Origin of the sequence: Actinomyces sp. oral taxon 169 (genome assembly GCF_013394715.1) — a bacterium.
Classification (GTDB): Bacteria; Actinomycetota; Actinomycetes; order Actinomycetales; family Actinomycetaceae; genus Actinomyces.
In genome coordinates, this window is the sequence record NZ_CP058259.1 from 1,498,409 (window position 1) to 1,613,751 (window position 115,343).

A 115,343-nucleotide genomic window follows, 5' to 3' on the forward strand; every position below is an offset into this window, starting at 1 on the left:
TCGCAGGACTCCTGCCACCTTCACGTCGCCAACCCGGTGCCCGACGTCGCAGAGCACTCGCCCTTCGGCGGCAGCGGCCTCGTCGGCCTTGAGGAGCGACTCAGGCTCGTGGGTGGAACCATGGCCCACGGCGTCCACAACGACGGAGACCACAGCTTCTTCACCATTGACGTCGACTTCCCGGTGGCGCCGCTCGAGCTGCCCGCGAGCGCCATGACGGCCGGCGAGACAGGATCAGGAGACAGCAGATGACGACTAAGACGACCGGTGTTATCAAGGTGGCTGTTGTCGACGATCAACCGCTGCTGGTCAGTGCCTTCAGTGCTCTCGTGGCCGCACAGCCCGATATGGAGGTGGTTCTGGAAGCCGTCAATGGGCGTCAGGCCATCGAGGGGCTGACCGCTCGAGCCACCGGTTCCCACGGAGGAGCCGACCTGGTGCTCATGGATCTGCGGATGCCGGTTCTGGACGGGGTCAGTGCCATTCGCGAGCTGCGTGCGACACCTGCCACCGCCGCCTTGCGGGTCCTGGTCCTGACCACCTTCGATGATGAGGACCTCGTGCTGGCGGCGCTGGGGGCCGGGGCCCACGGGTTCCTCCTCAAGGACGCCGAGCCGGTGACGCTGTTGGAGGCGATCCGCGTCGTCGCCGGCGGAGGGTCCTGGCTGGATCCGGCCGTCACCGGAACCGTTCTGGCGCACCTTGATGCAGGTACCGGGCCTGACGCCCCGTCGTCGTCGGCCTCCCCGTCGGCACCGACCGATGGGGCCGTGCCCATTGTTGGGGCGCCGTCGGGACCCTACGAGGCTCTCACCAGCCGAGAGGACGCCGTACTCGCATTGGTGTGCCAGGGGCTGAGTAACGCCAGTATTGGTGAACGGCTCCATGTCGCCGAGTCGACGGTGAAGTCCCATGTCAAGACGATCCTGGGCAAGACCGGCTGTCACAACCGGGTAGAGCTCGTCATCTATGCTCTGACCACGGGACTCGTCCAGCCTCGGTAGCTCTCCTCCCCAGGGAGGAGACAGGAGTGTGGGAGTGGATGCAGACTGTATCCCTGGTGGGGATCCGTTGAGGTACTGGTGCGCAGGAGCATGGGGCCATGACAGCCACCGCAACATCATCACCTCCCCCCTCCCCCACCCACGCCGTCGGCCTGACGCCCGGGCTCAGGCTCGCCGGGATTTCCAAGTCTTTCGGCCGCCAGAAGGTCCTCACTGATCTGGACCTGTCGGCCTATCCCGGCCGTGTCTACGGGCTGCTCGGTCTCAACGGGGCAGGCAAGTCGACCGCGTTTAACATCGCCCTGGGGCTGCTTACACCCGATGCCGGCCGAGTGGAGATTCAGGGAGCTCCGTTCTCCCGTCGCAGCCTGGCCCAGGTGGGTGCCTCCATTAACGGGCCTGCCCTTTTCCCCCAGCTGTCCGCGCGACGCAACCTGCTCGTCCACTGCCGTCTGACCGGTACCTCGCCGCAGGCCATCGCCCCGCTCCTGGAGCGTGTCGGGCTGGCTGGAGTCGGCAGAAAGCGTGCCGGCTCCTTCTCCACGGGCATGAAGGTGCGTCTGTCGCTGGCCATGGCGCTTCTGACCGACCCGGAGGTCCTCATCCTCGACGAGCCCCAGAACGGACTGGATCCTCAGGGCATTATCGAGCTGCGCGATCTCGTGCGGAACCTGGCTGACGAGGGGCGCACTGTCGTCGTCTCCAGCCACCAGCTCGGGGAGATCGCCCGCATGAGTGACGACATCGGGGTCCTGGCGACCGGGCGCCTCGTCTACGAGGGGCCGCTGGCCGACTTCGCCGACGCCGATGACGAACGGGCCATGGAGGCGGCATTCCTGGCCGCAGTCACCGGAAGCGGACGCCCCGCCGGGACGGAGATGCGCGCATGAGCACCGTTGTGCGGCCACAGACCCGGGTTAAGACGCGGGGGAAGGCAAAGGTGAGAGTAGGCCTGTGGGACCTGGTGCGCGCCGAGGTCACCCGCAGTCGGCGCACCTTCACCTGGGGCGTGATCGGGGCGACTCTCATCTTCACCGTTCACACCATCATCCTGGCGAACGCCTCAATCTCCTCAGGAGTGGTCACGGAGCTCCAGTGGAACGGCAATGCTCTGGCGTGGATGCATATGTATGCCGGGGGCTTCGCCGTGCCTCTGGGGCTGCTGACCGGGGCGATGGCCCAGTGGCGTGAGCAGCGGTGGCGTCAGGGTGGGACGGCGTGGCGCGCCGTCGCGCCGCGCCGGGTGGCGACTGCCCGCCTCGTGGTCCTGAGCCTGTCTGCGCTGGCTTGCCAGGTGGCGCTGGTAGCCCCGGTAGTGGGGCACGCCCTCATCGTCGGCAACGGCTGGGGTCCTTGGGACCGGTACCTGCTGTTCGCCACCTACATGTGGATCGTCGTCACCGGGGCCTGCGCCTGGGGCATGGCAGCCTTCCACCTGCTGCGAGTTGTTTCCGTCGGGGCCGCCCCTGTCCTCGGCTTCGTCTGGTCCGTGGCGGGCGTGGTCCAGGCCGAGCGGAGCGACTGGTGGATGCTCCCGTGGGCCTGGACGGCGAGGGTCCCGTTGCCCCTGCTGGGCGTTCACGGCAGCAGCGTGCTGCTCGAGGCGGACTCGCCGGTGTGGGGCTACCCGCTCCTGCCCGGGTTCCTGCTGACGATCGGCCTGACCCTGGCCGGTGTCGGACTGGCCGTACTCGGCGGGGTTTCTGGTGGTGTGGGATCCTCGGCGCTGTCGGTTTCCCGGCTCAGCAGGCTGCTTCCCGGCGGGAGGGATGCCGCCGACGATCAGTCGGAGACCGTCTCGGTGCAGACCCCGGTGGAGGTTACGACGTCGCTGCCCCGAGGCATCCCGATTCGCCGAACTACGCCCACCACCCGTATGGCCCGTGTTCCCGGGCCGCGCAGTGCCGTCCTGGCGATGGCCGGCGTTCTGCCCTGGATCGTGTGGGCGGTCCTGGCGGTCCTGCTGCTCGCCTTCCTGGGAGTCCTCCACACCGTGTATCCACCCGGGTACGGGCAGAGCTTTCTCGAGCTCATGGGAGTGCCGGTTGCCGCAGCCCTCGTCGGCATCACGGTGTGGGGACGTCTCCAACCTGCCTGGCGTGCACTCATCACCCGCCGAGGTGCCGGAGCCATCCTGACCTCAGCTGCGGTCCTGAGTGGGTTGTTCCTCATCCCGGTCCTGGGTGCCTCCTGGGGTATGACGGTCCTGGGCGACACATTGACCCGCACCGACCCGACCCTGCCGGCGGTGACCGGCACGGTCTATGGGGCCATGGTGATGCCGGCTGTCGCCTTCATGATCGCGGCCGTCAGCCTGGCGGTGGCTCTGAGCACCCGGATCGTCGTGGCGATCGTCCTCAACATCATCCTGGTCATCATGGGGCTGCTCATCGGCGGCAACGAGGTCTTGGCGGCCACCTGGCTGTGGCGGCTGGCCCCCTGGGGCTGGATGAGTATCGCTCACCAGTTCCCCGAGCGTTGGCTGATGATCGTCGTCCTCAGCCTGCTCATCGGATCGGCGGCGATGGGGACAGCGACCCTAGGAGCCCGACGTGCCGCCATCCGGGACTGAGTGGGGTCGTGGTGGTCTGGGGTGTGGGCGTGTGCTGGGGTGTGGGGGTTAGTGGCCTTGGGCTTGTTCGGCGTCGTCGGTGAGGTAGGTGATGATGCGGACCAGGTCGTAGGGGGTGGAGGTCTCGGTGGTGGTGATGGTGCCTTCGATGGGTCGCCACTGGCTCTCGCCGGCGGGGCGGTACCTGGTGGTCCAGGTCGTGGTCAGGGTGGTGGTGACCCCGGTGGCGGTGTGCTGGTAGTGGTGGGTCACCGTCTGGTGGGGGTAGGGGGCTCCGGGGTCGGTGGTGGTTGTGGTGGTGCCGTCTCCCCAGCCCCAGGTGTAGGAGACGGGGGTGAACTCCACCTCGATGGAGGTGCCCAGGATGGTGGTGGTCTGGTACCGGGGGCTGGGGTTGGTGTAGACGATGAAGGCCTTGGAGATGATGACCTTGGGGCCCGGAGGCTGACGCGTGATACCCGAGCCGGAGGCGATCAGCGTGGCGGCCTGGCGGGTGGTGATCGTGACCGTGCGAGGGCTACCACCGGTGGTGGGTTGGTCGGGCTGGCCGGGGCGGTTGAGGGTTGCCAGGTTGCACCTGTACTTGTCCAGCCCGTAGGCGTCCTTCTCGGGCGAGCACTCCCGATGAGACTGCTCCTCCCACAACGACGGATCCGAAGCCTGAACGGTTGGAGAATTTGATGAAGGGTCTCCTTCTCCTGATGGTGGAGATTCGATGGTTACTTGCTTATCTCCGGTAAACTGAGTCGAGTCGCCCGAGTTGTTTGCACCTAACTGAACATTTGTTCCCGAAGAGTCTTTACTATTTCCCTCATTGTTGCAGCCAATGCCGAGAGCGGCAGCCTCGACCGAAACAAATAATGTCAACGATAAGATCAGAGAGGCAACAAAAGGCGAAGGTGTGTGACTCATTGTAGTACTTCACCTTCCCTGATCGCCCAGCCCCCGTTGACGTACCTAATGGCGAAACGCACTTTCTGCCCTTCGGTGGCAGGTGCAACACTCTTTTCCCAACTTCCTCCGGAATAAGAGGTCATTTCTCCGTAGTTTATGGTTGCCTCGATTCGACTGTAATCGTATCCTTCGAGTTTGTCGTAGTACCTGATGTTCGTGATGTCTTGGTTCCACTTATCAGCCCATCCTCCATCTTTGTGTAGTTGATTTGCTCGGTCGATCACTGATTTGCAGAAGACGCATCCGTTCTCGCTCATGGAGTCAACCTCGTTGGTTTTCCCAGTCATGAAGGCGTAGCGGTAGAGGTTGAGGAAGTATCCGACGCTGGCTGCTGCGCCCTCGGCGCTCTCCTCGTTCAGCTGCGGGGGCTTGGCCGGGGCGGGTTCTGCCAGGGCGGCGTCGCGTTTGGCTCGCAGCTCAGGAGTCAGGGCGGCTTCCCGGGAGGCGGTCGCGCTGGCGTTGGCATCAGCGATGCCCTTCTCCGCCCGGGCAATAGCCGCCGACGCGCTGGCGCTGGCGCTCGCACTGGCCTCAGCCTTGGCGTCCTTCACCGAGCAGGCCGCCACCCCCAGCGCCAGCACACACACCGCCACCAACCCGGCCACACCCCTCCGGCGCCCGAAACGAGCACCAGACCGGGCCCTGGGTCGGGCCATGCGCCCCACCAACAGGTCCCCACTCGACCGCCCCGCTCGCTCTCCAGGGCCGCCGGGATCTGAGTGGGAGCAACGGTCGCGCACGGCCAAGCCTGACTCTGGAGTGCCTGGTCGGCTGCTCGGCCCCTGCGGCCCTTCCGCCGGAGCCTCCTGCTCCGCGTGCCTGCTGATGCTGTCGAGGGGCAACCCGGCTCGACGATCGTGCGCGGCGGAGCGTTGCATTGGCGGGATCGAGCGACCGGGGCCGGCTACTGGCCGCCGGGCGCCCGCGGGCGCAGCGGATCGTAGGGACGTACTCATCACGGAAGCCTCCTCGCCACCGAAACAACTCCATACCCCGCCCGGCCGGGCGACACTGCCCATCCAGACGGTGCATTGACATTACCTGCCCCAACGCCCCCAAACCAGACCCCGAGGACACCCTGTGGAAAACCTCAGGGCAGGACATCACTCGACGATGGCTGGTCCGTCGCAGGTACCGGTGCTGAGCGCTGCGAGCCGGCCCGGTTCTACCGAGTTCATGGGACAACGGTCGGTCAGTGTCCCATCGGCTTTCCGATAACCTAGGCCCATGAAGACCTTTGAGGACCTTTTCAATGAGCTGCAGCACAAGGCAGCCACCCGCCCCGAGGGCTCCGGGACCGTGGAGGAACTGGACCGTGGGGTCCACTTCATCGGCAAGAAGCTCGTGGAGGAGGCCGCCGAGGCCTGGATGGCCTGCGAGCACGAGTCTGATGAGGCCGCCTGCGAGGAGATCAGCCAGCTGCTCTACCACGCCCAGGTCATGATGGTCGCCAAGGGCTACAGCCTCCAGGACGTCTACCGCTACCTGTAGGCCCCCGAGCCCCTCACGACTCCTACTCGACTCCCCCACCACAGATCAGGAACCGCCGTGCTGCGTATCGCCGTCCCGAACAAGGGCTCCTTGTCCGATCCCGCCATCACCATGCTCTCCGAGGCGGGCTACCGCACCCGCCGCACGGGCCGTGAGCTCGTGCTCGTCGACGAGGCCAACGACGTTGAGCTGTTCTTCCTACGGCCACGCGACATCGCCGTCTACGTCGGTCAGGGCACCGTCCACGCCGGCATCACCGGCCGCGACCTGCTCCTGGACTCCGGGGTCGACGCCGTCGAGCACCTGCCCCTGGGCTTTGCCCGCTCCACCTTCCGCTTCGCCGCCCCCAAGGGCACGATGAGCTCCCTGGCCGACGTCGCCGGACGCCGCGTGGCCACCTCCTATGACGTCCTGGTGCGCAGCTACTTGGCCGCCAGGGGCGTGGACGCCCAGACCGTTCACCTCGACGGCGCCGTGGAGTCCTCCGTCCAGCTGGGCGTGGCCGACCTCATCGCCGACGTCGTCGAAACCGGCACGACGCTGCGGGCAGCCGGCCTGGAGACCTTCGGGGATCCGATCCTTGTCAGCGAGGCCGTGCTCATCACTACCGAGCAGTTTCGCGCAGAGCCCGGCCTGGCCACGCTCGTACGGCGGCTGGAGGGGGTACTGCGCGCCCGCGCCTACGTGCTCGTCGACTACGACATCCCCATGAACAAGCTGCACCTGGCGACGGCCCTCACCCCGGGCATCGAGTCGCCCACCGTCTCCCCCCTGCAGAACCCCGACTGGGTGGCGGTGCGCGCCATGGTCCCGCGAGCCGACATGAACCGGGTCATGGACGAGCTCTACGAGGTCGGGGCGCGCGCCATCCTCGTCTCCTCACTGCTGGCCTGCCGGCTGTAGACGCCTGCCCCAGGTGACGTCCCCGGGGCGGACATCCTGGCTCGTTCTCCTGCGCTCTACTGCGTCAGGGGCACGCAGACCTCGGCGGCCTTGGGCGTCTTCTTGTCGCCCAGGATCTTGTGGGAGGCGAGGAACTCGATCATTGGCGTGAAGTCGTCGACCCGCACTGAGCCGACGGCCGCCTTGCCCTCCCCGCTGACCAGCTTGCCCGTGGCCACGGCGACCTCGCGGGCGTTGGCAGCCTGAGTGGAGTCGACCAGGTCCTGCACGTACTCCTTGGTCGCCTCGACGGCGGCGTCGGGATCCTTGACGAAAGCGGTCATGCCCTCCACTGAGGCCTTGACCGCCGCCTGGAGGTCCTGACGCCGGGAGTCCAGCAGCTTGCGGGTCGTCACCAGGGAGACGCCGATGAGGGGGATCGACTCGGCCGGCTGGATCGTGCGCACCGCGGTGCCGGCCTGCTTGATCTGCACGGCGTCGTTGTTGGAGAAGCCGACGACGGCGTCGACCTTGCCGCCCACGAGCGCCGCCTGCTGGGTGTAGCCGATGTCCTGGATCGTCAGGTCGGACTCGCTCAGTGAGGCGGTGTCCATGGCCAGCTGGAGGGCGTACCAGGTCTCCCCCTTGCGTCCCGGCGTGCCGACGGTCTTGCCCTTGAGGTCCGCGGGTGCCTTGATCGCAGAGCCCTCTGGGACAATGAGGCAGGCCGGGTAGGACTGGTAGTAGCCGCCGACGACAACGAGGTCGGACCCGTTGGAGGCGGCGACGACGGCCTCATCTGCTCCGGCGACGACGAGCTGCTCCTTCCCGCTGAGAAGGGCGTCGAAGAGTCCCTCCTGGGCCCCGTGATGACGCAGGTTCACCCCGGAGGCGTACTTGCTGTCCTTCTTGGCCATGTAGAAGGGGGCGAACTGGATGTTGGGCGTGTAGGTCAGCCCGATGGTCAGTGGGCCGCTTGCCTGTGAGGAGCAGGCGGCGAGCACGCCGGTTCCGCCCAGGAGGAGACCACTGGCGAGCAGGTGGCGGCGCGAGAGGGGCATGAGTGTTTCCTTTCCAGGGGATCGGGGTGGTGCGACGGTCGAAGTGGCTCAGCCGGCGCGCCGGCCGCGCAGGGCGTCCACGGTGCGGCTGCGCTGCTCAAGCTCGTGGAGCGCCCAGTGGATGGTGGTGGCCAGGATGCACAGGAGGGCAATGGTGGAGAACATGCCCGTGGTGTCCACCTTGTCGCGCTGCGTGGACAACAGCATTCCCAAACCTTCGCCGCCCATGATCATCTCTCCGACGACCGCGCCGGTGATCGACAGGGTGAACCCTGTGCGCAGTCCGGTGTAGATCGCCGGAAGCGTCATCGGCAGCTCCATGTGCACAAGCATGCTCAGCCCGTGCGCGCCGTCGAGCCGAGCGGCGTCGATGATGTCCGTGTCCAGGCCCCGCAGCCCCAGCAGCACGGTGATCGTGATGGGGAAGAACACCATGAACGCGCACAGGATCACCACCGGCAGGGTGCCGTAGCCGATCCACAGAACAAGGAGCGGGGCTAAGGCGATGCCGGGAACCGCCTGGCTTGCAGCGACATAGGGCAGGACGGCCCGGGAGAAGAACCGCCAGTGGTGCAGTGCCCAGGCCAGTGGTAGCGCGAAGGCCGCGGCCAGCAGACAGCCCAGCAGCGCCTCCTTGAGCGTCACCCCGGCGTAGGAGGCCAGCCCCGCCTGGGTCAGGCCCAGCCACATGCGGTTGATGACGGCCAGCGGGCTAGGCAGGAAGATTGCCGGAACAGCGCCTGAGGCCGCGGCGGCCTGCCACGCGACGAGCAGAGTAGCGCCGAGAAGGAACGCCGGCCACGGGCCGCGGCGGCCTGCTGCGCGGATACGAGGCTCATGGTGAGCCGGAGCCGTGCGCGACGACTCTGAGGCGGACCCCGACGGCGAGGGCATCGGTGAGGTCGAGGACGTCAACAGCTCCTGGACATCGCGGGATGCCGCGGTGGAGGAAGCTTGAGAGCGTGCGGCCTTGCCGATGGGGCTGGAGCTGTACACGACGGTGTCCTCCCGGGTCGTTCCGGGAACGGGCGCTCCCGGCTGCACCGGGGTCCGCCTGCACGCCGTCGGTCGGCGCACATGCGTGCTGGGCACTCGCTCGGTTCACCATCCGGTGAGCTCACCGTCATGCGTAAGATCGGGACGTTGCCTCGAGTCGCGGATCACCCCGCCGAGCGCCACGCGCATCCTCCCCTCCGGACTTTCACCGTCGGTGCCGGGATTCCACCGGCTCAGCCGCCGCACCCTTGGCCGCCTCAGGAGGCCGTGGTGCGGGCGGGTCGCGGACTGTGACCGCCGGTTCGGACTTTCACCGACCCCGGAGCACGTTGCTGGCCGCAAGGATACAACGTTGATCGCTACACGGCCACTGCGGTTGTGGCGACCGTCGTTGTGGGCCGCCACAGCCGCAGTCGTGGACCGCTCAAGGCGCCATGATGATCCACGGCGCAGTGAGCAATGGTGTGGGCCGTCTATGCCCGTGAGGCGGCGACGGCGGCGTCGAACTCCGCGGAGATCTCCTTCGAGGGCTGACTCATCCAAGATACGGCCACGGCCACAGCCAGGTTGCCCACAAATCCGGGCACGATCTCGTAGAGGTCGAAGATGCCACCCGGGCCACCGGAGACGTTCCCCCAGATCATGACGACGACGGCCCCGGTGATCATTCCGGCAAAGGCCCCCATGGCGCTCAAGCGCTTCCAGTACAGCGACAGCAGGATGGTCGGTCCGAAGGAGGCGCCGAAGCCGGCCCAGGCGAAGGCCACGAGGTCGAGGATCGTCTTACTGGGGTTCCAGGCCATGACCGCCGCGACCAGGGCGATGGCGAAGACCGCCATGCGCGAGTAGAGCACCATGCGGTTGCCACTGATCTTCTCCTCTCGGGTACGGGCGAAGGAGCCGTACAGGTCCTCGATGAGCGCCGAGGAGGTCACGAGCAGCTGGGAGGAGATCGTCGACATGATGGCAGCCAGAATGGCTGCCAGCATGAATCCGGCGACCAACGGGTGGAAGAGCAGCTTGCCCAGCGTGATGAAGACGGTCTCCGGGTCGGCCAGCTGCGTCTTGTCGTGCTGGTAGGTGGCCACGCCCACGATCGCGGTGCCGGCTGCACCGAGCACAGCGAAGAGCATCCAGCCGATTCCGATGGTGCCTCCGGCCACGGCCTCCCTGGGGCTGCGGATGGCCATGAACCGGACGATGATGTGCGGCTGACCAAAGTAGCCCAGCCCCCAGGCCAGTGCCGAGATGACTCCGAGCAGCGTCGTCGTCGGCCCCCAGATGACCCAGTAGTGAGGGTCGACCTCGGCGATGGCCTTGGTCAGGTTGGACAGTCCCCCGAGCCGAATGACGCCCGCGACGGGCACCATCACCAGGGCGGTCACCATCATGACTCCCTGGACGAAGTCGGTGTAGGAAACGGCCAGGAACCCGCCGATCAGCGTGTAGACCACGGTGATGGCTGCCACGATGACCATGCCGAGGCGATAGTCCATTCCGAAGGAGGACTCGAAGAAACGGCCGCCGGCGACCATGCCGGAGGAGACGTAGAAGGTGAAGTAGACCAGAATGATGAGGCCACTGGACCAGCGCAGCAACCGATGCGTGTCGTGGAGTCGGTTGTCCAGGAAGCTGGGGACGGTGATCGAGTTATTGGCGACCTCGGTGTAGGCACGCAGACGCGGGGCCACCAGCAGCCAGTTGGCCAGGGCCCCGAGTGTCAGTCCGACGGCGATCCATCCCTCGACCAGTCCACTGACGTACAGGGTTCCCGGCAGTCCCATCAGCAGCCACCCCGACATGTCCGAGGCACCCGCCGACAGTGCCGCCACCCAGGGATTGAGGTCGCGGTCGGCGAGCATGTAGTCGTCGAAGTTATCCGTTCGCAGATATGCCCAGCCCCCGATGGCGAGCATGGCCACGAAGTAGACGATCATCGCGATGGCTTGATAGGTAGTGGCAGTCATCTATTGTCCTCACGTCAGTCAGAGGGGAGACATACCGCTGCCGCCGTTGGAGATAAGGACTCGGGAAGTCGCTTGAACGATTCAGGTCGGCGTGCGCGGCATATCGCGGCTCGTCGTTGATGTTCCTGATGGCGCGACCATGAGTGACAGATCAAGCACCACAGATGATGCGCAACTCCGCACGTGACATGACATGACGGGCAGCAATGACCGCTCACTAGATCATGGTCGAGGTTTCCTCACTGGTCCTTCTGCGTGGGCACGACTTAACGCACGTGAAGGACGATGGCCGCGGCATAGTCACCGTCATGGCTCATGGAAACCGGCCAACACCCTGGGGTTGATACCTCCTCTCCGAGGCTGCGCTCAACAGCGTGGGCAATGGTGCCGCTCAGGCGTAAGGAAGGCCGGCCCCACCGATCGGCGACAACCTCGATCTCACGCCAGTCGACGTCCTCAGCCAGGATAACCGGAGATGTGCTCGTCCCGCGACTTTTTGCGCACAGAACGTGGGCCTGGCTCCAGGCCTTGATGAAGGATTCCTTGGCCGCCCACCGTGCTGCCAGGTGCTGGGCCGGGGTCGTTCCCCGCTCCTGCGCGCGACGCCGGGCCTCTCGGAGCTCGCGCGCAGTGAAGGCGCGTTGTGCGAAGACGGTGCCGGGCTGCTCGAGCTGGGCGGAGAAACCCGGAATGTGCACCAGGTCCGTGCCTACCGTCAGAACAGTGGAATCAGGGGAGGTCTGCGGAGCATCTGGAAGCCGCGGCTTTGTCATCATCGATCTCCAATGAAGAAAAGCTTACAAATTATTGAGGAATGTCCTTGTGGAAGGACTGCGCGAGCACAGACAGGACCGGTTCCACGGAAATGGAACCCATAACCCGTGAAACCGGTCCTGTGAGCGCTTAGGTGAGGTGGTTACTCACCCGCGTGGTAGACGCCGTCGGAGCCCAGACGGGCCTCGGGGTCGAGCAGCATGGCGGCCTCGACCTCATGCGGGTCGCGCTGCTTGGACTCCTCCCCCAGACGACGGCCCTGAACCTGCTCGAACAGCGGGGCCCGACCGATCATTCCGGCGCGGCGGCGCCTGGTCCCAGCGGCCAGGCGGGCGTTGGCGGAGGCCAGCCAGGCGTCAACCGCCTCCTGGCCCTCGGCCTGACGCAGAGCGGCCTCGAAGGCACCGGGGTGGACGATCGCGATGAGGCCGGAGACGTGTCCGAAGCCCAGCGAGGTCAGCAGACCGGCTCGCACCGGGCCGGCGCCCGGGACGCGCCCGTCCTGGCCACCACGGCCGGCCAGACGGATGGGCCTGCGCGGCCACACCCAGAAGGCGTCCTTGGCCAGCGGGGCGTCGACGACGTCCAGAGAGGCGTTACCGGGAGCCACACCGGAGGCGAGGATCTCGGTCAGGCCCGCGACCTGGAAGACGGCGGCGCCGCCCTTGGCGTGACCGGTGATGGTCTTCTGCGAGACCGCCACCAGCGAGTTGCCCTCGGAGCGTCCCAGCGCGCGCGCCAGACGCGTGTGCAGCTCGGACTCGTTGGGGTCGTTGGCACCGGTGGAGGTGTCGTGCTTGGAGACCAGTGCGATGTCGTCGGCCTCCACACCCAGAGCCGCCAGGGCCTTGGCCAGGCGCGAGCTGCGCCCGCCGCGGCCGGCGCCCAGGGCACCCAGGCCGGGAGCCGGGATCGAGGTGTGGGCGCCGTCGGCGTAGGAGGAGACGAAACCGACCACACCGGCCACCGGCAGCCCCATGCGGGCCGCCACCGAGCCACGGGCCAGGATCACCGTGCCGCCGCCCTCGGCCTCCACGAATCCGCCGCGACGACGGTCGTTGGCACGCGAGAAGTGGCGGTCGGAGATGCCCTTGGCGCGCATGGCCGCGGCCTCCGCGGTGGCGTTCATGTTGCCGAAGCCGACGACCGACTCGATCGAGATGTCGTCGATGGCGCCGGCCACGACGACGTCGGCCTTGCCCAGGGCGATCTTGTCCCAGCCCTCCTCAATGGAGACGGCCGCGGTGGCGCAGGCGCTCACCGGCTGGACCATGGCGCCGTAGCCGCCGATGTAGGACTGCATGACGTGAGCGGCCACGACATTGGGCAGGGCCTCCTGGAGGATGTCGCTGGGACGCTCCTCCCCCAGGAACCGGCCGACGAACATCTTGCGCATCGACTCCATACCACCGAACCCGGTGCCCTGCGTGGAGGCCACGTCGGAGGGATGAACGGCCTTGAGGAGCTCGGCCGGGGTGAAGCCGGCCGACAGGAAGGCGTCGACGGCGGTGACCAGGTTCCAGGAGGCGATGGGGTCCATGCCCTGGGTCATTGAGGCGGGGATGCCCCAGCGCTCCGGGTCGAAGTCGCGCGGGAACTGGCCGCCGACCGTGCGTGACAGCGCGGCGCGTCGCGGCACCCGGGCCAGTGAGCCGGCCAGTCGGGTGACGGTCCACTCGCCGGTCTCGGTGTCGGGAACCACGAGCGTGTGCTCGGGGTCGGAGGCCTCGATGGTGCGGGCCGTGGCCTCGTCGGGAACCGACAAGGTGATGTCGCGGTCGAGGTAGACGGTGACCTCCTCGTCGGCGATCGGCGCGATGACACCGTCGTCGACGAACTCACGGATACCGCAGCGGGCCACGACCTCGTCGCGGTAGCGCTCCAGGATGTCGGACTCCTCGACCATCTCCCCGTCGGTGTCGTACCAGCCGGCCTTGGGGCTGTCCTGCCAGGTGAGCAGACCCATGCCCCAGGCGAGCTCGAGGACACCGGCGGCGGTCAGGTCGACGTCCTCGCCGCCGCTCATTCCCAGCTCGGCCTCGCGGCGCGTACGGCCCGATCCCCAGGTGGATACCTCTCCGGTGGAGATGATGACCACCAGGTCATCGAGGTCGGCGCTCACATCGCCCCACTGGGGGGCGGTGGGCTGGGTCGGGACCACCGGGGTGGGCAGGGCCTTGATGACGGCTGGGGCCTCGGTCTCCTCGGCAGGCGCAGCGGCCTGCGCGGCGGCGTTCTCACGCAGGGCCACCAGGTCGATGTCGTCACCCAGTCCCCCCGTGAGGTCGGCGTTCACCGGGGCCTGAGCCGCCCGAGTACGCACCTCGGTGGTGCACAGGCCGGTGAGCTCGGAGGCGATCTCCTCCGTGGTCCAGGTACGCACCCCGGCTGCCTCAACGGCGGCGACGAGCGGGTCATTACCACCCATGAGGCCGGTGCCCTTGACCCATCCGATGCGTGGGTGGGCCAAAGTGACGCGCTGAGCCCAGGCCCGCTCCGAGGACCAGCGGTTGACGATCGCGTCCAGGGCGGACTTGACCTCACCGTAGGCGCCGTCACCGCCGAAGGTGCCCCGGTTCGGGGAGCCGGGCAGGACCACGTGCAGACGGTGGTCGACGTGGGTGTCGGTGCCGATGGCGCTCAGGGCGGCGATGGTGCGCTCCACCGACCACAGCAGCAGGCGGGTCTGGGACTCGGCCGCCGGGCCGGCGTCGGCCAGCGTGCCCGAGACTCGCGGCGCGGCGAAGGGGAACAGGAGGGTGGGAACCAGAGCCTCCTTGACGACCTTGGTGGAGCCACCGGAGGTGACCACCTGGTCGTTGCCGATCCACTCCGCCAGGGCGTCGACGTCCCGGTAGGAGGACAGGTTCGCGGGAACCATCCACAGCTTGGCGCCGGCCGCAGCGTGCTCGCGGTACAGGGTGGTGGCGAACTCGAGGCGCTCGTGGGTCAGGCGCGAGCTGGTGGCCACCACGGTGGCGCCACCGGCCAGCAGCTCCCCGACGACGGCCGCGGCGATGGAGCCGGGGGCGACACCGGTGACGACGGCGACGTCCTCGGACCAGCGCACCGTGGCGTCACCGGCCTGCGGGGTCTTCGGCGCGGCCTGGGCGATCGCGGTCAGGACGGCGGCGCGCTCGGCGCCGTCGGCCAGGTCGGAGGCCTTGGCCTGCTCGGCCCACCAGGTGGCGTGATCGGCCACCGCCTGTCCCAGACCCACGAAGCGCTCGGGGGCCAGGAGCCTGCGGAAGGCGTCCAGGTCGGTCTCACCGGAGCCGAGTCGGGCGACGTCCTCACGGGCCGTGGCCCAGCGGTCATCGATGAGGACAGCGCGCTCAGGGGCGAAGGCCGGGGTGACGGACTTGACCCATCCGGCGCCGAGCTCGGCGTCCAGGGCGGCCATGGCTGCCCGGGTACGGGAGGCCTCGTCGTCGGCATCAGCCGGGACGGTGGCCTTCTCGGCCAGCCCCAGGGCGTCCAGGAGGGTGCGGGCCGTGGTGGCCAGGACGCCCTCGGAGCCGGTCACGCTCTGGGCGAAGGCGTCCAGGGCCGCGGAGTCGACCACTGCGCCCCCGGCACCGCCGGCACTCGGCTTGGCGACGCTCACACCGTGGTCGGCGGCGACGGCCTGGACGGCGGAGTCGATGAGGGCGTCCACGGCGCTCGCGCTGGTCAGCGGGGCCGAGGAGCCCAGGGAGGCCAGGTCCTCGCCGCGCATCGAGGCGCCCTCCCGGGTGCCCAGGAACAGGGCGGCGGTCACGTGGGAGACCCAGCCCTGACCCAGGCCCCAGGTGCCGGTGACGCGGTCGGCGATGCGGGAGGCGCGTACGCCGGAGGGGCCCAGGAGCCGGCCCAGTCCCACGCGGATGGCCTCAGTGAGGACCGGACCGAAGGCCTTGTAGCCGGGGGCGCCCTTGGCGACCGTGGCGGCCAGGGCCGTCATGTCGGCGTCGGCGGCACCGTCAATGGAGGCGAGCTCGAGCTCGGTGCCCAGGTCCATGAGGAGCTGGTTACGACGCGAGGAGACTCCGTTGGTGAGTGTCTCAGTGGTGTCCGTGGCGCCGATCTGCTCGGGGCGGATGCGCGAGGCGTGGGCCAGGAGCACCGTCAGGGCGTCGGTCGCACCGAAGGGCAGGTCATCCACCGGTCCGGCTGCGGCTGGAGCCGCCGCAGCGGGTGCGGCCTCGACGGCGGGAGCGGGAGCCTGCTCGGCCGCAGCGCTCTGCGCGGGAGCCTGGGCCTCAGCAGCCGGCTCCTCGGCGGCCGGGACGTCGAAGTCCGGCTCGGTGAGCTCGACGGCCGGGTCGGTGTCGGTGGCCAGCACCCGGGCCTCGTCGCGGCGAGCGTTGTGCACGGTGACGTGGCGTCCGGCGTGCTGGGGCAGACGCAGGGTGTTGGTGGCCAGGTTCGCCAGGGTGGGGGAATTGGCCAGGCCCACCTCGACGATGTGCTCGATCCCCAGGCCGCCCTCGCTCGGGGAGGACAGCAGGACCTCCTGGGTCTCGATCCAGCGCACCGGGGAGGCGAACTGCCAGGCCAGGAGCTCGACGAGCAGGACGCGGGCCAGCTCCGTGGGGCGCTTCGCCCAGGAGTCCCAGTCGGCCAGGATCTCCTCAACGGGCTCGGAGGGCACGACCTCAAGGATCGAACGGGCGAAGTCCTGGGTCAGGGCGAAGGGCCGGGCCACGAGGTTGGGAACGTAGTGGCCCACCAGGCGCGCGACGTCCAGGTCCTCGGGGACGAGCTCGAGCAGCCGGCCACGGAACTCCGGCACGCCGGGGCGCAGCACCTCGGAGTGGAAGGGCACGTCGATGCCGGGGACGAACATGAAGGGGTTCTTGCCCCCGCGGGCCTTGGCCTTGGCGCGGGCGTCGGCGGCCAGAGCGTCCAGGCCCTTGATCGTGCCGGCCACGGCGTACTGGACGCCGGCCAGGTTGTGGTTGACGATCTGGAGGAACTCGCCGGTGGCCTCGGAGATCGAGCGCACGTAGGCCTCGACCTCGTCGGCCTTGATGCCCGCCTGGTTGGGGCGCAGGGCACCCATGCGGTAGTTCGAGGCGCCGTCGGCGTCACGGGGCACCAGCGAGTGCATGGTCGAGCCGCGCTGGAAGACGATCGAGATGGTCGTCTCCACGGGCATGACGCGCCCGTAGGCGCTCAGCGCCGTGTACTCGCCCAGGGAGTGGCCGGCGAAGGCGGCGTTCTCCACCAGGGCACCGGCCTCGGCCAGACGCGCAGTGGTTGCCATGGCGACGGTGGCCAGGGCCACCTGGGTGAACTGGGTGAGGTTGAGCAGGCCCTCGGGGTGGCGGTAGGTGACGCCGCGGGCGGTCATCTCGGTGGGGTTGTCGCGCACCAGGTTGATGACGGAGAAGCCCAGCTCGGCGCGGGTGTGGGCGTCGGCCCGTTCCCAGATCTCCCGGGCGGCCTTGGAGGAGTTCATCTCGTCCAGGCCCATGCCGGGGGCCTGGATGCCCTGGCCGGGGTAGACGTAGGCGGTGGGCTCGGGCGTCGTCACGGCGGTGCCGCGGGAGACGACCTCGCCGTTGATGCGGCAGACGACCTCCAGGACGTAGCCGCCGCCGACCACCAGTCCGGTGCGCTCCACGGTGATCTCGACGTCGTCGCTCAGCTCGACCGGACCGGTCATGACGTAGGTCCAGCCGGCCAGGACGTGGCGCGAGCCGTCGGCCGCGGTGGAGGCCGCCACCTGCTGGGCGGTGGCCGACAGCCACATGCCGTGGACGAGCGGGGCCTCCATACCGGCCACGTGGGCGGCGTTGTAGGAGGTGTGGATCGGGTTGAAGTCACCGGTGACCCGGGCGAAAGCGGTCATGTCCGCAGGCGCGGTGACAGTGGTGCGGCGCAGGATGCGGCGTGCGGCCGGGGCCGTCTCGCGTCCGGTGCCGCCGGCGAGCTCGGGGGCGCTGGGCACGGCGTTGCCGGAGGCGCGGCCGCGGATGGCGAAGCGCTCACGCATGAGTGCCACCACGGTGCCGTCGGTGGCGTCGGTCAGCTCCAGGCGCACGTCGACGACGCGGCCGGCGCTGGACTCTTCCAGCGCGGCGACCCAGCCGGTGACGTTGATTGTGGGGCTGGTCGTGGCCGCGGCCTCCCGGAGCTGGTGGAGGGTGAGGTGCAGGTCGATGGTGTGGTCCAGGTGGACGGCACCGAGCAGGCCCTCGATGAGCGGCATGCCGTCCTCGACGACGCTGCCCAGGGCGGCGTAGACCACCGGCCAGCAGGGGCCGAGCAGGGCGTCGGGCACGAAGGGCGCGGCGGACAGGTCCGACGGCAGGGCGTCGGCGGTCACCGAGGCGTGGTCGTGGCCCAGGGTGCTCGCCAGGGTGAAGGAGCCGTGGATGGTGCCGAAGGGCTGGGTGGTGGGGCGTCCCAGGACGTCCGTGGCCCCGGCCTGCGCGGGGCGTACCTCGGGCAGGTGGTCGACATGGTCTCCCGTGATGGACACGGCCCCCACACCGGCGGTGGCCCGCAGCAGGTCATTCATCGTCTCGCTGATGCGCTCGGGGTCGACCAGCGGAGCAGCGCCGTCCCAGGCGCGGGCCAGGCGCAGCGGCACGACGAGGCGGCGCACGGCATGGATCGCGTCTCCGCCGGGAGTGCCGTCCCAGTGGGTGTCGAGGCGGATGTCGAGGTCATAGGCGTCCTCGGCCACGTCCGGGCGGGCGACGACGTTGTAGGCGTCGTCGTCCAGGACGATGGCCGGGTTGACCGTCAGGTGGCCGTTCCACAGGACGTGGGGAGCCACCTGGACGAGCTCCTTGGCGTCGGCCACGGGAGCTGCCAGGACGCCGTCGGCCACGGCGGGGGCGGCGCCCAGGCGGCCGGCGGCCTCCTGCTCACCTGTGCCGGCCTCCTGGAGGGCCTCGACGGCGGCGGTCTCGAAGCGGCCCAGCAGCTCGCCGACCGGCTCATTGATGGTGGTGATGCCGGCGACGGCGACCGGACCGGGGATGATGCGCACCTGGTCAGCGGTGTAGCGCGGGTCCTGGGACTGCCACAGGGAGTCGGTGCCCCACCAGCGCAGGATGTCGGCATCGACCACGGGCACGAAGGGCACGGGCTTGGGGTGCTTGCGGCACAGGTCGACGAACCAGGCGGCGTCGACGGGCTCCACGAGGGTGGAGGCAGCCGACGGGTAGTGCTCGGCCAGGGCGGCCAGGGCGGCGTCGGAGTCGATGACGGCGTCGTAGTCGGCGAAGAGCGTGGGGATCTCGCCGTGGTCGGCCCGGCTCAGGCGGGCCTCGATGCGGTGCAGCAGGTCGATGAAGCGGTCGTACCAGCCCTCGTCAGCCCAGTCGGCACGGGTGGCGCTGCGCCCCTCGTGGGGGGCGACGCACAGCTCGGCGTAGCGGGTGGCCCACTGAAGGTAGGTCATCTCCTCGACGTCACCGAAGTAGGGCTTGGCGGTCTTGGCCAGGGCGTCGATCATCTCCTGGCGGCGTGCGGCCATGGCGGCCTCGTCACCGGCGAGCTCCTGGATGAGGCGGGAGGCCCGGGCCGAGGAGTTGTCGATCTCGTAGAGGTCGGCGCGCAGGTGGGACAGTCCCGAGGTCATACCGCCGATGGACTCCCCGGAGGCGACCCAGCCGCCCTCGACTCCCGAGTCTTCGGGGATTCCGGGGGTGTCGACGAGGAGCTGCTTGACGTCGTCGTTGGTCTTGGCCTCCAGGCAGGTCATGGCGGCGGTGCCGATCATGACACCGTCGACGGGGGCGGCAGCCGTGCCGTAGGCCTCGGCCCAGCGGCCGGTGAGGTAGTCGGCGGCGCGGGTGGGCGTACCGATGCCGCCGCCGACGACGAGCACCACGTTGGTCACAGCGCGGATGGCATCGTAGGTGGCCAGGAGCATGGTGTCCAGGTCCTCCCACGAGTGGTGGCCACCGGCGTGCCCGTCCTCGATCTGGATGATGACGGGGCTGTCGGGCACGGCACGGGCGATGGCCAGGACCTGACGGATCTGGTCCACGGTGCCGGGCTTGAAGGCGATGTAGGGGAAGCCCTCGGCGTGGAGGCGCTCAAGCAGGGCGGTGGCCTCCTCGAGCTCGGGGATCCCGGCGGAGATGGTGATGCCGTCGATGGGGGCGCCCCCGGCGCGAGCCTTGGACAGCAGGCGCTGGGTCCCCAGGTGCAGGTTCCACAGGTAGCGGTCCATGAACATGGCGTTGAAGGCCGCGGTGCGCCCTGGCTCGAGGGCCTTCTCCAGGCCCTGGAGGTTCTCGGTCAGGACGGCGGGAGTGGTCTGGCCCCCACCGGCGAGCTCGGCCCAGTAGCCGGCGTTGGCGGCGGCCGCCACGATGGCGGGATCCACGGTGGTGGGGGTCATGCCCGCCAGCAGCACCGCGCTGCGCCCGGTCAGGCGGGTGAAGGCGGTGTCAAGGGTGAGGCGGCCGTCGGGCAGGCGAGTGATGCGGGGGGCGAAGCGGGAGCGGTCGACGCCGGGACGGGGGGCCGCGCCGGCGCGGTCGAGGTCGTCAATGGCCTTGGCGGTCCCGGCGGGCACGACGGTGGTGCCGGTGCCGGCCACGACGCCCTCGGTGAGACGGACCAGGACGTTGCCCGGCCCCAGGTCCAGGACGGTGCGCACCAGGGCGTCCGATCCGGCCGCGAGGGCCCCGGTGACCAGACCGGGCCAGTCGACCGGGTCGATGAGCACGGCGGTGGCCAGCTCACGGGCGAGCTTCTCGTTCAAGCCGCAGGCGGCCGCCCAGGCGGCGACGTCGTCGACCGCGCCGGCGAGCAGCGGAGTGTGGAAGGGCACCGAGGTGGTGAGGAACTCGGTGACCGGGGCCAGGACGGCGCCGCCGCGGCGGCGGTCCTTGCGGGCCTTGGCGCTGCGGGCGGCGGCCGCCTCCAGTGCGGTGACAACGGCCTCGAGGTCGGCCGGGCGCCCCGAGAGGATGTGCGCCTGTCGGCCGTTGGTCACGCCCACGGAGATCCGCTCCGAGCCGGGGACCCGGGACAGGACGGCGTCGAGCACGCTGCGCGTGACGCCGCGCACCGAGAGCATGGGGGTGGACTCCCCCACCGTGCCCAGGTCGAGGCGGCGGGTGGTGCGGGTGGCCGCGGCACCGATGAGGCGGGCGATGGCGTGAACCTCGATGACGCGCTCGCGCTCGCCGGCCTGCACTGCCTGGAGCAGGCTGACGCCCAGGACGCCCTGGGAGTGGCCGATGGCGCTCACCGGGGCGTGGGCGGCCGGGTCGATGCCGGCACCGGGCAGCGAGGCCAGGGCGGCGTGCTGGGCCATGAGGATGCCGGGCACGGACACGTCGGCGCCGTCGGCGGTGGTGCGGTGCTGAGGGGCGACCGGTGCGGCCTCGTCGTCCAGGAGCCTCGAGCCGCGCGGGGTCACGGTGAGCAGGTCGGTGGACACGGGGGCCAGGCGCTCGGCCACGGCCCGGTCGACCGCCACGACGTCAGCGGCCAGGGCGTGGTCCAGGGAGACCAGGTCGGCCAGCGTCTGGCGCCAGGGGGTGGCCTGGCCTCCGAAGGTGATGATGTAGGGCTCGCCTCCACTCAGGCGCTCAGCGATGGTGGTCGCGGGGCTGGGGGCTTGCGAGTTCGTGTGCACGGTAGTGGTGTCCTTCGGTGTTGCGACGGCGTGGTCGGTGGTCTCGGAACGATTACCTGAACGGGGGTCGGGTGACGACGGGGGAAACGGCGGAGCCGGAGGCGAGTAGGTCTCGGAGCCGGGGTCGGAGAGGGATTCAGAGGGGGATGTTGTCATGCTTCTTGGGGGACTCGGGGCGGGCGTCGTTCTTGGCGCGCAACGCGGCCAGGGAGTCGACGATGACGTTGCGGGTGTCCTCAGGGGCGATGACGGCGTCGATCTCACCGATGGCCACGGCCTTGTCCGGGTTGATGACGGCGTCGGTGTACTCGGCCACGAGCCGCTCGTGCTCGGCGGTGGCGGCCTCCTCCCCCTGCTCGTCACGGACCTTGGCCAGGTCGCGTCGGTGGATGATGCCGACGGCGCCGGCGGCTCCCAGGACGGCGATCTCGGCTCCCGGCCAGCAGAAGTTGAGGTCGGCGCCGATGGCCTTGGAGCCCATGACGATGTAGGCGCCGCCATAGGCCTTGCGCAGGACGATCGTCACCAGCGGCACGGTGGCGGTGGCGTAGGCGTTGATGACCTTGGCGCCACGGCGGATGATGCCGGCGTGCTCCTGCTCGGCTCCGGGACGGTAGCCGGGGACGTCGACGAAGGTGACCACCGGCAGCCCGAAGGCGTCGCAGAAGCGCACGAAGCGGGCGAGCTTCTCGGAGGCGTCGACGTCCAGGGTGCCGGCGTCCACCAGCGGCTGATTGGCGACGATCCCCACCGGGTGGCCCTCGAAGCAGGCGAAGCCGACCACGACGTTGGGGGCGAACTCCTCCTGGACCTGGACGAGCTCGCCGTGGTCGACGACGGCCGAGACCACCTCGACGACGTCGTAGGCCTGCCGGGTGGAGGCCGGGACGATCTCGCCGACGCTGCGGGCGGCCTCGGCGTCGGCCTGGGCGTCGTTGTCGTCGTAGGCGTACATGGGAGCATCGAGCTCGGCCGAGGAGGGCAGGTAAGCCAGGAAGGTGCGGACCTGCCCCAGGGCGTCCTCCTCGTCGTCGGCCACGTAGTGCACGACCCCGGAGACCGAGCCGTGGATCTGTGCACCGCCGAGGTCCTCGGCGCTGATCTGCTCGCCGGTTGTGGCGCGTACGACGTCGGGGCCGGTAACGAACATGTGGGAGGCCTGGCGGGTGGCGATGACGAAGTCGGTCAGGGCCGGGCTGTAGACGGCGCCACCGGCGCAGGGCCCCAGGATGACACTGATCTGCGGGACCAGTCCGGAGGCGGCGCAGGTGCGGTTGAAGATGCGCCCGTACTGGCGCAGGGCACCCACGCCCTCCTGGATCTTGGCGCCGCCGGAGTCGATGAGTCCGATGACGGGGATGCGCAGGCGCAGGGCGTCGTCCAAAAGCCGGACGATCTTGTCTCCCTCGATGGTGCCCAGGGCGCCACCGGAGACGGAGAAGTCCTGGGAGTAGACGGCCACCTGGCGGCCGTCGATCTGGCCGAAGCCGGTGACGACGCCCGAGGGACGGGCCTTGTCGCCGGCGCCTGAACCGGTGTAGCGGCCGATCTCCAGGAAGGTGGAGTCGTCGAGCAGGTCGTTGATGCGCTCGCGGGCGGTGCGCTTGCCCTTGGCGTGCTGGCGGGAGGCGGCGCGCTCCTCGGCCTCCCGGTCGACGCGGGCGATGCGCTGGCGGAAGGCGGTGGTGGCCTCCGAGTCGGCCATGGTGGTTCCCTGGGCCGGTGTCTCGGCAGATGCGCCGGGGCCGGTGATGGGGGCGGTGGTCACGGTTCAGGCCTCCTCGGAGTCGTTCTCGGGGGTGCTCATGCGCACCAGGACATCGCCGGCCGAGACGGTGCGTCCGGCGCTGACGGGGATCTCCGAGATGGTGCCGTCGCTGGGTGCGTGGACGTAGTTCTCCATCTTCATGGACTCCAGGACCACGAGCAGATCGCCCTGGCAGACCGGCTGGCCCGGCTCCACACAGATCCGGGTGACGATGGCCTGCATGGGAGCGGCGATGACACCGGGCTCACCGCTGGAGGTCCCGATCTCACCAGGGGCTGCGCCTCGAGGTGAGCGGGTTGGGCCCGAACGGCCGCGCAGCGGCTGGGCCCGGTTGCTGCGGGGGCTGAAGCCCCGCGCCGGGTTGGAGGGGGCGAGGATCCCGTCGGGCAGAGTCAGCTGCATGCGGCGGCCGTTGAGCTCGATGATGTAGCTGGAGCGGGTACGAGGGTTGGCGACCGTCTCCGCCGAGCCGTCGGCCTGCGATGTCGCCGCGGCGTCGGCGAGAGCGGGCAGCACCTCGTTCTCGATCCACCGCGTGGTCACAGCCAGCCGCCCGGTCTCGTCGGGGGCGGTGAACTCGGGGCGGGTCAGGACCTCGGAGTGCAGGGCAGTGCACACGGTGACGCCCTCGACCACCGTCTCCCGCAGGGCTCGCCGGGCTCGAGCGATGGCCTGCTCCCGGCTGGCACCGGTGATGATGATCTTGGCGAGCATCGGATCGAACAAGGGGGTGACGACGTCGCCCTCAGTGACTCCGGACTCGATGCGGATACCGGGACCGGCCGGCCAGCGCAGGCGGGTGATGGTACCGGTGGAGGGGGCCAGACCTCGGGCGGGGTCCTCACAGGTAATGCGCAGCTCGAGGCTGTGACCGCGGGGCTCGTTGACCTGCCCGAGGTGACCGCCCTCGGCGATGCGCAGCTGGACCTCGACCAGATCGGTGCCGGCGACCTCCTCGGTGACGCAGTGCTCCACCTGCAGACGGGGGTTGACCTCCAGGAACCAGATATCGCCCTCGGGAGTCAGGAGGAACTCGCAGGTGGCCACCCCGACGTAGTCGACCGTCTCCAGGAGGCGACGGGAGGCCTCGACCAGACGCCCGTGGACGCCCTCGGGCAGGAAGGGCGCGGGAGCCTCCTCGAGGAGCTTCTGGTTGCGTCGCTGCAGGGAGCAGTCGCGGGTGGAGACCACGGCGAAACCACCGTGGCTGTCCCGGGCGCACTGGGTCTCGACGTGACGTGCGGCTGTGACGAACCGCTCCAGGATGAGGGTTCCGCCGCCCTGCGCCGCGGACTCGAAGGCCGGGGTGGTCCGGACCTCGTCGTCGTTGTGCAGGACGGTGATGCCGCGTCCGCCGCCACCGTCGGTGCGCTTCAGGGCCACCGGGTAGCCGTGGGCGGCGGCGAAGGCGATGACGGTCTCGGCGTCGGTGACCGAGTCAGTGATGCCCGGCACCGGGGCGACCTGGGCCCGCTCGGCGGTGGCTCGGGCGCTCATCTTGTCTCCAAGGGCGTCCATGGCCTCGGGTGAGGGCCCGACCCAGGTGATCCCCGCCTCGATGATGGAGCGGGCGAAGTCGGCGTCCTCGGACAGGAACCCGTATCCAGGATGGATGGCGTCGGCGCCGGTGGTGCGGGCCAGCTCGAGCAGCGCCGCCGCGTCGGTGTAGGACGATCCCTCGGGCAGTGCGTAGGCCTCATCGGCGAGCTCTGCGGCGGGGCTCATGAGGTCCTCGGGCGTGTACGGAAGGATCGACGTCGCCCCAAGGTCGCGGGCGGTTCGCACGATACGCAGTGCGATCTCGCCACGGTTGGCGATGAGGATACGGGAGAGGGTCACCAAGAGTCTCCTTACCTGGACGCTGCCGGGCTGGCGGCGGGCCCTCCTTGGGCCGGCGGGGTGGATCCGTGCTTTCCCTACAATCGTCGAGGGGCGGATCCACTGGACTATGACGTTACGTGGTCGAGGCACCACATTCCATTTGTGGAAACCTCACAAAGAGTGAGAGTTGCGTTGGTGTAACAATCGAGACCCCAGTAATGGGGCGGCATAACGGGGGCCTGGCAAAGACGTCTCTCGCTCCTCGAACGCCTTTGAGGTTTCCCACAAGCCCGATGGGGCGGAGTGGCTCAGCGCATCGGCTGTCACACCTGCATCACGAACACCTCCTCCAACAGGGCGTCAATACCGGTCGCTGGCAGCGCCCCGCGGCGTCGTCAGTGTTCATCGCGAGCATCATGGCGGTGCGAGGAGGCTGCCTCACGCAGCTCGCAGATGGCGGCCAGGGCGTCGTCGGCCCGGTAGACCGCCGACCCGGCGACGAAGACGTCCGCCCCGGCCTCGGCAGCGCGCTCAATCGTCTGGGCGGTGATGCCGCCATCGACCTGCACTCGCAGGTCGAGCCCTCTGGCACCGACCAGCTCGCGCGCCCGGCGGATCTTAGGCAGCATCGACTCGATGAAGGACTGGCCGCCGAAGCCCGGCTCCACGGTCATGAGCAGGAGGAGGTCGAACTCCCCCAGGACATCGGCAACGGCCTCCAGGGGGGTGGCGGGCCTCAGGGCGATGCCCGCGCCGGCGCCGAGCCGGTGGAGCTCGCGCGCCAGACGCACCGGCGCCGTCGTGGCCTCGGCGTGGGGGATGACGATCTGGCAGCCGGCCTCGGCGTAGGCCGGCGCCCAGCGGTCGGCGTCGCGGATCATGAGGTGGGCGTCCACGGGCAGCGAGGAGTGGGCGAGCACCGCCTCGACCACCGGCAGCCCCCATGACAGGTTGGGCACGAAGTGGTTGTCCATGACATCGACGTGGAGCCCGTCGGCGCCCGGGGCGCCGGCGTCGCCCGTGACCCGGTCGAGCTCGTCGGCCAGGTGGGCGATGTCGCAGTTGAGGATCGAGGGGTGGATGGCCGTCATCGGGATGCTCCTCATGATGCGCTGGTGTGGTTGGTCAGTCAGCTGGTGCGGCGCAGCAGGGCGCAGAACATGGCGTCGGTGCCGTCGAGGTGGGGCCAGAGCTGGAGCGTCTCCCGGTCGGATCCGGCCGGCGGCTGAGGGGCCAGACGGGTGGCGACGTCCCCGGCGTGCAGGGGCTCGGTGCGCAGGCCCTCGCGCTCCAGCAGCCGCCTCACGTCGCGCACCACGAGGGTCGTCTCCAGGGCGTGCGGGGAGCAGGTCACGTAGGTCACCACTCCCCCGCGTCGCACAGCGCGCAGGGCGCTGGCCAGCAGCTCGCGCTGAAGCTCGGCCAGAACGGTGACGTCCTGCGGCTGTCGGCGCCAGCGGGCCTCTGGGCGGCGGCGCAGCGACCCCAGACCCGTGCAGGGGGCGTCGACAAGGACCCGGTCGTAGGCGCCGGGCTCATCGCGCCCGAGGTCACGCCCGTCACCGCAACGCACCCGGGCGACGTCCGGTGCGATGGCTCGTAGGGCGGAGCGCACCAGGTCGGCCCGATGGGGGCTGACCTCATTGGCCAAAAGCTGGGCGCCCGTCTGCGCGGCCCTCGCGGCGAGAAGCGCGGCCTTGCCACCGGGCCCGGCGCACAGGTCGAGCCAGCGCGCGTCGCGGCCTTCCACAGGGGCGTGTGCCGCAACGAGTGCCACTAGCTGGCTGCCCTCGTCCTCAACCCCGGCCCGGCAGTCGCGGATCGCCTCGATCCGGCCCGGGTCTCCCCCGACCATGACGACGGCGAGGGGACTGATCCTGCCGGGGCGAGGCTCGACGTCGTGGACCCGGCCGGCCTTGCGGGCGTCCTTGGCCAGCGCCTCCGGAGCGATGAGGCCGGGTCTGGCACACAGGGTCACCTCGGGGTCGGCGTTATCCGCGGCCAGGAGCGCCTCGAGCTCCTCGCCGCTGCGACCGTGGGTGACCAAGGCCTGGCGCAGCGCCTTGACGATCCACTCCGGGTGCGACTGGGTGCGGGCCAGAGCGGTCGTCTCATCGGGGGCGTCCCGGCGTAGCTCGTCCATCCAGGAGTCCAGGTCCCGTCCGCTGAGGCGACGCATGACCGCATTGACGAAGGTGGCCGCGCCGCGCCCGCAGGAGGTGGTGGCCAGGTCCACGGTCGTGCTCACGGCGGCGTGCTGAGCAACCCGCATGCCCATGAGCTGGTGGGCCCCCAGGCGCAGAACGTCGAGCACGGCCGGATCGATGCGCTCCAGCGGACGGTCCGTGCAGGCGGCGGCCATCGCGTCGTAGCGCCCCCGCAGCCGCAGGGTCCCGTAGGTCAGAGCAGTGGCGAAACCGGCGTCACGCCGATCCAGGTCGGCGGTCTCCAGCAGCTCGGGCAGGAGGAGATTGGCGAAGGCGTCATCGCGGCGAACACGGGTGAGTACCTCCAGCGCCACCTGACGCGCCGAGTCAGATCGGCCCCGCGCCGGGCGCGCCGACGCACCCGTCTGCGGGCCATCCTGCTCGAAGGAGCGCCGGCCCTGGGCTCGTCGACCCTGGTGAGGACCACCGCGCTCACTTCGCCTGCCGCGTTGCTCCCGGCGCCCGCCAGGAGCGCCGCCCCTCCCATGGCCCGCACCTCGCCGGTTCTCGTCGTGGCCGCCCGACGCACCCCGGCGTGTCGATCGCTCCCCCATCAGATCGTTCTCTCAGCGTCGTTGTTCCTGGGAGACGAGTCCCCCAGGACGGCCCCCACCTCCGGGCGCGCCCCCCGTGCCCAGGCATCGGCAGGCATCCAGCTGCGCCCGGCGGGCGCGACCTGCTCCAGGCGGACTGCGCAGCCCCCGGTTCCCACGAGGACCTCGTGCTTGGTGGCGCGCAGCTGGCCGGGCAGCAGATCAGTGACCTCCGGTACCGGGGTGACCGGGCCCAGACGGAACCGGGACCCCTGGTAGGTGGTGTGGGCGCCCGGCGCCGGAGTGACGCCCCGGATCCGACGGTCTATGGCAAGCGCCGGATCCTCCCAGCGGATCAGACCGTCGGCCGAGGAGAGCATGGGGGCCAGCGTGGCCAGCGCGTCGTCCTGAGGCTCCGGACGCACGCTGCCGTCCTCAACACGGCGCAGCACATCGAGAACCAGGGGCGCCCCGGCCTGCGCCAGCCGTTCGAGCAGGTCCCCGCTGGTGTCCCGACCGCTGATGGCCTCCGTGAGTCGGCCATAGACGGGGCCGGTGTCGAGCCCCTCCTCGAGGCGGAACACGCAGGCCCCGGTGACCTCCTCACCGGCGATGACCGCCCGCTGGACCGGGGCGGCACCCCGCCACGCGGGCAGCAACGAGAAGTGGAGATTCAGCCAGCCGTGCTCAGGAACGTCCAGCAGATCAGTCGGGACCAGGCGACCGTAGGCGACCACGACGGCGACGTCGACTTTCAGAGAGCTGACCCACGCGTGCACGTCGTCGGCCTGCTCCCCCTTGAGGGTTGCCGGAGTGCGCACATCGAGCCCCGCGTCGCGAGCCACGGCCGCCACCGGCGAGGGATGCAGTGTCCGGCCGCGACCTTTGCGAGCGTCAGCGCGGGTGAGGACCCCGACGACGTCGTGCTCACTGGCGATGAGGGCCTCCAGGGTGGGCAGGGCCGCCTCGGGGGTTCCGGCGAAAAGCACACGCATGCGGCTGAGTCTAAGGGGCGAAGTCACCCAGTGCGGGGTTCAATGCCGGTCCGGCGTGGGGAGCAGGCCCAGTGCGATGAGCTCGGAGCGCAGCCGTCCCACACCGGTGAAGTGGTGGGTGCGCATTCCCAGGCGGTCGGCCGCCTCGATGTTGACCGCCGAGTCATCGACGAACAGGGTGCTGGAGGCCTGGAGACGGTAGCGACTCAGAAGAAGGTCGAAGACGGCGGCATCCGGTTTGGCCAGGTGCTCGCGCCCGGAGACCACGATGCCCACGAAGCGCTCGAGCTGGGGAACCAGGAGCCTGGCCCGCTCGAAGGGCGCGGCGTCGAAGTTGGTCAGCCCGTACAGCGGTACACCCCTCCCAAGGAGGTCGTCGAGCAGGGCGGCCATACCGGGAACAGGACCCGTCAGCGAGTCGGCGAAGCGCTGCCGGTACAAGGAGAGGATCTCCGCCCAGTCGGGGCGGCCGGGGTGGGTTCGGGTGTAGTCGGCGAGCACCTGTTCGAAGGGCTCTCCCCGGTCGAGTCGCTCGTTCCAGGTCAGGAACCCTCCGTCGACTACGAACTCCTCCCAGTCGTCGGCCGAGACGTATCCGGCGACGGCCGCCATGGGCTCCCAGGCGTACAGGACGTTGCCGTAGTCGAGGACGACGGCACTGACGTCGCGTGCGGGGCTGGAGGTCGTCAAGGAGGACGATGCGTTCACGTCCGCCATCCTCCCACTTCGGCGTCCTGAGGCTCGCATGGTTCCATCCGGGACGGATCACCCTTGACGTTTGTGATTCGCCTACTGACACGGGTTCGCCGCGCCGGCGGACCAGGGCTGCTCAACATCAGCTCCCGAAGAGGCAAAACACCTGATGGGAGCAACGTCACGTACCGATCGCGACCGCTCAATCGGTGCGCTCAGAACTTCTTCCTACCAGGGGGTTTCCAAGCCTCAGGAACTCTGGTACGCTCGTACCAATCCGGTACAGGCGTACCACTTTGACAGTCTGAGCGCGCGATGCGCGTCATGATTCATATCGGCGACACAGTGCTGTGTCAGAGAGGGAGTCATGGAATTCTCCGTAGATTCCGAAATCGGGAAGCTTCGCCAGGTCATCCTGCACCGGCCCGGCAACGAGATGCTCCGACTCACTCCGCAGAACAAGGACCACCTCCTGTTCGATGATGTCCTGTGGCTCGAGCGGGCCCAGGAGGAGCACGACCAGTTCGCACGAGTTCTGACTGACCGCGACATCGAGGTGCTCTACCTCAGCGACCTGCTGGCCCAGACCCTGGAGGTGCCCGAAGCCAGGCAATACGTCCTGGACCGAGTCGTCAACGAGAACACCAACGGCCCCAGCGCCGCCGATCCGCTGCGCGCCCTGGCCCAGGGGCTGTCCGGGGCCGAGCTGGCCGAGGTGCTCATCGCCGGGATCACGAAGGCCGAGCTGCTCGAGCGCACCTCATGCCCGGACTCGCTCGTGCTGGCCTCCATGGACGACGACGACCTGCTTCTGCCGCCGTTGCCCAACCACCTATTCACCCGCGACACGTCCTGCTGGATCTACAACGGCGTCTCCATCAACTCGATGATGATGCCGGCCCGGCAGCGCGAGACCATCAACTACGAGGCGATCTACCGTTGGCACCCTCTCTTCGCCGGCTCCGACTTCCCCGTGTGGTCCGAGGGCACGCAGGCCGGCCCCGCCACCGTGGAGGGTGGAGACGTCCAGATCATCGGCAACGGCGCCGTTCTGGTCGGAGTCTCCGAGCGCACCACCTCGCAGGGCATCGAGAGGCTCGCCAGCCGACTGTTCGCCGGAGGCACGGTGAACCGGATCGTCGCCGTCGAGATGAACCGGACACGCGCCCAGATGCACCTGGACACGGTGATGACCATGGTCGACGTCGGCACGTTCACCATCTACGGCGGCCTGGGGAAGCTGCCGACGCTCACGCTGCGCCCGGACGGCGACAAGCAGATCAGCGTCACACGCAACGCCCCCGAGGACATGTACCGCGTCATCGCCCAGGCCCTGGGTGTCGACGAGCTCAACGTTCTCATCACGCCCCAGGACTCGATGGCCGCCGCCCGTGAGCAGTGGGACGACGGCTCCAACTCCCTGGCCATCGCCCCCGGTGTCATCGTTACCTATGAACGCAACGTCAACACGAACGAGTACCTTACTTCCCATGGCATCGAGGTCCTGACCATTCCCGGCTCGGAAGTCGGTCGCGGTCGCGGTGGTCCACACTGCATGAGCTGCCCGACCCTGCGGGACCCGCTTGCCTGAGTCGGCCCTGGCCGACACATAAGAAGAACTGTCAGTACATCACCACACTGGACGAAGGAATCCTCATGTCCCACCCCCTGCACAACCGCAGTTTCCTCAAAGAGCTCGACTTCACGGCCGAGGAGTGGAGCTCCTTGCTCGAGCTGGCCGCCCAGCTCAAAGCGGACAAGAAGGCTGGCCGCGAGGTGAAGCGGCTGACCGGTAAGAACATCGCTCTCATTTTTGAGAAGACCTCGACGCGCACCCGCTGCTCTTTCGAGGTCGCCGCCTACGACCAGGGCGCACAGGCCACCTACCTCGACCCCTCCGGATCCCAGATGGGCCACAAGGAGTCCGTGGCGGACACCGCTCGGGTGCTGGGCCGCTTCTATGACGGCATCGAGTTCCGCGGCAAGAAGCAGGAGCACGTCGAGGCTCTGGCTGAGCTCTCCGGCGTCCCGGTGTGGAATGGACTGACGGACGAGTGGCACCCCACCCAGATGCTCGCCGACCAGCTGACCATGCTGGAGCACGCCGACAAGCCGATCGAGCAGATCTCCTTCGCCTACCTGGGCGATGCGCGCAACAACGTTGCCAACTCACTGCTCATCTCGGCGGCCCTCATGGGAATGGACGTGCGGATGGTGGCCCCCAAGGAGCTGCAGACCTCTCCCGAGGTGGTGGCTCAGGCCGAGAAGCTGGCCAAGGACAGCGGCGCCCGCATCCTCATCACCGACGACACCGCCCAGGGCGTCAAGGGCGTCGACTTCCTCTACACCGACGTGTGGGTCTCCATGGGTGAGCCCAAGGAGGTCTGGGATCAGCGCATCGCCCTGCTCGCGCCCTACCAGGTCAACGCCCAGCTGGTGGAGGCCACCGGCAACCCGGACGTGAAGTTCCTCCACTGCCTGCCGGCCTTCCATGACCGCAACACCACGGTCGGTGAGGACATCTTCGCCAAGACCGGAATGGAGGGCCTGGAGGTGACCGACGACGTCTTCGAGACCGAGCGCAACGTCGCCTTCGACCAGGCCGAGAACCGTATGCACACCATCAAGGCCGTGATGGTCGCGACCCTGGGAGAGTGGGACTGACTTGTGAGAATCGTCGTCGCCCTCGGAGGAAACGCCCTGCTGCGTCGGGGGGAGAAGCCCGACGCCAGTACCCAGATCCGCAATGTCGAGATCGCGGCCCACGAGCTGGCCAAGCTGGCGGAGAAGCACGAGCTGGTCCTGACTCACGGGAACGGCCCCCAGGTGGGTGTCCTGGCCCTGCAGTCCGCCAATGACGAGCGCCTCTCCGAGCCCTACCCCTTCGATACCCTCGGTGCCCAGACGCAGGGCATGATCGGCTACTGGCTGCTGCAGGCCATGCAGAACGCCTTGCCCGGTCGCCACGTGGCCGCCATGGTCAATCAGACCCTGGTGATGGCCGGTGACCCGGCCTTCTCCAACCCCACCAAGTTCGTCGGAGAGGTGTACACCAAGGAGGAGGCCGAGAAGCTGGCTGAGGAGCGGGGCTGGGTGGTCAAGCCCGACGGCGAGCACTACCGCCGCGTCGTCGGCTCCCCCATGCCGCAGCGCGTCATCGAGACCCGTCTAGTGCGCACCCTGCTGGATGCCGGTGCGATCGTCGTCTGCTCCGGAGGCGGCGGTGTGCCCGTCGTCCGCAGCGAGGAGGGCACCCTCAAGGGTATTGAAGCCGTCATCGACAAGGACCTCACGGCGTCGGTCATGGCCGAGGCCCTGGAGGCCGATGCGCTTCTTATCCTCACGGACGTTGATGGAGTGTTTCAGGACTTCGGCACCGAGAACCAGAAACAGGTTCCGAGGGCGACGCCGGCAGAGCTGCGGTCCATGGGACTTCCCAGTGGTTCCATGGGACCAAAGGTTGAGGCGGTGTGCCGATTTGTTGAGCTGACTGGTGATATGGCGGCAATCGGACGTCTTGAGGACGCCGTTTCCATCATTGAGGGCCACGCAGGGACTATCGTGACTCCCGGAGGAAACTACGGGGGGCCGGACGATATCCATCCCCCAATTCCCGAGCAACTCGACACGCGCATCCGCAGGGCCTGACCGGAGCAACGGCATCGGTCTTTCAAGGAGGTGGTGAACACCCTTAACCCACAATGACCGTGCCACGGTTCAGCAATCATTCTTACACTCATATACTCCTACGGCTACATTTGCGGTTCGTTCAGAGTAGAATGACAATGTTGAACCATAGCCACATCATTTGTCTTCATTCACTCATCACACATCGAGCACAAAGGAGTGACTTACTCATGACGAAGATCGTCAACTCTTGGAACGACTTCGACCCTCTCAAGCGTGTCATCGTCGGACGCGCCGACTTCTCGGTTATTCCTCCCGAGGAGCCCGCCACCTCTGAGAAGGTGCCGATCGACTCCGAGATGCGCGGCATGTGGGGCCCCCGCCCCACCGCCACCGTTGAGGCCGCCAACGAGCAGCTCGACAACTACGTCAAGATCCTCGAGGGTCTGGGCGTCCAGGTGGACCGCCCCACGCCGCTGCAGTGGAACCAGGCCATCCAGACGCCTGACTTCCGCACGGAGTCGGGCTTCACCCAGATGCCCCCGCGCGACATCCTGCTCACCATCGGTGACGAGATCATGGCGTCGGCCAACTCGTTCCGCTGCCGCTACTTCGAGTACCTCGCCTACTGGCCCCTCATGAACCAGTACTTCGAGGAGGACCCGGAGTTCAAGTGGACCCAGGCCCCTCGTCCGCGACTGACGGACAAGTCCTACAAGCACAACTACTACGACGAGCGGATCTCCCTGGAGGAGCGCCTTGAGCGCACCGCCGCCAAGGATTTCGTGACCACTGAGGTCGAGCCGATGTGGGACGCGGCCGACGTCATGCGCGTGGGTAAGGACCTGTTCATCCAGCACGGTCTGACCACCAACCGCAAGGCCATGGAGTGGTTCAAGCGCTACTACCCGGACCTTCGGGTGCACGCAGTGAACTTCCCCGGCGACCCCTACCCGATCCACATCGACGCCACCTTCGTGCCGCTGCGGCCCGGGCTCATCATCAACAACCCACACCGCCGCCTGCCCGAGGAGCAGCGCAAGATCTTCGAGGCCAATGACTGGCAGATCGTCGACGCGGCTCCCCCGGCCCACGAGGTTCCGCCGCCGCTGTGCTACTCCTCCGTCTGGCTGTCCATGAACTGCCTGGTCATCGACCACAAGACCGTGTGTGTTGAGGCCAGTGAGGTCCACCAGATGGAGCAGATGGACAAGCTCGGCATGAACGTCATCCCGGTTCCCTTCCGTGACGCCTACGCCTTCGGCGGTGGTCTGCACTGCGCGACGGCCGACGTCTACCGTGAGGGTGGCTGCGAGGACTACTTCCCCAACCAGGTCGCTGACCCGACTCTGGTCTGATCTCAAGGGTGCGGGGCGGCGGCTCATGGGACCGGGCTGCCGCCCCGCACGTTACCCGGCTCTGCTCTTCGCAGCGCGGTCAGCGGACGCTCCATAGGACTGGGAAGGCCCTCCTGACCGCGCGAGACCTGGCAAGGATGCCGGTCCGTCGCGCACGCCGGGGGAGAACTCAGGAGACACAACTGCCATGTCACAGACATCGTCCGCTGAATCCTCTGTCACAGAGTACGTCATGAACAAGAAGCTGGGCGCCATCGCCATGCTTCTCTCCGCCACCGGGATGGGGCTTGTCGGCACCATCAGTCGTGGCACGACCGCCGGCCTCGCTCACGCCGACAAGTCCGTCATCGGTTCGTTCCTGGCCTTCGGCCGCATGAGCGTTGGACTACTCGGGTTCATTCTTATCCTCATCTTCACCGGGAAGGCCGGGCTGTTCCGCCGCACCCGCCTGAGCACCACCGTGATCCTGGGAGGAGTGAGCATCGGCCTGTCCCTGGGGTGCTACATCTCCTCGACGTTGATGACGACCATTTCCAACGCTGTCTTTCTCATCTACACTGGACCCTTGTTCTGCGCACTGCTCGCACGCATTTTCCGCAAAGAGAAGATCAGCGTGCTCTCCGGCATCTTCCTTTCTCTTGTGTTCATAGGAATGCTGCTGACCATTGGAATTATCGACTTCAAGAACGGGAGTCTGACCTTCGGACTGGATCTGTCTGCCTCAACGCCCGATTTCCCTCAGAAGAGCCTAGGAGATATTTTAGGCCTGTTGTCCGGAATCTTCTATGGTCTGGCACTGTTCTTCTACGGGTACCGTAAGGACGTTGATTCAATCGTTCGCGGTGTGTGGAACTTCTTCTGGGCCGCCTGCGCGACGCTGGTCATGTCCATCGTCTTGCGTCCTTGGCACGGCATTTCCACCTTCACCGCCACCAACTGGATGTGGGCAGTGGCCCTCTTCCTCGTCTGCGGCCTGTTCGCGCTGGGATTCTTGGTCGTTGCAGGGCGCAACCTGCCTGCCGTTGAGTACTCGACGATCTCCTACTGGGAGTGTCCGGTCGCCATTCTGTGCGGCCTGCTCGTCTGGGGAGAGAAGCTCACCCCCATGGGGATGATCGGCGGACTGCTCATTGTCGGCGGTGGGTTGGCCCCGATCATCGTGGATGCCATCGCCCGGAAATCACGCGCATCTACGTCCTGATCCCCTTGTGATCCTGTCTGCCTGCGCCAACTCCCAGCGGGCAGACAGGATCACATGTAGAGTCATCAACGTCTCACCTTGGGATGACCATTACGTCATCGTCGACATCCACCGAGCCGGAGTCATAGGCTATGAACACCTCCCACTCAGGAAGCACGAAACACCATCATCTGGACTCAGAACGAAGTCTCGCACTGAGGCGTGCAGCGAAGGCGAGCTTCATCGGAAACTTCATTGAGTGGTTCGACTACGCCTCGTACGGATACCTGGTCACCGTCATTGGTCACGCCTTCTTCCCAGAGGCAGATAAATCAGTCCAACTGCTCTCAACATATGCAGTATTCGCGATGTCCTTCATTCTGCGCCCGATCGGCGCCGTTGTATGGGGGGCGTGGGGAGACCGTTGGGGACGCCGTTGGGCACTGTCCTGGTCGATTCTTATCATGTCCGGATCGACATTCTTCATCGGTCTCCTTCCCACGTACGCGACTATCGGCATGGCAAGCGCCATGAGCCTCCTTGTCCTGCGAATGATTCAGGGATTCTCCGCCTCCGGCGAGTACGCGGGTGCCGGAACCTTCCTTGCCGAGTACGCACCTCCTGCTCGGCGCGGTATCTACACGTCGCTGGTTCCGGCTTCTACTGCCTGTGGCCTCCTTGCCGGCTCACTCATGGTGACCGGTATGTTCTCGGTCCTCAGCGACGATGCCATGAACACCTGGGGGTGGCGAGTTCCCTTCCTTTTGGCAGGGCCGCTGGGGCTCATCGGCCGCTACATCCGGGTGCACCTGGAGGACTCCCCCGCATACCAGGAGATGCGCGCGGAGATGCCGCAGGAGCAGAAGGCCACCAGCTGGTCCGAACCGCTGCGGCTGCTGCTGCGAGACCACCTGCATGAGACCCTCATTACCTTTGGAGTCTCCTGCCTCAACGCCGTCGCCTTCTACATGCTTCTCACCTACATGCCGACGTATGTTCACGAAGAGCTCGGATTCTCCCAGGACACTTCCACTCTGGCTACCTCAGTGATGCTGGTCGTGTACATTGCGGCGATCTTCCTCATGGGGCATCTGTCGGACTCCTTTGGGCGTCGTCGCATGCTCATCACCGCCTGCGTCGCATTCATTGTGCTCACGATTCCGTTGTTCGTTGTGATGACGAAGGCTGCGGGCATGCTCGCCGTGGTCATCCTGTGTCAGATTGTCTTCGCTATAGCGTTGACGGCCAATGATGGAACTCTGGCCACCTTCCTGGCTGAGTCCTTCCCGACCAACGTGCGCTACTCGGGATTTGCCCTATCCTTCAATGGAGCCAATGCGCTTCTTGGTGGAACAACACCGTTCATTGTCACATGGCTCATCAAGGTCACCGGTTCCCCCCTGGCGCCTGCGGTCTATCTCACGGTGATCGCGCTGATCGCCATGATGGCAATCTTCCGTTCTCGTGCGATTCATGGGTCGGAGCTGACTGAGGAGCAGGCTCACCCCGAAGTCTGACCCACTCACTGAGAGCAGTTGACGACGAGTTGAATAGACACTGATTGCTCACGAGGTCATTATCACCGTCTTGTTACGGACTTCAACGCGTTGTCGTCGTAAGATGATGGGTATGGCTCGTACTGATGCAGATGACGCTGGAGAGGCAGCGAGTAGTGATGTGTCCGTACCCGCAGGCTCTCGCACAGAATCGCGAGTGACCCCGCGAGGTGAGGACCGTCGTCAGACCATCATCGAAGCCGCGGCGGCCATCATCCGTGAGTCAGGACCGTCCGCGATCAGCCACCGCAGTGTCGCCAAGCGAGCCGGGTGCTCCTTGTCTGCGACAACCTACTACTTCGACGGCTTGGAGGATCTCCTCCATCAGGCGGGTCTGGTCAACATCGGACTGTGGGCGTCTCGGGCGGAGCACGTCGCCGACCGGGTGGAGGCCTTCAAGGGCGTTCCGGACGTCCCCCAACGGGTGCGGTTCATCCTCCAAGCGACTCTTCCCGCCCATGGCGGCTACTTCGGGCACTATCTTCAGCTCATCTCAGCCAGCCAGGCATCACCAGTGAAGCACGCCTACCGTCAGGGGCGGCAACGTCTCAATGCCGCACTGCGCCGGGTGCTGCGTCAGCTCGACAGCCCGCTCGAACCGGAGATGGTCATCGCTATCGTGGATGGTGCTGCGGTCACCGCGCTCAGTGAGGGGTGGAACGTCAAGTCCACCGCCGCGGGGCTACTGACGGATCTCATCTCCCTGGCCCATGGCATGCCACCCTTCCAGGCGCCTGGTGACACGCTGAGCGCTACGTCGCCTCATGGCTCTCCCTCCACGTCGCCGGTCACAGTGGTGACGGGTAGCACCGCTGACTAGTGAGCCGTCCGAGCGGGTCTGCCTCTCTCCCCTTGCATCTTCACGGTTCCCTCACCACAAACGGGTGGGATCGAGCTCAACACGAACCGGCTCCTCGCGGCGGGCTGATCGGTCCCGCAGTCGTACCCTGAGCATGGTGGCAAGCGCTTTGCCATGTGACAGCGGAGCGCGTACCAGGGCTCTGGCCGCGCCGGGGAGCACCTGACCGTGAACAGGCGGTGGCGCCACCGGGCCGAGCACCTCAAAGCCATCGGCTTCGGCCTGAGCCAGGAGGGATTCCACGCCGCGTACCGGCCCGTCCAAGCGGGCCACTCGCCATGCGGGCGGTAGGTGCAGGTCGGCCCGCTCCAGAAGGTCTCTGCGTGCGAATCCCACCTGGTCCCATCGCACGAGGGCCTGTGCCGCCACCGGCTCCGGGCCTCCCAGAAGAACAACGCGGGCCGACGGCGCCGCCAGCACCACCGCATTGGACCACTGGCGCAACGCCTCTCCGGCAGCACCAAGATCGGGACGGGAGGATAGCGCGGCGCCGTCGAGGAGTAGGACGGCCCGGTATCCGCCCTCGGCGACCGGCTCCGCCCCGGGCGTGGCCACCACGAGACGTGGCGCGTCGTCTACCTCGTCGATGACGCCGTGGGCCTCCCTGGCTCCAGAGACCACCACGGGGACACCCGGAAAGGCCCGCCCCAGCTCCTCACCCGTCCGGGTGGAACCGACCGTCGCCATCCTCAGTCCATGGCCGCCGCACTCGGGGCAGTTCCACTGGCCCACCGTACGTGCACACCAACGGCAGGAGGTGCGACCCCGTTGGTCCATCGCCAGTGGACCACCGCAGACAGTGCACTGAGCGGCCTCGCGGCACCGGGCGCAGGCCACCAACGGCGCGTAGCCTGCGCGCGGCACCTGGATGAGAACCGGCCCGTCCTGCAGGGCGCGTCGCAGTGCTTGATGCGCGAGCGACGGGAGCCGGGCCGCCCCGGACGCGCCCTCCCGGTCCAGCTCAGCCGGGCCAGGGACCTCCACACGAGGCACAACGCCGCGCACAGTGTGCCGTGGAGCCGCCAGATTCTGGCACCATCCCTGCTCGACGAGCGACTGCGCCTCCACGGAGCGGCTGAATCCACCGATGAGTAGGCCGGCTCCATCCAACGTCGAGCGCAGGGCGAGCACCGTGCGCGTATGACTGTAGGGGGCGTGAGGCTCTTCCAACCGGTTGTCCCCGTCGTCCCATACGACTGCCAGCCCGAGCCGGTGCACCGGGGCGAAGGCCGCCGCCCTGGTGCCGACGACCACCCGGGCTCGCCCCAGCAGGAGAGCCAGGAACGCCCGATAACGGCGCGCAGGACCGTGCTCGGCCGAGAGCACCACCACCGGTTCCCCCTCCAGGTCGCGCCTGAGCCGGGCAGCGAGGGTCTCAGCCTGATGGGTCGTCGCCACCACGATGACGGCGCCGCGAGAGCTCGCCAAGGTGGCTTGGACGGCTCGGGCCAGGCACAGCTGCCACGGCGAGACCACCGGGACGGGCCTGCCGTCGTCGTCCGACGAACGTGCTTCGACCGGCCGCACCTGCGCCGGCAGAGCGGACCAGACCGCGCGTGGAGCCTCACCGTGGGCCAAGCGGCGCACGAACTCCTCACCACCGTCGTAAGGCTGCCAGCTGAGCTCACTCGAGGACGGCGGCTCCCAGGTGGGAAGGTCGAGGGGAACCTTGTCTCTCTCAGCCTTCTCCGTGGTGGCGTGCCTGGCCGGAACCGCAAGACGGATGACGTCGGAGCGTGTTCCGCAGCTGCGGGAGGCGACGGCCTCGATGAGTCGACGCGAGCCCTCCGGCAGGACCGGGAGGTCGGAGACCACTCGGCGCAGAGCTGACAGCCGGCCGATATGGGTGGTCGTGGCCCCCCGCTCCCAGATCCATCCGCGCATCTCCTGCTCACCGAAGCGAACCATGACCCGGGTGCCCGGCAGGGCCTGCTGCGCCATCGCCGCAGGAACCAGGTAGTCGAAGGAACGGTCGAGGTGCGGCACCGGGGAGTCCAGGAGAACCCTGGCCACGGGGTCACGGACCCCGGCCACCGTCACCGTGCGCAGACCGGGCTCCGGCAGCTCCAGCAGCTCACCCTGCTTGCTGACTCCGTAACCACGTGCGGGGCCATCCGACTCAACGGAGGCAGAAGCGTCGTCGTAGCCGGTTGCCATACAACCCCTCGGAAGTCTCCCGCCCCGAGTACGCGGGCCTCAGACGGCCTGGCGCAGGGCCTCGACGCGGTCGGTGGCCTCCCAGCTGAAGCCGGGACGCCCGAAGTGGCCGTAGGAGCTGGTGGCGCGGTAGATGGGACGCAGCAGGTCGAGATCGCGCACGATCGCGGCCGGACGAAGGTCGAAGACCTCGTTGACGGCCTTCATGATGCGCTCCTCAGGAACGGCCGCCGTCCCGAACGTCTCCACGTAGACGCCCACGGGGTGAGCGGAGCCGATGGCGTAGGCCACCTGAATCTCGCACCGTCTGGCCAGTCCGGCTGCGACGACGTTCTTGGCGACCCAGCGCATGGCGTAGCTGGCGGAGCGGTCCACCTTCGAGGGGTCCTTGCCGGAGAAGGCGCCTCCGCCATGACGGGCCATTCCGCCGTAGGTGTCCACAATGATCTTGCGTCCCGTCAGGCCAGCGTCACCTGCCGGACCACCGATGACGAACTGTCCCGAAGGGTTGATGAGGACGTCGGTGTCGGCGGTGTCGAGCTCGGTACCGACCTCGGCCTCAGCGGCCAGCACCGGCTCGATGACCTCCGTCCGCAGAGCGTCGGTGAGCCAGGCACGAGTGCGGTCCGCGTCATGCTGGGTGGAGATGACCAGGTTGTCCAGGCTCACCGGGCGCTGGCCGTCGTAGCCGATCGTCACCTGCGTCTTGCCGTCGGGGCGCAGTCCCGGGACGATGCCCTGCTTGCGCACGAAGGCCAGGCGCTCCGCCAGACGATGCGCCAGATGAATGGGCAGAGGCATGAGGGCTGCGGTGTCGTCGCAGGCGTAGCCGAACATGAGCCCCTGGTCTCCGGCACCCTGCAGGTCGAGAGGATCGATGTCCGTGTCGTCCCGACGGGCCTGAAGGGACTTGTCGACCCCCGCCGCGATGTCTGCGGACTGCTGCCCGATCGATACCGACACACCGCAGGAGCGAGCATCGAAGCAGACATCTGAGGAGGTGTAGCCGATGGCGGAGATCTCCTGGCGAACGATCTCAGGGATCTCGACGTATGCCCTCTCCGTCGTGACTTCTCCGGCCACGTGCACCAGGCCGGTCGTCACCATGGTCTCCACCGCGACGCGCGCGGTGGGGTCCTGCTCGAGGATGGCGTCGAGAATCGCGTCAGAGACACGGTCGCAGATCTTGTCCGGGTGACCTTCAGTGACCGACTCGGACGTGAACAAACGTAAGGAGGAACTCACGCACCCATCGTAGTCACCGCCGGAACTGATCCGTCGTGGCGTTACCCACGAAAATGCGGAAGCCGGTACTCAGGTCGCATTCACCAGGTCAGCGGTCAAAGAGATGACAAGGCGGGCGACGTCCATCTTGCTGCCCTGTCCCCGTGCCACTTCCGTGCCGTGGGCATCCAGGACGACGACGGCGTTGGGGACGTCTCCGAAGCCGAGCTCCTCCCCCACCGCGTTGACCGCCAGAAGGTGAGCCCCTTTTCTGCGGGCCTTGGCCCTGCCGTGGAAGAGCACGTCACCGTTCTCGTCCCCGGTCTCGGCGGCGAATCCGACCACGATCTGGCCGGGCCGAGGCGGTTCGCTCACCAGCCCGGCCAGGATGTCCGGGTTGGTGGTGAGCTCAATGGACATGGCAGGTTCAGCGGAGTGCTCCACTCCAGAGGGTGCCTGCTTCTTGAGCTTGGTGGCGGCCACGGTGACAGGCCGGTAGTCGGCGACGGCGGCAGCCATGATGACGGCGTCGGCGTCGCGGGCGGCGTCGCGCACGACGCGGAGCATGTCCGAGGCGGTACCGGCTGCAACAACGCTCACCTGCGCAGGCAGGGCTTTGAGCAGGTCGGAGGCCACGTGCGCCTGCACCAGGGTGACGCGGGCTCCCTGCTCGGCAGCGGCCGCCGCCAGAGCGCAGCCCTGGCGCCCTGAGGAGCGGTTGCCGAGGTACCTCACCGGATCGATGGGCTCACGTGTCCCACCGGCCGAGATGACGACGTGCCGTCCTTGCAGATGCTTGTCGCCCTCCCCCGAGGCCTCCTGCGCTCCCGCGAACCCGACGGCGGGCTGTGCCAGGACGTCCAGGGCCTGCGACACGATCTGCTCGGGTTCGGGCATCCGGCCCACTCCGGAGTCCTTGCCGGTCAGGCGCCCGCTGTCCGGCTCGATGACCGTCAGACCACGCTGGCGCAGTACGGCCACGTTCTCCCGGGTGGCGGGGTTGACCCACATCTGGGTGTGCATGGCCGGTGCCAGGACGACGGGAGCCTGGCAGGTCAGTATCGTCGCGGTGAGCATGTCGTCGGCCCGCCCTGCCCGTACTCGCGCCAGCAGGTCCGCCGAGGCCGGAGCGACCACGACGAGCTCGGCCCACTCGGCCACGGCCACGTGCTCGACGGCGGCCGGGTCATCGAAGACCCCGGTGGATACGGCCCGGCCACTGACCGCCGCCAGAGCCGGAGCGCCGATGAACCTCAACGCCGACTCTGTGGCCACCACCTTGACCTCGTGCCCGGCCTGACGCAGCAGTCGAACGACGAAGGGGGCCTTGTAGGCGGCGATCGACCCGGCGACGCCGACGACGACGCGCCGTGGCCGCTCGACGGCGGTCACGGCGCGTTCACTCGCAGTGGTGTGCGGCTCGTCCATGGCGAGCCGGGCTCAGAACTGGATGTCGTCGAGGCTGGTGGGAGTCTCGCCGCCCTCGAGAGAGACCGGAGCATCCAGCGAGATGTCGCTGAACATGTCGGCCTCTGCGGCTCGACGGGCCTCCTCGGCCTCGGCGCGGCGGGCGCGGGCCACGTCCCCGGGGATGACCTCGAGCTTGTCCTCGGCGATCTCACGCAGAGCGATGCCCAAGGACTTCTCGCCGACCTCGGAGTCGACCAGCGGGCCGAAGAACTCGAACTGGTTGTCCTCGAGCTGCTGGGTGTAGGTGTTGATCTGGCGGGCGCGCTTGGCGGCCTCCACCACGAGCCCGTACTTGGAGTCGACCTTCTCCAGAAGGTCGTCGATCGGCGGGTTGGTGATGCCCTCGGGCTGGGGAGAGGTTCCGAGCATGTGCATGCCTCCGGTTCAATCTCGATAGTTCAGAGCCACGTTATTCTAACTGCCCAATCCCATGAGTCTCTCCAGCTCTGCGGTGGCGCTCGCCACGGTGTCATTGATGACCACGTGGTCGAACTCGCCGGCCGCGTCCAGCTCGGTGCGGGCCGTGGCCAGGCGCCGCTCCTGCTCATGGGCGTCCTCAGTACCGCGTCCGACGAGCCGGCGGACGAGCTCCTCCCAGCTCGGCGGCGCGAGGAAGACGAGGCGGGCCTCAGGCATCGCCCGACGCACCTGCCGGGCACCGTCCAGGTCGATCTCCAACAGTGCGGGGCATCCGGCATCGAGCCGGTCCTGGACCGGGCCTCGGGGGGTGCCGTAGCGATACGCGCCGTGGACCAGAGCCCACTCCAGCATCTGGCCACTGGCGACGAGCGAGTCGAAGTCCTCGTCGCTGACGAAGTGGTAGTGCACGCCGTCGACCTCACCGGGACGAGGCCGACGGGTGGTGGCCGAGACCGAGACGAACAGGTCTGGATGGCGTCTGCGCAGCTCGGTGACGACAGTGCCCTTGCCCACCGCCGTGGGGCCGGCCAGAACGGTCAGGCGGGCGAGAGTGGGAACGGACGGGTGTGTGGCGGCAACGTCGGTCATGGCCACATCATGGCCTACCGGAACCCGCCGGCACGACCCAACGTCTAAGCAGCCTTCCTAGCCGAAGCGCTCCACGAGTGCCGCCCTCTGGTTCGCTCCCAGTCCGCGCACCCGCCGGGACTCGGCGATATGCACGTCAGCAAGGATGGCATCAGCTGTTGTGGTCCCCACACGTGGCAGGGAGATGAGCAGTGCTCTGACCTTCATCTTGCCCAGGACATCATCTGTCTCTGAGGCGGTGAAGAACTCGGAGAGCTTGAGATCGCCGCTCTTGAGCTCGGACTTGATACGGGCGCGATGCGATCGCGCCGCAGCCGCCTTCTCCAGTGCCTGAGCCCGTTGCTCGGGTGTCAGCGTCGGAAGCGTCATGGTGTGTCTCCTCCCGGTCGAATACCAGTGACCCGCACCACGAGCATAAGTCGGGCCAGGTGCACTCGCATTCGCAGGGGCCCATATTCCACAACTGACTTCGTGTTTCCGCACACACCCTCAATCCGAGGCGGGCTGCAGCACCTGAAGACTCACCGCAGGGCTGTTGCGGCCTCATAGGCAGATGCCGACGCGGCTTTTCGCAGTGCCTCAATGGAGGGTCCTGCTTTGAGAACTCCGCGTGAGGTGGAGGCCAGGACCTGACGGCGTGCCGGCCCGAAAACGGCCTCCAGCTCGGCCGGCCCAGCGCCTTGGGCGCCCACACCCGGCGCCAGCAACGGGCCATTGGCGCGCTGCAGGTCGATTCCCAGGTCGCTCACGGCCTCGCCGACGGTGGCGCCGATGACCAGCCCGATGCTGCCAAGCCTGCCTTCGCCACTGGCCTGGGCGTTGGAGGCGGTCACGCCCTCCACGATGCCGGCGGCCACGGCCTGGTCCCCGTTGACGGCGTGCTGGACACCGGCTCCTTCCGGATTGGAGGTCAGCGCCAGGACGAAGACGCCGCGTCCACTGGCCTCGGCGAGGTTGAGTGCAGGAGTGAGGGACCCGTAGCCCAGGTAGGGAGACACCGTGATGGAGTCGGAGGCCAGAGGAGCGTCGTCGGACAGGTAGGCCTGGGCGTAGCCGGCCATCGTGGAACCGATATCCCCGCGCTTGACGTCGAGAACGGACAGGGTGCCGAGGTCACGCAGGGCCACCAGGGTCTCCTCGAGGACCGCGATGCCGGCGCTGCCGTGACGCTCGAAGAAGGCGGACTGGGGCTTGACGGCGGCCACGTGTCCTCCAACCGCGTCGATGGTCCGCAGGGCGAAGTCCCGCAGGCCTGCGGCCGAGTCGGCCAGGCCCCAGGCCTCGAGCAGATTCGGGTGGGGGTCGATGCCGACGCACAGGGGGCCGTGGTCGTCCATGGCGTCGGCCAGGCGGGATCCGAAGGGGCGTCGACTGCCCTGGTGGGCGGCGGCGGAACTCATCTGGTCTCCTTGTCGTCAACGGGGGCCATGGGACGAGACTCGGATACCGAGCCTCGCCGGGATCGACGGGCGGCGATGTGCTCCTGGAGGCTGCGAACCTGGAAGGGACCGCGCAGCTGGGCCTCGAGGGCCTGGACCGCCGCCTGGAGCTGTTGGACGGTGGTGATGATGGGACGGTCGGCACCGGTGGTGGCCGCGCGGATGGAGTAGCCATCGGCGCGGGCACCCTGACCCTTGGGGGTGTTGACCACCATGTCGATGGCTCCGGACTCGATGAGTCCGGCGATCGTCTGCTCGCCGTGGTCGCCGACGCCCTGGCTGATCTTGCGCACCGCCAAGGCATCGATCCCGTTACGGCGCAGCACCTGTGCGGTCCCGGTCGTGGCCAGGACCGTGAAGCCGAGCTCCGCGAGCCGAGCCACCGGCAGGATGATGGCTCGCTTGTCTCGGTCGGCCACCGAGACGAACAGCGTTCCCTCTCCCGGTAGGCCACCGTAGGCACCGGCCTGGGACTTGGCGAAGGCCCGCGGGAAGTCGACGTCGTAGCCCATGACCTCACCGGTGGAACGCATCTCCGGCCCCAGGATCGTGTCGACCACGCGGCCCTCGGTGGTACGGAACCGTTTGAAGGGCAGGACCGCCTCCTTGACGGCGATCGGGTCATCGGGATCGGTGACGGCGGCGTCGGCCTTGGGGAGGTGACCGGAGCGTCTGAGCGAGGCGATCGTCTCCCCCGTCATGATGAGGGCCGCTGCCTTGGCCAGCTGCACACCGGATGCCTTCGAGACGAAGGGGACTGTGCGCGAGGCCCTGGGGTTGGCCTCGATGACGTAGAGAACGTCGGAGACCAGGGCGAACTGGATGTTGAGCAGCCCTTGCACGCCCACACCTTTGGCGATCACCTCGGTGGAGCGTCGGATGCGAGCGATCTCCGTGTCGGACAGGGTCATGGGCGGCATGACGCAGGCGGAGTCACCGGAGTGGATACCGGCCTCCTCGATATGCTCCATGACGCCGCCGAGGAACAGCTCGCTGCCGTCGTACAGGGCGTCGACATCGATCTCGATGGCGTCGTCGAGGAAACGGTCGATGAGTAGTGGCCCGGTCCCGTAGACGCCTCCGGGCTCAAGACCGGCGCGCTGGAGATAGTCGTCGAGACCCTGGGCGTCGTAGACGATCTCCATACCGCGGCCGCCGAGCACGTAGCTGGGGCGCACCAGGACCGGATAGCCAATGCCCTGGGCGACCGAGCGCGCCTGGTCGTCGCTCAGAGCGGTGCCGTGCGCCGGTGCGGGCAGGCCTGCACGCTGAAGAACAACGCCGAAGGCCTCGCGGTCCTCGGCGGCGTCGATCGCCTCGGGGCTCGTTCCCAGGATCGGCACCCCGGCCTTGGCCAGCCTGGCCGCCAAGGACAGTGGTGTCTGACCACCGAGCTGGACGATGACACCGGCTACGGGTCCGGCTGCCAGCTCGGCCTCGTAGATCTCGATGACGTCCTCGAAGGTCAGGGGCTCGAAGTAGAGCCGGTCGGAGATGTCGTAGTCGGTGGAGACGGTCTCAGGGTTGCAGTTGACCATGACGGTCTCGTAGCGATCGGACAGGGCCATCGCGGCGTGAACACAGGAGTAGTCGAACTCAATGCCCTGGCCGATCCGGTTGGGCCCCGAGCCCAGGATGATGACGGCCTCACGCTCGCGGGATGCCACCTCGGTCTCCAGGTCGTAGCTGGAGTAGAGGTAGGGGGTGCGTGAGGCGAACTCGGCGGCGCAGGTGTCAACAGTCTTGTAGACGGGCCGCAGGCCGAAGGCATGGCGGACCTCTCGCACCGTGTCCTCGCTGATGCCGCGCAGGGAGGCGACCTGGACGTCGGAGAAGCCGTGGCGCTTGGCCAGGGCCAGGACGTCCGCGGTGAGCGCGGACGCGCCCTTGACCTCCTGGGCCACCTCCTCAAGAAGCAGCATCTGGTCCAGGAACCAGGGATCGATGCGGGTGGCCTCGTGGAGCTGAGCAATCGTGGCTCCACCGCGCACGGCCTGCTGGAGATCAACCAGTCGGTGCTCGGTGGGCACGGAGATGGACTCCAGGAGCTCAGCGGTCTGCTGCTGGCTGGGCGCCGGTCCGTCCCAGTGGAAGACGGTTCCCTTCTTGTCCAGAGAGCGCAAGGCCTTCTGGAGGGCTTCCGTATAGGAGCGACCGATCGCCATGGCCTCGCCCACCGATTTCATGGTGGTGGTGAGCCGGGGGTCAGCGCCCCGGAACTTCTCGAAGGCGAAGCGCGGCACTTTGACGACCACGTAGTCCAAGGTCGGCTCGAAGGAGGCCGGGGTGGAGCCGGTGATGTCGTTGGGGATCTCGTCGAGCGTGTACCCCACGGCCAGGCGTGCGGCGATCTTGGCGATCGGGAAGCCGGTGGCCTTGGAGGCCAGGGCTGAGGACCGGGAGACACGGGGGTTCATCTCGATGACGATGATCCTGCCGGTGGCCGGGTCGACGGCGAACTGGATGTTGCAGCCGCCGGTGTCGACCCCGACCTCCCTGATGACAGCGATACCGATGTCCCGCAGTCTCTGGAGCTCGCGGTCAGTGAGGGTCAGGGCTGGGGCGACCGTGATGGAGTCGCCGGTATGCACTCCCACAGGGTCGACGTTCTCGATGGAGCACACGACCACCACGTTGTCGGCGGTGTCGCGCATGAGCTCGAGCTCGTACTCCTTCCAGCCCAGGATCGACTCCTCCAGGAGGACCTCGGTGGTGCGGGAGGCCGCCAGACCCGCCCCGGCGATGCGATGCAGGTCCGAGTCATTGAAGGCGACACCGCTGCCCAGGCCGCCCATCGTGAAGGAGGGGCGCACGACGACTGGGTATCCGCCCAGGGCATCGACCCCCGCGCGGCACTCATCCATGGTGTGGGCGATCACGCTGCGGGCGACCTCGGCGCCACAACGCTCGACGACGTCCTTGAACTCGTCACGGTCCTCCCCGGCGTTGATGGCCGCGGCGGAGGCGCCGATGAGCTCGACGTCGTACTCATCGAGCACACCGCGCTCGACCAGGCTCATGGCGGCGTTGAGGGCGGTCTGCCCGCCCAGGGTGGGCAGGAGGGCGTCGGGCCGTTCCTTGGCGATGATGGTGGTCAGCACCTCGGGGGTGATCGGCTCGATGTAGGTGGCGTCGGCGACGTCGGGGTCGGTCATGATCGTGGCCGGGTTGGAGTTGACCAGGATGACGCGGATTCCCTCAGCACGCAGGATGCGGCAGGCCTGGGTGCCGGAGTAGTCGAACTCGCAGGCCTGCCCGATGACGATGGGGCCCGATCCGATGACGAGGACGGAGCTGATATCAGGGCGAACAGGCATGTCAGTTCGTGTCCTTGCGGTCCTGGCCCCGGCGGTGCTCCCGCATGAGGCGGATGAATCGGTCGAAGAGGTGCTCGGCGTCATGGGGTCCGGCGGCGGCCTCGGGGTGGTACTGGACGGAGAAGGCCGGCAGATCCAGCGCCCGTAGCCCCTCGACCACACCGTCATTGAGTCCCAGGTGAGAGACCTCCACCCGGCCGTAGCGACCGTTGTCGAAGGGGGCGACGGAGGGCTCGTCGACAGGGGCGTCGACGGCGAAACCGTGGTTGTGCGCCGTGATCTCCACCTTGCCGGTGGCGCGGTCGACAACGGGCTGGTTGACACCGCGGTGCCCGTAGGCGAGCTTGTAGGTGCCGTAGCCCAGGGCACGTCCCAGGAGCTGATTACCCAAGCAGATGCCGAAGAAGGGGATGCGTGCGTCGAGGACGCCACGCAGGAGCTCGATCTCGGCGTCGGCCGTCCCCGGGTCTCCGGGGCCGTTGGAGAACAGGACGCCATCGGGTTTGAGGGCAAGGATCTCGGAGAGAGTCGTGGACTGGGGCAGGACGTGGACGCGTACGCCGCGCTCGGCGAACTGCCACGGGGTGCGGGACTTGATGCCCAGGTCAATGGCGACCAGCACCGCGACCGGCTCCTGTCCCTCGGCCGGTCCGGCAGGCTCGACGACGTACCCGGAGGGAGTGGTCACCTCGGCGGCCAGGGCGCGGCCGCTCATGGGCGGCTCACTGCGCACGGCCTCCAGGCAGATGTCGATGCAGGCCGGGCTGGGGCCACCAGGGTCAGTGCCTCCGGCAGGCAGGGCGTCCCCGGAGAAGATGCCGCCACGCATCGCGCCCGCCTCGCGCAGATGCCGGGTCAGGGCCCGGGTGTCGACCTCGCAGAGGCCAACGATGCCGGCGTCACGCAGATCGTGCTCCAGCTCCCGGCGGGAGCGCCAGCTGGAGGCCCGCCGAGCGGGTTCGCGTACGACGTAGCCGGCCACCCAGATACGGTCCGACTCGGCGTCCTCATCGTTGACCCCGGTGTTACCGATGTGTGGCACGGTCTGCACGACGATCTGGCGGTGGTAGGAGGGATCGGTCAGTGTCTCCTGGTACCCGGTCATACCGGTGGAGAAGACGATCTCTCCAATGGTGCGCCCTTGAGCCCCGTAACTGCGGCCCCGCAGGGCCCAGCCGTCCTCCAGTACGAGAAGGGCGGCTGGGCGGTGGCTCAGCTCAGGCATGAGCCGAGCCTGCGGGTGTCTCGACGGCAGCGCCGTTCAGCACGGTGGGACGGCCGTGGAGGAAGGTGGCCATGACCTGTCCCGGCAGCTCCATCCCCGCGTAGGGGGTGTTGGTGGAGCTGGTCCACTGGGCGGAGGCGTCGACGGTGCGGCGCACCTCGGGGTCGACGACCGTGATGTTGGCCGGGGCCCCGACCTCGAGCTCGCAGCCCTGGTCGCTCAGGCGGCCGATGCGGGCCGGGGTGGAGGACATGGTCCGGGCGATGTCGCGCCAGGTCATGCGGCCGGTGGCGACCATCGTCTCGATCAGGACACTCAGTGCGGTCTCCAGGCCAGTCATGCCGAAGGCTCCGGCCTGCCACTCGCAGTCCTTGTCCTCCACCGGGTGCGGGGCGTGGTCGGTGCCGACGACGTCGATGGTGCCATCGGCCAGGGCCTCGCGAACCGCCTCGACGTCCTCGGCCGTGCGCAGCGGGGGGTTGACCTTGTACAGCGGGGAGTAGGTGCGGGCCATCTCATCGGTCAGCAGGAGGTGGTGCGGCGTGACCTCAGCGGTGACATTGATGCCGCGGGACTTGGCCCAGCGGATGATCCCGACGCTGCCGGCGGTGGACAGGTGGCACACGTGCAGACGCGAGCCGACGTGCTCGGCCAGCAGGACATCGCGGGCGATGATCGACTCCTCGGCCACCGCCGGCCAGCCGCGCAGTCCCAGCTCGGCGGAGACGACGCCCTCGTGCATCTGGGAGCCCTCGGTGAGGCGGGGGTCCTGAGCGTGCTGAGCGATGACGCCGTCGAAGGATTTGACGTACTCCAGGGCCCGGCGCATGAGGACGGGGTCGGAGACGCACTTGCCGTCGTCGGAGAAGACCCGCACCCGGGCGGCGGAGGTCGCCATGGCGCCCATGTCGGACAGGTGCTCGCCGGCCAGTCCCGCCGAGACGGCGCCCACCGGGTGGACATCCACCCAGCCGGCCTCACGGCCCAGCCGCAGTACCTGCTCCACGACACCGGCGTTGTCCTGGACGGGCGTGGTGTTGGCCATCGCGAAGACGGCGGTGTAGCCGCCGATGGCTGCGGCGCGGGTACCGGAGTAGATGGTCTCGGCGGACTCCCCTCCGGGCTCGCGCAGGTGAGTGTGGATGTCGACGAGCCCGGGCAGAGCGATGAGCCCGTCCAGGTCATGGCGCTGGGCATCGGCCGGGGCCTTCGCCGCTGCGTCAGGGCCGATGGCGGTGGTGGTGCCATCGGTGATGAGAATGTCAGTGGGGTCCTCGCCGTAGGGGCGGACACCGGTCAGGAGGTGGGAGGTCACAGCTGGTTCCCTTCGTCAGCGAGGAGGAGGTAGAGGGCGGCCATACGGACGGAGACTCCGTTGCCGACCTGCTCGATGATGCGCGAGCGGGGGTCGTCGGCGGCCTCGGCGGTGATCTCAAGGCCGCGGTTCATGGGGCCGGGGTGCATGACGATCGCGTGCTCCGGCATGGCCCGGCGACGGGCGGAGGTGAGGCCGTAGACGCTGGAGTACTCGGCAGGGCTCGGGAAGAAGCCCCCTCCTGCGGCACTCATGCGCTCGCGCTGGATGCGCAGCATCATGACGGCATCGGGCTGAATCTCCTCGATCGCCTCATCGAGGTTGTAGGAGACCTCGCAGGGCCAGTCGTCCATACCGACGGGCAGCAGTGTGGGAGGGGCGACGAGCGTGACCTTCGCGCCGAGAGCCGTCATGAGGTCCACGTTGGAACGGGCCACCCGGGAGTGCAGGACGTCTCCGACGATGATGAGGCGGGCACCCTCCAGGTCCCGCCCCTGCGGGGCGGGACTGCCGTCCGCTGTCGCGGGTGCACCGGGGACGTACCAGCGTCGCAGCGTCATGGCGTCCAGAAGGGCCTGGGTGGGGTGCTGGTGGGTGCCGTCACCTGCGTTGAGGACCGGCACATTGATCCAGCCGGCGTGGGCCAGCAGGTGCGCTGCACCGCAGGCGGAGTGGCGCACGACGACGGCGTCCGCCCCCATGGCCATGATCGTCTGGGCGGTGTCCTTGAGGGACTCGCCCTTGGACACTGAGGAGCCCTTGGCCGAGAAGTTGATGACGTCGGCGCTCAGGCGCTTGGCGGCGGCCTCGAAGGAGAGCCTGGTGCGGGTGGAGTCCTCGAAGAAGAGGTTCACCACGGTCTTGCCTCGCAGCGTCGGGAGCTTCTTGACTGCGTGACGCTGGGTGGCGGCCATCGCCTCGGCGGTGTCCAGGACCATGACCGCTTCGTCGTGGGTCAGGTCCTTGGCGGAGAGCAGGTGCTTCATCGGGTGGCCTCCTGGTTGCTGCGCTCACTCGAACGCTCAGTGGGGACGTCTGCGGGGACGATGGTGACGGCGTCGGTGGAGGCGCCGAGCTCGGTCAGTGACACCACGACCTTCTCGGTGCGGGAGGTCGGCAGGTTCTTACCCACATAGTCGGCTCGGATGGGCAGCTCCCGGTGTCCGCGGTCCACGAGCGCGGCCAGCTGCACGGCCCGGGGGCGGCCGACGGCGCCCAGGGCGTCGAGCGCGGCCCGGATAGTGCGCCCGGAGTACAGGACGTCGTCGACGAGGATGACGACCTTGCCGTCAATGCCGCCCTGGGGGATCTCCGTGGGACGGGGAACGCGGATGGGGTGGCGTCCCAGGTCATCGCGGTACATGGTGATGTCCAGGGTGCCGACCGGGACCTTGGCGGCGGCCGGTGCCTGCTCGGCCTGCTCGGACCACTGAGTCCCTTCTCCCGCGGCGACAGCGAGCGCCTCGACGAGTCTGTGCGCGAGTGGTGCTCCCCCACTGGGGATCCCGAGGACGACGATGTCCTGCGTCCCGTGGTTGCGCTCCAGGATCTCGTGCGCGATACGGAACAGGGAGCGGGCTATATCGGGAGGTCCGAGGATCTCCTTGCCCTGGATCGGTGCGCCAGAGGCGCCTGACAAACTTTCGGCCATTTCAGGCCTCCTTCCCCGCCTCTCAGGACGGACTTAAAGGATGTTGGTCGCCATCGAGTGTACGTCACCTCCGGCGGGATGTGCTCGTCCACACAGCACGACCTTCGGAGACGAAGGTCACGCCAACGGCTGCGGAACGGCTCAGCGTCTGACGACGGTCGCAACAGGACGTGTTTCGCACCTACAAAATGTCCGTAACAATGTTTAGTCTTAGCCCCATGCTCAGGCGTCATCAGACGCTGACTGCGAGATCGTCACAACATGTCGAGTGCTTGAGAAGTGAGTGCCGGATCCATCTGAGCCCGATTGACAGCTGAACGATGTCGCAGAGCAGGCACGGTCCGGTGTTGCTGCTGTATTAGCAACTTCTTCTCAAGCAAGGAACGCCCTCATGACACTCCCTTCTCGACGTTCGATCATCACCGGCCTCAGCGCCGGGGCAGGACTGGCTGCCGCCGGTCTCGTCTCCCCCTCGCAGGCAGCGGCGGCGGAGTCCTCCTACGACTTCGGCAGCGTCATCTTCAATGAGCAGTTCTCTGACGGATCGGACTTCTCCCCGTCACGGTGGCGGGACAACCGCTCGGAGCCCGAGTCCTGCACCAGCTACGACTGGGGGGTGTTCACCCATGACACCCACAGCGTCAGCAACGGTGTCGGGCACGTCCTGTGGCGCAAGCGCGCCACCCCCCTCAAGGGCTTCCAGAACCGCTTCGACAAGGAGCCGACCCTCCGCCACGTCGACCAGGCATTTGTCACCACGCAGGGACTGTTCTCCTTCGTCTACGGCTCCTTGGAGACCAGGGCACGTTTCCCCCAGTCGGCTGAGGGACTCTTCGCCGGTATCTGGTTGCGGGCGGACGACGATAACAACGGGGGCGAGATCGATGTCGTGGAGACCTACGGCGGCGGCAGCGCCACCGGCATCGCCGAGTCGACTGTGCACTACGGCCAGGCGGGAGGCAAAGGAAGCAACCTGGGGGTCTCACCGCGGCCCGATCTCACACAGTGGCACACCTACGGGATGGAGAAGACCCCCGAGAGCATTCTCTTCCTCTTCGACGGTCAGCCCTACCACGAGGTCTTGCGTTCAGCATCGCAGAAGGAGTTCGATGCCTGCTTCGGTCACAACGCTGCCTACCACGTCTGCCTGACCACGCACAGTGGAAGCATCCACCGGGGACGGCTCAAGCACGAGGGCTTCACACAGGCCCAGGTGGATATTGACTACATCGTGGTACGGGCGATGGATGAGTAGCTTGTGCGGCGCCCGTTGTTCTCATCGGCGCTGGGTAGAGATCATGCTGGCTGCTTTCCCGGGGCCTGAGACGTTCTGACTACTGGGTCCAGTGCTTTGCTCATGCGGAGCAGAACGATGAAGCCCACTGAGATCAGAACCTCCACCAGGTCGCAGGCGACAAGCAGAGATGTGAGAACGGACTCGGACGAGCCCTCCGAGAACCAAGCAACATAAATGGTGAGGGTGGGAAGTCCAGCCACAATACTCGCCACCAGCAGCATCAACGTTGGGCTCTTGGCCTCGCCCCATCCGTCGGGCTGGACCTGAGGTGTCCGGGAGTTCGCCCGAATACAGGCGATAAGACCGAGGATGAACGTCACGATCCACCCGAGGCCAACGACAATCGGGGCCGCAATCATCATGAGAAGCGCAAGGAGCGCGAGCCCCAGGTACTCTTCCCCCCGCAGGTTGACAGTGAGGAGTTCGTAGGTGGTGACAATGATCTGGATCATCATGGTGATGAGCCCGATGATGCTGCCGGTGACTGAGACCTTGCGGGTCGCGGAGCGCTTGCGCTGAACCTCCATCAAGACCGGGTCGATCGAGCCGAAGCCAGCAGTAGGCATCTGCCCCACCGAAGGGTTGTAGCGGCCGTAAGGAACAGGCGCGGGGGCGTTCCGCACGTAGCCAGCGTCCACGATACGGGGGTCGCGGTTGGGATTCTGGGGAGGTAGGTGACTCATGGGGGTACTCCGGCATCGGCAAGGGGGATGGCCGCAGCCTAGGTCAACCGCGTCGGACGGGTGCAGCTCAGAGCAAAGGGAGCCCGCCCCATGCCATGAGCCTCGACGCTGTCTGTCCCAACACCCAGCATCCTGCACTGATCGGCGTCGACAAGCATCTTGATGGCACGTTGGTGCCCGACTTCGCATCGCTGCTGCGAACAGATCATGCGGGCTGCTTTCCCGGGGCCTGAGATGCTCTGACCGCCGGGTCCAGCGCCTTGCTCATACGGAGCAGAAACACGAACCCTACGACGATCAGGACCTGAGTCAGGCCGCAGAACATGAGTAATGGCTCCAGGAAGCCATCGATGAAATCTTCGGTGTAGTCACGTGAGAGCGCCTCGTACAGGAACACGTACATGATGAGGGTGGGTAGTCCCGTCACGATGCTGGTGACCAGCAGCGCCAGCGTTGGCGTCTTAGCCTGGATCCATCCGTCCGGCTGAACCTGAGGCATGCGGGAACGGGCCTGAATGCAGGCGACAAGAGCCAGGATGAAGGTGATGACCCATCCAAGGCCAACGGCCATCGGAGCAAGGACCACGATGAGAAGGGACATGAACAGCAAGAACTCGCCCTGCTGCCCCGCGTACCCGACGCCGAGGAACATAGTGACGATGATGGCCATCTGGATCATCATGGTGATGAGCCCGATGATGCCGCTGGTGAGCGAGACCTTGCGGGTCGCGGAACGCTTGCGCTCGCACATGAGGACCGGGTCGTTCCAGGTGAATCCAAGAACCGGGTTCAGTCCCATCGGAGGGTAGGGACCGTGAGGAACAGGCGTGAGTCCGTTCCATGGATAACCTCCGGGAGCTGCTGGAGACGGCGGGAGGCCTCCGAAGGGATAAGGCCCGGCGGGGTAGGGCATTCCCGATCCCGCCCAGGGGTAGTCGGCCACGTGGGGGCCGGACAGTACTGCTACAGGGTTGTCGACGCCGCTTACCCCTTCCTGCGGTGCGCCGATGCCCTTGATATAGGGGTAGTCGTTGGGATCCGGGGGAGGTAGCTGACTCACGGAGTACTCCAGCATCGGCAGAGGGGGGGTGCCCCTATGTGGTGTGTCAAGCGGCGGCGGGTAGTTTCGTGGCTGGTTGTGGGTCGTAGAGGGCTCCATCTCGGATCATGGCGTGCAGGGTCAGGATGCGGCGGTGGGCCAGGGCGAGGACGGCCTGGTTATGGCGTTTGCCTTGGTCTCGTTTGCGCTGGTAGTAGGCCCGGGAGACGGGGTCGGAGCGCAGGGAGGCGAAGGCGGACAGGAACATGGCGCGCTTGAGCCTCTTGTTGCCGCCGTGGGAGACGTGCTCGCCACGGATCGATGAGCCGGAGCGGCGTGTGACGGGAGCGAGCCCGGCGTAGGAGGCCAGCTGGGCGCCGGTGTCGAAGGTCTTGCCCAGGGTCTCGGCCAGGAAGACGGCGGCGGTCCTGACCCCGATCCCGGGCATGGAGATCAGGACCTCATAAAGAGGGTGGGCCTCCACTAGGGCCTCGACCTGGGCGGCGACATCGGCCCGCTGAGCGTGCAGGGAGATGAGCTGCCTGGCCAGGTGAGGAAGCACCACTGCGGCGGCGTCGGTGCCGGCGACCACCACGCTCTGGTGCTCCAAGGCCGAGACGATCTGGCCGGCCCAGGTGGCGTGCCGCCTGCACCCGTGCTTCTTGAGCCTGGCGTCGATCCTTGCCTTGCCCGCTCGCTTCAGGTCGGCTGGGGTGGGCCAGGCGGCGATGACCTCCAGGACGGCGTCGTGCTCCAGCCAGGGCCCCAGCACCTGCTCGAGGGTGGGGTGGATCTGGGTGTACAGGCCCCGGATCCGGTTAGCGCTCTGGTTGACCTGGCGGGCCAGGTCCAGGTCGAATCCCGTGAGCATCGACAAGGCGGCCGCGTCCTCGTCCGAGGCGTTGATGGCTCTCAGGGTGTGGGGCATGCTCCTGGCCGCGCCGGCGATGACGGCCGCGTCCTTGGCGTCGGTCTTGGCGCTGCCCGGTGTCAGGTCGGCGATGCGCCGCATCGACAGTCCGGGCAGATAGCCCACGGTGATGCCCATGTCCTGAGCCACTGCCACGGCCAGGGCCCCGATGGTGGCGGGCTGGTCTACTACCACCAGCAGGTGTCCGTGATCGGCCAGCTTCTTGTAGAGAGCACGCAGGCGCTCCTCGTCGTTGGGCAGGGCCTTGTCGAAGACCTTCCGCCCTTCCCGGCTCAGGGCCGTAGCCCAGTGCTCGCTCTTACCGACGTCGATGCCGATGAAGACCTCGATGTCCTCGGTATTCATCTTCGTGCCGCCTCTCGCTGCATGGGTGTGGGGCCAGCCGGTGGACGACCGGTTCCGCACCCACGTTACGAAAGACCTCACACTCGATGGGTCGTTCCCCTTATCAGCGGTCACCAGTGCCCGGCTGCTGCGGGTGACAACACCCCCCGGATCATCTAAGGACAGGGGCAAGACATCATGCCCACAGCAGCTGGCCCAGCCCCGGACGACCCGGGACCACCAACAAGGTAACGGGCGGCCTCAGCCTAGGCCGCCGGTGCCGGACGGACGCAACTCACGGCATAGGGAGTCATCCCCATGCCGTGAGTCCCTGCGCTCCGTGACTCAGCGCAACGTGTCCGCGAGGTCTCCGATACGCCCCAGAAGTCCACCGAGGTACCTGGGTGACTCGTCGGTGGAGAGCATCCGGCTCAGCGTCATGGCCTCATCCACGGCGACGGGCGCATCCACCTCGTCGTTGTAGACAATCTCCCAGGTGGCGACTCGAGCAATGGCGCGGTCGACGGCCGGCATGCGTCCCAGGGTCCACCCCTGGGCGTAGGTCTGGATCGTCTCGTCGACGTCGCCCAGATGGTCGCACAGCCCGTCGAGGATCTCCCGCGTGTAGGCAGGAGCCTCGGTGTGGTTGGCCGAGCTGACGGCGCGCAACTGCGCGAAGGAGCGCAGCTCCTCGGAGCCTTCGGAGCTCAGCATCCCGCGCTGGTCGGCTTCGAAGAGGATCTCGATGGCACGCCGGCGCGCCTTGGTGCGGGCGGTGACCGGGTGGCGCGATGCGGGGCTCGAGTGGCTCGAGACCTCCTCGGGATGCTCGGTCATCAGTCGTTGACGCGGGAGATGTAGGAGCCGGAGCGGGTGTCCACCTTGACCTTGTCACCGGTGTTGAGGAACAGCGGGACCTGGATCTCAGCACCGGTCTCGACCGTGGCGGGCTTGGTACCGGCGCTGGAACGGTCGCCCTGCAGGCCCGGCTCGGTGTGGGAGATCGTCAGGACCACGGAGGCCGGCAGCTCGACAAACAGCACCGAGTCCTCGTGGAAGGCCACGATGACCTCCTGGTTCTCCAGCATGAAGGTGGCGGCCTCACCGACGGTGGCTGAGGGGACGTAGGTCTGCTCGTAGGACTTGACGTCCATGAAGACGTAGTCGTCGCCGTCCTTGTAGAGGTACTGCATGTCGCGCCGGTCGACAGTGGCGGTCTCGACCTTGAGGCCGGCGTTGAAGGTCTTGTCAACGGTCTTGCCGGACAGGACGTTCTTGATCTTGGTACGCACGAAGGCGGGGCCCTTGCCGGGCTTGACGTGCTGGAACTCCACTACCTGCCACAGCTGGCCCTCGAGGTTGAGCACCATGCCGTTCTTCAGGTCGTTCGTCGTGGCCACGAGGGTTTCCTCACTGTTGCATTGCATCTGGGACGCGCTGATCCTACCGCGAGGCACTGCCCTCCCCCGGCGACAAGCGTGTCGCACCGATCACGAGCGGCGGGACAAATTGGCTCCGACAGCACTCATGACCTTCTCACCGGCCTCATCTGGGGTCGTTGAGGTGGTATCGACGACGACGTCGGCCAGGTCCTGGCACCGGGCCTGACGCTCGTGGAGCATCTGGACGAACTGGTGGTGGATGGTTCCCAGGGCCACGGACCGCGGTGCGTCGAGACCGTTACGGGTGGCCAGGACCCGGGTGGCGCACGTCAGGGACACGACACGGTGAGTTCCGCGACTGGCGAGCCTGAGGCGCTCAAGGCCCTGACGCACTCCGGTGGCCTCGAGGCAGCCCGATCCCAGGGCGACGACGAGGCCCCCGGTCTCGGCGCGTTCCAGGAGCCGTTCAGCGGTTAAGGCCTCGATGCGGCGGTAGTCGTTCTCCGACACCGCGACGAGTGCCAGGTCGGGGCGGGTGCCCAGCTCGTCGGCGACGAGCTGTCCCAGATCGAGCACGGTCAGTCCCTGGGCACTCCCAATGGCACGGGCCACGCTGGAGCAGCCGGCACCCGGCGGGCCGATGAGGATGAGGGAGCCCGGTGCCGTGGCGCTCAACCGCGGTTCCCTTCTGCCCGCTCGGCCCCACCGGTGACGGCCTCATGAGCTGACAGGAGAACACTCTCCGCCGGCGCCTGAGCCCGCACGGGCCTGGCAATGTCATCGAGCAGGACGAGGCGCAGCCGGCCGCCGCGCACCTTCTTGTCGCTCATCATGGCCTCTTTGAGCTCCTCCCAGCGCCCCTCCCCCTCGGGGAAGCGGGTCGGCAGACCGACCGCTTCCAGGCTCTGGCGGTGCAGGGCGAGTGCGTCACTGCTCAGACTGCCGTTGCGGTGGGCGATCTCAGCGGCGAAGACGCAGCCGACGGCGACCGCCTCCCCGTGACGCCAGGAGTAGTCGGTGACCTTTTCGATCGCGTGGGCGTAGGTGTGCCCGTAGTTGAGAACCTCCCGCAGGCCGGCTTCCGTGAGATCCTCCCCCACGACGGCGGCCTTGACCGCGATGGATCGGGTGACCAGGTCAGCCAGCACTGGCGAGTCCCAGGTCAGGCAGTCGGCGGGATCGGCCAGGACCCGGTCGAGAATGACCGAATCGGCGATCAGGCCGCATTTGATGACCTCTCCGAGTCCGGCCCGCAGCTCCGCGGCCGGCAGAGTGGAGAGCATCTCCAGGTCGGCGATGACGGCGGCCGGCGGGTGGAAGGCACCCACCAGGTTCTTGCCCGCCGGAGTGTCGATTCCCGTCTTGCCGCCCACGGCGGCGTCCACCATGGCCAGAAGCGTGGTGGGCACCTGAACCACGGGAACACCTCGCAGCCAGGTCGCGGCCGCGAAACCGGCCAGGTCCGTCGTCGCTCCGCCACCCAGTCCGACGACGAGTCCGTCACGGCCCAGGCGGAAGGAACCGAGCCGTTCCCACAGGTACTCCGCGACGCGCGCCTTCTTGGCCGCTTCCCCGTCGGGGACCTCGAGGCGCAGGACGCGCAGCCCCTCGGCGGTCAGTGCCGCCTCGGCGGCGCGGGCACGGTCGGACAGCGCCTTGGCGTGGATAACGGCGATGCCTCCGGCACCCGCACCGGGGGCGCCCTGCACGATGCGGGGCAGCTCGGCCAGAATCCCGTGGCCGATGAGGACGTCGTAGGGGCTCTGGCCGCCGACGGTGACTCTCCGTGCGCCGCTGCTGCCCTCGGTGGTTGCCGCGGGCCGAACGCGGACGCGCCGAGGCGAGGCCTCGGCCCCGTCCGGGGAAGCGGGCGAGTCCGTCTGCGCCTCGGCCATGGGGGCCAGGACACCGACTGCCTGAGAGGTCTGGACCCCCAGGGCCACCAGGATGAGAGCGGCGACCTGCTGAGGACTGAGCCCGTCAGTGGGCACGGTCAGCGTGGCGACCTCGGAGTACAGCGGCGAGCGCTGAGCATGGAGGGCCTCCATCCGTGCCAGGACGCCCGCGTACTCGCCCTGCTCCTCACAGCGCTGCTGAGCGGCACGGGCCTGGTCCGAGTCCGCATCCGGGGCCATGACCGGGCGCCCGGCCCCGTCCCCCACGTGCTTGGCCGCAGTGCTCGGAGAGGCGGACAGGTAAATGACTGTGTGACCGCGCAGCAGGTCTCGGTTCTCAGGGCGCAGCACCGCTCCCCCGCCCAGGGCGATGACACCCTGAGCCGCAGCCGGGGAGTCCAGGACTGCCCGCATGGCCCGGTGCTCGCGGTCGCGGAAGCTCTCCTCCCCCTCGGCGGCGAAGATCTCTGGGATCGTCATGCGGGCGCGCCGGCGGATCTCAGCGTCGGTGTCAGTGACCTGGACGCCCAGGGCCTGGGCCAGGAGCCTGGCCTGAGTGGTCTTGCCCGCGCCGGGCAGCCCCACCAGAACCAGGGGCAGCTGGTCGTCGCGCAGAGCGATGGTCGGAACACGCTTCCAGGTCATGATCGTGACTCCCTCTCCGTCGAGATCGCTGTGGGTCGTATCAGTATCGCCCGAGCAGAGCGACTTGCCACAAGATTCACCGCTCGGTTCGCCACTGCGTCCGTTCAGCGATGCGGTCCAGGTAGGAACGCAGGTTGCGTCGGGCCTCGTCAACTGAGTCTCCCCCGGTCTTGTCCAGTAGAAGATCGGCCAGGACCAGGGCGGTCATGGCCTGTGCAATGACCGCTCCGGGGACGACCGCGCACACGTCGGAGCGCTGGTGGAGCCCGGCGGCGGGCTCGCCCGTGGCCAGGTCGACGGTGCGCAGTGCCCTGGGCACCGTGGAGATCGGCTTGAAAGCGGCACGTACCCTCACATCGGAGCCGTTGGAGATACCGCCCTCAATGCCGCCGGCGCGGTTGGTGGACCGGGTGAGCCTTCCACAGTCCACTGAGACGATCTCATCGTGAGCTGCCGAGCCCCGCCGAGCCGCCTCGGCGAAGCCGTCACCGATCTCCACGCCTTTGACGGCCTGGATCCCCATGAGCGCGGCCGCCAGTCGCGCGTCGAGGCGGCGGTCGGCGCTGACGTGGGTGCCCAGCCCCACCGGGACACCGGTGGCGATGACCTCGACGACGCCCCCGAGCGTGTCACCGTCCTTCCTGGTGGCATCGATCTCGGCGACCATGGCGGCACTGGTGGCGGAATCCGTGCAGCGCACGGGATCGGCGTTCAGGCGCTCGGTGTCCTCAGCTCTCGGCGGGGGTACGTCGTCGGGCAGGGCGACCGATCCGATCCGCACGACGTGGCTGACCAGCCTGATACCGGCGACCTGCTCCAGAAGGGCCTCGGCCACCGCCCCCAGCGCGACGCGGGCGGCGGTCTCGCGGGCTGAGGCCCGTTCCAGGACCGGACGGGCCTCGGGCAGGTCGTACTTGAGCATCCCCGGCAGGTCCGCGTGCCCGGGCCTGGGGCGGGTCAGCGGGCGGTTGCGGGCGATCTCGCGCTCGTCACCGGTGCCGGCGTCGATGAGCAGGTCGTGGGGGGCCACGGGGTCGGCGCTCATGACCGTGGACCACTTGGGCCACTCGGAGTTGGCGATCTGCAGGGCGACGGGGCTGCCGATGGTGCTCCCGTGGCGGATGCCTCCCAGAACCCGCAGCTCGTCGCACTCGAAAGCTTGGCGGGCACCGCGCCCATGCCCCAGGCGACGCCGGGCAAGTGCTGCCCGGATGTCCTCACTGGTGATCCGCACACCCGCGGGCACGCCTTCCAGCACCGCGGTCAGAGCCTCGCCGTGGGACTCCCCGGCCGTCATCCATCGAAGCATGGGGTAGATACTCTCACACGCCGATGCCGCCGCTGGCGTCGCCCGACCTGGAGCGTCGATGTTGCGCGGGTCAGTGTGAGGTTCTCGAGGTATCCGCGGTGGGGGCGAGGGCCGCGAGGAGCGCGGTACGCATGAGATCGATATCGGGCTGCTGCCCGGTCATGAGCTGCACCTGGGGCACGGCCTGGTGAAGGAGCATGAGCCAGCCCGGGGCGAGGGCTCCCCCGGCGTGCGCCCAGGCACCGGCGACGGCGGTGGGCCAGGGGGCGTAGACGACGTCGAGCATGACGGCTCCTGGGCGGGTGCCCTCGGCCTGGTCCAGTGCCTGCCTCAGTGGGTGCGCCAGCGGGTCAGCCGCATGTGCGGGCAGGGTCGAGATGACGACGTCGGCTGCGGCCAGACGCCCGGCCGCCTCGGTGTTGGAGGCGGAGTCGGCCGGCTTCCAGGTGAGAGTCTCAATGTCCAGCCCCATGCGGTGCGCGGCGCTGAGTGCGCGACCGGGGCCGGCGTGTCGCCTGGCCACGACGGTGATCCGGCCGGCCCGGAGCTCTCCGAGCGCCGCGAGGGCGGAGCAGGCGGTGGCCCCCGATCCGAGCACCACGGCCTGCTCGATTCGCAGGCAGCCATCCGGACGGTCCGGCGCCTGTGTACGGGCGGCCTCCCGCAGCGCGCCGACGATACCGGCGACGTCGGTGTTGAAGCCGGCCAGGAGCGCGCTTCCTGCACCGCTGCGCTGTGCCACCACGGTGTTGACGGCGCCGACGGCCTCGGCGAGAGGATCGATGACGTCCAGGCGCGCCAGAAGCGTCTGCTTGTGGGGCATGGTGACGCTCAGGCCCGCCCAGGCCGGACCGGCCTGAACCGGAGAGGCCAGCTCGGCGAGCAGGGCTGACATCGCCTCCGAGTCCGTCTCGCGCCGCTCGTAGGACCAGCCGTCCAGTCCGAGCCCGGCGTAGGCGGCCCGGTGCAGCACGGGTGACAGCGAGTGGCTCACCGGGCTGCCGATGACGGCAGCACGGTGGCGGATCACCTCGGCCGGTGACTCAGCCACTCTTCTTCTCGCCGTTGCAGATTTCCTGGTTCTTCTTGCAGTAGTCGTTGAGCTTCTTGGTGTTGGCCTTCTGCTCCTCGTTGGTGGAGGCGAACAGGGTCTCACCGGTCTCGAGGTTCACCGTGACGAAGTAGAGCCAGCTCCCGGCCGGCGGGTTGAGAACCGCCTTGATGGCCGCCTCGCCGGGACTGCCGATCGGCCCGGGCGGGAGACCCTTGTGAACGTAGGTGTTGTACGGGTTGTTGGCGTCCTGAGTCTCCGCCTCGGTGGGGATGCCTCCATAACGTCCCAGGCCGTACTGCACTGTCGAGTCCATCTGGAGTAGGCCGTGGGTCTCGCCGTCTGTCTGCGACAGACGGTTCTCAATGACCCTCGCTGCCTGCCCGTAGTACCGTTCGCTGTTGACCTCGCGCTCGACGATGGAGGCCTTGGTCAGAACCTTCTGGTAGTCCTCCTTGGGCACCTTGAGCTCTTTGAGCTCGGTGACGGTCTGGGAGACCATCTTCTTGACCAGGTCCTTCGGCGTGGCGTTCTCAGTGACGTCGTAGGTGCCCGGGGCGAGCCAGCCCTCGACGTTGCCGCCGGCCTCGGCGGGCAGACCGATGGCCGCGGAGTCGGCGTAGGCCGCCTCGATCTGCTCATCGGTGAAGCTGCCGACCTTCTTGAGCCGGTCCTTGACGATCTGCTTGGAGACACCCGCGGGGATGGTCAGTGTGTGATCGCCCTTGCTCTCAGGATCAAGCAGCGCCTGGAGAGCGGAGTTGGCGGACATCTTCTTCTTGAGCTTGTAGGTACCCGGCTGGATCGTATTGCCCTTCGGGTTGTTCTTCGCCGCATTGGTGAAGGCCTTGCCGGAGGCGACGACACCCTTGCTCTGGAGGATGTCACCGATATCAGCTCCGGAGGCCCCCTCCGGGATCGTCACGGTGACCTCGCCCTCGCCCTCACCCTTGTAGTCCTCGGCGTGAGTCGCCTGGGCGGAGGCGTCGCGCATGATCCCGATGGCCTTGTAGCCCAGGACGCCGACGGCCACGAGGGTGATGACGATGACAAGGCTCGTCAGCCAGTGCCGGCGCCGTTTGCGCTGACGGCGCTCGACCTTCTCCATACGCCGCTGCCTGCGGCTCTTGGGCTTGTCCTTGGCGTCACCAGCGTCCTCATCGCGCTGGATGCCGAGCTCGGCGAAGAAATCGTCGTGGCTCACGCTCTGCCTCTCTTGATCGGGTGGACTCGCTCACCGGCCGGGACCCCGGACATCCGCTCAGTGGTGATGGCCTGTTCGAGGATGACGACCGATGCCGCTTGGTCGACAATACCGCGGAAGCTCCTTTCCTTCAGGCCGGCCGCGTGCAGATCCCGGTGAGCAGAGACGGTGGTGAGCCGCTCGTCGACCAGCCGGACGCACACCCGCTGAGGCAGCCGGCTCGCCAGGTCTCGCGCCCACTGGCGGGCGTCCCTGGTCGAGCTCGAGCTGCCGCCGCCCATGTGCTTGGGCAGACCGACGATCACCTCGAAGGCACCGTACTCCTCGACGAGGTCAACGGCCTCGTCGAGGTCTGCACCATAGCGGTCCCGCCTGAGAGTTACCACAGGAAACGACAGGATCGCGTCCTGATCGCAACGAGCGACACCAATGCGTGCCTTTCCGACGTCGAAGGCGATGCGTACGCCGGGACGGAATTGCGTCGGGTCCGGTTGAGCCGATGAGTCTGTCACAGGATCTGCTGCGAGTGCGGGGCGGGCCGGTTTCCTGGATCAGGCCTGGATCTGCTCGGCGACGGCACGCAGCGCCTCGTCCAGGGCCTGAGGGTTCTGACCACCGCCCTGGGCCAGGTCGTCCTTGCCGCCGCCTCCGCCGCCCAGCACCTGGGCGGCGGTGCGCACCAGGGCACCGGCACGGATGCCCTGGTCACGGGCACCGGTATTGGTGGCCACCACCACGACCGGACGCGAGCCGACGACCGCGCCGATGGCGACGACGGCGGGCTCGGCGTCACCGAGTCGGCTGCGGGTGTCGAGGACCAGCGAGCGTACGGCGTCGGCCGAGCCGACGGTCCCAAGGTCGGCTGAGGCCAGACGGACCTCGCCCAGCCGGACGGCGTCGGAGACGATGCCGGCCGTGCGCGCCGACAGCGCCGCCTGCTCGGCCGCGGCCAGGCGCTTCTCGGCTTCCTTCAGGCGCGTCATGAGGCTCTCGACTCGCTCGGGCAGGTCCTCGGGGCGGCCCCCGACCATGGTGGAGAGCTGGGAGACCAGCGCGTGCTCCTTGGCCTGGTAGCCGTAGGCGCCCTCACCGACGAGGGCGTCGATGCGGCGCACGCCCGAGCCGATCGAGGACTCGCCCAGCACCGCGATGCGGCCGATGTGGCCGGTGCTGGGCACGTGAGTGCCGGCGCACAGCTCCTTGGACCAGTCACCCCCGATGGAGACGACCCGCACCTGCTTGCCGTACTTCTCCCCGAACAGGGCCATGGCGCCTGCAGCGCGGGCGGCGTCGATGTCCATGACCTCGTCGGTGACGGCCAGGTCCTCCGACAGCCTGTTGTTGACCCGCTCCTCAATGCCGGAGATCTGGTCCGAGGCCAGGGCGGAGCCATGGCGGAAGTCGAAGCGCATGCGGGAGGGCGAGTTCTCGCTGCCGGCCTGGGTGGCATTGTCGGAGACGATCTCGTGGAGCGCCTTGTGCACCATGTGGGTGGAGGTGTGGGCCCGGGCGATCGCCAGGCGGCGCGCCGAGTCGATCTGGGCGAAGGCCTTCTCCCCCACCGCGATCGTGCCCTCGGTCAGAGTGCCACGGTGGACATGCAGCCCCTTGACGGGGGCCTGGACGTCGTCGACCTCGACGGTGCCGCCGTCGGCCAACCGGATCGTGCCCTGGTCGGCGAGCTGGCCACCCATCTCGGCCCAGAACGGAGTCCGGTCCAGGACGACCTCGACCTCGGCCGGGGCGGTGACGACGCTCTGCGGGACGCCGTCGACGAGGATCCCGGTGACGGTAGCATCGGCGGAGGACTCGGTGTAGCCCAGGAAGGTCGAGCCCCCGCCCATCTCCTTCTCCAGCTCGCGGAAGACGCGGATGTCGGCATGTCCGGTCTTCTTGGCGCGCGCGTCGGCCCGAGCGCGCTCCTTCTGCTCGTTCATGAGGCTGCGGAAGGCGCTCTCATCGACATCGACCCCCTGCTCGGCCGCCATCTCCAGGGTCAGGTCGATGGGGAAGCCGTAGGTGTCATGCAGCTCGAAGGCGCTCTTGCCCGACACCAGCGGACGCCCAGAGCGGCCCGCCTCCTTCTTGGCCGAGGCCACCGCGGTGTCCAGGATCGTGGTGCCGGCGGCCAAGGTGCGGCGGAAGGCGTCCTCCTCGCCGTAGGCCACCTCGGAGATGGTGCTCCAGCCGGTCTCCAGCTCGGGGTAGGAGGCCTTCATGGCGTCCTTCGAAACGGTCAGCAGAGTGGGCATGGCGGCCTCGTCGACGCCGAGCAGGCGCATGGAGCGCACGGCCCTGCGGATGAGGCGGCGCAGAACGTAGCCGCGGCCGTCGTTGCCGGGGCGCACGCCGTCGCAGATGAGCATGAGGGCGGAGCGCACGTGGTCGGCGACGACCCGCATGCGCACGTCATCGTGGTAGGCCTCGCCCGCCTCGGGGCCGGCCGAGCCGCGGCCGTAGGCCTTTCCGGACAGCTCCTCGGCGGCCTTGATAACGGGGAAGACCTCGTCGATCTCGTACATGTTGGGCTTGTCCTGCATGATGAAGGCCAGGCGCTCCAGACCGGCACCGGTATCGATGGCCGTCTGGTCGAGCTTGCCCAGGAGCTCGAAGTCGTGCCCCTTGCCCTCTCCGCGCAGGAACTCGTCGAAGACGAGGTTCCAGATCTCCAGGAAGCGGTCGCCCTGGGTGTCGACGGCGGGACCGCCGTCGGGCCCGTAGGCGGGGCCGCGGTCGTAGTGGACCTCGCAGCAGGAGCCGGCCGGGCCGGGCTGGCCCGTGGACCAGGAGATGTCCTTGAAGGGAAGGAGCTGGATCCGCTCGGCGGGAACCCCGATCTCACGGGTCCAGTAGTCCAGGGAGACCTGGTCCTCCTCCCAGATCGTCATCCACAGCCGGTCCCCATCCAGACCGTAGCCGCCCTCCTCGCGGCTGCCTGTCAGCAGGCCCCAGGCGTAGGAGATGGCCCCCTCCTTGAAGTAGTCGCCGAAGGAGAAGTTGCCGTTCATCTGGAAGAAGGTGCCGTGGCGCGTCGTGATACCGACGTTGTCGATGTCATTGGTGCGGATGCACTTCTGCACCGAGGCGGCCCGGGGCCAGGGGGCCTCCTCGGTACCCAGGATGTAGGGGATGAAGGGCACCATGCCGGCCACGGTGAACAGGATGGAGGGCTCGGGAGACACCAGGGAGACCGAGGGCCGGATCTCGTGCTCGTTCGCGGCGAAGTAGTCCAGCCAGCGGCTGCGGATCTCGGATGTGCGCATGGGGTCCTCATCCTGTTCGAGGTGTGCCCAGGCACTGCGGCTCTTGGGCCTGGTGCTGGGCGGGTGGACGGTGTGGTGTGGCCGACCGGCCGGCCAGGTACGCGGCGGAGACGGTGGAGCCAGTCGCCTGCGGGCGCGGAGCCGGTCGAGTTGCTCCGTGGTGAGCGTACTCCCACGCCGGGGCGCCCCGAACCTCTCATGGGTCCGGGGCGCCCCGGCGTCAGGTGGGCGTGAGGGTCAGCGCGAGTAGTACTCGACGACCATCTGGACGTCACAGGTCACGGGGACCTCGTCGCGCTTGGGGCGGCGCACCAGCGTGGCCGAGAGCTTCTCGAGGTCCACGTTGAGGTACTCCGGGACGGGGGGCAGCACGTCGCGGTGCGCACCGGCGGCGGCGACCTGGAAGGGCACCATCACCTGGGAGCGGGGACGGACCTGGATGGTCTGGCCGGGCTTGACGCGGTAGGAGGGGCGGTCCACGACCTTGCCGTCGACGAGGATGTGGCGGTGGACCACGTCCTGGCGGGCCTGGGCGATGGTGCGGGCGATCCCGGAGCGCAGAACGAGGGCGTCCAGGCGCATCTCGAGCAGCTCAACGAGGGACTCACCGGTCAGGCCCTGGCCGCGACGGGCCTCCTCGAAGACGCGCTGGAGCTGGGCCTCGCGGATGCCGTACTGGGCGCGCAGACGCTGCTTCTCCTTGAGACGGACGGCGTAGTCGGACTCGGTGCGACGGCGGGCGCGGCCGTGCTCACCGGGGCCGTAGGGGCGGCGCTCGAAGTAGCGCACGGCCTTGGGGGTCAGCGGGATACCGAGGGCGCGAGAGAGGCGCACCTGGCGGCGGGAGCGTGAAGAGCTCATGTGTGTCATTCCTGTCGGATCGATGGTCGCACGCCGTGGCAGGAGCCGACGGCGCGGGGTCAAGCCTCAGTTCGGGCCGGGACCCCAGGAGGTCCGCATCGTCGTCGGCCGGTAGCACCTGCAGCAGGCGCCTTCCGTCTCCGATGTGGACAACTCGAGAACTGTAGCGTGCTCACCGGCGAAAACCCAGGTTGGAACCGCCCGGTGTGAGACGGTCCTCAAGCTCTGCCCGACCCCACCTGAGGCATTCACGATGCCCGCTATCGCTCATCGAGGATGCGCCTGACCGCCTCGAGGCGGGAGGCCAGCTGCTTCTCGAAGCCGTTTCCGGTGGGCCGGTAGTACCGGCTGCCCTCGAGCCCGTCGGGCAGGTACTGCTGGCCGACGACGGCGTGGGGGAAGTCGTGCGGGTAGCGGTAGCCCTTGCCGTGCCCGAGCCCCTCGGCCCCGGCGTAATGGGCATCGCGCAGGTGAGCGGGCACGGCCACGGCCTTACCGGCCCGTACATCGGCCAGCGACTCGTTGAGCGCCACAGTGACCGCGTTGGACTTAGGAGCGGTGGCCACGGCGAGCGCGGCCTCAGCCAGGATGAGCCCGGACTCCGGCATCCCGATCATGGCGACCGCCTGCTGGGCGGCCACGGCGGTGGACAGCACCGTCGGGTCGGCGAGCCCGACGTCCTCGGCGGCGTGGATGACGATGCGGCGGGCGATATAGCGGGGGTCCTCCCCGGCGGCGATCATGCGCGCCAGGTAGTGCATCGTGGCGTCGGAGTCCGAGCCGCGCATCGACTTGATGAAAGCGCTGATGACGTCGTAATGCTGGTCTCCGGCGCGGTCGTAACGCACCGCCGCCACGTCAGCGGCCCGCTCGACGTCGGCGATCTCGATGAGAGGCGACGTACCGGAAGCAGGTGTCTGCGCCAGGACCGTGCCGGCGGCGGCCTCCAGCACCGTGAGCGCCTTGCGGGCGTCGGAGCCGGCCATGCGCACGATCTGCTCGCGAGCCTCCTCACTGATGCCCACGGCGCCGGCCAGGCCCCGCTCGTCATCCAGCGCGCGATCAATCACGCGCCCGATGTCATCGGCCCCCAGAGGCTGGAGCGTCAGGAGCAGGGAGCGGGACAGCAGCGGTGAGACGACGCTGAAGGACGGGTTCTCCGTGGTGGCCGCGATGAGCGTCACCCACCGGTTCTCCACGCTGGGCAGCAGGGCGTCCTGCTGGGAGCGGGAGAATCGGTGCACCTCGTCGATGAACAGCACCGTCTCCTCCCCCGCCGCCAGACGGCGCCTGGCATCGGTTACGACGGCGCGCACGTCCTTGACGCCGGCCGTGACCGCCGACAGCTCCACGAACCGGCGGCCGCTGCCCCGTGCCACCAGGTAGGCCAGCGTCGTCTTGCCAGTTCCGGGTGGGCCCCACAGGATGACCGAGGACAGGGAGGAGCTTGACGGCCGTGCGGCGCCACCCCGTTCACCGGCATGGGCGCCCCTGCCCGCCTCAGCCGGCTCCACGAGGCGGCGCAGAGGCGATCCGGGAGCGAGCAGGTGCGCCTGCCCCTGAAGCTCATCGAGTGTGCGCGGCCGCATCCGCACCGCCAGCGGCGCGTGGGAGTCCGCGGGGATCCCGGCGTCATCCGTGCCGGCCGACTCGAACAGGTCCATGCGCCGACCCTATCTCCCCAGCCGCCGGGCCCGCGGCCGCACGATCTTCAGGGGCTTGCAAGGTCTGACGTGGAGGTGGGTCCGGCGAGCACCGCCGGCGCGGCGATGGCCGAATCGATCACAGGTCGGTCACAGGAGGCTGACGTCTCCGGCGCCCTCGCGCAGCACCTCGGGGACGTCGTCGGTCAGGTCGACGACGCTGGTGGGCTCGCCCTGCCCGACCGGGCCCTCGATGACGACGTCGATGAGGTGGCCCAGCGACTCCTGGATCTCCCATCCGTTGGTCTCGGGCTCCTCCTGGCCGGGGCGGATGAAGGTGGAGGACAGGATGGGGGCGCCGAACTCGGCGACGAGGGACTGGGTGATGGCGTGGTCGGGGATGCGCACGCCCAGCGTGTGCTTCTTGGGGTTGAGCGTCATCCGGGGCACGTCTTTTGTGCCCTTGAGGATGAAGGTCCACGGCCCCGGGGTGAGCCGCTTAATGAGCCGGAACGCGTTGTTGCCCACGATGGCCAGCGGCCCGACCTGGGCGAAGTCGGCGCACACGAAGGTGAAGTTGTGCTTGCCGTCGAGCTGGCGGATGGTGCGGATCCGGTCCAGTCCCTCCTTGTTGCCCGGCGCACAGGCCAGGGCGTATCCGGAGTCGGTGGGGTAGGCGACCAGGCCGCCGTCGCGCAACGTGTCGACGACCTTCTCAACCAGACGCGTCTGCGGGTTGACGGGGTGGAGCTCGATGTAACGTGCCATACCCCTACCCTACCCCGGGTGATGGTTCTCACATAGCGTTCTAGGCACAGACAGCCATCAGCAGCCAGGGATCTGGTGGGCGACGTCGGAGAAGACGCCGGTGACCCCCCAGTTGAAGAGCTCGTTGGCCCGACTTGGCGAGTTGACGGTCCAGACGTTGACGCCGTAGCCCGCGGCCCGAAACTCCTGAACCTGCTGCCGGGTCAGGCCGGAGTCTTCAGGGTGGATGTAGTCGGCGCCCACGATCTCCAGCGTGCTCCTCCAGTCGTCCGACAGTGCGCGCCTCTCGTAGAGGCACCCCACGGGGACCTCAGGGGCGCGCTGCTTGAACAGGTGGAGCAGGAGGTGGCTGAAGGAGGAGACGATGACCTTGACATCGGGACGCAGACGCTCGAGCTGCGTGATGACGCCGTCGATGAGACGCAGGCTCGCCTCCTTGCCAGTCCCGTTGGGCTTGATCTCGATATTGGCGTTGAGGCCGGTGTCGTTCATGAGGTCGATGAGATCGCCCAGGGTGGGAAGCGGCTCACCCGCGAACCGAGGGGAGAACCAGCCTCCGGCGTCGATGTCCGCCAGATCGGCCGCCGTCAGATCGTCGTACCGACCGGTGCGATTCGTGGTCCGGTCCAGGGTGGAGTCATGGCAGATGATGACCGTTCCGTCGGCGATGACGTCGACGTCGGCCTCCACCCACGTCACCCGATGATCCACCGCACAACGGAAAGCGGCCATGGTGTTCTCCGGGGCCAGCGAGCTCAGGCCCCGGTGCCCGAAGATCATGCGCTGCTCGTCGCCGCACACGCGCCCACCACTGTCTGAGGTCACCGATGACATGGCCGGAATGCTACATGAGCCGCACGAGCGCACTCCGCGGAAGAGCGCTTTGACATCAAGGCAAGTTGATATAAAATCCCTTGTATGCGAAAGGTCGCCACCCCACCGGAGGCCCCCCTCGGGGAGGACTCGGCCGTGGTGCAGCTGTTCAAGGCGCTGGCTCACCCCATGAGGGCGAGCATCGTCTACCGCCTCATCAGCTCACCGGCTGACGTCACCGAGCTGGTGACGTTCCTCGGTGTCTCCCAGCCCCTGGTCTCGCACCACCTGCGGGTCCTGCGCAACGCCCACCTGGTCGAGTCGGTCCGCGACGGCAAGCGCCAGAGCTACTCCCTCATCGACGACCATGTCGCATCCATCTTCATCGACACCCTCGAGCACACGAAGGAGCACGATCATGACTGCCACCACTGAGCACCGCCCCGCTGAGGCCCACCAGCACACCCACGGCCCCGACTGCGGGCACCTCGCCGTCATCCACGGAGACCACGTGGACTACATTCACAACGGCCACGCCCACCACGAGGACAACGGCCACTACGACGAGTGCGACACCTGCTCGTGCGAGCACTGCTCGGACCCCTGTGCCGTGTGCGAGTGCGAGGACTGCACCTGCCCCACCTGCAACCACAACACCTGCTCGTGCGAGCACTGCTCGGACTCCTGCTCCTCGTGCACCTGCGAGGACTGCACCTGCCCGACCTGCACGCACGCCGCCTGAGCGACGCAGTCAGTCACCTCTGGACGGGATCCGTCTTCAGGGGGTGCGCCCCTGTGAGGGCCTCTTGCCGAATGACATACGTCGGCAAGAGGCCCTCACGGTTTCCCGCAACGCTGTAGCCGACGGCGCCCGACGCAGACGGGCACCCCCTGGACGATGAGGCTCAGGGATTGGCGGGTTTGCGCCGATGCGCACGCCCAACGATCATGTGCCCATGAGCAGTCCCCTCCCTGTTTCCGGTGCTTCTGCGCACGTCGCACCGCCTGTACCCGGTGTCCGTCTGGGACAGGTGCTGGGTCAGGGAGGATTCGCCACCGTCTACGCCGGGGAGCAGCTCTCGTTGGGGCGCCCAGTGGCTGTCAAGATCGACTCCAGGCCGCTGCACGACGAGCGCAACCGCCGACGTTTCATGCGGGAGATGGCGGCCGCCAGCCGGATCAGCGGGCACCCGAACGCGGTCTCGCTGATTGACTCCGGAGTGCTTCCCGACGGGCGCCCCTACCTGGTCATGGAACGCTGTGACGGAGGCTCCTTGGCCCAGGTCCTGCAGCGCGGCGAGCTCAGCGCCGCCCAGGCCGTCAGCATCATCTCGGCCGTGTGCTCCGCCCTGGGCGCCGCTCACGACGCCGGAGTCCTCCACCGCGACATCAAGCCCGGAAACATCCTCATTGACGCTTACGGAGGACCGCGTCTGAGCGACTTCGGCCTGGCCGCCATCCAGCGCGAGGGCATCGACTCCTCCGTCACCCTGGAGACGATGACGCCGGACTTCGCTCCCCCTGAGGCCTTCACCCTGGCCGCGCCCTCACCCAGGGGCGACGTGTGGTCGATGGGGGCCGTTCTTTTCGCGCTCCTGACCGGACGCGGTCCTCGACGCACAGCCGACGGCGCCCCCCAGAGCCTGCCGGAGATCATCAACCACTTGTCGGTGCCCGTGGACACCTCCGACACGCGCATCCCCGAGGTGTTACGTCCGCTGCTCGACCGGGCACTGCACCCCGACCCCGCTCAGCGGTACCGCGACGGCAACGAGCTGACCGAGGCACTGACTCGGGCCGGTGAGCTCTCGAACGTCGCATTGAACGCCCCTCACTCGGCACTGCGTCCTCCCCACCCCCGCCCTGCGTCGATCCTGACGCCTACAGACGGCTCACGCCACTCGAGCAGGGCCCTGATGCTCCTGGCACTGGGTGTGACAGCGGGCGTCGTCATCTCCGCCGCCGTGCTGGGAGCCATCAGGCTCATCGACTCGGTGCCCTCGGCGAGCCGAGCGTCCCAGCGGGCCTCTGCCTCGCCCATCCCACATGCCGGTGCCCGGGCGGAGCAGGGTGCCGGCAGCCATCCCTCGACCACGACCTGGGCAACCGTCCCCGGCTCCCGGAAGGCCTCACCCTCCCCGTCAACCGCCCCGGCTCCCGCGCAGGTCAACGCCCAGGGCATCCCCTACTCCGACGACATGCCGTGGCCTCTGGGAACCTGCCTGAGCCGGACGACCTCGGTCGTGGGTGGCACGAGTATCAGCCAGGCCGACTGCTCCCAGGCCGACTGGATCGTCTTCGCCGGCGGAACCTTCGATCCGGCCACGACCGCTTCCACCGCCACCGAGGCCATGAGGAATGACCCTCAGGTCACGGCCACCTGCACCAGCGACTACGCACAGCGCTACGGGCTCGACCTGTCCACCAGCTACACGATCAACACGCTCGGTCCCAATGATGAGGAGTGGGCTGCGGGCAGCCGGGGTTTCGCCTGCGTCCTGGGCCGGTTGTAGAGCTACCGAGCCAGTATCGAGGTCTCAAGCCATCGACGGGTGCGCGCCAGAGCATTCGTTCTGACGCGCACCCGTCGACCATCTCGGTTCGCCGTGGGTCCTGTGGGCTCTCAGGCCTTATTCGCTCCCTCAGGCTTGTCGGCCGTGTCGGGCTCGGCGTCGACCCCGGCCTCCTTGCGCTGTTCAGGCGTGATCGGGGCGGGCGCCTCGGTCAGCGGGTCGAAGCCGCCACCGGACTTGGGGAAGGCGATGACGTCGCGGATGGAGTCGGCCCGGGTCAGCAGGGAGACGATGCGGTCCCACCCGAAGGCGATACCGCCGTGCGGCGGAGCACCAAACTTGAAGGCGTCCAGCAGGAAGCCGAACTTCTCCTGGGCCTCCTGCTCGCCGATCCCCATGACGTTGAAGACGCGCTCCTGGACGTCGCTGCGGTGGATACGGATGGAGCCGCCACCGATCTCGTTGCCGTTGCAGACGATGTCGTAGGCGTAGGCCAGAGCGCTTCCCGGGTCGGTGTCGAAGGTGTCGAGGCACTCGGGCTTAGGCGAGGTGAAGGCGTGGTGGACCGCGGTCCAGGCGGACTTGCCCAGGGCCACGTCGCCGTCGGCCTTGGCCTCGGCGGAGGGCTTGAACAGGGGGGCGTCCACGACCCACACGAAGGACCACTCGTCGTCGTCGATGAGGCCGCAGCGCTTGCCGATCTCCAGACGGGCGGCGCCCAGCAGGGCGCGCGAGGAGTCCACCGGCCCGGCGGCGAAGAAGATGCAGTCGCCGGGCGCAGCGCCGGCAGCCTGTGCCAGGCCCTCGCGCTCGGCGTCGGTGATGTTCTTGGCGACGGGCCCGCCGAGGGTCCCGTCCTCGGCAACGGTGACATAGGCCAGGCCCTTGGCGCCGCGCTGCTTGGCCCACTCCTGCCAGGCGTCGAAGGTGCGTCGGGACTGGGAGGCCCCACCGGGCATGACGACGGCGCCCACGTAGGGATTCTGGAAGACCCGGAAGGTGGTGTCCTTGAAGTAGTCGGTGAGGTCCACCAGCTCGCAGCCGAAGCGCAGGTCGGGCTTGTCCGAGCCGCACCTCTCCATGGCGTCGTGGTAGGTCATGCGGGCGATGGGAGTGGGCAGCTCGTAGTCGATGAGCGCCCACACCTCGCGCAGCACGTCCTCGGCAACGGCGATGACGTCGTCCTGCTCGACGAAGCTCATCTCCACGTCGAGCTGAGTGAACTCGGGCTGGCGGTCGGCGCGGAAGTCCTCATCGCGGTAGCAGCGGGCGATCTGGTAGTAGCGCTCCATGCCGGCGACCATGAGGAGCTGCTTGAACAGCTGCGGGCTCTGCGGCAGGGCGTACCAGGAGCCCGGTGCCAGCCGAGCCGGGACCAGGAAGTCGCGGGCGCCCTCCGGGGTGGAGCGGGTCAGGGTGGGGGTCTCGATCTCCACGAAGTCATGGGAGTCCAGGACCCTGCGGGCGGCCTGGCTGACCTTGGCACGAAGGCGGATGGCGTGCTGCATGGCGCTGCGCCGCAGGTCGAGGTAGCGGTAGCGCAGACGTGCCTCCTCACCGACCTGTCCGGCGTCCTCGGCGTGGTCGGAGACCTGGAAGGGCAGCGGCGCGGAGGCGTTGAGAATCTCGACGTCGGAGACGACGACCTCGATCTCGCCGGTAGGCAGGTTCGGGTTGGCGTTGCCCTCGGGCCTGGCGCTCACCTCCCCGGTGACGGCCAGGACGTACTCGGCGCGCAGGTCGTGGGCGATCTCCTCGCGGATAACGACCTGAGCGATCCCCGAGGCGTCCCGCAAGTCGATGAAGGCCACGCCTCCGTGGTCACGACGTCGATCCACCCATCCAGTGAGGGTGATGACCTGGCCAATGTCTGAGGCGCGCAGGGAGCCTGCGGTTCGGGTTCGCAGCACGGTGCTGAGTTCCTTCCGTGTGGGGCACTGAGCCGGTGCCCGTCGGGGCGCACCACGAGACGGGTGGGCGCCGGCGGCAGTTTACAAGGAGCTCGGGCCTCAGTCCTCAGGCCATGGCCCGACGACGCTGATAGGCAGCCATCCTGCGACGGTTGATCGCCACGAGCACCGACAGCACCACCAGGATCACACTGAGCCCAAGGACGAAAGCACCGATGATTGGGAAACCGGACGACTCACCACCGGGCCCCGCGGCTTGGATGCCGGCGGCGGCGCCGTTGGCCCGGCCCGAGGCCGCGACCTGACGGGGCGGCGGGGTGGGAGCCGGTGGAACGGTGGGAGGGGAGGACCCACCTATGACCGTGACACCCGATACCGTGAAGTAGGGGCTCTTGTTGGTGTAGTCCGCCGCGTTGCCCTCCTGGCCGCTCTCCCCCTGGGCCCCGAAGACCCGGAATCGCAGCCAGTGGTTGCCCTGCTCGACGTACTCGGGCAGCTCGAAGGAGCCTGCGGCGGTGCCGTCCTTCTTGACGGTGATCGTGGTGACCACCTCGGACTCCCCGGGGCGCGAGGCGACCGGTGCGCCGTCGTCGATGAGGACCTGGACCGTCACGCCGCTGGGGAATCCCGAGAGCGTGTACATGATCGTTCCTCCGACGGCGACCGTCGAGGGGCTGACTGTTGAGGCGGTTCCCGTGGTGGAGGGACCGGTCTTGGTGTCCGCGCTGGCGACGGGGCTCGTGGAGACCACCGCTACCAAGGAGGCCAGGAGCACGAAGCAGACGATGACCAGCATCCGAGGTGATCCCTGGAGGCACCTCAAGCCGATCCGATGCCGACTCGGCCCGGAACGCCGCTCACGCCGTACGCGCTCAGTCGTCCGGAATATCCGGATCATCTGCTCACACCTCCTTTCCACGACCGCGTGCTCCGGCCCCTTGACGATGTCATTGACGCTCTCCTACTACACCGTCTCAGCGCCTGCGCGGAAGCCGCAGCCGCGGGGAGGTCCGTGGTGCGCGCAGCGGCATCCCTGAGAACGCGGCGACCAGCAGGCTCACCGCACCGACGACCAGCAGTCCTCCGGCGCTCCCCAGGAGCATGTCGTTGGTGCTCAGGCCCTTGGTGGGCGCAGCCGCGTTGTCCGGGAAGGTCAGCAGCTGAGCCTGTGCCGGGTTGCGAGGATCGAAGGAGGCAGAGGAGATCTCCAGCTTCGCCCACCCCAGGAGGCTGTTGTCACGATCGGCCACCGCCAGCTCGTAGGAGCCGGAGTCGAATGTCGAGATATCGATGGAGACGCTGTTGGCATCATCAACCTGCACCCACCCCTTCGTGGTGGCGCCGGGGAAGACGAACACCGAGACCCACTCGCCCGCCTGCGCCTTGGACTTGGGCAGGACGAGGTTGACGATGTTGCCCTGGCGGGAGCCGGACAGGGAGCCGGCGTTGTCCGCGCTCAGGTGGGCCGCGCTGGTCACTGGGGCCACCGGGCTCCGGTCGGGACGGACGGTGCGCTGCGAGGTCGCGTCAGCCTCAGGCGATGCCTGCGCCGAGGCCGCGGAGTCTTCCGAGGCATGGGCGCGTTCGCCTCCTGAGCCACCGGCAGTCGGGGCGGGCGCCGCCCCAGTGTTGGCCGGTTGTTGGGCGGAGCCGTCCTGCGAGGTGGAACCGGAGTCCGATCCGGCACCAGATGCCTGCTGGGAGGAGTCGGCCTGGCTGCCTGCACCTGTACCCGCGCCCGTGTCTGCACCTGAACCAGCGCCCGAGCCGGAGCCCGAACCGGAGCTCGTGCCGCCAGGGTTGCCACCTGGGTTGTCGCCCGCGGCGTTGTCCGTTCCGGGGCGATCACTGTCATTCGAGCTCGGCTTCGGAGCGTTCTGGTCGGGTTCGGTGGTCTGAGGTGCAGGGGCCGGGGACGCCGTCTCGGAGGGGTGGGCCGAGGGGGCCGGTGAGGCGGAGGGCTCCGACGACGGAGCAGTCGAGGGCGTGGGAGCAGGGCTGGTGGGTGAACCAGTCGGCTCCGGTGCGGGGTCGCTGGTGGGCTCCGCGGTGGCCGAGGGCTCCGCGGTCGGCGTAGGAGCCGGGCTCGGCGCGGGGGACGGCTCCGGCGTGGGCTGCGGAGCGACGGCCTTGTTGAGGACGAAGATGTTGGTCGCGGCCGTCAGCCCGGAATCGATGGGCGAGAGCTGCAGGTAGTAGCGCCCCTTGTCGGCCTTCCCCCCGGTGTAGAGGGCCGACAGGTTGAGCTGGGCGTCGAAGGACCCGTGACGGAAGGTGACGGGAACCGAGAGCGTTCCCGGAACCACGTACCCGCCGTAGGCCGCGACCTTGATCTCGACCGGCTTCTCGCCGTCGAGCATCGTCCCCTGCGAGCACCAGCCCGTTCCCCGGACCCTGACTGCGGTATCCGGGTCGTAGGAGGGCTCTGCCCCCTGGAGATCCGAGCCGTCGGAGCCGAGTACCTGGACGGCGGGCTTGACCTGGCACGTCGCAACCGTGGCGCTCGGGGAGGCACTCGGTTGAGCGGAGGCCGTCGGCTCGGGCTTGGGAGACGTGGAAGGCGAGGGCGATGAGCTGGGTGAGGCAGTCGTAGAAGGACTGTCTGACGGTCTGGGCGCCGCGGAGGCAGTCGGCGAGGGGGTCGGCGACGACTCAGTTGTGGCATGAGGAGCCGGTTCCGCAGTGGGCGCGGTCGTCGGTTCAGCAGTCGGCACCGGACCGGGTGCGGCGCTCGGCTCTGCGGTGGTGGGCTCCGCAGTGGGCTCAGGCGTCGGCTCTGCGGTGGGCTCCGCAGACGGTTCGGGAGTCGGCTCCGGCGTCGGCTCAGGAACCGGGGGGTTGATGACATTCGGGTCCTGCTTGACGAAGGAGAACAAGCCCGTCGTCGCGCTCTCCGTTCCACTGGTGTAGGTGAGGCTGAAGACCTTCGTGCCGACGTCCCAGCCGCTGTCACCGGTGGCCTGACGCATCCCCTTGACGAGGTAGTCCGTCGGGATGAATACCTCCTGCTCGCCGTTGGCGGGAGCGGGACGCTCGAGCTCGGCCTTGATACCGGGGAGCAGGTAGGGAGTGACAGTCTTGCCTTCGACGACGTTCAGCGTGATGGTGGGGTCCTCCAGGACCTCCCCTGCGGTACTGCACCAGTTCAACAGGATCGAATCGACCCCCGCACCGAATCCGGTCTCATAGACCGGCATCACGTACTCGGGCGCCGACTGCCCCTCGGGGTAGACCATTCTGGCGATAGGGTGACAGGCCGAGCCGCTCTCATAGTCCTCAACGACATTGCCTGCATTCAGGAGAGGCATGGCGGCCACACCGGCGGTGGCCAGAACAATGCCGAAGGCTGTCAGAACAGCAAGAATCGCGCGCAGGCCGCTCCTGATGGGAGGGAGGGCGGCAAGCAGCCGCTGAGCGTATTGCATGACGTGGTCTCGTTCATGGGCAGGGGCAGATGGACTTACTCGTACAGCACATGGTTGACAACCGAGATGCACGAGGAAAGGACGCACCATGAAGCAGGCGCGACTGCCTTTCGCGAACGATGATAGACGGACGCCTCCCTTCTAAGAATCCGCTATCACCCGAAAACATCGTCCGCGTTGTCGATTCCGGGTTAAGTATACACAGCGGTAACCCGTCAATCGGTCGGGTTGAGACCATTCAGAACCGGGAGGCCTGAGGAAACTCGAGCAATGGTAACGATAAATTGGGATACGTAACCCCTTTGTAGCCAAGATTTCTTTTGTGTCACGGTTTTATTTGCGCAGCGGATCCACCCCTGCAGCGCGCCCCGCGCTGGCGACAGCCGCATGCGGAGCACCTCAGGTGACTCATGAGCAGAACCCCAGGTCCTCCTCATGAGCATCAAGCCCCCACGACAAGGCATGACGCCACCAGGCGTAATCGTGCCCGCCACGCTCCTCGCGATACTCCAGCAGCGCCCCTTCGCCCGCAAGAAGCTCTGACACCGTGCGAGCCCCCTGACGCAGGCCGTCTTCATGGACCCCGCACTGGACCACCAGTCGCGCCCCCAGCCCTTCACCATCATGAGGATGCTGATCGCTTCTCGGGCGCTGCAGGCTCCGGGCCTCGGAGCGGTGACGCAACCAGCGCAGCAGCTCCCCTTCACCCTCACCTCGGCGTTGAGAGCCGAGCCAGAAAGAGCCGGACTGGACAATGGCACGACTAGCCAGCTCGGGATGGCGCAGAACCAGGTCGGCCGCAGCAACCCCTCCCAAAGACTGCCCAGCCACCACGATCCGATCTGGGCACCACATGCAACCACCACCATCCTCAGACGACGCAGCAAACCCGCAGCCTCGGCCGCAGATGGCCCGATGTGCCGCCTGCAGGCACCTACGGAGCAGTTCTCTGCTGCGTCGCGGATCCGCCAGGTCGCGTGAGCGCATGGCCAGGCTGCCGGAGTCGATGAGCAACACATCCCATCGGTAGGATCTGGGGGCCAGGTGATCGACGACATGGTTGCCACGCCAGATGTTTCCGTCGAGCAGGACCAGCAGACCCCGCTCACTGCGCCCACAGGTGGACTCCTGGACACACCCCCCGCACCACAGTGTGACTCGCCGTCCGGGGTCTGCCGGCCCATCAAAGTCTCTGAGCACCTCGTTCTCCAGGTCGAACCGGAGGACGTACCCGTCGTGTTCATCATGGGGACGGCTTAGCACCCGCCCTGCCCGCTCTGCCGAAGCGCCCGAGCCGATCATCCAATCCGGGTGCAGCACGGCCTTGGGGCCCATCCACATCGAGGACACCAGACCGAAGCCGTCATGCATCAGCTCGGGATTGAGGGGATCGGGCCGTCCCAATGCGTGAACGCGCTTCCAGCACTCGCGTCGGGCCCCGGCGTCGTCAGGCAGGGCGTCGTGAGTCACGACGATCCGGTAGCTCAAGAGTGCATCCTGCGGCAGCAGGACGTGAAGCGCCCACCAGCAGGTCCCAGGAACCCGGGCGGCCAGTGCCGGCGCGATGTGAGCGCGATGGTTGTCGGTCAGCGTATTGAGATGAATGAGAACACTGGGGGTGGCGCCGTGCCGGTGGTCATCGCGCCACAAGAAGCTCGCCTCCACCATCTCAACCCCGTTGATGGTGCGCCCCTCCCCCAGCACGGGAGTGCCGCGCACCGCAGCAGCGGCCACGGCTGAATCGTCGGGATCCTGAGGCCACCACGCCGGGGTGATGCGAAGCGGGCCACCGTCCTGGGCCACAGGAGTCGGAACCAACTGTCTCCACCGTGCCCGCGGCACAGGCAGTTCATCGCCACACACCCCACTCACGCCGCCGACTCTACAGCCACCCAGTATTAGTTCCACGTATCGGTTCCACAGTGATCCGGCGATGGGAAGCTCCCATCATGGGACGAACGGCAGGCTTGCATTGTTCCGGGGAGGGTGGCATAGGCTAGTCGTCATGACGCACATCGTTCTTACGGCCACAACCGCTCCTGGCGCACAGGCGCTCGCGGTCATGTGTGGTGCGCAGATGTGTTGTTGTCGAGCCTGTTGACCCCACTCCCCCCGGCGCTGAACCTGCCCGAGGAGTGCGACGACGCCTCAAAGCAGCGCTGACACCGGCCGAGAACGATAACCGGCCATGACGTCGTGGGCTCCCGTGCCGCGTATTGCACTCGCCAGAGTACAGAGACGCACTTCCTCACGCTCTGATGGCCTGAGGCTGTGTCAGCACCTGCCCGGCTTGATCCGCTCGGCCTCTCGTGCTCCTCCTCCACCATTTTCACCGGAAAGCTTCGGCGTCTTGCGCATCGAGGTCCGTTCCCACCACTACAGGAGAAACCATGTCCACGTCCTCGTCGTCCTCCTCTTCCTCCGATCCGTGCCAGTCCTCCGACTCCTTGTCCTCCGTTCCATCAGACGCCGAGGTCGTGGAGACTCAGGAGGTCACGGCTGAGAACGCCGCCGCGATTCTGGCAGCCGACGACGATATCGACGGCCCTGACGCCACTGAGGCGGATCAGTCGCATCGCGGGAAACCGTCACGGCGCACACTGCTCACGATTGGGGGACTCGCAGCCGCTGCCGTGGTCGGCACCGGCGCGTACTTAACGATTCGGCGCACCAACCAAGGAGTCATCGGAGCCCACGAGGCACTCCCCCTGGTGATTGGCGGCGACATCTGCGCCGCACCGCTGTACGCCGCGTACCACCAGGGCTTCTTCGACGACGCAGGACTGAAGGTCACGCTGGCGCGCACCCAGCAGACCGAGGACACCAAGGACGGCGTGGGAGCCGGTAAGTACATCAGCGCCCCGGGAATCTTCTTCTCCTGGTTGGAGCCGATCTACAACGGCCTCAACGCCAGGCTCACCGCAGGGCTCCACGCCGGCTGCCTGCGCCTAGTGGTGCGCAAGGACTCCCCATATCAGAAGCTGGCTGACCTGAAAGGCACCACCATCGGCGTGCCGTCACTGTCGTCATCCGCCTTCGCCTACTTCGCGATCGGGCTGTCCGAGGCCGGCATCAACGTCAAGCCGGATGGAGGCGACATCACGTGGCGCACAGTCGATGCGGACTCCTTGGGGACCGCGCTGACTGACGGTCAGGTGGACGCCATCATGGGCTCCGACCCTGGACCACTGCTTCCCGTCTTCAACGGGACGGCCCGTGAGCTGGCCAATAACGACGCTGAGGAGTTCTGCTGCTCGGTAGCACTCAACGGGGACTTCGTACGTCAACAGCCCAAGGAGGCGAAGGCTCTGACCGAGGCCTGGTTGAAGGGCTCGGCCTACGTGCCGGACCACATCGAGGAGATCGCCAAGATCGAGGTCGACAACGACTACGTCGCCGCGGACCAGGACGTCGTCGTCCGGGTGCTCAAGACATACGGGTTCAAGGCCTCGGCCTCCAGGTTCCGGGCCGCGATCGAACCCGGCATCGAGAAGTTCAAGGGGACCGGATTCATCGCATCCGACGTCTCCGCCCAGAAGCTGACCGACACCGTCGTCGCCGACCTCGGCATCAAGGACTGATTGACGATGCCCGCTGAGGTGAGCCCCACGACCACATCAACCGCATCCGTCAAGCCCATCGACAACAGGGATCCGCAACCGCCCTCCTCCACGGCCAGGCAGAGCACACCAAGTGATCCCCGTTCCAGCGCAGGCGCGCTTGTGAGCACGACGGCGCTGTTCCTGTGGTCGGCCTACCTGGTCATCGTCATCGCCCTGCCGGAAGCCGACCTTCTCCGCAAGGAGTCGACCACTCCAGTGACAGTCCTTGCCGGGACATGGCTGATCGCCCTCATCGCGTGGACACTCACGGCACGGGTCAGACCGGCCTCTTCGGCAGCGACGTCACTGACGCACTTCCTGCCCTGGATCAACGCCGCCGGCGCATGGTTCATCGTCTGGCAGCTGACAACATCCAAGCTCGGACTGCTCACGCCCCCGTACTTCGCCGCCCCGGAAGTACTCATTGCCTCCCTCCTGGGTGATTGGAGGCTGCTGCTCAGCTGCCTGGGCGCCTCGGCGCTGCTCTTCATCATCGGGTACACGACCGGTTCGGTGCTGGGGTTCTTCACAGGCCTGCTCATGGGGTGGTCGAGGCGCGCCGACTACTGGCTCCATCCGCTCCTTCAGACCGTCGGCCCGGTTCCCGCGGCCTCGCTGCTTCCACTGGCGCTGCTGCTGCTTCCGACGACGTACACCTCGGCAGCCTTCATCGTCGGCTTCGGCGCCTGGTTCCCCATGGCGACCATGACTCGCGCGGGAGTTCGCTCCGTGCGCCGCGACTACATCGACATGGCCCGCACGCTGGGAGCCGACGAGTTCTTCCTCATCAGACGGGTGGCTGTGCCCTCCGCGCTACCAGACATGCTCACCGGCCTGTTCACGGGACTGGGAACCTCGCTCGCCGCCCTCATGACCGCCGAGCTGACCGGCGTCGACAAGGGCCTGGCCTGGTACATCAACTGGGTCAAGGGCTGGGCGGACTACCCCCGGATGTACGTGGGTCTCATCATTCTGGTGACCTTCTGCCGCACGCTCATGGTCCTGCTGTTCAAGATCCGCTCCTCGCTGCTGGCATGGCAGCAGAACCTTGTGAGGTGGTGAACCGATGTCTGCTGATTCGTCGGCGGCTACTGCCGCGCCGCAGGTCTCGACTCCGTCCGTCCCCCGCGGGGCACAGGTCGATCTCGCTGGTGTCTCCCACAGCTACCCGTTGTCCCATGACCTGGAGCACGGGTGGCTCCATCTGCTGCTGCGCCGGTTCTCCCCCGCTGCGAGGGCTCGCTACGAGGCTGAGGCTGCCAAGCCGGATCAGCTTGCCGTCCTCCATGACATCGACCTGACGGTGGCACCCGGGGAGTTCGTCTCACTCGTGGGGCCGTCCGGCTGCGGGAAGTCCACGATCCTGAGACTGCTGGCCGGGCTGGAGCAGCCCGTCGAGGGCAGCGTCACCGTCGACTCCACGCAGGTGACCGGCCCCTCGCCTCTGCGCGCGCTCGCGTTCCAGGACGCCACGCTGCTACCGTGGAGGACCGTGCGGGACAACGTCGCCCTGGGCCCTGAGGCGAGAGGCCGGATGGAGCGCGACCGGCGCCGGGTGGAGGCGGCCCTGCAGATCGTGGGGCTGCGGGACTTCGCCGATTCCTACCCCTCCACGCTCTCAGGCGGTATGGCTCAACGGGCCTCACTGGCCCGAGCCCTGGTCAACCGACCCCGGCTCTTCCTCCTGGATGAGCCCCTGGGCAAGCTCGACGCCCTGACACGCCTCCAGCTCCAGGACGAGATCCTCAGGCTGTGGGAGTCCCAACGCTTCACCGCCGTCCTGGTCACCCACGACGTGGACGAGGCCCTGCGCCTGTCCAACCGAGTGGTCGTCCTGTCAGAGCGCCCCGCGCGCGTCGTCGCCGACATCGAGGTGCCCGAGCACGACGAGTCGAGTGACGAGGTCCGCGAGCTACGTCGGAAGATCCTCGGCCTGCTGGGGCGGTGAACGGGCCACGAGACCGACCTCACCTGTGATCCAGCCCGTGGAGCGCGGAGTTCCGCTGATTCTCCCGTAGCCTGGGCTCAGGAGCGATCCGTGCCCTGTTGACCCCGTTCGGGTCCTGCCGCACCCGGTGTGCGGCACGAGTATCCCGTGAGTCTGTGCGTGTTAGCCCATGAGTCACCCGGCCAGTCCGGGTGCGGGGCGAGTGTGGTGGGCCAGGTACGGCAAAGAGCGGAGGACAAAAGGTCCTCCCCCACACTCCGCCGCGGTCCCCACCATCTTCATGGGGACAGATATGGGATAACTTCATGACTCACTCCAGCAGCAGTACTGTGCCCGGCGCCTCCGACGCTCCCAGCCAGGACGGCAACAGCCCCCTCAGCCTCGATGCGCTCTTCTCCGCCGAGCTCTCCGGCGGCGAGCAGGCCGGCCCGGCCAAGAACGATGAGGAGAGCGGTGTCGCCGCGCCGCACCACCGCGATGGCACCGCCTCCTCCCCCGAGGACTTCGCCACTCCTGCCTCCTCCGACTCCCCTGAGGACCCGGAGGACGTCGACCACGAGGAGGAGGCGGACGACGTCGACCGAGACCTCCCCGAGGCCGACCCGGAGGACGGGATCGACGACTCCGATGAGGACGACGGCGTCGACATTGATGAGGACGAGGTTGACGGCCACACCCCCTTCATCGACACCGATGCTGATTCCAACACCGATTCCGACACTGCCTCCGACGGCCACCAGCGCAGCGTCGAGCGCACCGCCTCACCGCGCAACCGGGACAAGAGCGAGGTGAGGACCGCTCACGAGGATGAGGAGATCACCTTCGCCGACCTGGGTCTTCCCGGTGACCTGCTCAAGGCCGTCACCGACATGGGCTTCGTGACCCCCACCGCCATCCAGAAGGAGGCGATCCCGGTTCTGCTGGCCGGCCGCGACGTCGTCGGCGTCGCCCAGACCGGAACCGGCAAGACGGCGGCCTTCGGGCTTCCGCTGCTCGACGCCGTCGACTCGCGCGACAACGTCGTTCAGGCGCTCGTTCTGGCCCCCACCCGCGAGCTCGCGCTCCAGAGCGCCGAGGCCATCACTGACATGGCCGCCCGCTCCCGCGGACTGGAGGTGGTGGCCGTCTACGGCGGCGCCCCCTACGGCCCCCAGATCGGCGCGCTCAAGGGCGGCGCCCAGGTCGTCGTCGGCACTCCCGGGCGCGTCATCGACCTCATTGACAAGGGTGCGCTTCAGCTCGACGACGTGCGCTACTTCGTCCTGGACGAGGCCGACGAGATGCTACGGATGGGCTTCGCCGAGGACGTGGAGACGATTGCGGAGTCTCTTCCCACCGATCGGCGCACCGCCCTGTTCTCCGCGACGATGCCGCCGGCCATCCAGGCCGTGGCCCGCCAGCACCTTCACGAGCCCGTTCAGGTCGAGGTCTCCAGGCCGGCCTCCACCGTCGCCACCGTCCACCAGACCTACGCGGTGGTTCCCTTCCGTCACAAGATCGGTGCCGTCTCCCGGGTCCTGGCGGTCACCGACGCCGAGGCCGCCATCGTCTTCGTACGGACCAAGTCCACGGCCGAGGACGTCGCCATCGAGCTGGCGGGCCGGGGCATCCAGGCCGCCGCGATCTCCGGTGACGTGCCTCAGCGCGAGCGCGAGCGCCTGGTGGAGCGGCTGCGCGCCGGCACCCTCGACGTGCTGGTGGCCACGGACGTCGCCGCCCGAGGCCTGGACGTGGACCGCATCGGCCTGGTCGTCAACTTCGACGTGCCCCGCGAGGCCGAGGCCTACGTGCACCGTATCGGTCGCACGGGCCGCGCCGGCCGCCACGGCGAGGCCGTCACCTTCCTAACCCCCAAGGAGAAGGGCAAGCTCCGCCAGATCGAGCGCCTCACCGGAAGCCGTCTGGAGGAGATCACCCTGCCCTCCCCCGCGGACGTCTCCGAGCACCGCGCCCGCAAGCTCCTGTCCAAGGCAGCCGCCCGCCACGAGCGCGGCCGCCTGGACATGTACCTGCCGCTGGTCGCCGACTCCGCCCAGGAGCTGAACATCGACGTCGAGGAGCTGGCGGCCACGCTACTGGCCCTGGCCGTGGGCGACGAGGGACCGCGCAGGCGCGAGGACCGGGGCGGTGAGCGCCCCCAGCGCGCCCGCCGGGAGGAGAACCTCGACTCCGAGGGGACCTTCCTGTCGGCCTCCTTCGAAGGCGGTAGGGAGAAGGGCCGTCGTGCAGAGCGAGGAGACCGCGGCGAGGGACGCCGCTCGGCCACGCGTTCCGGGCGCCGCGAGCACGAGGGTCCCGGGACCGTCTACCGCGTGGAGGTCGGGCACCGCGACCGGGTCCTGCCCGGAGCGATCGTGGGCGCACTGGCCAACGAGGGCGGTATCGAGGGCTCCGACATTGGCAAGATCGACATCCTTCAGTCCTTCTCCCTGGTCACAATCTACGCCGACCTCAGCCCCGAGCAGCTGAGCGTCATGGGGCGGGCGACCTTTGCCGGCCGCGAACTGCGGATCCGTCCCGACGAGGGTCCGGGGCACGGCTGGTCCGGCCCCAACGGCGCCGAGCGTCGTCCTAAGCGGCGTGACTGGCAGGACCGCAAGGACCGTGGCGACCGCAGCGACCGTGGCGAGCGGTCGGAACGCGGTTTCCGTCCCCGCCGTGAAGACGGCGAGCGCGGTTGGAAGGACCGTGATGGGCGCGGCGGCAGGGGCGGCTACGACCGCTCGGACCGCCGTGACAACCGTCGGTGGGACGAGCGCGGTCGCGATCGGGACGACTTCCGTGGCCGGCGCGAGGACCGGGGTGGCCGCGGCTACGACCGCGACGGGCACCGGGGCGAGCGCCGTGGCTACGGTGAGCGCAACCAGAACCGCTTCGGCGGCAACCGGGGCGGCTTCCGCGGAGGGCACGGCGAGCGCTGAGTCGCGAGGACTCCACTGATGCGGTTGGGGGCGGCAACATGTGTTGCCGCCCCCACTACTCTCCCCATTACTCCGCCATCTGGTCGTCGCATGGGTGGGTGCTCAGGCCCTGCGCACCCGCACGGTCCCCATCTGGGTGCGAGCCCGCAGCTCGAGGCGTCGTTCGAAGGCATCGGGGTGGTCCTGGCGGGGCAGGTCGGTGGCGACTCGGCCGAAGTCGGAGTGGCAGTCGGCCAGGACCGCAGTTCCCTCAGGCACTCCCACCGACACGGTTCCCATCTCGCTGGACAGATCCAAGGATCCTTCATGGGCCTCGACGATCTTGACCGAGCCGGCCTCCGTGTGGGCAGACACCGTGCCGGAGGTCGAGCGAATGCGCACCGAACCGGCCTGAGCCCTCACGCTCCCCTCATGCAGGGCGCCGATGACGATGGAGCCGGCGTCGGCGTGCACCTGCGCACTCATGCAGTCGCCCAGCCGGATCGATCCCGCCGAGGTCCGGATCTGCACGTGCTCCCAGGAGTGCTCAGCGCTGATCGATCCGGCATCGAGGCGGGCGTCCAGGTGCGTACCGTGCGGCACCGTGACCCGAACTCGAGATGTCTGCGGGCCCCACGGCCAGATGCCAGCGAATCGTTCACGTCCCACGAGAGCGATCTGACGGATGCTCACCTCGGCCCCGTCAGCGGTGACGTCCAGGAGGGGGGTCAGGCTCTCATCGGCCTCGACGGTGATCGCGCTTCCCGTCCCAGGCGCGGTCACCACGCTCAGAGTGGACAGATCCAGGACGAGGCTCGGCTGAACGTCGTCGGGAAGGTCAAAGGTCCAGATCGGCATGGGTGGTCTCCTCAGGTTCAGGTATCTGCGCGGAATGTCACGATGTGGTCACCCAGCGGGTGAATCGTTGGGATCAGGTGAGGTTCAGTGGCACGACGGCGCGGTGGTACGCAGTCAGCCGAACCAGCCGCTGAGCGTCGCCCCCGCGCTCCGGTGCTGTGCCGGTCTGGCACGCCAGTCGGTGGGGCGTCCGCCGTCGGAGCCACTCGCAGAACGATCAGACCCCGCCCCGTCGTTGCCGGTGCTCGGCGGGCGCTGGGAACCCGACGCGAGCGACTGTTCTGACAGGGCGCCTCGAGCCGCTTCCACAAGCCAGGCGTTGACCGAACGTCCCTGCACCCGGGCGGCGGCATCGATCTGCTGCTTGAGTGACTCGGGCATGCGCAGCGTCGTGCGGACCTCCGGCCCGTCCGCCACCTCAGGTACTGCGTGCGCCGGAGTCTGAGCATGGCGGTCCGGGCCCGTCACGTGGTCCTGCTCCCGCTCATCAGACCGATCAGCCTGGGTCACCAGGAGATGGGGCGTCGCCCCGTCCATCACAACGGCAACATGGGCTCCGTCGAGCTCGCTGTTGAGCTCATCTGCGGTGTCCGTGAGCATCTGCAGGGCGACGAGGCGCAGCGCCGGTTCGAGTGCAGCCGCCAGGGAGCGGGCCACGTCCTGGGTCCGGTCGTCACCCAGGGACGAGGTCTCCACGAGAGTACGACGCAGGGTCTCGGTGTAGGTATCCACATGCATGGCACCATTATGACACCACGAAACACCTCAACCTAGAGCCTTTGGTGTCAAAATGACGTCAGATTGAAGCGTAGTGGTGTCGCATCAGGCGATTCGCTCCAGAATCCGCGCGAGCTCCACCCACCCATGTGTCTCGGCTCTGAGCGGCTCGATGAGCTCGGCGTTCACGACCTCGTCGGTGGCCCGACGCAAGCGCTCGATGATCCGCCTGCGGTGACGCCTGGCCTGAAGGCCGGCCAGGAATGTCCCCAGACCCGCTAGGACCAGTCCGATCAACAGGCCCCCGAGCAGAAGGACGGTGGGCCAGGGGACCGCCCCCCAGCGCGGAACGTCGATGCTGATGAGCAGGAGGTAGTCCTCCAGCACGTGGATGGCCACCAGCCACAACCCGCCGATGAGCGCTGCCAGTGCGGTCACCCACTGCAGCACGTTCGCGACTTTCCACCAGACCGGACGCTTCCACGTCCCGTAGTCCACCTGGGCCACAGCCAGTTCCAGAGGCTCGGCAAGCCTCTCGGCACGCTCGTCACTGCGCAGAACGGCCTGAGCGGCCAGGTCACCGGGCAGAGCGGAGCAGGCCGCCACGGCGTAGACGTGAGCACTGCTTCGCAGCCTGCCCGTTGCGGCAGGTCCTGCGGGAGGCAGGGAGGTCAGGTCGATGACGCCGGAGCCCATGGCGCCGTCGGATTGTTCCGCGTCTGCGGACTTCGGGGAAGATGGGCGCCCGGTTCCCAGGTGAAGGGCTCGAAGCGGGTCGCGTCTGAGGTGCCCGATCCACCGCAGCCAGAACCAGCCGACTCGGGTGCGGGCCCGGTGACGGTCCGATCCTTCAACCGCCTGCGACACGACGTCGACCCCGGCGAGGCTCGCAGCCGCCTGTCGCAGGGCAGTGAGGGACTGACGTACTTGCGGCTCCTGCTGGTCGGCCGGACCCGGTGTTGGCGCACCACGGCCGGATGGAGCGATGAGCCCCATGCGCTCCCCCAGCTCACGGGCTGCCCGCTGGGCGTGGGCGGCAAGGCTTCGCGCACTGGCCAGCCTGTTCGAGGCGACCGAGGCCACAGCGCGCGCCAGGGCCTCAACGCCCTGCCCGGTGCGGGCACTGACGGGGATCACTGAGACGGCTCCAAGCCCCTCTCGGTCCAGGATCCTCCTGAGGTCGGCAAGCACTGCGTCCCGGCTGTCGGGGTCGAGGCGATCCACCTGGTTGAGGGCGACCACCATGACCTCGGCGTGCGCCGCCATAGGGATGAGGAAGTCGCGATGCACGACGCCGTCGGCGTACTTCTCCGGATCCAGGACCCACACCAGGACGTCGACCTTGCCCGCCATGCGCTCGGCAATGGCCCGGTGCTCGGGTTCGTCGGAGTCGATGTCGGGCAGATCGACCAGCACCGTCGTCTCGCCCAGGGCCCAGCCGCCGTCGACGCGCACTCTGTGGTTGATGGCGAGCCAGTCCAGCAGCTCGGTGGCCTCAGCGGCCGTGTCCGGGACGACGGCGAGGGGCTGAGTGGTCGTCGGGCGGGTGCGGGCGGTTCGGGACACCTCGGAGCCGGCCATAGCGTTGGTCAAGCTGGACTTGCCCGACCCGGTCGCCCCGAGCAGGGCCGCCACCGTGGTCCGCGGCGCCAGACGCCGTCGGTGGGAGGCCTGCGTGAGGACGTCGCGGGCCTGGGTGAGCTCTTCGCGCAGACCGAGCTGCTCGCCCAGGTCGACCGCCCTGGCCAGGTCCTCAAGAACCATCGGAAGGTCTGACACTGCGGAGCGGTCGGTGGTCACCTGGCTCTCCTCCCGGCCGTACGGCGACCGTGGGCAGCCGGCAGGACGCGCAAGGACGTGGCCGCCTCCTGGCAGGCTCGAAGCTGTTCTCGCAGCGTGTCGGCACTCGGTGTGGGCAGCGGCAGAGCGTCGGTGAAGCACTTCGCCTGGTTGGCGAACAGAGCCGTGGCACGCTCGCTGAGGTCCTCCCGGGCCCGCTTGGTCATGCCGCGCATCGCCTGGTCCCCGAAGACGGCCTCCAGCACACGCTGAGCCAGGATGGCGGTACCTCCCGCGATCCCCACCTCTCCCCCGGTCAGTCCACCGGTGTGAGCGAAGACGAGGATCATGAGAACAACTCCGGCGCCGTTGACCCCCAGGGACAACAGGCGGGCAGTGAGCCGTTTGTCAGAGCCCTCGGATCGAACGAGCGTGAGAACCTGACGCTGCCAGTCGTGGACGAGGGCGGCGGCGACGACCTCCAGACCGGTCTGGCTGGGCACCTCCGCCAGAGCCCGGTTGAGCGCCTGCTGGGAGGTACCGGCCCGTCTCCAGGAGCGTTCCGTGGCCAGGCATGCCCGTTGGGACTCGGCGACCAGGAGCTCGACCAGGGAGGAGCCGATCGCCTGCTCGACGCGCTTGGCCGGCGCCGGACGTCCCCGTAGAAGCGAGGTGACGCGGTCGCGGACCCGCCCCACCTGTACCTCCAAGGACCGGAATAGGTCTCCGGTGCCCACGAACTCCTGCCAGCGGGCCAGCACCTCGCCGTGCAGCATGGAGCCGTCCTCGGTGGCCTCGATGACCCGCTCGAGAGCGTCATCGTGCTCGGAGGTGGCTGCTCGCCGCAGCTCGGCGTGCTCAGCCTCCTGGGAGGCCAGCTCGACGGCGAGCAGCTCGCTCTGCGCCAGGAGGGAACCGATCGCGCCGGTCAGGCTGCGGTGCGCGACGTCCTGGCGAGCGGCCGCGTCGGAGGCCAATGCCCCCAGCCACTGGCGCAGCGGCGAGACACAGGACTCGGGTAGGAAGCCGTCGTTGTCCAGAGCGGTCTCGGGGATCGTGAAGACAGGTGCCTCGGCCAGGTGCGCCTGCGCGAGCCGGCGCCGCAGGTCGGCCTCCACTTCGATCTGCGCACCCTGCGGTACGCGATCCAGGACGATGGCGGCCGTGATGTGCCGCTCGGCCGCGGCCCGCAGGTGCTCCCAGGGAACGGCGTCGGCGTAGCGCGCCGCCGTGGTGACGAAGATCCACAGGTCCGCCCCGGCCAGGAGCGTGGCGGCCAGGTCCCGGTTGTCCTCGACCACGGAGTCGACATCGGGTGCGTCCACGATCGCCAGTCCCTCAGGCAGCCCTTCGCAGGCCCGCAGCTCGAGCTCTCTGGGTGTGTGGTCGGTGGCCGGGCTCGCCGGTGCGTCGGCGTCCACGCGCATGCGCGACAGGGAGCCCAGGACCCGGTCGGTGTCGAACCAGGCGGCGTCGGTCGGTGCATGCAGCAGCAGGGGGCGGCGCGTGGTGGGGCGGATCGCCGAGGCCCTGGCCACGTGCCGGCGAACGAGCGAGGACACGAGGGTCGACTTGCCGGCCCCGGTCGAGCCGCCCACCACGGCCAGCAGCGGTGCGTCCAGGCTGGCCAGGCGGGGAAGGACGTAGTCACCGAGCTGGTCGCGGATGAGCGTGGCCTTGTCCGAGGCCGCAGCGGTTCCCTGAAGGACGTAGGGCATGGACAGGGCCGTCAGGCTGTCCCGGAGGGCGGACAGTGCCCTGGTCGCCTGATGGACGTGGTGCGTGCTGCTGGACTCGCTCCGGCTAGGGGTCATGAGGCTGAGTCGACCTCGCAGCCGTCCTGGGAGCAGTCCGCAGCCGGGCTGACGGTGATCCGTGGGGCGGTGTCGTCGGTGGGAGGCTGCCAGGTCGCGGCGTCGGCCTCGACCTGCTCGCCGGAGCGTATGTCCTTGACCGAGTCGGGGGCTCCCTCTGCGCCTGGGAACCACACGAAGGGGATGGACCGCTTGTCCGCGGCCTTGATCTGCTTGCCGAACTTGGCGGCGCTGGGGGCCACGTCGGCGCTGATGCCGCGGGCGCGCAGCGCATCGGCGATGGCGTCGGAGGCGCAGCGGTGGGCCTCGTCGGTGACGGCCACGAGCACCGTCGTGGGCACGGGTCGACTGACCTGCACCAGGCCCTCACCGATGACGCGGGCCAGGAGCCGGGACAGGCCGATGGAGATGCCCACGCCGGGGAAGGTGCGCTTGCCGTTGGTGGCCAGGGAGTCGTAGCGGCCTCCGGAGCACACTGAGCCCAGATCCTCGTGGCCGGCCATGAAGGACTCGTAGACCGTGCCGGTGTAGTAGTCCAGTCCGCGAGCGATCTTGAGGTCGGCGATGACGGCGCCGGGGCGGCGCCGTCCGGTGGCCTCGAGCAGGGCGGTCAGCTCGGCCAGGCCCTCGATGAGGAGCTCGGTGGGCTCGGCGCCTGCCAGCGCCCGCAGGACCTGATCGGAGACGTCCTGACCATCGGTACCGGTGATGGTGGCGAGCCTGAGGGCCTGTGCCGCCTGCTGCGCGCTGGTGCCAACGCTCTGGGTGAGCTCGGCGGCCACCTTCTCCGGGCCGATCTTGTCGAGCTTGTCGACCACGCGCAGGACCTCGATGAGCCGGTCCGTGTCGATGCCGATCGACTGGTAGAAGCCCTGGGCGACCTTGCGGTTGGAGACGTGGATGGTGACCGCGGGCACCGGCAGGGCGCTGAGCGCCTCGTGCATGATGAGGGGGACCTCGACGTCGTGGTGGAGCGGCAGGGCGCCGTCACCGACGATGTCGATATCGGCCTGGATGAACTCGCGGAAGCGTCCCTCCTGGGGCCGTTCCCCGCGCCAGACCTTCTGGATCTGGTAGCGCTTGAACGGGAAGGTCAGCAGCCCGGCATTGTCCACGACATAGCGGGCGAAGGGGACGGTCAGGTCGAAGTGGAGCCCCAGCTGCTTGCGCGGATCCGTCTCGGACTCGGCGTCGGCGGGATCGGCCTGAAGGCGGCTGAGCAGGTAGACCTCCTTGGAGGTCTCCCCCTTCTTCGTCAGCTCGCTCAGCGGTTCGACGGCGCGGGTCTGGATGCCGCTGAAGCCGTGGAGCTCGAAGGTGCGGCGCAGGATGTCGACGAAGTGCTGCTCGACGATGTGGCCCGCGGGGAGCCACTCGGGGAAGCCGGACAGTGAGGAGAGAGCTTGTCGTACCTGTGCCATGGTCCGCATTGTGTCATGACGAGCAGTGAGCCTGCGCGTCGCCGTCGGGCCCTGCCGCTCTCAGGCCTTGAGGTCTCCCCCACGGATCTTGGCCTCGGCAAGGTAGGGGTTGCCGTGGTGCTCGTGCTCCATGGTGGTCACTGCGCCGTGCCCGGGCAGCAGAATGGTGGCCGGGTCGACGGCGTTGGCCAGGAAGCGCAGGGTGGCGAGCATCTGCACCTGGTCCCCGCCGGGCAGATCGGTGCGTCCCACGGAGCCCTTGAAGATGACGTCACCGTCGAGGGCCATGAGGTAGGTGTGCTCCTCGTCGGCGACGGCAGGGTCGTCATCGATGACCTCGGCCTCGTAGAGCAGGGCGTTGTCAGCCAGGCGGGCCTCGAAGAAGAACAGCGTGGAGCCCTCCGAGTGGCCAGGAGCGGGGACCGCACGCAGCGCGATGCCGGGAACCAGCTCGATGGCCTGGGAGAAGCCGTCTCCCGGGAAGAGCCGGATGTCGGCGGGCTGCTTCCACTCGCTGCCGGCCATGTCGGTGAAGCTCATTCCGTTGGCGCTGATACCGGTGGTGATGTCGGGCTCCTCGAGCCGGTAGCGGTCGCGCTCGGGGATGTATACCGGCACGTCGACGGCGTCATCACTGGTGAGCAGGCCCTCGGCGTGGGCGGCCTCGATAAGCGCCTGGCTGTCCCACACGTGGTCGGCATGACCATGGGTGAGCAGGATGGCGCTCAGGGTGAGCCGATGGGAGCGAAGCAGGGCCAGCGCGCCGCGGGCGGCACCGGCTCCGGGGTCGACGACGAGGGCGGGTTCGCCCGGGCCTGCGGCCAGGACGTAGCAGTTGGCGGCGAACACGGGTGCGATGGTGCGCTCCAAGATCATGCCCCCACCCTACTTGGGCCGTCTGGGAACAGTGTCGATACGGGTCAAAGAGCTGCTCAGGACCACAGGACCCGGCCGGCTCACCGAAGGTGAAGCCGCCGACCCCACCAGTGCTCAATGAGCCAGCGGTCGTGGCTGGCGACGATGAGCGTGCCCGTCCATGTCCTCACAGCGGCCTCGAGCATCTCGAGGGCGTCCAGATCCAGGTAGTTCGTGGGCTCGTCGACGACAAGCACCTCAGACCCAGCAGCAGCGGCCAGGGCCAGCTGAACGCGGCGCCGGTTGCCGTCGGAGAGCTCGCTGATGGGACGGTTCCACAGGCGCGGGTGCAGAGACCCCCGGCCGCGGTCCCCGATCCCCTCAGTCCACACGTTCTCATCCACCCCAGGGTCACCGAGTTTCGGCAGGTGCTGCGGTATCCAGAACACAGAACCGGATACCGTGAGGCCGCCGACGGAGTCCTCCGTGGGAGCTGACCGCCTACCCATCCAGGTCAGAAGCGTGGACTTGCCGCTCCCATTGGCGCCGGTGACCAGCAGGTGTTCGCCTGCCATAACATCGACCGTGACCGGTGCAAGGCGCCCGGGTACGGCAGCTGACCGGGCAGAGACCGCCATCCCCGTTCGCAGCGCCGGTTCAGTCAGACGCAGCTGCAGCTCGTAGGAGCGGGGCCTGCGCACCTCGGTACTGGCGAGCGCCTCCAGCCGGCGGTCGTCCTGTGTCTGGCGCCGGGTGGAGACGCGCTGGGCGCGGTCAGCGTAGAACTTCCGGGCCATGCGGGCCTCGGTCCGGGGAGCTGCCCCGCTGTGCCCAACGATCTCGGAGTCGCGACGGTGACGCACGAGCTTGCGCCGCTGCTCCTGCTGACGCTGGTGAAGACTGCGGTGGGACGACCTGGCGTGCGCCTTGTCCACGAGGTAGTCGCTGTATCGCCCCGAGCACCGGTAGGCACCCACGGGGCCGCTGTCCCCGGAGGCGGTGGCCAGTGCCTGCCACGGCGCCGTGTCGAGGTCGACGACGGTGGTGGCCACCTCGTCAATGAAGGCACGATCGTGAGAGGTGAACAGGACCGGTCCGGGCCATGACACCATCATCTCGCTCACGTAGCTACTGCTACCGGCATCCAGGTGGTTGGTGGGCTCGTCGAGCACCAGCACCTGACCGGATGAAAGAAGCAGAGCGGCGATCTCCAGCCTTCCCCGTTGGCCCGGCGACAGGGAGGAGACGAGGCGGCCTGTATCCACGCGCCCCAGTCCCAGCCCGGCGAGCGCCTCAGCCCGTCGAGCCGGAAGGTTCCAGGCATCGAGAGACTCAAGCCGGGTCAGTAACGAGTCGTACTCCTCGACGAGGGAGCCGGTTTCAGCTCCGGCCTGGGCAATGGCCTCGCCCATGCGCTCGAAACGATCAAGCGCGTCCAGGGTCTCAGCGCAGACGGCGTCGAGGTAGCCCGCGATCGACGTGGCAGTCGACTCCTCCGAGTCGGCCGTCTGCTGGCCATGCTGCCCGGGCACGCTGACAGTCCCGTGGTCAGGCGACAGTTCGCCAGTGGCCAGGCGCAGGAGCGTGGACTTCCCCGATCCGTTGGGGCCGACGACGCAGACGCGTTCGTCGTCGGAGACCGTAAGGTTGATGCCCTCCAGCAAGGGGGCGGAAGTGTAGGAGAAGCTGACATGGGAGAAACTGATCGCAGGCATGACTCGTCCTTGGCATGAGGCGGTGGGGACACAGGGGCGAGTCACGCGAGCATGGTCACATGCTAACAGCGCCAGCCGTCGACGAGGTTGGGGTAACCGACACCGGCCCGCTAGTGAGGGGCACCGGCGCTCAACGAATCAACTGAAATCAGTGGGGCGAAGGATGGTGAATGCCGCCGGCGGGAACGTAGACTTTCGGCACTGCCGTCCTCCGACGGCACCTCACCACCACCCGGCTTGAGAGCCGGGCGCGAACGGAACGGAGCGGTCACGCCGCTCCCTCCCCGTCAACCATGAAGGAGCATCCCGTGACTGAGCGGATCCAGCCCGACAACCGGTCTGACAACCAGCCCGAGGCTGAGCAGACCATCCAGCCGACCGACCTGAACGAGTCGGCAGCGCCCAGCCCGACGGAGCAGGCACCAACGGCCGACGCCTCCCCCACCGACCCCGCGGTTGAGGCCGTTGCGTCAACGCAGACCAGCACCCCGCAGACACCGGCCGACGTCGAGTCCTCCAAGGAGTCCGAGCCCGGCGAGCAGTCCACAGCGGCGTCCTCTGACGAGCCGGCGTCTCCCGCCTCCGAGGAGCCCGCCCAGACCGAGCAGCCGACCGAGAAGGTTCAGGCCGCCGAGGCCACCCCGCAGGACGCCACGCCGACCCCGGCCGAGGTTCCCGCCCCTGCAGCGGCGCCTGCAGCACCTGCCGAGCCGGCCGTCGACCCGCAGGAGGCCATGGACGCCGCCAAGTGGGGGCGCGTGGACGGTGAGGGCCGGGTCTACGTCCAGGATGGCGGCGCCGAGCGCGAGGTCGGCCAGTTCCCCGATGCCCCGATCGCCGAGGCCATGGCTTTCTACGTGCGCCGCTACCTGGACCTCAAGGCGACCATCGACCTGTTCGCCACCCGTCTGCCCCAGCTCAGCGTCCGAGAGATCGACTCGACCCTGTCCTCGATCTCCGAGTCCCTCACCGAGCCGGCCGCCGTCGGCGACCTGGAGGGACTGCGGGCCCGCTTCGCCGCACTCAAGACCGTGGCCGCCGAGCGTCGCGAGGCCGTGTCCGCCGAGCGCGCGGCCGCCAAGGAGCAGGCCCTCAAGGAGCGCACGGCGATCGTCGAGCGCGCTGAGGCCATCGCCGAGCAGGACCCGGCCCGTACGCAGTGGAAGAACTCCGGCGCCGAGCTGCGTGAGCTGCTCGAGTCCTGGAAGGCCGCGCAGCGGCGCGGGCCGCGCCTGGACCGCCCCACCGAGGACGGGCTGTGGAAGCGCTTCTCCCACGCGCGCACCACCTTCGACCGTCACCGCCGCCAGTTCTTCAGCGAGTTGGACGCCAAGCAGGCGCAGGTGCGGGCCGCCAAGGAGGCGCTCATCAAGCGCGCCGAGGAGATGCAGACCTCCACCGACTGGGCCGGCACCTCCGCGAAGTACCGTGACCTACTGGCCGAGTGGAAGAAGGCCGGACGCGCCTCCCGCAAGGAGGACGACGCCCTGTGGGCCCGTTTCCGGGCCGCCCAGCAGGTCTTCTACGACGCCCGCCGCGCCAAGGACGAGGCCGTCGACGCCGAGTTCGCCGAGAACCTCAAGGTCAAGGAGGCGCTGGTGGCCAAGGCCGAGGCGCTCCTGCCCATCAAGGACATCAAGGCCGCCAAGAAGGCCCTGCGCCCCATTCAGGACGCCTGGGAGGAGGCCGGGCGGGTCCCCCGCGGCGCCGTGCGTCGCATTGAGGGCCGCATGCGCGCCGTCGAAGACGCGATCCGTGAGGCCGAGAACGCCGAGTGGCGCCGCACCGACCCGGAGACCAAGGCCCGCGCCGAGGGTCTGGCTGGTCAGCTCCAGGACGCGATCGCCGGTCTGGAGAAGGACCTGGCAGCCGCCCAGGCCGCCGGTGACGCCAAGAAGATCGCCGAGGCCGAGGCCGCGCTGACGGCTCGCCGGGCCTGGCTCGAGCAGGTGCTGCGCTCGGCCAAGGCCTGAGCCGAGCACCTTCCGCTCAGCTCTGAGACTGAAGGAGCACCTGAGGCGGGGTCGACACCACCCACCGGTGTCGGCCCCGCCTCGTGTCTCATCCTGGTGTCGCTGGTCGAGCGATCTGTTACTCCCAGGTGACGGTTGCGGGGTCCACACCCTCGGACCTGGCGCAGGCGTCGATGACGTCCTTGAGCCAGGCCGCCAGACCCGGCGCGCGCTTGTCGTAGTAGCGGGCATAACGTTCGTCCACCACATAGCTGCGGGCGATGATGACCTGCTTGGAGGTGGAGACCTCGAACCATCGGTTGAAGTCCTTGCGATGCCACCGCGCCAGGGCATTGGCCTCGGGGCTGCCCGGTTCGACGCCGTTGCGCATCGCCTCAGCAAGCGCGGACTCCAGAGCGACGGTCTCCTCATGCGCCCGCTCCCAGTCGGCGCGAGACATCCGAGCCTTGCGTTGGTAGGACTCGGCCCACTCCGGTGTATCACCCCACCGGGCGCGGGCCTCCTCGACATAGACGGGGTCCCAGTCGGTCCCCCAGATCTCCGCCATCTCAGCCACGGAGATCCTCGCTCCCAACTGCTGTATATCGATCACCATGTCGATGGAGCTGAGCTTGTGCTGCAGGTGGGAGATCTGTCCTTGCACCAGCTCGCGCTGACGGCGCAGGTGCGTCAGTGCGTCGGCGCCCGGCTCGTCAAGGACGGCCTTGATGTCGGCCAGACTCATGCCGGTCTGCCGGTAGACGAGGACCTGCTGGATGCGCATGATGTCCGCCTCACTGTAGAGCCGGTAGCCGGCGGCACTGCGCTGGGAGGGATGCACCAGGCCGGATTCGTCCCAGTGATGCAGCGCCCTGACGCTGACGCCCAGGAGCGTTGAGACCTCACCGACCGTCATGGCCATCTCCGCGTCGTCGGACACGGCATCGACCGTGGCCTCGGCTGCCGTGCCAGGCCTTTCAGCTCTGGCATGACGGTGTTGAGGGTCCTTCACCGTAGTCTCCTTCCTCAGTACTGGCTCCACCTGGCACGTGTCCGGGTGCGTGTCGTCCACCGTGGAGCCTCCCGCCGCGTGAGGGTCAACTCCGCGCGGTCACCACGAGGTTATCCACAGGCGGCCGGTTCACTGTGGCGCCCGCGGCCGGTTGACGTCCACGATGGCATATGGCTCGTTTTGTCCCGGTACCCGGCCACGCCGCCGTGGCCCACCTGTCCGCCCTCCCGCTGACCCCAGTTCTGGGCACGCTTCCGCCTCAGGACATGGAGGTGCTCAGGTGCGCCGGGCTCGATGCCCGGCTGCTGGTCAACATCCTGGGCAACCTGCAACCGGCCGACACTCTGCGCTCGGCCGAGGGACGTATGCGGGCCATTGCCGCTGCAATGCCCTGCCGGGGTGTGCTTCTGGCGAGTACCGCCCTGTGGGTGCACGTCGGCGGGCCAGCTCCCGACGCCCTGGAGGTGAGCCTGCCCGGAGGCCGTCGAAGTCGACTGCCCTACCTGGTGACCAGACGAGGCCGGCTGCCCCACTGCGACACGACGGTGATCGGGGGCATCACCTGCGCCACGATCGCCCGAGCCGCCGTCGACATCGCCCGTCTGGGGACACCGGTGCAGGCTGTGCAAGCCATCCTGACCGCCCGCAACCACGGAGTGAGCCGAGTCCGCCTCTTGCTCACGCTCAACCACTGTCGTGGGGCAGCCAGCAGAGGCTGCCCGCGGGCGCAGCACATCATCGAGTCCGTCGCATTCCACCAGTAAACAACGACACATTCTCAAAGAGAATTGATTCGAGTCACCACCGTGAGCACCAGTCAGAACCTTCATGACGCCTTCAGTGAAGTCATTCACGGCCCCCAGCAGACGAAACTCATGTTGATAACATGAAAACTATTCCATCCCCTCTCGGTCTTGCTAGGATACTCGGTATCCCCACTAGGCTGGGATTGGACCACTTCGAACGAGTGACGGGCTCCCCATGACAGAAAATGGCATTGCACGATCAAGACCGCCACAGTATCAGTTGCTCGGCGGCGGAGGGCTGTTATTCATCGGTCTAGTCTTCCTCTGGCTCGGCTGCAGACGATGGGTCGCCCCTTCATTTTCTGACGATGACGCCGGTGTCGCCACCATATGGCTCGCGTGCGCCATCATCATTATCACTTTAGGATGTGGAGTAACCCTCCAAACAATCATGAACTACGTTGAGGTCGGACCAGGATACATCGAGAAGCATTCCTTCCTTGACAGGACAACCCGAATCAGCTTTGAATACATAACGTCATATTCATACAATTACTCACTTAATCGACAGCAGACCTGCAACCTTGTCATACATTCTTTCGATCAACGCAAAATTAAATTTTCCCCAAAAGACTACATAGGGGAGCATGTGACATCAGTCATCGCCTTTCGTCTTCGCAAGAATCGCTGGCCGTCCTTATGGGATGAATCCGACCAGCTTGCCGTGATGGAGGCAGCTGCAAATGGCTCTGGTGAGTCCTATTTACGAAGTTTCAATAGTGCCATACTGAGTGTCACGTAACGATCAGTAGGCACGTGGCACCCGCTCGTCCTCGATCCTCTTCATCGACGACGTGTCGTGGACAGGCTTCTGCGCGCCTCGAAGACGCCGTCGATGCGCCGCAGGGCCGCCAGCGTGTGGTCCAGGTGCCCGACCTCGGCCAGCTCGACGACGAACCGCCCGGTGACGACCCGGTCACGGCTCGTGGCGATGGAGGCGCTCACCAGGTTGACGTGGCTGTCTGCCAGTGCTCGGGTGATGTCGGCGAGCAGGCCCCCACGGTCCAGGGCCTCGACCTCCACCTGGACCAGGTAGGCCGACTGGGCGTGATCCGCCCAGGAGACGGTGATGAGGCGCTCGGGCTCACGCTGGAGCTGATCGACGTTCTGGCAGTCGGCCCGGTGCACTGAGACACCCGAACCGCGGGTGATGAAGCCGACGATGGGGTCACCCGGCATGGGGGTGCAGCAGCGCGCCAGCTTGACGTAGACGTCGCCCTCGTCCATACCGGCGACGACGACTCCGGCGTCGGCCGTACGCGGCCGGCGGTGCGTCGTGGCCCGGGTGGGCAGGATCCCTTCCGCGAGGGTCTCCTCGGCGCCGTCCTCCCCGCCCATGGTGGCCACCAGGGTGTCGACGACGTGCTGGGCCGACACGTGTCCCTCACCCACCGCGGCGTACAGGCCGTCAATGTCGACCTTGTCGAGGGTCTTGGCCACGTTCATGAGGGTCTCGTGGCTCATGAGGCGCTGCAAAGGAAGGTTCTGTTTGCGCAGGGTGCGGGCGATGGCGCCCTTGCCCTCCTCGATGGCCTCCTCACGGCGCTCCTTGGAGAACCACGAACGGATCTTGTTGCGGGCCCGGGTGGAGGCGACGAAGGAGAGCCAGTCGCGCGAGGGTCCGGCGTTGATGGCCTTGGAGGTGAAGACCTCCACCGTGTCACCGTTCTCCAGGCGCGTGTCCAGGGGCACCAGTCGGCTGTTGACGCGTGCGCCCACGGTGCGGTGGCCGACCTCGGTGTGGACGGCGTAGGCGAAGTCCACCGGGGTGGCCCCCGCCGGCAGTGCCAGGACATCACCCCGGGGGGTGAAGACGTAGACCTGGTCCCCGGCCATCTCGTAGCGCAGGGCGTCGAGGAACTCGGTGGGATCCTGGGTCTCCTTCTGCCAGTCGACGAGCTGGCGCAGCCAGCCCATGTCGCCCTGGTCGGAGTCTCCGGGCCTGCCTCCCAGGGCGCTGGGGCCCGAGGCGTTGGGGTCCTCCTTGTAGCGCCAGTGCGCGGCCACACCGTACTCGGCCATACGGTGCATCTCGTGGGTGCGGATCTGGATCTCCACCGGCTTGCCACCCGGCCCCACGACAGTCGTGTGCAGCGACTGGTAAAGGTTGAACTTGGGGACGGCGATGTAGTCCTTGAAGCGCCCGCTCATGGGGGTCCAGCGCGAGTGCAGGGAGCCGAGCACCGCGTAGCAGTCCTGGACGGTGTCAACGATGACTCGCAGCGCCACCAGGTCGTAGATGTCGTCGAAGTCCTTCCCCCGCACGATCATCTTCTGGTAGATCGAGTAGTAGTGCTTGGGCCGTCCGGTCACGGCGCCCTTGATCTTGTTGACCCTCAGGTCCTCCTCGATCTGGAGGCGGACCTGGCGCAGGTACTCCTCACGAGCCGGGGCCCGCTCGGCCACCATGTGCTCGATCTCCTCGTACACGCCCGGGTAGAGGGCCTTGAAGGACCGGTCCTCCAGCTCCCACTTGATCGTGTTCATCCCCAGGCGGTGGGCCAGGGGCGCATAGATCTCCAGGGTCTCCTTGGCCTTGCGGGCGGCGTTCTCCGCGGAGACGTACTTCCAGGTGCGGGCGTTGTGAAGGCGATCGCCGAGCTTGATGACCAGGACCCGGATGTCCTTGGACATCGCGATAATCATCTTGCGCACCGTCTCGGCCTGGGCGGCCTCACCGTACTGGAGCTTGTCGAGCTTGGTGACGCCGTCGACGAGCAGGCTGATCTCGTCGCCGAAGTCGGCGCGCAGGCGCTCGAGGGTGTAGTCGGTGTCCTCCACGGTGTCGTGCAGGACGGCAGCCGCCAGCGTCTGGGCTGTCATTCCCAGCTCGGCCAGGATGGTTGCCACTGCCACCGGGTGGGTGATGTAGGGCTCCCCCGACTTGCGTCGCTGACCGGAGTGAGCCTTCTCCGCCACCTCGTAGGCGCGCACGATGAGGCTCGTGTCGGCCTTGGGGTGGTTGGCGCGCACCGCGCGCAGCAGCGGCTCGATGGCCGCCGGAGTGGAGTGCCCCCGGGAGCCGAACCACGCCAGACGGCTGCGCACGCGCGAGCCCGGGACAACACTGTCACCTGACGTATCCGGGGTGTTCTTCGTCTCCGTCATTGACGCATCATATAGCGGCCGGCACACCGAGGCGTGCCGGCGCTGCCGATGGCCGTGCGGTGTCGCGTCCTTCAGGATCACGACACCGCACGAGAAGCAGCCCCGGCCACCCGTCGAGCAGCAGACCTGCGACGAGCTACCGCCTCAGAAGATGACGATCGAGTCCACCTCACGCCCCTGAAGCTGGCGGCGACCGCCCAGATCGGACAGCTCCAGCAGCATGCAGATGGCCTCCACCGTGGCGCCGGCCTGCTCGATGAGGGAGATGGAGGCGGCGGCCGTCCCACCGGTGGCCAGCACGTCGTCGATGACCAGGACGCGCGCACCCTTGGTGACGGTCTCGGGCCTCAGCTCCATCCGGGCCGTGCCGTACTCGAGTGCGTAGTCCACGCCGATGACCGGGCCGGGCAGCTTACCGCCCTTGCGCACCGTAATCATGCCGACCCCGAGCCGAACCGCCAAGGGCGCCGCCAGGATGAAGCCGCGCGACTCCAGCCCCGCGATCGCATCGATTCGACCCCGGTAATGATCGGCCAGCCCCTCGACGAGAGCGGCGAAGGCCTGCCCATCGGCCAGAAGCGGAGTGATGTCCCGGAAGAGGACCCCTGGCTCGGGGAAGTCGGGAATCTCGCGCAAGTGGCTCATGACCAGCCTGGTCAGAGACTCGGGCACCGACTCGGAATGGGCCACGGGAGCGGTCATCTGCGCTTCTTCTTCCTTTTCGGCTGAGCCGCCACGCCGAGGTGGTGGCCGGGTGTGACTGGTGAGGCGGCCGGAGCCGCGTCAATCTTAGCCAGTTCTTCGACGTCGTCACCGGCCTCCTCCCGACGGTGCTGGCGCGCCGCGGCAACCTTGGCGGCCTGCTCCTTGATGCGCTTCTCACGTGAGCGCAGGTCCACCAGGAGGGGGGTGGCCAGGAAGATCGAGGACAGGGTTCCGGCGATCATGCCGATGAACAGCGTCAGGGCGATGTCGCGCAGCGTTCCCGCCCCCAGGATGAAGGCGCCGACGAACAGCAGCGAGGCCACCGGGAGTACGCCGACCACGGAGGTGTTGATCGAGCGGATGAAGGTCTGGTTGACCGCCAGATTCGCGAGCTCGGCGTAGGTGGACCGACTCTGGGACTCGAAGTCCTCGGTGTTCTCACGGATCTTGTCGAAGACCACCACCGTGTCGTAGAGGGAGTAGCCCAGAATCGTCAGCACACCGATGATCGTGGCCGGAGTGACCTCGAATCCGGACAGGGCGTAGATGCCCACGGTGACGATGATGTCGTGGCACAGGGCGAGCAGGGCCGCCGCCGCCATCTTCCAGGTGCGGAAGTACGCCCAGATGAGCAGTCCGACGAAGATGAAGAACAGGACCAGTCCTCGAACCGCCTTCTTCGTGACGTCGGAGGACCAGGTCGGTCCCACAGTCGTCGCTGAGACGTTGGAGGCGTCGGTCTTGTAGGCGGTGGCGAGCTGACCGGCCAGCGAGTCGAGGCGCTGCTTGCTCAGCTCAGAGGTCTGCACCCTCACCGACGACGAGCCCATGGTCGTCACCGAGGAACCGGCCGCCAGGTCGCTCTTGGAGAGAACCTCGTTGGCGGGACGCTCTGAGGGGGAGGACAGCCCCGTGATCGTGATCTCCGAACCGCCCTTGAAGTCGATACCCGGAGTTAGTCCCACAGTGCCCAGGAGCGTGGCCGAGCCGAGAATGACGACGACGGCGATGAGGTACCAGATCTTCCGTTTACCGACGAAGGGGATGGATGTCTTGGCCGAGTAGAGCTCGTTACCGAGCGTGGCGAGAGACTTCACTTCGTCTCACCGTCCTTTCCCTTGTCGGCCGCGGCATCGACCGCGTCACCGTCCTGCTGCTCAGCCTCATCGTCGGCGGCCTCGCCGTCGGACTCCTCAGCCGCACCCTCCGGGCTCTCGGCGTTCCTGCGGGCCTCGGCCTTGCGGCGCGCCAGCGACCCGGTCACGCGGTCGGCGACCGCCTCGCGCCCCTTGCCGTAGGTCGAGGACGTCGCCCCGAGGTGCTCGGGGTCGAGGCCGGAGAGGCGGTGCCCCTCGCCGAAGAAGCGGAATCGGACGATCCACTCCATCATCGGGTGGGTGAACAGGATGATGATGGCCAGGTCCACGCATGTGGTCACCCCCAGGGTGAAGGCGAAACCCTGCACCCCGCCGACGGCCAGGAAGTACAGGACGATCGCGGCCACGAGGTTGACGGCGTCGGAGACGAGGATCGTGCGCCTGGCGTGCTTCCATCCCTCATCGATCGCGGTCCTCAGAGTCCGCCCCTGACGCACCTCGTCACGGACGCGCTCGAAGTAGATGATGAAGGAGTCGACTGTGATGCCGATGGAGATGATGAGTCCGGCCACCCCCGCCAGGGACAGGCGGTAGCCCATGGTCGCGCTCAGTGCCGCGATGACCAGGTAGGTGCCGGCTGCTGCCACCACCAGGGAGGCCACGGCCACCACCGCCAGGCCGCGGTACTGCCAGGCCAGGTAGAGGATGATGAGGGCGAAGCCGATGAGCCCGGCGATCAGGCCGTTGCGCAGCTGCTCGGTCCCCAAGGTGGCGGAGATCTGCTGCTCGGACTGAACCGTGAAGCTCAGCGGCAGCGAGCCGAAGGAGAGCTGGTTGGCCAGCGTGTTGGCCTGGTTCTGGCTGAAGCCACCGGTGATCTGGACCCGTCCGTCGGTGATCGGTGAGTGGACGGTCTCGTTGAAGCCAGAGGCCATGATGGTCAGGCCGTCCAGGACGATGGCGAACTGGGCCTTGGCCTGGCTGTCCTGGTTCTGAGCGCCTTGAGCACCCTGCGCGCCGGCGGCACTGGCCTGGTCGCGGTAGGCCAGCAGCCGCTTGGACATCTCGGCGAACTTCTTGGTGCCGTCAGCGTTGAAGGCCAGCGAGACGACCCACTGCTGGGTGGCCTGTCCTCGGGAGTCAGTCTCCAGGCCCGAGTTGGCGCTCTTGAGCTCGGTGCCGGTGATCTCGGCCGGACCGAGGATGTAGGCGCCTTGGTGCTGGGAGCCGGCCTCCTTGGAGCAGGAGATGACGGCGACCTTGGGGTCCTGCGTCTGACCGGTGAGGTTCTTCGGGTCGGAGCAGTCGGTCATGTAGCCGTCGTAGAGGAGCTTCTCGGTGATCCAGGAGTCCGACGAGTTCGTCTTGTCCTGAGCGGGGAGCGGGTCGGAGGAGATGACCCCGTCCTGGTTGACGTCCGCCAGCTGCTTGGCGATCTCCTCGGGAGTCCGGGGCTGTGCCGTCGACTGAGCCGTGGGCTGCGCGGTGGGGGCCGGAGTCGCAGCCGGCTGCTCGCCCTGGCCCGAGCCCTCCTCGGCGCCCTCGGAGTCCGCCGCCGGCTGAGTCGCCTCGCTGCTGGCGCTCGGGCTGGGCTGAGCCGCCTGCGCCGGGGTCGGCCCACCAGAGGGATTCTGGCTGGCGATGTTCTTGGCGGCCTGCTGGGCGCTGCCCGGCAGAATCCGCAGGACCGGGCGGAAGTACATGACGGCCGAGGTGCGCACCAGCTCCAGGGTGGCCTGGCTGGGCTTACCGGGCAGCGAGACCACGATGTTCTGACCGCCCTGGCGGGAGATCTGCGCCTCGGAGACACCGGAGGCGTCCACGCGCTGGCGGATCACCTCGATGGCCTGCTCGACGTCGTTGTCACTGATCGCCGAGCCGTCAGAGGTGGTGGGCGTCAGGATGAGCTGGGTCCCGCCCTCCAGATCGAGGGCGAGGCCGGGGGTGAGCGAGGCCTTGTGCCTCATGCTTCCCGCCACGAGCGCACCGAAACCGATGACGAGGACGAGGATGAACATCAGGAGGCGGCGCCCTGGGCGCTTTCGCTGCTTACTGGACACGTGGTCCCTTCCTGGAGTGGAGTGTGCTCGAGCGCATGGCCCGAAGGCTGAGGTGAGTGTGGGTAGGGGCGCTTGGCGGGCACGACCATGAGACGCACCGTTTCCGGTGGACTCGGCGAGTCTGGTCGCCAGGCGCGGGTGGGGTGTGCAGGGCTCTGCGGGGAGCCGCCGCGCTCACATCGTGGGAGAGCGCTCGGTTCGCGACATCAGGCCTGCGGCTCGGCCGCGTCCTGCTCGGAGTCCTGGATGTCGTTGTCAGCCTGCTCGACGTCGGAGCCGGACTCCTCGTGGGCGGAGGCGGAGCCGAAGGGCGGCTCCTCGATGGCGGCGATCGCCCGCTTGCTCCACAGGGTCTCGTCGCCCAGCGGCGTGGCCAGGGTGACCACGTCACCGTCGACCTCGACAACCGTGCCGTAGAAGCCGCCGATGGTGCGAACCCAGTTGCCGGGAACCAGGCCCTTCTCGGTACGGCGCTTCTGCTCCTCCTGCATCGCGCGCTGCCTGCGGCTGACGAACCACATCATCAGGAACATCCCGATGAGCATGATCCAGATGAAATACGACGACATGGAGGCCTCTTCCGTTTCGACTAGGCAGTCCCGGCTGATGCAGACCTACGACTGTCACAGGCCGGCGGTGGCGAGTCTATGGCACGCGGGCCAGAGCCTTACCGACCGTTGGCGAGTGGTCGGGCACAACTGGGTACCAACCGGTTACAAAATGGTCACATTACCCGGTTGTCGCTCAGGAGAACAATGATCCGTCGGCAGGGGGCTCGAGTCCCAGGTGGCTGTAGGCCGCCGGCGTGGCCGCCCGCCCCCGCGGGGTGCGCACCACGAGCCCCTCGCGCACCAGGTAGGGCTCGGCCACGGTCTCCACCGTCTCGGGCTCCTCCCCCACGCTGACCGCCAGCGTCGTCAGCCCCACCGGGCCGCCGCCGAACCGGGTACACAGGGCCTCGAGCACCTGGCGGTCCAGACGATCCAGCCCGAGGGCGTCAACCTCGAAGACGTCCAGGGCGCCGCGGGCCGCCGCCAGGTCCAGCCGGCCGGGACGCCCGTGCACCTCCGCCCAGTCCTGGACCCGGCGCAGCAGCCGGTTGGCGATTCGGGGCGTGCCGCGCGAGCGTGAGGCCAGCTCCTTGGCGGCGTCTGCCTCCAGGCTCACCCCCAGCAGCCCCGCGCTGCGCGTGAGGATCCGGGTGAGCTCGTTCGGCCCGTAGTAGTCGAGGTGCCCGGTGAAGCCGAAGCGGTCCCGCAGCGGCGCGGGCAGCAGCCCCGCTCTCGTGGTGGCTCCGACGACGGTGAAGGGGGGTAGCGACAGGGGGATGGAGGTGGCGCCGGGACCCTTTCCCACGACGATGTCGACCCGGAAGTCCTCCATCGCCAGGTAGAGCATCTCCTCGGCGGTGCGTGCCAGGCGGTGGATCTCATCGATGAACAGCACGTCGCCCTCCTCCAGGGAGGACAGGATGGCCGCGAGGTCTCCGGCGTGCTGGATGGCCGGCCCCGAGGTCAGGCGCAGGGAGCCGTCCACCTCAGCGGCGATAATCATGGCCAGGGTGGTCTTGCCCAGCCCAGGAGGCCCGGAGAGCAGGACGTGGTCAGCCGTCACCCCACGGGCCAGGGCCGAGCGCAGCACCACCGAGAGCTGGCCTCGCACCACTTTCTGCCCGGTGAAGTCCTCCAGGCGCTTAGGCCGTAGGGCCGCCTCGGCGGCGCGCTCGGTGGCGTCGGCGCCGCCACCGACCAGGCGCTGCCCATCGAGCTCATCAGGATCAGCCACGGTGCCCGCCTCCCAGCCACCTCAGGGAGGCCCGCAGCACCGCCGCCATGTCCGGATCCTGTCCCCCATCCGCGGCATCAGCCGTCACCGAGGAGACCGCCTGGTGCGCGCTGGCCTCGTTCCAGCCGAGCTGCACCAGGGCGGCGACCACGTCCGCGTGGGGCTCGGGACCGCCGTCGCTCATTGCCTCCGCTCCCCCGGTGGTCTGCGACGCCGTCCGCGCGGTACCGAGATCGTCCCCGGTGACAGGGCCCAGCTTGTCGGCCACGTCCAGGATGACACGCTGAGCACCCTTGGGGCCCAGGCCGGGAACCCGCGTGAGGGCGGCGACGTCCTGGGAGGCGATGGCCCGCCTGAGCGCGTTGGGCGTGTGGACGGCCAGCATCGCCAGCGCCAGCTTGGCTCCGACCCCCTTGGCGCTCATGAGGGTGCGAAAGCTGTCCCTCTCGTCGGTGTCGGCGAAGCCGAACAGCGTCAGCGAGTCCTCGCGGACCACCATCTCGGTGTGCACGAGGGTCTCCTCACCGACCCTGAGGCCGGACAGCGTGGTGGGCGTGGCCTGGATGCTCATGCCGACGCCGCCGGTCTCAATGACGGCACAGGTCAGGCCGACACTGAGGACAGTGCCGCGCAGGGAGGCGATCATGGGCGACTTCTCCTGGGGTTCTCAGTGGATCGAGCACACTCAGGCCGCCTTGACGGACACCGACGGGGCTCGAACAGATGTTCGGATCCTAGCAGCCCGACTTCGGCGGGGTCCTCAGCGCCGCACCCGTCGCGGGTCGACGGCACCGGTGCGCCGGGCTGCGGCCTGGGCGGCGGCCCACTGACGCTGTGCCGGCGTACGGGCCGAGACACGCACCGCGCCCCCGGCGGAGACCATCTCGGTGGCGTCGTCCGTCCCCGTTCCGCCTCCTCGCCAGCCGTGGCAGATCGCCTGCGCCAGGGCGTCGGCTGCGTCGGCCGGCCGGGGTGGGGCGTCGAGGCCGAGGATGCGGGTGACCATGGCCTGAACCTGAGCCTTGTCAGCCGTGCCCGAGCCGGTGACGGCGGCCTTGGCCTCACTGGGCGTGTGCTGAGCGACCTCCAGGCCCGCGCGCGCCGCCGTGGCCATCGCGGTCCCCATGACCTGGGCGACCCCGATGACCGAGCGCAGGTTGTCCTGCACGAAGACCCTCTCGATGGAGACCACCGACGGGCCCAGGCGGGCGATCCAGTCCTCAATGGCCTCCGTGATGGTCAGCAGCCTCAGCTCGGGGCTCTGGGAAGGCGGCGTGCGAACCACGCCGACCTCCACGAGGCGCACCTGACGGCGCGGGTCGACATCGACGCATCCCAGACCACAGCGGGTCAGTCCGGGATCGATTCCCAGGACCCGCTGCTGGGCGACGACGGCGCGAGCCGAGCGCGACCGGGGGGCGGCGAGGTCCAGGGGCTCAGTCCTCGTCGCCGGCGAACTCGGCGGCCACCTCCGGGCTGAGGTCCACCGAGGTGTAGACGTTCTGGACGTCGTCGGAGTCCTCCAGGGCGTCGATGAGGCGGAAGACCTTGCGGGCTCCTTCGACATCGACCTCCACCTTGGTACCGGCGACGAACTGAACCTCGGCGGAGTCGTAGTCCATCCCCGCCTCCGTCAGCGCGGTACGCACGGCGACGATGTCACTGGGCTCGGAGTAGATCTCGAAGGACTCGCCCATGTCCTCGACCTCCTCGGCGCCGGCCTCCAGGACGGCCATGAGGATGGAGTCCTCGTCCACGCCGTCGGCCTTGGCGACCTCGACGACGCCCTTACGGGTGAAGTTGTAAGCCACCGAGCCCGGGTCGGCCAGGTTCCCGCCGTTGCGGGAAAAGGCCACGCGCACGTCGGAGGCGGCCCGGTTGCGGTTGTCGGTAAGGCACTCGACGAGGAAGGCGACCCCGCCGGGGCCGTAGCCCTCGTACATGATGGTCTGCCAGTCGGCACCACCGGCCTCCTCGCCGCTGCCGCGCTTGACGGCGCGCGTGATGTTGTCCGCCGGCACGGAGTTCTTCTTGGCCTTCTGGATGGCGTCGAACAGAGTGGGGTTACCGGTGGGGTCACCACCGCCGGTGCGGGCGGCGACCTCGATGTTCTTAATGAGACGTGCGAAGAGCTTGCCGCGCTTGGCGTCGATGGCGGCCTTCTTGTGCTTGGTGGTGGCCCACTTGGAGTGACCCGACATAAGTGCTCCTTGGGAGTCGATACTGAGGACGATGCCGGACCTGCTCAGGCCCGGCGCGTCACCATGGAGACGAAGACGTCGTGGACCCGGTGGTCACCCCCGACCTCCGGATGGAAGGACGTGGCGAGCAGGGACCCTTGACGAACCGCAACGATCCTACCGCCGTCGGCCCCACCGACCCCAGCCGCACGTCCGGCGCGGGTCGTGGCGAGGATCTCGACGCCCGTGCCCACCTCCTCAACCCAGGGGGCCCGGATGAAGACGGCGCGCAGCGGTCGGTTTGGCCCCGCGCCGAGCACCGGGGCGACGAGGTCCTCCTCGTAGGAGTCCACCTGTCGACCGAAGGCGTTGCGGCGCACGGTCATGTCGATGCCACCCAGGAAGGCCTGGCCCGCCTGAGCCCCCTCGACGCGGTCGGCCAGCATAATCATCCCGGCGCAGGACCCGTAGGCGGGCAGGCCCGCGCCGATGAGCTCGCGCAGGGGCGCGAGCATCTCGAAGGCGACCAGCAGCGTGCTCATGGTGGTCGATTCCCCTCCGGGGATCACCAGGCCGTCAAGCCGGTGACCGGGGGCCTCACCCAGATCGGCGGCGCGGCGCACCACGACGGGTCGTGCTCCGGCCGCCTCGAGGGCCAAGGAGTGCTCGCGCACGTCGCCCTGAAGGGCGAGGATCCCGATCGTGGGGCGGGAGTCGGGCGCTGCGAGCGCGGGGAAGAGCGCCCGGGGGTGGCGGGCGTCCATCGTGTGGGCCGGGCGGTGGGCGTGGCTCGGGTCGGTCATCGGGCTCCTTCAGGTGCTGGGGTCGCAGTGACGGGGAGGGTTGCTCGCGAGCTCGGCCAGGACCTCGTGGTCCACCGGATCGGTCAGGTCGAGGCACCGGCCGTTCCAGCCCGAGGCGAGCTCCGCCAGGATCTCGGGCAGGCGCACCGGGTAGATCTCCTGCCCCCGCTGCTGGGCGGCCTGCAGCTTCTCGGCACTCCACCACGAGATGGAGTCGACGACGTCGCGCTCCAGGCACGTCCATCCGTCCTTCCTGACCGGGCGCCGGGTCGGCAGGTGCAGGAGGAAGAAGATCTCGTCCTGGCGGCACGTGACCGAGGCGAAGCGGAAGATCGCCTCGCGGTGGGCGATGGGCCCCTCCAGGTCCTCCGGGGCGACCTCGATCCCGGACTCCTCGACCAGCTCACGCACGGCCCCGGCACGAGGGTCCTCACCGCTGTGGAGTCCTCCTCCCGGGGTGAAGATCCACCTGTGATCCGGGTCCGCGGCGTCGTGCCCCACCAGCAGCAGCATCTCGCTGTCCTGGGTCACGGCCAGAACCCGGGCGGCCGTCCTGAAGGGCAGACCGTCCTCCCCCAGGCTCCATTCGGCGGCGTCGAGGTGCTGGTCCCAGTCCTCGGGGACCAGCACCGGGTGACGTCCATCGACCAGGGAGCCGGTCACCAGCCGCGTTCCGCCAGGCGGTGTGGCTCGGGGATCTCGTCGACGTTGATCCCCACCATCGCCTCGCCCAGTCCGCGCGAGACCTCGGCGATGACGTCGGGGTCGTCGAACTGCGCGGTGGCGCGCACGATGGCGGCGGCCCGCTTGGCGGGGTCGCCGGACTTGAAGATGCCCGAGCCCACGAAGACGCCCTCGGCCCCCATCTGCATCATCATGGCGGCGTCGGCCGGGGTGGCGATGCCACCGGCGGTGAACAGCACGACCGGCAGGTGGCCGGTGCGGGCGACCTCGGCGACGAGCTCGTAGGGGGCGGCGAGCTCCTTGGCTGCCACGTAGAGCTCGTCCTCGGGCAGCGAGGTCAGGCGACGGATCTCATCGCGGATCGTGCGCATGTGGGTCACTGCGTTGGAGACGTCCCCGGTTCCGGCCTCACCCTTGGAGCGGATCATGGCCGCGCCCTCGGTGATGCGGCGCAGCGCCTCACCGAGGTTGGTGGCTCCGCACACGAAAGGAACGGTGAAGGACTGCTTGTCGATGTGGTGGGCGTAGTCGGCCGGGGTGAGGACCTCGGACTCGTCGATGTAGTCCACGCCGAGGCTCTGGAGGACCTGGGCCTCCACGAAGTGGCCGATACGGGCCTTGGCCATGACCGGGATGGAGACCGCCTCGATGATGCCGGTGATGAGGTCGGGGTCGCTCATGCGGGCGACGCCGCCCTGGGCTCTGATGTCGGCGGGGACGCGCTCGAGCGCCATGACGGCGACGGCTCCTGCGTCCTGGGCGATACGGGCCTGCTCGGGCGTGACGACGTCCATGATGACGCCTCCCTTGAGCATGTCCGCCATGCCTCGTTTGACGGTGAGGGTGCCGGTGCTGGGAGTGGTCTGCTCTGTACTCAATCGTGGTCCTCCGGCCGTGAGCCGCGGCCGCCGCACGGGGTCGGCCGCAACGTCTCTGAGATAATGCTGACGCTCAGCATGCTACCGCGCGTCTGCGCAACCGTCCCCGGTGCTCACGCTGCGAGACCCGAGCCGTGGAAAGTCGTCCGGCTGCTACCGCCCTCCTACCCGGCCCCCAGGAAGGATCGGCGCGCCGAGCTGATCCGGTCGAGCAGCTCGGTCTCCTTGACGGACAGCTCGCCCAGATCGTGACTGTCCACCGCCTGCTGGCGCAGCTGGGCAAGCTCCGCAGCACCTTTCTGGAAGGTGTTCATGGCCGCTGCGGCCTGCAGCCCCCTGGTGGCGGCCCATCGTCTGCCCGAGCGGCGCCCCGCGCCGGTGGTGAGCATCTGGACCTCGGCCGGGGAGAACCAGCCGGCGTGGGCGTAGTCCTCCAGCCCGCGGCGCATCGACCGGCGCTCACTCCAACGCAGCCACGAGACCAGTCCGGCGCACAGAGCGTAGAAGGGGAACTGAAGCAGCAGATACACCCCGAAGTTCGCGGCAACGAAGCCGTTCCAGGTCGCGTGAAGGAGGATCGCACCGACCAGACCAACAGGAGCCATCCACGCCCAGGCGTACTGAGACCGCCGACGGGAGGAGACACCAATGGCCACTCCTGTGCAAGAGGTGAAGGTCAGGTGGGCAAACGGGGACAGGACCCCTCGCATGACGAAAATCGTCCCCACGTACTCCCAGCCCTGAACAAAGTAGAGGATGTTCTCAACGAAGGCGAAGCCTGCGGCGGTGAACGCCGCATACACGACCCCATCGATCGTCCCATTGATCGTGCGGCGCCAGATGAGGAAGACGAACAGGACGCCCAGTCCCTTGGTCAGCTCCTCCACCAGAGGTGCTGAAATCACGCCGGCCGCATCCGGGTCCCCCATGGCCTCGGTGATGACCCGAGCCACCCAGCCGTTGACCACCAAGGAGCACAGGGTGGACACGCTCGTCCCCCACAGGAACG

General features: G+C 68.0%; 89 protein-coding genes (2 of these 89 running past the window's edge). 23 read left to right on the plus strand and 66 right to left on the minus strand.

Annotated features, from left to right (window positions below; translation table 11 throughout):
• The 4 genes from HW274_RS06465 to HW274_RS06480 form a co-directional block, all read left to right on the plus strand.
• On the plus strand, positions 1-252 hold the final stretch of the coding sequence (locus HW274_RS06465; protein ID WP_260679218.1) for a sensor histidine kinase. Its footprint begins 1,137 nt before the window's first position; the window shows 252 of its 1,389 coding nt (coding positions 1,138-1,389); the start codon falls outside the window, past its left edge; the stop codon is at positions 250-252.
• Positions 249-1,004: a response regulator transcription factor gene (locus HW274_RS06470; RefSeq protein WP_185989522.1), complete on the plus strand. Its 756-nt coding sequence runs from the start codon at positions 249-251 to the stop codon at positions 1,002-1,004. The genes HW274_RS06465 and HW274_RS06470 overlap by 4 nt, the downstream gene beginning before the upstream one ends.
• Positions 1,005-1,102: 98 nt before the next feature.
• Positions 1,103-1,894, plus strand: a complete 792-nt coding sequence (locus tag HW274_RS06475) for an ABC transporter ATP-binding protein (protein ID WP_075253853.1) — start codon at positions 1,103-1,105, stop codon at positions 1,892-1,894.
• Positions 1,891-3,576, plus strand: a complete 1,686-nt coding sequence (locus tag HW274_RS06480) for a hypothetical protein (RefSeq protein WP_081376197.1) — start codon at positions 1,891-1,893, stop codon at positions 3,574-3,576. Before HW274_RS06475 ends, HW274_RS06480 begins: the two co-directional genes overlap by 4 nt.
• A 48-nt stretch (positions 3,577-3,624) precedes the next feature.
• Here the strand turns inward: HW274_RS06480 and HW274_RS06485 are convergent, their stop codons facing one another.
• Together HW274_RS06485 and HW274_RS06490 are read right to left on the minus strand one after the other, a co-directional pair.
• On the minus strand, positions 3,625-4,221 hold the full coding sequence (locus HW274_RS06485) for a zinc transporter (RefSeq protein ID WP_185989523.1): 597 nt from the start codon (positions 4,219-4,221) through the stop codon (positions 3,625-3,627).
• Positions 4,222-4,484: 263 nt separating this feature from the next.
• A complete protein-coding gene (locus HW274_RS06490; RefSeq protein WP_075253923.1) occupies positions 4,485-5,123 on the minus strand; it encodes a DUF6318 family protein in 639 nt (212 codons plus the stop codon).
• Between the two features lie 634 nt (positions 5,124-5,757).
• Between HW274_RS06490 and HW274_RS06495 the strand changes: the two genes are divergently transcribed.
• Positions 5,758-6,021 carry a phosphoribosyl-ATP diphosphatase gene (locus HW274_RS06495; protein ID WP_075404422.1) on the plus strand — a complete coding sequence of 88 codons (264 nt, stop codon included), beginning with the start codon at positions 5,758-5,760 and terminating at the stop codon, positions 6,019-6,021.
• Between the two features lie 57 nt (positions 6,022-6,078).
• Complete coding sequence (gene hisG, locus HW274_RS06500; protein ID WP_009406030.1) at positions 6,079-6,924, plus strand: ATP phosphoribosyltransferase; 846 nt, start codon at positions 6,079-6,081, stop codon at positions 6,922-6,924.
• Between the two features lie 56 nt (positions 6,925-6,980).
• Here hisG and HW274_RS06505 read toward each other — a convergent pair whose 3' ends face one another.
• The 11 genes from HW274_RS06505 to HW274_RS06555 all read right to left on the minus strand — a co-directional run bounded on the left by HW274_RS06505 (position 6,981) and on the right by HW274_RS06555 (position 29,337).
• Positions 6,981-7,964: an ABC transporter substrate-binding protein gene (locus HW274_RS06505; RefSeq protein WP_185989524.1), complete on the minus strand. Its 984-nt coding sequence runs from the start codon at positions 7,962-7,964 to the stop codon at positions 6,981-6,983.
• Between the two features lie 48 nt (positions 7,965-8,012).
• On the minus strand, positions 8,013-9,008 hold the full coding sequence (locus HW274_RS06510; protein ID WP_075253861.1) for an ABC transporter permease: 996 nt from the start codon (positions 9,006-9,008) through the stop codon (positions 8,013-8,015).
• Positions 9,009-9,433: 425 nt separating this feature from the next.
• Positions 9,434-10,927 (minus strand): sodium/proline symporter PutP, encoded by a 1,494-nt coding sequence (gene putP / locus HW274_RS06515; RefSeq protein ID WP_185989525.1) that lies wholly within the window; start codon positions 10,925-10,927, stop codon positions 9,434-9,436.
• A gap of 266 nt (positions 10,928-11,193) precedes the next feature.
• Entirely contained in the window at positions 11,194-11,700 is a 507-nt protein-coding gene (locus HW274_RS06520; protein ID WP_075253924.1) for a holo-ACP synthase, read from the minus strand.
• 143 nt (positions 11,701-11,843) lie between these two features.
• Positions 11,844-21,296 (minus strand): type I polyketide synthase, encoded by a 9,453-nt coding sequence (locus HW274_RS06525; protein WP_185989526.1) that lies wholly within the window; start codon positions 21,294-21,296, stop codon positions 11,844-11,846.
• A 136-nt stretch (positions 21,297-21,432) separates the two neighbouring features.
• Positions 21,433-23,001, minus strand: a complete 1,569-nt coding sequence (locus HW274_RS06530) for an acyl-CoA carboxylase subunit beta (protein WP_143223793.1) — start codon at positions 22,999-23,001, stop codon at positions 21,433-21,435.
• Between the two features lie 66 nt (positions 23,002-23,067).
• Positions 23,068-24,903: a biotin carboxylase N-terminal domain-containing protein gene (locus tag HW274_RS06535; RefSeq protein ID WP_075253864.1), complete on the minus strand. Its 1,836-nt coding sequence runs from the start codon at positions 24,901-24,903 to the stop codon at positions 23,068-23,070.
• 377 nt (positions 24,904-25,280) lie between these two features.
• On the minus strand, positions 25,281-25,976 hold the full coding sequence (gene rpe, locus HW274_RS06540; RefSeq protein ID WP_185988418.1) for a ribulose-phosphate 3-epimerase: 696 nt from the start codon (positions 25,974-25,976) through the stop codon (positions 25,281-25,283).
• A gap of 38 nt (positions 25,977-26,014) precedes the next feature.
• On the minus strand, positions 26,015-27,406 hold the full coding sequence (locus tag HW274_RS06545; protein ID WP_185988419.1) for an RsmB/NOP family class I SAM-dependent RNA methyltransferase: 1,392 nt from the start codon (positions 27,404-27,406) through the stop codon (positions 26,015-26,017).
• Between the two features lie 239 nt (positions 27,407-27,645).
• On the minus strand, positions 27,646-28,620 hold the full coding sequence (gene fmt / locus HW274_RS06550) for a methionyl-tRNA formyltransferase (RefSeq protein ID WP_075253867.1): 975 nt from the start codon (positions 28,618-28,620) through the stop codon (positions 27,646-27,648).
• A 39-nt stretch (positions 28,621-28,659) separates the two neighbouring features.
• On the minus strand, positions 28,660-29,337 hold the full coding sequence (locus HW274_RS06555; protein WP_185988420.1) for an HAD family phosphatase: 678 nt from the start codon (positions 29,335-29,337) through the stop codon (positions 28,660-28,662).
• Positions 29,338-29,680: 343 nt separating this feature from the next.
• Between HW274_RS06555 and HW274_RS06560 the strand changes: the two genes are divergently transcribed.
• From HW274_RS06560 to HW274_RS06590, 7 genes are all read left to right on the plus strand, one after another.
• Positions 29,681-30,904 carry an arginine deiminase gene (locus HW274_RS06560; RefSeq protein WP_185988421.1) on the plus strand — a complete coding sequence of 408 codons (1,224 nt, stop codon included), beginning with the start codon at positions 29,681-29,683 and terminating at the stop codon, positions 30,902-30,904.
• 65 nt (positions 30,905-30,969) lie between these two features.
• Positions 30,970-31,977: an ornithine carbamoyltransferase gene (argF, locus tag HW274_RS06565; RefSeq protein WP_185988422.1), complete on the plus strand. Its 1,008-nt coding sequence runs from the start codon at positions 30,970-30,972 to the stop codon at positions 31,975-31,977.
• A gap of 3 nt (positions 31,978-31,980) precedes the next feature.
• Entirely contained in the window at positions 31,981-32,961 is a 981-nt protein-coding gene (gene arcC / locus HW274_RS06570) for a carbamate kinase (RefSeq protein ID WP_075253871.1), read from the plus strand.
• A gap of 209 nt (positions 32,962-33,170) precedes the next feature.
• The gene (locus HW274_RS06575; protein ID WP_004564867.1) at positions 33,171-34,298 is read left to right on the plus strand and encodes a serine/threonine protein kinase; all 1,128 of its coding nucleotides are present in this window, start codon (positions 33,171-33,173) and stop codon (positions 34,296-34,298) included.
• A gap of 187 nt (positions 34,299-34,485) precedes the next feature.
• Entirely contained in the window at positions 34,486-35,499 is a 1,014-nt protein-coding gene (locus HW274_RS06580; RefSeq protein WP_185988423.1) for a DMT family transporter, read from the plus strand.
• Between the two features lie 131 nt (positions 35,500-35,630).
• Positions 35,631-36,995, plus strand: a complete 1,365-nt coding sequence (locus tag HW274_RS06585) for an MFS transporter (RefSeq protein WP_185988424.1) — start codon at positions 35,631-35,633, stop codon at positions 36,993-36,995.
• Between the two features lie 196 nt (positions 36,996-37,191).
• Positions 37,192-37,854: a TetR/AcrR family transcriptional regulator gene (locus HW274_RS06590; RefSeq protein WP_083303169.1), complete on the plus strand. Its 663-nt coding sequence runs from the start codon at positions 37,192-37,194 to the stop codon at positions 37,852-37,854.
• Between the two features lie 51 nt (positions 37,855-37,905).
• Here HW274_RS06590 and HW274_RS06595 read toward each other — a convergent pair whose 3' ends face one another.
• From HW274_RS06595 to pyrR, 12 genes are all read right to left on the minus strand, one after another.
• Entirely contained in the window at positions 37,906-40,050 is a 2,145-nt protein-coding gene (locus tag HW274_RS06595; RefSeq protein WP_185988425.1) for a primosomal protein N', read from the minus strand.
• 39 nt (positions 40,051-40,089) lie between these two features.
• Positions 40,090-41,295: a methionine adenosyltransferase gene (gene metK / locus HW274_RS06600; protein WP_075253875.1), complete on the minus strand. Its 1,206-nt coding sequence runs from the start codon at positions 41,293-41,295 to the stop codon at positions 40,090-40,092.
• A 69-nt stretch (positions 41,296-41,364) separates the two neighbouring features.
• Positions 41,365-42,702, minus strand: a complete 1,338-nt coding sequence (gene coaBC, locus HW274_RS06605; protein ID WP_075404406.1) for a bifunctional phosphopantothenoylcysteine decarboxylase/phosphopantothenate--cysteine ligase CoaBC — start codon at positions 42,700-42,702, stop codon at positions 41,365-41,367.
• A gap of 12 nt (positions 42,703-42,714) precedes the next feature.
• Positions 42,715-43,113: a DNA-directed RNA polymerase subunit omega gene (gene rpoZ, locus HW274_RS06610; RefSeq protein WP_009405492.1), complete on the minus strand. Its 399-nt coding sequence runs from the start codon at positions 43,111-43,113 to the stop codon at positions 42,715-42,717.
• A gap of 45 nt (positions 43,114-43,158) precedes the next feature.
• On the minus strand, positions 43,159-43,752 hold the full coding sequence (gmk, locus tag HW274_RS06615) for a guanylate kinase (protein WP_075253877.1): 594 nt from the start codon (positions 43,750-43,752) through the stop codon (positions 43,159-43,161).
• 57 nt (positions 43,753-43,809) lie between these two features.
• Positions 43,810-44,121, minus strand: a complete 312-nt coding sequence (mihF, locus tag HW274_RS06620) for an integration host factor, actinobacterial type (protein ID WP_185988426.1) — start codon at positions 44,119-44,121, stop codon at positions 43,810-43,812.
• A 152-nt stretch (positions 44,122-44,273) separates the two neighbouring features.
• Complete coding sequence (gene pyrF, locus HW274_RS06625) at positions 44,274-45,152, minus strand: orotidine-5'-phosphate decarboxylase (protein ID WP_185988427.1); 879 nt, start codon at positions 45,150-45,152, stop codon at positions 44,274-44,276.
• A complete protein-coding gene (carB, locus tag HW274_RS06630; RefSeq protein WP_185988428.1) occupies positions 45,149-48,508 on the minus strand; it encodes a carbamoyl-phosphate synthase large subunit in 3,360 nt (1,119 codons plus the stop codon). Before carB ends, pyrF begins: the two co-directional genes overlap by 4 nt.
• A gap of 1 nt (position 48,509) precedes the next feature.
• A complete protein-coding gene (carA, locus tag HW274_RS06635) occupies positions 48,510-49,733 on the minus strand; it encodes a glutamine-hydrolyzing carbamoyl-phosphate synthase small subunit (protein WP_185988429.1) in 1,224 nt (407 codons plus the stop codon).
• Entirely contained in the window at positions 49,726-51,048 is a 1,323-nt protein-coding gene (locus tag HW274_RS06640; RefSeq protein ID WP_185988430.1) for a dihydroorotase, read from the minus strand. Before HW274_RS06640 ends, carA begins: the two co-directional genes overlap by 8 nt.
• Positions 51,045-52,034: an aspartate carbamoyltransferase catalytic subunit gene (locus HW274_RS06645; RefSeq protein WP_075253882.1), complete on the minus strand. Its 990-nt coding sequence runs from the start codon at positions 52,032-52,034 to the stop codon at positions 51,045-51,047. The genes HW274_RS06640 and HW274_RS06645 overlap by 4 nt, the downstream gene beginning before the upstream one ends.
• Entirely contained in the window at positions 52,031-52,699 is a 669-nt protein-coding gene (gene pyrR, locus HW274_RS06650; protein ID WP_075253883.1) for a bifunctional pyr operon transcriptional regulator/uracil phosphoribosyltransferase PyrR, read from the minus strand. Before pyrR ends, HW274_RS06645 begins: the two co-directional genes overlap by 4 nt.
• A 391-nt stretch (positions 52,700-53,090) precedes the next feature.
• On the opposite strand from pyrR, the gene HW274_RS06655 reads away from it, so the two are divergent.
• A complete protein-coding gene (locus HW274_RS06655) occupies positions 53,091-53,954 on the plus strand; it encodes a family 16 glycosylhydrolase (RefSeq protein ID WP_075253884.1) in 864 nt (287 codons plus the stop codon).
• A 41-nt stretch (positions 53,955-53,995) separates the two neighbouring features.
• Here HW274_RS06655 and HW274_RS06660 read toward each other — a convergent pair whose 3' ends face one another.
• The 16 genes from HW274_RS06660 to HW274_RS06735 all read right to left on the minus strand — a co-directional run bounded on the left by HW274_RS06660 (position 53,996) and on the right by HW274_RS06735 (position 71,828).
• Complete coding sequence (locus HW274_RS06660; protein WP_260679004.1) at positions 53,996-54,619, minus strand: hypothetical protein; 624 nt, start codon at positions 54,617-54,619, stop codon at positions 53,996-53,998.
• A gap of 265 nt (positions 54,620-54,884) precedes the next feature.
• Positions 54,885-55,739 (minus strand): hypothetical protein, encoded by an 855-nt coding sequence (locus tag HW274_RS06665; protein ID WP_260679005.1) that lies wholly within the window; start codon positions 55,737-55,739, stop codon positions 54,885-54,887.
• 46 nt (positions 55,740-55,785) lie between these two features.
• A complete protein-coding gene (locus HW274_RS06670) occupies positions 55,786-56,994 on the minus strand; it encodes an IS110 family transposase (protein ID WP_185988432.1) in 1,209 nt (402 codons plus the stop codon).
• Between the two features lie 324 nt (positions 56,995-57,318).
• On the minus strand, positions 57,319-57,810 hold the full coding sequence (gene nusB / locus HW274_RS06675; RefSeq protein ID WP_070510749.1) for a transcription antitermination factor NusB: 492 nt from the start codon (positions 57,808-57,810) through the stop codon (positions 57,319-57,321).
• Positions 57,810-58,373 carry an elongation factor P gene (gene efp / locus HW274_RS06680; RefSeq protein WP_009405746.1) on the minus strand — a complete coding sequence of 188 codons (564 nt, stop codon included), beginning with the start codon at positions 58,371-58,373 and terminating at the stop codon, positions 57,810-57,812. Before efp ends, nusB begins: the two co-directional genes overlap by 1 nt.
• Before the next feature lie 90 nt (positions 58,374-58,463).
• Complete coding sequence (locus HW274_RS06685) at positions 58,464-59,030, minus strand: shikimate kinase (RefSeq protein ID WP_075253888.1); 567 nt, start codon at positions 59,028-59,030, stop codon at positions 58,464-58,466.
• Positions 59,027-60,895 carry a 3-dehydroquinate synthase gene (gene aroB, locus HW274_RS06690; protein WP_185988433.1) on the minus strand — a complete coding sequence of 623 codons (1,869 nt, stop codon included), beginning with the start codon at positions 60,893-60,895 and terminating at the stop codon, positions 59,027-59,029. Before aroB ends, HW274_RS06685 begins: the two co-directional genes overlap by 4 nt.
• A gap of 76 nt (positions 60,896-60,971) precedes the next feature.
• Entirely contained in the window at positions 60,972-62,204 is a 1,233-nt protein-coding gene (gene aroC / locus HW274_RS06695; protein ID WP_185988434.1) for a chorismate synthase, read from the minus strand.
• A gap of 70 nt (positions 62,205-62,274) precedes the next feature.
• Positions 62,275-63,255 carry a shikimate dehydrogenase gene (locus HW274_RS06700; RefSeq protein ID WP_185988435.1) on the minus strand — a complete coding sequence of 327 codons (981 nt, stop codon included), beginning with the start codon at positions 63,253-63,255 and terminating at the stop codon, positions 62,275-62,277.
• Positions 63,248-64,459, minus strand: coding sequence for an endolytic transglycosylase MltG (gene mltG, locus HW274_RS06705; protein ID WP_075253892.1), 1,212 nt, complete (start codon positions 64,457-64,459; stop codon positions 63,248-63,250). The genes HW274_RS06700 and mltG overlap by 8 nt, the downstream gene beginning before the upstream one ends.
• Positions 64,456-64,971 (minus strand): Holliday junction resolvase RuvX, encoded by a 516-nt coding sequence (gene ruvX, locus HW274_RS06710; protein WP_185988436.1) that lies wholly within the window; start codon positions 64,969-64,971, stop codon positions 64,456-64,458. The genes mltG and ruvX overlap by 4 nt, the downstream gene beginning before the upstream one ends.
• Positions 64,972-65,010: 39 nt before the next feature.
• Positions 65,011-67,722, minus strand: a complete 2,712-nt coding sequence (alaS, locus tag HW274_RS06715) for an alanine--tRNA ligase (protein ID WP_185988437.1) — start codon at positions 67,720-67,722, stop codon at positions 65,011-65,013.
• Between the two features lie 237 nt (positions 67,723-67,959).
• Positions 67,960-68,583, minus strand: a complete 624-nt coding sequence (gene rpsD, locus HW274_RS06720) for a 30S ribosomal protein S4 (protein WP_009747225.1) — start codon at positions 68,581-68,583, stop codon at positions 67,960-67,962.
• A gap of 260 nt (positions 68,584-68,843) precedes the next feature.
• Positions 68,844-70,247 carry a replication-associated recombination protein A gene (locus HW274_RS06725; RefSeq protein ID WP_075253895.1) on the minus strand — a complete coding sequence of 468 codons (1,404 nt, stop codon included), beginning with the start codon at positions 70,245-70,247 and terminating at the stop codon, positions 68,844-68,846.
• 129 nt (positions 70,248-70,376) lie between these two features.
• Positions 70,377-70,994 (minus strand): L-threonylcarbamoyladenylate synthase, encoded by a 618-nt coding sequence (locus HW274_RS06730; RefSeq protein ID WP_075253896.1) that lies wholly within the window; start codon positions 70,992-70,994, stop codon positions 70,377-70,379.
• Positions 70,995-71,051: 57 nt separating this feature from the next.
• The gene (locus HW274_RS06735) at positions 71,052-71,828 is read right to left on the minus strand and encodes a glycerophosphoryl diester phosphodiesterase (RefSeq protein ID WP_185988438.1); all 777 of its coding nucleotides are present in this window, start codon (positions 71,826-71,828) and stop codon (positions 71,052-71,054) included.
• An 84-nt stretch (positions 71,829-71,912) separates the two neighbouring features.
• On the opposite strand from HW274_RS06735, the gene HW274_RS06740 reads away from it, so the two are divergent.
• The 3 genes from HW274_RS06740 (at position 71,913) to HW274_RS06750 (ending at position 74,320) form a co-directional block, all read left to right on the plus strand.
• A complete protein-coding gene (locus HW274_RS06740) occupies positions 71,913-72,242 on the plus strand; it encodes a metalloregulator ArsR/SmtB family transcription factor (RefSeq protein WP_004564836.1) in 330 nt (109 codons plus the stop codon).
• Positions 72,226-72,549 (plus strand): hypothetical protein, encoded by a 324-nt coding sequence (locus HW274_RS06745; RefSeq protein WP_009405546.1) that lies wholly within the window; start codon positions 72,226-72,228, stop codon positions 72,547-72,549. Before HW274_RS06740 ends, HW274_RS06745 begins: the two co-directional genes overlap by 17 nt.
• Positions 72,550-72,763: 214 nt before the next feature.
• The gene (locus HW274_RS06750) at positions 72,764-74,320 is read left to right on the plus strand and encodes a serine/threonine-protein kinase (protein WP_185988439.1); all 1,557 of its coding nucleotides are present in this window, start codon (positions 72,764-72,766) and stop codon (positions 74,318-74,320) included.
• A 110-nt stretch (positions 74,321-74,430) separates the two neighbouring features.
• Here HW274_RS06750 and aspS read toward each other — a convergent pair whose 3' ends face one another.
• The 4 genes from aspS to HW274_RS06770 form a co-directional block, all read right to left on the minus strand.
• The gene (gene aspS, locus HW274_RS06755; RefSeq protein ID WP_185988440.1) at positions 74,431-76,230 is read right to left on the minus strand and encodes an aspartate--tRNA ligase; all 1,800 of its coding nucleotides are present in this window, start codon (positions 76,228-76,230) and stop codon (positions 74,431-74,433) included.
• 106 nt (positions 76,231-76,336) lie between these two features.
• Positions 76,337-77,026 (minus strand): DNA-directed RNA polymerase II, encoded by a 690-nt coding sequence (locus HW274_RS06760; RefSeq protein WP_256692446.1) that lies wholly within the window; start codon positions 77,024-77,026, stop codon positions 76,337-76,339.
• Between the two features lie 178 nt (positions 77,027-77,204).
• Entirely contained in the window at positions 77,205-79,655 is a 2,451-nt protein-coding gene (locus HW274_RS06765; RefSeq protein WP_185988442.1) for a hypothetical protein, read from the minus strand.
• A 408-nt stretch (positions 79,656-80,063) separates the two neighbouring features.
• Positions 80,064-81,458, minus strand: coding sequence for an enterochelin esterase domain-containing protein (locus HW274_RS06770; protein ID WP_185989583.1), 1,395 nt, complete (start codon positions 81,456-81,458; stop codon positions 80,064-80,066).
• 587 nt (positions 81,459-82,045) lie between these two features.
• On the opposite strand from HW274_RS06770, the gene HW274_RS06775 reads away from it, so the two are divergent.
• The 4 genes from HW274_RS06775 (at position 82,046) to HW274_RS06790 (ending at position 88,126) form a co-directional block, all read left to right on the plus strand.
• A complete protein-coding gene (locus tag HW274_RS06775) occupies positions 82,046-83,236 on the plus strand; it encodes an ABC transporter substrate-binding protein (RefSeq protein WP_185988443.1) in 1,191 nt (396 codons plus the stop codon).
• A 6-nt stretch (positions 83,237-83,242) separates the two neighbouring features.
• Positions 83,243-84,319 carry an ABC transporter permease gene (locus HW274_RS06780; protein ID WP_185988444.1) on the plus strand — a complete coding sequence of 359 codons (1,077 nt, stop codon included), beginning with the start codon at positions 83,243-83,245 and terminating at the stop codon, positions 84,317-84,319.
• Between the two features lie 4 nt (positions 84,320-84,323).
• Positions 84,324-85,205 (plus strand): ABC transporter ATP-binding protein, encoded by an 882-nt coding sequence (locus HW274_RS06785; protein ID WP_075253905.1) that lies wholly within the window; start codon positions 84,324-84,326, stop codon positions 85,203-85,205.
• Positions 85,206-85,510: 305 nt separating this feature from the next.
• Complete coding sequence (locus tag HW274_RS06790; RefSeq protein ID WP_075253906.1) at positions 85,511-88,126, plus strand: DEAD/DEAH box helicase; 2,616 nt, start codon at positions 85,511-85,513, stop codon at positions 88,124-88,126.
• 102 nt (positions 88,127-88,228) lie between these two features.
• Here HW274_RS06790 and HW274_RS06795 read toward each other — a convergent pair whose 3' ends face one another.
• The 7 genes from HW274_RS06795 to HW274_RS06825 form a co-directional block, all read right to left on the minus strand.
• The gene (locus HW274_RS06795) at positions 88,229-88,963 is read right to left on the minus strand and encodes a DUF4097 family beta strand repeat-containing protein (protein WP_075253907.1); all 735 of its coding nucleotides are present in this window, start codon (positions 88,961-88,963) and stop codon (positions 88,229-88,231) included.
• 114 nt (positions 88,964-89,077) lie between these two features.
• Complete coding sequence (locus HW274_RS06800; protein WP_185988445.1) at positions 89,078-89,701, minus strand: Arc family DNA-binding protein; 624 nt, start codon at positions 89,699-89,701, stop codon at positions 89,078-89,080.
• Between the two features lie 84 nt (positions 89,702-89,785).
• Positions 89,786-91,480, minus strand: a complete 1,695-nt coding sequence (locus tag HW274_RS06805; protein WP_075405433.1) for a GTPase — start codon at positions 91,478-91,480, stop codon at positions 89,786-89,788.
• Positions 91,477-93,273 (minus strand): dynamin family protein, encoded by a 1,797-nt coding sequence (locus HW274_RS06810; protein ID WP_075254271.1) that lies wholly within the window; start codon positions 93,271-93,273, stop codon positions 91,477-91,479. The genes HW274_RS06805 and HW274_RS06810 overlap by 4 nt, the downstream gene beginning before the upstream one ends.
• The gene (gene hisS, locus HW274_RS06815; protein ID WP_075254270.1) at positions 93,270-94,703 is read right to left on the minus strand and encodes a histidine--tRNA ligase; all 1,434 of its coding nucleotides are present in this window, start codon (positions 94,701-94,703) and stop codon (positions 93,270-93,272) included. Before hisS ends, HW274_RS06810 begins: the two co-directional genes overlap by 4 nt.
• A 51-nt stretch (positions 94,704-94,754) precedes the next feature.
• The gene (locus HW274_RS06820; RefSeq protein WP_075254269.1) at positions 94,755-95,570 is read right to left on the minus strand and encodes an MBL fold metallo-hydrolase; all 816 of its coding nucleotides are present in this window, start codon (positions 95,568-95,570) and stop codon (positions 94,755-94,757) included.
• Positions 95,571-95,650: 80 nt separating this feature from the next.
• A complete protein-coding gene (locus HW274_RS06825) occupies positions 95,651-97,264 on the minus strand; it encodes an ABC-F family ATP-binding cassette domain-containing protein (RefSeq protein ID WP_075254268.1) in 1,614 nt (537 codons plus the stop codon).
• A 293-nt stretch (positions 97,265-97,557) separates the two neighbouring features.
• On the opposite strand from HW274_RS06825, the gene HW274_RS06830 reads away from it, so the two are divergent.
• Positions 97,558-99,237 carry a DUF349 domain-containing protein gene (locus HW274_RS06830; RefSeq protein ID WP_185988446.1) on the plus strand — a complete coding sequence of 560 codons (1,680 nt, stop codon included), beginning with the start codon at positions 97,558-97,560 and terminating at the stop codon, positions 99,235-99,237.
• A gap of 118 nt (positions 99,238-99,355) precedes the next feature.
• On the opposite strand, the gene HW274_RS06835 is transcribed toward HW274_RS06830, so the two are convergent.
• Positions 99,356-100,228: a MerR family transcriptional regulator gene (locus HW274_RS06835; RefSeq protein ID WP_185988447.1), complete on the minus strand. Its 873-nt coding sequence runs from the start codon at positions 100,226-100,228 to the stop codon at positions 99,356-99,358.
• 170 nt (positions 100,229-100,398) lie between these two features.
• Between HW274_RS06835 and HW274_RS06840 the strand changes: the two genes are divergently transcribed.
• Positions 100,399-100,992, plus strand: coding sequence for a hypothetical protein (locus HW274_RS06840; RefSeq protein ID WP_075254266.1), 594 nt, complete (start codon positions 100,399-100,401; stop codon positions 100,990-100,992).
• Between the two features lie 825 nt (positions 100,993-101,817).
• Here the strand turns inward: HW274_RS06840 and HW274_RS06845 are convergent.
• The 13 genes from HW274_RS06845 to HW274_RS06905 form a co-directional block, all read right to left on the minus strand.
• Positions 101,818-104,142 (minus strand): bifunctional (p)ppGpp synthetase/guanosine-3',5'-bis(diphosphate) 3'-pyrophosphohydrolase, encoded by a 2,325-nt coding sequence (locus HW274_RS06845; RefSeq protein WP_075405428.1) that lies wholly within the window; start codon positions 104,140-104,142, stop codon positions 101,818-101,820.
• A 144-nt stretch (positions 104,143-104,286) separates the two neighbouring features.
• Positions 104,287-104,844 carry an adenine phosphoribosyltransferase gene (locus HW274_RS06850; protein WP_004564814.1) on the minus strand — a complete coding sequence of 186 codons (558 nt, stop codon included), beginning with the start codon at positions 104,842-104,844 and terminating at the stop codon, positions 104,287-104,289.
• On the minus strand, positions 104,841-105,944 hold the full coding sequence (gene secF, locus HW274_RS06855; RefSeq protein ID WP_075405427.1) for a protein translocase subunit SecF: 1,104 nt from the start codon (positions 105,942-105,944) through the stop codon (positions 104,841-104,843). Before secF ends, HW274_RS06850 begins: the two co-directional genes overlap by 4 nt.
• Positions 105,941-108,004 (minus strand): protein translocase subunit SecD, encoded by a 2,064-nt coding sequence (gene secD, locus HW274_RS06860; RefSeq protein ID WP_185988448.1) that lies wholly within the window; start codon positions 108,002-108,004, stop codon positions 105,941-105,943. The genes secF and secD overlap by 4 nt, the downstream gene beginning before the upstream one ends.
• A gap of 206 nt (positions 108,005-108,210) precedes the next feature.
• On the minus strand, positions 108,211-108,573 hold the full coding sequence (gene yajC, locus HW274_RS06865) for a preprotein translocase subunit YajC (RefSeq protein ID WP_101587428.1): 363 nt from the start codon (positions 108,571-108,573) through the stop codon (positions 108,211-108,213).
• A 175-nt stretch (positions 108,574-108,748) separates the two neighbouring features.
• Positions 108,749-109,789: a Holliday junction branch migration DNA helicase RuvB gene (ruvB, locus tag HW274_RS06870; RefSeq protein ID WP_185988449.1), complete on the minus strand. Its 1,041-nt coding sequence runs from the start codon at positions 109,787-109,789 to the stop codon at positions 108,749-108,751.
• Positions 109,782-110,435, minus strand: coding sequence for a Holliday junction branch migration protein RuvA (ruvA, locus tag HW274_RS06875; RefSeq protein ID WP_185988450.1), 654 nt, complete (start codon positions 110,433-110,435; stop codon positions 109,782-109,784). The genes ruvB and ruvA overlap by 8 nt, the downstream gene beginning before the upstream one ends.
• Before the next feature lie 114 nt (positions 110,436-110,549).
• On the minus strand, positions 110,550-111,155 hold the full coding sequence (locus tag HW274_RS06880; RefSeq protein WP_256694075.1) for a crossover junction endodeoxyribonuclease RuvC: 606 nt from the start codon (positions 111,153-111,155) through the stop codon (positions 110,550-110,552).
• A gap of 70 nt (positions 111,156-111,225) precedes the next feature.
• On the minus strand, positions 111,226-111,990 hold the full coding sequence (locus HW274_RS06885; RefSeq protein ID WP_185988451.1) for a YebC/PmpR family DNA-binding transcriptional regulator: 765 nt from the start codon (positions 111,988-111,990) through the stop codon (positions 111,226-111,228).
• Between the two features lie 44 nt (positions 111,991-112,034).
• Positions 112,035-112,772: a pyridoxal 5'-phosphate synthase glutaminase subunit PdxT gene (gene pdxT, locus HW274_RS06890; RefSeq protein WP_075254258.1), complete on the minus strand. Its 738-nt coding sequence runs from the start codon at positions 112,770-112,772 to the stop codon at positions 112,035-112,037.
• Between the two features lie 9 nt (positions 112,773-112,781).
• Positions 112,782-113,435 carry an NUDIX hydrolase gene (locus tag HW274_RS06895; protein ID WP_185988452.1) on the minus strand — a complete coding sequence of 218 codons (654 nt, stop codon included), beginning with the start codon at positions 113,433-113,435 and terminating at the stop codon, positions 112,782-112,784.
• Complete coding sequence (gene pdxS / locus HW274_RS06900) at positions 113,432-114,334, minus strand: pyridoxal 5'-phosphate synthase lyase subunit PdxS (RefSeq protein WP_004564804.1); 903 nt, start codon at positions 114,332-114,334, stop codon at positions 113,432-113,434. Before pdxS ends, HW274_RS06895 begins: the two co-directional genes overlap by 4 nt.
• Positions 114,335-114,498: 164 nt before the next feature.
• Positions 114,499-115,343, minus strand: partial view of a PrsW family intramembrane metalloprotease gene (locus HW274_RS06905; RefSeq protein WP_185988453.1) — the 3' portion only. It continues 457 nt past the right edge of the window; the window shows 845 of its 1,302 coding nt (coding positions 458-1,302); its start codon lies beyond the right edge, outside the window; it ends in the stop codon at positions 114,499-114,501.

What these genes read in the sequence shown, in the direction of transcription:
- HW274_RS06470 (WP_185989522.1), top strand. Translation starts at nt 249, where the DNA reads ATGACGACTAAGACGACCGGTGTTATCAAGGTGGCTGTTGTCGACGAT.
- HW274_RS06475 (WP_075253853.1), top strand. Translation starts at nt 1,103, where the DNA reads ATGACAGCCACCGCAACATCATCACCTCCCCCCTCCCCCACCCACGCC.
- HW274_RS06480 (WP_081376197.1), top strand. Translation starts at nt 1,891, where the DNA reads ATGAGCACCGTTGTGCGGCCACAGACCCGGGTTAAGACGCGGGGGAAG.
- HW274_RS06495 (WP_075404422.1), top strand. Translation starts at nt 5,758, where the DNA reads ATGAAGACCTTTGAGGACCTTTTCAATGAGCTGCAGCACAAGGCAGCC.
- HW274_RS06505 (WP_185989524.1), bottom strand. Translation starts at nt 7,964, where the DNA reads ATGCCCCTCTCGCGCCGCCACCTGCTCGCCAGTGGTCTCCTCCTGGGC.
- putP (WP_185989525.1), bottom strand. Translation starts at nt 10,927, where the DNA reads ATGACTGCCACTACCTATCAAGCCATCGCGATGATCGTCTACTTCGTG.
- HW274_RS06520 (WP_075253924.1), bottom strand. Translation starts at nt 11,700, where the DNA reads ATGACAAAGCCGCGGCTTCCAGATGCTCCGCAGACCTCCCCTGATTCC.
- HW274_RS06530 (WP_143223793.1), bottom strand. Translation starts at nt 23,001, where the DNA reads ATGGCCGACTCGGAGGCCACCACCGCCTTCCGCCAGCGCATCGCCCGC.
- rpe (WP_185988418.1), bottom strand. Translation starts at nt 25,976, where the DNA reads ATGACGGCCATCCACCCCTCGATCCTCAACTGCGACATCGCCCACCTG.
- fmt (WP_075253867.1), bottom strand. Translation starts at nt 28,620, where the DNA reads ATGCGTGTGCTTTTCGCCGGAACCCCCGAGGCGGCCCTGCCCACCCTG.
- HW274_RS06555 (WP_185988420.1), bottom strand. Translation starts at nt 29,337, where the DNA reads ATGGCGGACGTGAACGCATCGTCCTCCTTGACGACCTCCAGCCCCGCA.
- HW274_RS06560 (WP_185988421.1), top strand. Translation starts at nt 29,681, where the DNA reads ATGGAATTCTCCGTAGATTCCGAAATCGGGAAGCTTCGCCAGGTCATC.
- argF (WP_185988422.1), top strand. Translation starts at nt 30,970, where the DNA reads ATGTCCCACCCCCTGCACAACCGCAGTTTCCTCAAAGAGCTCGACTTC.
- HW274_RS06575 (WP_004564867.1), top strand. Translation starts at nt 33,171, where the DNA reads ATGACGAAGATCGTCAACTCTTGGAACGACTTCGACCCTCTCAAGCGT.
- HW274_RS06580 (WP_185988423.1), top strand. Translation starts at nt 34,486, where the DNA reads ATGTCACAGACATCGTCCGCTGAATCCTCTGTCACAGAGTACGTCATG.
- HW274_RS06585 (WP_185988424.1), top strand. Translation starts at nt 35,631, where the DNA reads ATGAACACCTCCCACTCAGGAAGCACGAAACACCATCATCTGGACTCA.
- HW274_RS06595 (WP_185988425.1), bottom strand. Translation starts at nt 40,050, where the DNA reads ATGGCAACCGGCTACGACGACGCTTCTGCCTCCGTTGAGTCGGATGGC.
- coaBC (WP_075404406.1), bottom strand. Translation starts at nt 42,702, where the DNA reads ATGGACGAGCCGCACACCACTGCGAGTGAACGCGCCGTGACCGCCGTC.
- rpoZ (WP_009405492.1), bottom strand. Translation starts at nt 43,113, where the DNA reads ATGCTCGGAACCTCTCCCCAGCCCGAGGGCATCACCAACCCGCCGATC.
- gmk (WP_075253877.1), bottom strand. Translation starts at nt 43,752, where the DNA reads ATGACCGACGTTGCCGCCACACACCCGTCCGTTCCCACTCTCGCCCGC.
- mihF (WP_185988426.1), bottom strand. Translation starts at nt 44,121, where the DNA reads ATGACGCTTCCGACGCTGACACCCGAGCAACGGGCTCAGGCACTGGAG.
- pyrF (WP_185988427.1), bottom strand. Translation starts at nt 45,152, where the DNA reads ATGAGTTCCGCCGCCGCCCACCAGGGCAGTCGACGCCCCTTCGGATCC.
- carB (WP_185988428.1), bottom strand. Translation starts at nt 48,508, where the DNA reads ATGCCTGTTCGCCCTGATATCAGCTCCGTCCTCGTCATCGGATCGGGC.
- carA (WP_185988429.1), bottom strand. Translation starts at nt 49,733, where the DNA reads ATGCCTGAGCTGAGCCACCGCCCAGCCGCCCTTCTCGTACTGGAGGAC.
- HW274_RS06645 (WP_075253882.1), bottom strand. Translation starts at nt 52,034, where the DNA reads ATGAAGCACCTGCTCTCCGCCAAGGACCTGACCCACGACGAAGCGGTC.
- pyrR (WP_075253883.1), bottom strand. Translation starts at nt 52,699, where the DNA reads ATGGCCGAAAGTTTGTCAGGCGCCTCTGGCGCACCGATCCAGGGCAAG.
- HW274_RS06655 (WP_075253884.1), top strand. Translation starts at nt 53,091, where the DNA reads ATGACACTCCCTTCTCGACGTTCGATCATCACCGGCCTCAGCGCCGGG.
- HW274_RS06670 (WP_185988432.1), bottom strand. Translation starts at nt 56,994, where the DNA reads ATGAATACCGAGGACATCGAGGTCTTCATCGGCATCGACGTCGGTAAG.
- nusB (WP_070510749.1), bottom strand. Translation starts at nt 57,810, where the DNA reads ATGACCGAGCATCCCGAGGAGGTCTCGAGCCACTCGAGCCCCGCATCG.
- aroB (WP_185988433.1), bottom strand. Translation starts at nt 60,895, where the DNA reads ATGACCTGGAAGCGTGTTCCGACCATCGCTCTGCGCGACGACCAGCTG.
- aroC (WP_185988434.1), bottom strand. Translation starts at nt 62,204, where the DNA reads ATGCTTCGATGGATGACGGCCGGGGAGTCCCACGGCGAGGCTCTGACC.
- alaS (WP_185988437.1), bottom strand. Translation starts at nt 67,722, where the DNA reads ATGCGCACATCCGAGATCCGCAGCCGCTGGCTGGACTACTTCGCCGCG.
- rpsD (WP_009747225.1), bottom strand. Translation starts at nt 68,583, where the DNA reads ATGAGCTCTTCACGCTCCCGCCGCCAGGTGCGCCTCTCTCGCGCCCTC.
- HW274_RS06725 (WP_075253895.1), bottom strand. Translation starts at nt 70,247, where the DNA reads ATGGACCTGTTCGAGTCGGCCGGCACGGATGACGCCGGGATCCCCGCG.
- HW274_RS06730 (WP_075253896.1), bottom strand. Translation starts at nt 70,994, where the DNA reads ATGGCACGTTACATCGAGCTCCACCCCGTCAACCCGCAGACGCGTCTG.
- HW274_RS06735 (WP_185988438.1), bottom strand. Translation starts at nt 71,828, where the DNA reads ATGTCATCGGTGACCTCAGACAGTGGTGGGCGCGTGTGCGGCGACGAG.
- HW274_RS06740 (WP_004564836.1), top strand. Translation starts at nt 71,913, where the DNA reads ATGCGAAAGGTCGCCACCCCACCGGAGGCCCCCCTCGGGGAGGACTCG.
- HW274_RS06745 (WP_009405546.1), top strand. Translation starts at nt 72,226, where the DNA reads ATGACTGCCACCACTGAGCACCGCCCCGCTGAGGCCCACCAGCACACC.
- HW274_RS06750 (WP_185988439.1), top strand. Translation starts at nt 72,764, where the DNA reads ATGAGCAGTCCCCTCCCTGTTTCCGGTGCTTCTGCGCACGTCGCACCG.
- HW274_RS06760 (WP_256692446.1), bottom strand. Translation starts at nt 77,026, where the DNA reads ATGCTGGTCATCGTCTGCTTCGTGCTCCTGGCCTCCTTGGTAGCGGTG.
- HW274_RS06765 (WP_185988442.1), bottom strand. Translation starts at nt 79,655, where the DNA reads ATGCAATACGCTCAGCGGCTGCTTGCCGCCCTCCCTCCCATCAGGAGC.
- HW274_RS06775 (WP_185988443.1), top strand. Translation starts at nt 82,046, where the DNA reads ATGTCCACGTCCTCGTCGTCCTCCTCTTCCTCCGATCCGTGCCAGTCC.
- HW274_RS06780 (WP_185988444.1), top strand. Translation starts at nt 83,243, where the DNA reads ATGCCCGCTGAGGTGAGCCCCACGACCACATCAACCGCATCCGTCAAG.
- HW274_RS06785 (WP_075253905.1), top strand. Translation starts at nt 84,324, where the DNA reads ATGTCTGCTGATTCGTCGGCGGCTACTGCCGCGCCGCAGGTCTCGACT.
- HW274_RS06790 (WP_075253906.1), top strand. Translation starts at nt 85,511, where the DNA reads ATGACTCACTCCAGCAGCAGTACTGTGCCCGGCGCCTCCGACGCTCCC.
- HW274_RS06795 (WP_075253907.1), bottom strand. Translation starts at nt 88,963, where the DNA reads ATGCCGATCTGGACCTTTGACCTTCCCGACGACGTTCAGCCGAGCCTC.
- HW274_RS06800 (WP_185988445.1), bottom strand. Translation starts at nt 89,701, where the DNA reads ATGCATGTGGATACCTACACCGAGACCCTGCGTCGTACTCTCGTGGAG.
- HW274_RS06810 (WP_075254271.1), bottom strand. Translation starts at nt 93,273, where the DNA reads ATGACCCCTAGCCGGAGCGAGTCCAGCAGCACGCACCACGTCCATCAG.
- hisS (WP_075254270.1), bottom strand. Translation starts at nt 94,703, where the DNA reads ATGCGGACCATGGCACAGGTACGACAAGCTCTCTCCTCACTGTCCGGC.
- HW274_RS06820 (WP_075254269.1), bottom strand. Translation starts at nt 95,570, where the DNA reads ATGATCTTGGAGCGCACCATCGCACCCGTGTTCGCCGCCAACTGCTAC.
- HW274_RS06825 (WP_075254268.1), bottom strand. Translation starts at nt 97,264, where the DNA reads ATGCCTGCGATCAGTTTCTCCCATGTCAGCTTCTCCTACACTTCCGCC.
- HW274_RS06830 (WP_185988446.1), top strand. Translation starts at nt 97,558, where the DNA reads ATGAAGGAGCATCCCGTGACTGAGCGGATCCAGCCCGACAACCGGTCT.
- HW274_RS06840 (WP_075254266.1), top strand. Translation starts at nt 100,399, where the DNA reads ATGGCTCGTTTTGTCCCGGTACCCGGCCACGCCGCCGTGGCCCACCTG.
- HW274_RS06845 (WP_075405428.1), bottom strand. Translation starts at nt 104,142, where the DNA reads ATGACGGAGACGAAGAACACCCCGGATACGTCAGGTGACAGTGTTGTC.
- HW274_RS06850 (WP_004564814.1), bottom strand. Translation starts at nt 104,844, where the DNA reads ATGACCGCTCCCGTGGCCCATTCCGAGTCGGTGCCCGAGTCTCTGACC.
- yajC (WP_101587428.1), bottom strand. Translation starts at nt 108,573, where the DNA reads ATGTCGTCGTATTTCATCTGGATCATGCTCATCGGGATGTTCCTGATG.
- ruvA (WP_185988450.1), bottom strand. Translation starts at nt 110,435, where the DNA reads ATGATCGCCTCCCTGCGCGGCACTGTCCTCAGTGTCGGCCTGACCTGT.
- HW274_RS06885 (WP_185988451.1), bottom strand. Translation starts at nt 111,990, where the DNA reads ATGTCGGGTCACTCCAAGTGGGCCACCACCAAGCACAAGAAGGCCGCC.
- pdxT (WP_075254258.1), bottom strand. Translation starts at nt 112,772, where the DNA reads ATGACCGACCCGAGCCACGCCCACCGCCCGGCCCACACGATGGACGCC.